The organism is Pseudobacillus badius (assembly GCF_002189605.1).
GTDB classification, from domain to species: Bacteria; Bacillota; Bacilli; order Bacillales; family Domibacillaceae; genus Pseudobacillus; species Pseudobacillus badius.
Genome location: NZ_MWMM01000002.1, coordinates 169275 through 282934 on the forward strand (window position 1 = coordinate 169275; position 113660 = coordinate 282934).

The following is a 113660-nucleotide window of genomic DNA, read 5'->3' on the forward strand; positions in this document are numbered from 1 at the left end:
TGCCGGTAATTAATTGTCCATCAACCGGCACTGTCAGCTCTTCTGCTTCCAGCTGCAGCTCATCATCATTGAGTCCGCTTGATTTCAGCCAGCTGCTTACTTGCTGGCGCAGATGCCATTCAAGCTGAGTTTCTATTTTTTCCTTTAAATCAGCCAGGAAGCGCTCGCACCTTCTTTGCCGTTCTTCTTCTGTTTTCTTCTTGCTGAACAGCATCCCCACTTTAAAGCCGGGCTGGACAGCTTCTAAGAACTCTCTTGCCAATTCGCGCGTGGAAGCCGGCATTAAGTAAGCATTTTTCAACACCTTTTCCCGTCCCTCTTCCAATTCGCGAACCAGTGCCTGTGCATCACGCTTGTCCAGCTGCTCTTTAGCTTGCTGTTCTTTCTCAGCAATCTCTTGCTCATTCCATTCATCACCCAGCAAAGACAACAGAGCTTCTGTTGTTTCGGCCTGCTCTTCCTTTAGCCAGGCAAGGTGTTCGCTGACGAGCCGGTTCATCATTGTTTCGGCAGAGCGGAGGGCAAGCTCCTCCCTGTCCGTCATGCTTTCCTGAATCAGTTCCTTCACTTCCTGAAAATCATTATGCGGCAAGGAGCGTTCTCTTAAACTTGTAAAGAAAAACCGCTCCGGCTCGACTCCCCAAGCAGCAAAAGACGTATGCACAGACTGCTGAAACGCTTCAAAGGAAAGCTCTTCTTCCCGATGCTTGTCAATCTGGTTAATGATTAAGTAAAGCTTTACTCCATGTGCCAGCAATTCCTTTGTATAGATAAAATTTAATTCCGATTGCACATGGTTGTAGTCCATCACATAAAACACCATATCGGCTAAATGAAGGGCAGACTCCGTTGAGATGCGGTGGGCATCATCTGTCGAATCTACACCGGGTGTATCCATAACCGTTACCTCAGATGGCAAATTAGAAGTGCTATGGCCAATCTCAATTGCTTCCACTTCTTCCCCGTTTTTGCAAAACTCCTTTACCCTTTCAAAATCGTAAGGTGCCTTGAAAAGAAGGGGCTGCTTGTCCTTATAATAAACTTTGGCAAAGTCCTCGGAAGCATGATGAATCTTCACGAGGTTTGCGCTTGTCGGAATCGGGCTGGACGGCAGCAGGTTTTCCCCGGTCAATTCATTGATCATCGTAGATTTGCCGGCTGAAAAGTGACCGCAAAACGCCACAATGAATTCTTCATCATGCAACTTTTTTAAAAATAATTTGGCTTTTCTAGCCCTCTCTTCATCACCGGCCCGTTGAAAGATCTCGAAAAGACCGACTGTTTTTGACATCATTTGAGTCATCGTTTGCTCAATGGCTGCTACTGACATTCTCATAATTCTCCTTATATAAGTTTCTCATCTGTGAATAAGTTTCTTTTATTGTAAACGATTTTCGCCAACTTTCCCATACGAAAAAAAGAAGGCGTTAGAGCCTTCTTTTAAACTGCCGATAAACTCTTCGCTGAAAATAGAGATTGGCTGCAGCCTTTTTTGTTTATAAATGGGGACTGCTGCTTTCCATTTCAGGTGCTTTCCTTTCCGCACGGTCCCCCCTTAGTTTTCAATTAAAAAGGAGTTCGGAATAAGACCATCCCCGAACTCCTTTTAGTTCTATTTAGTTACGCGGTGCTTGCGGTTTGCCGACACCGTCGATCACATATTTCATTACGCCTCCATATGCTACAACTGTTGCCGCTACAAACATCCAAACCATGAAAAAGCACCGTCCTTTTAATTAATAATTTTTAATTAACGCTGAGAATAATTTTCATCTTCAATTACATATTAACACGACCGATAATGATTTTCAATCTTATTTTATTATTTTTTAGTCACAGGAAGCAATCAGGAGGATGTTTAACCTCTAGAGGCTCTCGTCTCAGTCTTATTGTTTGACAAATCTTTAGAACCATTCAATAAACAAAAATTAGTTTTGCTTCTTGAATTGAAATAAGAACACAAACACATCCCCCTTTCCTGGCTGGGAAAGGGGGATGTGATAAAGAGCACCTTGTATGGTCAAGAAACTTTTGATTCTGTTAATTGAACGATCTTTTTGCTTTTCCGGCCAATCTCATTAAATAAAATATTTAAGAAGATTGCTGTCAAGCTGCCGGCAACAATGCCGTTGCCTGTTAAGACTTGCAAACCAGACGGCAGGCCGGCAAACAATTCAGGCACCACCGTAACGCCAAGGCCCATGCCGACTGAACAAGCGATGATTAATAAATTTTCCTGAGAGGACATATCCGCCCGGCTCAACATTTTAATTCCTTGCGCAACCACCATACCAAACATCGCTACCATGGCTCCGCCAAGAACGGCGGACGGGATAATCGTCGTCAAGGCGCCGATCTTCGGCACAAGACCGAGGATCACTAAAAAGCCGGCAGTATAATAAATCACCGTTTTTGACTTAATGCCGGACAACTGCATGAGGCCGACATTTTGGGAAAATGCGGTATAAGGAAAAGCATTAAAAATAGCGCCAAGCGTATAAGCAAGCCCTTCTGCACGATATCCTTTTGCTATATCTTTTTTATCAATTTTTTGCTCGCAGATATCAGAAACAGCGAAATAAACACCTGTTGATTCCACCATGCTCACAACAGCCACCAGAATCATCGTTAAGATTGAAGCCCATTCAAATGTCGGCAGCCCGAAGTAAAACGGCTGCACCATATGGACAAGTTCTGCATCTTTGACTGGCGAAAAGTCTACTTTCCCCATAAAAGCGGCAATAACTGTTCCAGCAAGCAATCCGATTAACACGGCAATCGAACGGACAAATCCATCGAAAAAGCGGAATAATGCAATAATGATAAATAAAGTAGTAAATGCCAAAAAGATATTGGCTGCAGAACCGAAATCAGCACTGCCTTGTCCGCCGGCCATATTGTTCATCGCTACCGGGATTAAGGTGACACCAATAATGGTAACAACCGAGCCGGTGACAACAGGCGGAAAAAAGCGGACAAGCCGGCTGAAAAAAGAGGAAATCAGCAGGACAAAAATCCCCGAGGCCAGTATCGCCCCGTAAATCGCTGAAATTCCATGCTTCTGGCCGATCTCCATCATCGGTCCAACCGCAGTAAACGTACACCCTAGCACAACCGGAAGGCCAATTCCTACAAAACGGCCTTTCCACACCTGAAGAAACGTCGCAATGCCGCACATAAAAATATCAATCGAAACCAAATAGGTCAGCTGCTCCGCTGTCAAGCCCATAGAACCGCCAACGATCAACGGAATGATGACCGCACCCGCATACATCGCAAGCACGTGCTGGAATCCTAATGAAGCGGATTTGAGAATAGATGGCTTCATGCGAGGACTCCTTCCGCAAATGTCACTTTGCCATCTGCTAGTGATTGGACTCTAGCAAGAGACTCTACCCGGACATTCTTTTCAAGCAGCAAATGCCGGCCGTTCTGGAACGCTTTCTCAATGACGATGCCGATGCCGGCAACAGAGGCGCCCGCTTGTTCAGCAATCTCCAGCAAGCCAAGTGCGGCTTGTCCATTGGCAAGAAAGTCATCAATAATCAACAAATGATCTTCTTCTGTTATAAAAGATTTAGAAACGGCAATTCGGTTTGTTTCCTGCTTCGTAAACGAATGAACATCGGCTGTATATAAATTTTCAATTAATGTAAGCGATTGACGCTTTCTAGCAAAGACGACAGGCACATCAAGTTCAAGACCAGCCATCACACTAGGAGCAATCCCGCTTGATTCAATCGTTAAAATTTTAGTGATTTTTTCATCAGCAAAACGGCGGGCGAATTCTTGTCCGATTGCTTTCATCAGCTTCGGATCCACTTGATGATTTAAAAAAGAATCTACTTTCAGCACTTGATCTGAGAGCACATTTCCCTCTTTCACGATCTTATCTTGTAAACTTTTCATTTTATATCCTCCTCAACTTTTTCGATCTTTTGGACAGAAAAAACCCCAAAGATCATGTCATTCCTCAATTACTGAGTGAAGCAATGCCCTTTGGGGGTTGAGAAGGCAACAAGAAAGAATGCCCTTCCACTGCTCACTCATAGTCAAATGATTTACGGTCATTCGGTAGAAACTTGCAGGCCCTATTCCTGCGATTATATGAGCGAATGCTTTGTTTAGTTGTATTCACAATTATATCAGCATACATGAGAATTTCAATGCTATTCACGAACATTTTTCGATTTTTTTCTTAAATCATTCGCAATTTTCGGTAAAATACAAAAACGGCTGGAATATTTCCAGCCGCCTCCTTACTTTTTCATCGGAGCATTTATCGCTTGTCCCGGATAAAAGGGAAAATCATCATCCGGCTCCTCCTCTTTCTTTGCCCATCTGGAAATAAGAAGGAAAAGCGCAATCCCGTAAGAAGCAAGCTGAATCCCCTTCAGCACGCCTCCTGCCAGCTGTTGATCCTGCAAGGCCGTTAAGTTAGGCAATAATTGTTGGCCAGGTCTATAGACTTCATAAAAAGGGCTTTCGGCAACCAGCAGGAAAATTCCGATCGGCAAAAGCAGCAAAGACGCTACAAAGACATACATCACCCGCACAGACTCCGATAAGCGATTCATCTCAGGCAGCGGTGAAATAATGGTCCACCACATCAGGAAAGCAGCTCCAAGCATAATAAGCTGAGCGCTTCCTAACAGCAGTGTATGCTTTTGCAAGAAGTTAAAAATGTCAGGGGCCAGATAAACCGATAACAGCAAGCTAAATAAGAGCGCTGTAACCCACGGATGGGTAAACAGCTTTAACACAAATCTTGTGCGATAAGACCAAAAGAAAGACCGCAAGAACTCTTTGGGCAATCCTAAAATAAAAAGCGGCGGCACAACAAACAGCATAACCGTCAGTTCAACAACATGCGCGCTAAATAATTCCTCTGCCGCAATAACAGCAAACGGGCTGCCTACGAAAACATAAAATAAAATCAGAGCTGAATAAAAATAAAATCGCTGCATTCGCTTAAATACATACTTGTCCGAAGAAACTAACCTTGCATACAGAAAAGACAAGAGCCCTAAACAAACCAAATAACCGGCTCCCCACAGTTGAAACCAATTCGCATCAGAAACAACATTTCCGATCACTTCATTGCCCTCCCACGTAATTAAATAATCAATCCGCTGTTCTTTATTCTGTATTTATTCGTGCAGACAAAGCTCCTATTCTTACTATTTTCTCTATTTTAGCAAAGATTGGCCGCTTTGCTAGGCTCTTTTGGACGGAACTCTATCTATTTGGCCGTTGGGCGAACGGGGGCACAAGACCCCCTGGCTAGTGTAAGTTAATCTTTTTGTCTTGGCGGGCGCTTTCCCCAATACTGGTAATAATCCGTTCGAATAAACCCGTTAAAGAGCTTCCGTTTTTTCGTCGCTTGCTTGCCGTAAAATTGTTCAAATCCTTCATGAGATGTCAGCATATATACGGACCACGTATCATAGCCGGCCAGCGCTTGGCCCATCTCCTGATACATTTGCTCCACTTCTGGCCGGTCTCCGAGACGTTCACCATAAGGAGGGTTTCCGACGATCACTCCATAGTCTTTTGAAGTCGAGAAATCTTTGACATTCATTTGTTTAAATTGAATTAAATCAGCCAGCCCTGCTTCGAAGGCATTTTTTTGCGCCACATCAACCATTCGGTGATCGATATCACTGCCCGTAATATCTAGAGGCTGATTATAATTGGCTACATCTTCCGCTTCCACTCTCGCGTTCTCCCATACCTCTTCGCCCATCCAATGCCACTCTTCCGAGACAAACTCCCGATTAAACCCTGGGGCGATATTCTGACCGATCAGGGCTGCCTCTATCGGAATGGTGCCCGAACCGCAGAACGGGTCAACAAACGGGCGGTCGGGATGCCAATTTGTCAGCTGGATAAGAGCAGCAGCCAGCGTTTCCTTTAACGGGGCGCCTCCTTGAGCGATACGGTAACCCCGGCGATGCAGACCAGCACCGCTAGTGTCAATTGTAAGTGTGGCTTTATCTTTCAGCAAAGAAACTTCAATTTTAAATAAAGGACCGGTTTCTTGCAGCCATGTCTGAATTCTATATTTGTTTCTCAAGCGTTCGACAATTGCTTTTTTTACGATAGCCTGACAGTCAGATACACTGAATAAAGTCGACTTCACCGATTTCCCTTGCACTGGAAACTCGGCTTCCTTCGGTAAGTACTGCTCCCATGGCAGCGCCTTCGTTGCTTCAAATAACTGATCAAATGTGGTTGCTTTAAATTCACCGACAATGATCTTTACACGGTCAGCCGACCGCAGCCACATATTGCAGCGGGCAATCGCTGACTCATCCCCTTGAAAAATAACTCTTCCATTATCTGTTTGGCATTCATAGCCAAGATTTTTCACTTCATTCGCCACAACTGCCTCGAGCCCCATTGCAGCTGTAGCCATTAATGTATAGGTTGGCATCCAATCACCTGCACTTATAGAATTATGTATTCATTAAAAAACATCCATATAGAACAAAAGCTCTCCATAAAGGAGAGCTTGTGAAATTATATCCCATAATAACGTTCTGTAAGCCATGTTCTGTACCATCGTACTGCAAGCGATCAGGGATGATCTTGTACTCCGGTGGTAATCATCTATCTGCGGATGTTCTAAAAACAGCCGCCCCTCTTATTGTTCATTTCCTTAAAGAGGGTGCCCCTACCTAAATTTGGGTTGCTCACTCGCGGGGTTTACCTCGTTCCACCTTTATAATTTCTTATAAAGCTACGTCACTGTGGCACTTTCAAGGTAATCATGCCATATCCGAAGACTTAGGCATTTTCCCTGCCGTCAATCCAGCCGGAGCCGAACTGCCCTAGCTTACTTTTTCGCTAGGCACGAACACTACAGGCATCTCAGCACTGTGTGAGCATGGACTTTCCTCTGCAGCTAAACAGCTGCAGCGATTACCCGAACGCTATTATTGTCACCTGCACTATTATATAGGAAAAAACCAACTAATGCAAGAGTTTGTTCAGCTGCACAGCTACTTATTCGTTGTACAGCTTATCCCCGAAGACGTGCCGCTCTAAGTTGGACAAGCGCTTCAGAATATCGAAGTTTGTTGAACCGGCAGCTGGCTGCGGAGCCGGAGCCGGAGCAGGCTGCGAGCGGCGCATTGTCGTTTCACTTTGTTTCTTCAAGCGCAGATTCTCCTGCTGCAGCTCTTCGATAGCTTGATGAAATGCCTCGTAGTCCTTAATAATTAAATCAAGAAACTGATCCACTTCATCTGGGTTATAGCCTCTCATAGAAGTTTTAAAGTCTTTTTCTAAAATGTCCTTCGCTGTCAGTTTCACTTTATTAGATAACATTCCCGTCATCACCTCAATATATTCCAAACCGTGTTGCATTTATTTTTTCAAAAACAGGCTCATTTGTCAATCTATTCAGCCCTTAATCCCAGTCTGTTTCTTTCAACTGTTCCTCTTCTGTAATAAATTGCAAATCATAAAATGTTATTTGGCGAATCTCAAACGGATGCTTCTCTTGAAAAGCCCGGGCCATATCCCACAAGTATTGAGGAGATCCTGGCTTTTCGTCATCATAAATTGCCAGGAGGCCAGCTGCTTTTCGCAAAAACAATTGATTTTTATTTCGAAATTGTGCCGGGCTCTTATACGGCTCCTTCGATATTGAATCGACAAAATCAGCTTTGGCGAGAATCGCTTCATAATAGTGTCGGGTTTCTTCTTTCCAATTTTCCTGCTGCTGCACAAACGGAGTAAGCACAGCAAGTTTAACATGAGGAAATTCCTCCTTCAACTGAAACAGCACCTCTGCCGCCCAGCACTCGACACCAAGCTGGCCGCTGATCAATAGCCATTCCATGCCTTCATCAAGCAGGCGCAGGAGCTCCTTTTCCAGCGCTTTTTTGATAAAGAATACAGCCGGATCATTTTGTTTAAAGATGCCAAGCTCATAAGGCTTATACCCGGCTACTGTCCAAACAGACATTGAAAAACACCCCCTTTATCGCATAATAAAAAAGCAAGGGAAAGCCCTTACTTTTTTATCTGCCTAACAGCCAAATGGCCAGCGAGAATTCTCCCCGCACAACAGCTGCTGATATACACATTCTGAGCAAAAAATTGGGTATGCGGATCATAATGCTGATGCTAGTATGTTTGATGATTAATGTTGGCCATGTGTTGGATAAAAGTGCGGCACAATAAATTGCTCAAAGATGTAATTTTCACAGCACATCGGCGGATGACTCATCACAGGTCATACTTTGGGCCGGCTGCAATGCATCCTTCCATCCCCTATTTCTATATAGATCATCTGTGCAGAAAGAAGGGAACACGCATTTTTTAAATAGTTGTTTTACAAAAAGCTGGAAAAGCTATCCTTCATATTAGTCATGAAAAAAGCAGTTAAGCCGACAACAACAAAAAATAACACAAGTAAAGCGCGATACACGTTCATTCCACCCCATACATATTTTCTCTTATGTTTTTTGTACCATTCTACATTTTACAGCCTTTTGTCATAAGAAACAATAAACATCTGGAATTTATTTTGGCGAAAAGAACAAAACTTTGTCGTTTTTTTATTGTTAAAAGTCGAAAAGAAGTACCTATCTGCAAATTGCCATCTTGCTTATCTATTTATTTTCTTCATTAACCTTGTTTTTCTTTTATCCAAATCCTCTTCCAGCCGCTTATTTGTCCCGTTACAAAGACTACTTGCTGCTTCTGCGTGCTGCATCGCCTTCAAGAGTTCCTTTTGCTTATGCTCGTAATATTTACTCAGCTCAATATGCGCTTCTATTCTTTCGGACAGCGCTCCTTCCTCGCAGACGGCATCCCATAAAGCAACTGCTTGAGCCCAGTTTTTTTCCCTCTTATAGTGAAAAGCTAGAGCATGGCTGGCCATCGCCTGCACTTCTTTATCCTGCTCATCAACAAGCTTTCGGTAAGCACCTGCTGACAGCTTTTTTTCGCCGACTGCCTCAAGCCATCGTGCAACTTCAAACTTTTCCCGGCTCGTCCGGCCTTCCCCTTCCTCCAGAATATGAAGGCTGACATGGGTGTAAAGGGTAATGAGCGTTAAAATATCCCTTTCATTATGCTCCATGACCTTCAATATACCTTCCGGCTTCCGTCTTTCTACATAATCAAAATAAATCATTGGCGCTAAGTAGCCGGGGATATCTTCTATACGGCAAATATCAAGCTTTTCCTTCTCAACATTTACCAGTTTGACAGCCTCCATTGAATGTTTCCATAGTCTTCTGGAAGCGTGATATAAATCAAAGTGGCCAAACCCCGGGAGCTTTGGCACATGCTCACGAACGAGGGTATGCCGGGTTTTTACTTGCGGCCAGTCAAAGGATTTTCCATTATAAGTGACGAGCGTCGTGTAATCTACTTTCTCAAGAAAGCTTGAATACAGCGCCACTTCATTTCCTGGTGCCGGCAAAAAATGCTGGCGTACCACGACCTCCTCCTCCTGGATTCTGGCGTAGCCGAGCAAGAAAATGATATTTCCGGTTCCTCCGCCGAGACCGGTAGTTTCCGTATCGAAGAAAAACAAATCCGACACCTGATGCCCTTTCGCAGATAATGGATGGGCTCCTTCCCATTCATTCCACTTGGCTACAGCCTGCTTCACTTCAGAAAACCGGTGCCGGCCATGCTGGAAGGAGAGCGGATACCTGACTTCGCGAATGAGACACCATTGATCATCAAGCACATAAGGCGTTGCTCCAGCTCTTTCCCATTCATCCATATAAGGGATATCCGGCTGCTGAACAAGCGGTTTTTCTGCAGGCTTATCTTGTTCTTCTCTGATAATGTGGCGTTTCATCCGTTGAAGCTTTCCGGATAATCCCATTTCACTTGACTCCTCTCATAAGAACATTTTCAACAGGCGGTAAGCATCTTCCTTCGCCGTAGGAAAAGCGGTGTCGGTGCCTATGCAGGAAGGACAGCCTTTTGGACAAGGGCAATGATGAATGAGCTCTGCCGCTTGGTTGATAATTTCGCTGAATTGATTGAAAACTTGTTCACTTAGCCCGATGCCGCCCGGGTAATGATCATAGACGAAGATTGTCGGCTTCTCATTATGGCTGGCTTTTACTTGCGGCACAATATGGATATCATTCGGATCGCACATAGCAAATAAAGGGATAATCGCTTTTAATGAATGGGCTGCTCCGATGAGGCCGTTCTCTACTCGTTCTTCTGACAGTTCCTGGACATTGTTATCGAGCGACATCCATACCGCATTCGTATGCAGCTCTACCTCCGGCAAATGAATCGGACCGGAACCAATGTTTTCATGCGTATCAAATTTAATCTTTTTAAAAATAGTGGCCATCGCATGAACAGCCACATCCCCGTAGGAAAACGCGGCCGTCCCCTTTTCCTGCTTTTTGTCCTCCTCCAGCACTTGAAGCTGGACCGCCAGATTCGCATCTGTAAAATAATCCACATCCACTTCGCGAACATAGGCTTTCTTCTCTTCCCAGTCCAATTCCTCCACTTGGTATTGGACTCCCTGATGAAGGTAAATCGCTTCATCATGCAAGAGGGTCATCGCGCTGAATGTATCCATTTCTCCGATCACTTTATGGCCAGCTGTTACAGAAATGTCAATAATAATCACATTTTCCTGTGAAGCTGAACGCAGACTGATATTATGAGCCGGAAATGAATCATTCATCCAAAACCATTGTCCTTGATTCTCATGCAGCACTCTCTCTGCTGTTAAGAACTCAAGCACCTCTTCAATATCCGTTTCCCCGAATGATTCTCCTTGTTTAAACGGCAGCTCATAAGCGGCACATTTCAAATGGTCAATAAGAATGACGAGGTTGTCAGGATTAATCCGAGCTGTTTCAGGTGTGCGTCTAAAGAAATAATCTGGATGATCAATAATAAATTGATCGAGCGGATCAGAGCTTGCTACCATAATCACAAGAGACTCCCCATGACGGCGCCCCGCTCTGCCGGCTTGCTGCCAGGCACTGGCAATCGTTCCTGGATAACCAGTCATTACACAAACTTGGAGCTGGCCGATGTCGACTCCAAGTTCAAGCGCATTCGTGCTGACCACTCCATAAATATCTCCATTCCTCAGACCCTTCTCAATTTCGCGCCGCTGCGTGGGCAAGTATCCTCCGCGATAGCCTCTGATCGATTTCGCGCCGAGTTCGTTTTTCACAAGTTCCTGCAAGTACGTCAAAAGAATTTCCACGCGCACCCGGCTTCTGGCAAATACGATCGTTTGAATTTTATTTTTTAGCATTTCGCCAGCGAGCCGGCGGACTTCCAAAACCGCGCTGCGCCGAATGTTCAACGGTTTATTGACAACAGGGGGATTGTAAAAGACGAAGTGCTTTTTCCCGGCTGGCGCCCCATTTTTATCAATTAGCCGGATCGCTTTCCCGGTTAATGACTCGGCAAGCTCCAGCGGATTGGCAATGGTAGCAGATGTGCAAATAAATACTGGATCGCTCCCATAATAGCGGCAAATTCGCTGTAAACGGCGCAAAACATTTGCCACGTGGCTGCCGAATACTCCCCTGTATATATGAAGTTCATCAATGACGATGTATTTTAAGTTCTCAAATAATGAGACCCATTTTGTATGGTGCGGCAAAATTGCCGAATGCAGCATATCTGGATTTGTCAGAATGACTTGTCCCGCTTTGCGTACTTTTTGGCGAATATTTGCCGGCGTATCTCCGTCATACGTATAGCTGTGAATTGGCAGACCCACTTCCTGAATCAATTCATTGATTTCGCTTTTTTGGTCCTGCGCAAGTGCCTTCGTCGGAAACAAATAAAGCGCCCGCGCTTTCTCATTTTCGATCACCGCTTGCATAACCGGCAAATTGTAGCAAAGTGTTTTTCCGGATGCTGTCGGCGTAACAGCTACGAAGCTTTCTCCCCGCCTTGCTGCTTCATAGGCCAGCAATTGATGCGTATATAACTGCTCAATTCCTCTATTGTTTAACGCGGCTGCAAGCTCAGGAGCAATGTCAGCCGGCAGCGGAACAACAGCCGCTTCTTTTTCTGGTATGGTGTGCCAATGAATAATATTTGAACGGACTGCTTCCTCCTGCCTTAGCCAGTCGATGGCTTCTTGCAGCGTCTTTCTCCCAAATTGCATGCTCTCACCTCTTCTTCATTTTAGCGAACAAACGATCCATTTGAAAGAAAAACTGACTGTTTTCGTCCCGCAAAAAAGCCCTGAAGGCATCACTCTCCTTCAAGGCCGGATTATTTATACTTTCAGCCACCCAGACATATCCTTCACAACCTTTGACAATTGCGACACCGTATTCACCATCATTCCCGCTGTATCCATCGCTTTATTAATGTCAAATGTGCCATCTTTATTTTGAAAGGATTTCAATAGAGCAGACTGGCTGCTGCTTTTGGCCGATCCCATGTTTTGCGTCATAGAAGCAGAGGGCGCGAACATAGAATACGGTCCTTCTTGCATTGGCATTTGGTACAGCGGATGGCCCCACAAATCCCCCGGAAATTGGGAATAACCGGGCGGAGAAGGTGTGTGGCCAGGATAAGCCGAAGGTGAATGATAGGGATAATGCCCAGGATATTGGTACACCTGACTCCACGGATTCATCTTTTTCCCTCCCGCAACATTCGTTACAACATGGTATGCGAATCCGCTGAAAAGGTGACTGTCACGTTAATTCTTTTATTAACTGATGCAACACGAAAAGAGTTGACTCAACGTAATTTCGAAAACGTTTAAAGCTGGTTTCCGGAAAAAACGCTTGTACTGAAATCAACTCGATATTCTCTACCACCGCTTTCATTTGCGGATAGTGGATATGGCGAAAGCGCCTCGTTTGCAAACAAGCGGTCAGTTCCTTCTCCCATTCTCTCGACCGCAAGCGGGCTTGGTCCGCAAAAGGCTTGACTTCTGCATAAAAATCCCCTTTTTCTTGTTTTTCCCTCGCTAAGTGATAACGGCTATTGGCACGGGTGACAATCTCTATCAGCTGCTCTGTCAATTCTTGAAGTCGGCTCATCATTTATTCTCCTGTTCACCCTGTTATATTTTAATTAAGCTTTAGCTCATACGCATAAAGAAACTCATTTAATCGAACAAAAAGAAAACAACAGAGAAAGTCATCGTCTCTTCATTTCATTCAAATGAGTCAACACGCACATCGCTTATTTTACAATTTTATAAGTTTTTGGGGGAATCTTCAAGAGATCGTTTCTTCATTTTAATTATATGTTAAAAGGATTGGACCATCTTGTAGGCAGGACCGGCAGACAACAAGAATTCAGCTCCTTCTTCCAGCTGGCTCATGCGCGCCATCACCGCCTCCTTTTTCTTCCAAAGGCGTGAATAGTGGGCTTTGTGCATCACAGCAGATCGTTTCTGCAACACTTTCTCGATTTGCTCTACTTGTTCTTCAATCTCATTTAAGGTACGAAGCACTTCTTCTCTTGTCATTCTTCCCACTCCTTTTATAATATTCTTTGCGCTTATTCTCTTGCCCAACTCTTTCTCTCTTTTTATAATGGATTCCTTCTCGCCTGACAAAACTAGGTGTCTTTCGGCAAAGAAAGAACGAGCCGGACAAAAATTTCTTTTGATTCGACAAAGCTTTTATCCCCTAAAAGTACTATGCGCTATGAATGCAGCCGCGGCGTGAAAAGGTTATAATAAAGAAGCCGGAAAGGTCATATGAGGCTGCTAAACTGCATAACTGTACAAGAGGACCACAGAGGAAGTGGGGAAGGAATTTCACGTCCGGAACGGCCAAAAGGAAAAAATCGTCCTATTTCTCTACCCCGTGTATAATTTTTTCTGTTATGATATGTATTATCTTGTGAGGTGCATGCTATGACAATAAGATATCCGAACGGAAAGAAATATGTGGCGGATACAAAAGCGGCGGCAATGAAGCAGACTCCTTTGCGGGATAGTTATAGTAACAGGGGAATGACGCTTGAGGAAGATTTAAACGAAACAAATACATTCTATCTTGAGCGCGGCCTGGCAGTTATCCATAAAAAGCCGACGCCTGTGCAAATTGTCCAGGTGGATTACCCAAGAAGGAGCGCAGCTGTCATAAAGGAAGCCTACTTTAAACAAGCTTCTACTACTGATTATAACGGCGTATATCGGGGGAAGTATGTCGATTTCGAAGCAAAGGAGACGAGAAATGCAACGTCCTTTCCGTTAAAAAATTTTCATAAACATCAAATTGCCCATATGGAGAATGTGGAGAAGCAGGAAGGTATCAGCTTCGTCATTATTCGTTTTACCTTAACGGAGGAAATTTTCTATCTTCCGGCAAGCCGTTTGTTTGATTTCTGGAACAGAATGGAGAACGGCGGCCGAAAATCGATCACAAAAGCGGAGATTGAGAGCTCAGGCTTTTCGATTCCGACAGGCCTTCACCCCCGTATTCCCTACTTGTCTGTCATCGATAAGCTGTATTTTTAAGATTATGGATCTTAACACTCTTTATTTCCATTGAAAGCGAGGATATTGAACAAATGTCTGATGAATATAATTCACGTATAGAAAGAAGAAAGAAGAAAAAACGCACACCAAAAAACACAGCAGGCGGTGCGAAAAAACCGACTAAAAAGAAATCTTCTTTAGCCAAGAAAATATTTCTTACTCTCGCCGCTGTATTCCTGCTTACTCTTGCTGGCGGCCTTGGCGCATTTGCCTTCATGGTAAAAGATGCGCCTAAATTGGATGAAGGATTGCTCCGCGATCCGATTTCCTCAAAAATTTACGATATGAATGGCGACTTTATTACCTCTGTGGGCTCAGAGAAACGTGATTACGTTAAATATGAAGATATTCCCCCTCTGGTAAGAGATGCCATTCTTGCGACAGAGGACGCCCGCTTCTTTAAGCATCACGGGGTGGATGTGATCCGTATTGGCGGCGCGGCCATCAAAAACGTAACAAACGGCTTCGGTTCAGAAGGAGCCAGCACAATTACACAGCAGGTTGTAAAAATGTCCTTCCTGAAGCCCGAAAAAACATTGAAGCGGAAAGCGCAGGAAGCTTGGCTGGCTTACCAGCTTGATAAAGAATATTCCAAAGAAGAAATCTTTGAAATGTATGTCAACAAAGTATATATGTCAGACCGGATTTTCGGCATTAAAGAAGCAGCCAGTTATTATTTCGATAAAGAGCTGGATGAGTTGACTTTGCCGGAAGCCGCATTACTGGCGGGTATGCCGCAAAGCCCGAATAACTACAATCCGTTCAATCATCCGGACCGTGCCGAAAAGCGCCGGAATGTAGTCTTGTCATTAATGGAGCAGCACCACAAAATCACAAGCGCTGAAATGACAGCAGCGAAGCAAAAGCCTGTATCCAAGCAGCTTGCTGAAGAAAAACCGGACACCGGCAATGCGAAGAAGTTTAACGCGTATATTGACATGGTTGTAGAAGAAGTGCAGGAGATGGGTGATTACAATCCTTATTCCGACGGGCTCAAGATTTATACAACACTTGACCCAGATGCACAAACTTATATGGAAAAATTACTGAATACCGATGAAATTATTAATTATCCAAGCGAAAATTTCCAAGCGGGGATTTCTCTTATCGACACACAAACAGGAGAGGTTCGGGCGATTGGCGGCGGCCGCAACCAAAAAGTGGAGCGGGGTTTTAACTATGCCGTTGATTTGAAACAGCGTCAGCCTGGGTCGGTAATTAAACCGCTAATCGATTACGGTCCAGCGATTGAGTATTTAAAATGGTCTACCTACCAGCAGCTTGATGACCGTCCAGATACTTATTCAAACGGCACGCCGATCCGCAATGCCGGGGGCTCCTATATGGGACCGTTGTCTATGAGAACGGCTCTTGTCTATTCCCGCAACATTCCGGCTTTGCAAACTTATAAAAAAGTCGGACATGAAAAAGCGAACGAGTTTTTAAATAATGTGGGCATTGAACTTTCTAAAGAGCAATCGGAAAACGAATCAAACTCAATCGGTGCCATGAGCGGCATCTCTCCGCTTGATCTGTCTGGTGCTTACGCCGCTTTCGGTAACGGCGGAACGTATATCAAGCCGCATGCCGTTAAGAAAATTGTCTTGGCTGATGGAGATACAGAAGTAAGAAACGATATTAAGCCGAAGAAAGCAATGAGTGACTATACTGCTTATATGATTACTGATATGCTGAAAGATGTCGTTGATGAAGGGACGGGCCGCAGAGCGAATATTCCAGGGCTTCCTCTAGCAGGTAAAACCGGAACAACGAACTATACAGCAAAAGAGAAGAGAGAATGGAACATCCCTTCCTCGGCTTCTCCAGATTCTTGGTTTGTCGGCTACACAACAAATTATACGGCAGCCATTTGGACAGGTTATGAGGACAAAAAAGAATATTTATCAAAAAACAGCCAGAACATTTCAAAAGAGCTGTTTAAAAACTTAATGGATGAAGTATCATCCAAAAAAGAAACGAAAAACTTTAAAAAACCGAACAGCGTGGTTGAGTTACCGATTAAAAAAGGCACAAATCCGGCGCAAATCGCCGGCAAAGGCACTCCAGACAGCGAGAAAGTGTATGAACTGTTTATTAAAGGAGAAGAGCCAAAGAAAGTATTCAACGACTTTAAGGAAGAAGATAAAGAAAAAGATAAGAAAGAAGAAACAGAAGGAAAAATCGAAAACCTTTCCGCTTCTTATGATGCAGGTTCTCAGAGCATTTCTGTCTCCTGGTCATTTGGAGGAAAAGGGTCACCAAGCTTTACCGTTTCGTCATCAACCGGCGAATCTAGATCGACCGGCGGTTCATCCGCGTCCTTCGGCGGTGCAGAACCAGGAAAATCTTATAGCTTTACCGTCACAGCGACCGTTGATGGAAAGACAGTGGATACAGCCTCCACTTCGATCACGGTTCCGGGAGGCGAACAGCCGCCAGCTGAAGACGATAGCGAAGAGACTCCGCCTCCAACCGAGCCGGATGATACTACCCCAACCAATCCGGATAATAATGGCGGACAAAATGGGAACGGCGACAACGGGAATGATAATGGCGGAAATGACAACGGCGGAAACAATAATGGCGGGAATGGCAATGGCGGGAACAACACTGGAGGGAACAACACCGGAGGGAACAACACCGGAGGGAACGGCAATGGCGGAAATGGCAATGGCGGGAACACCGGCGGGAACACCGGTGGAACCACTCCAGGAACAGGAGAAACAACAACACCTCCTCCTTCCGGCGGGAACACACAGCAAAACTCACCAGGAGCACAGACGCCTTCTGAAAACCAAAAACAAAGCACTGGTGGTGAATAACCAACAACAAGTAAAAGGATGTCATGCCTGCATGACATCCTTTTACTTGTTCTCTTTCATTGCCGCCTTTTTTGCCAGCAGCTTGTCCTGCTCGATCATAAGCTCGCGCACTTGCCTGTAGGAATGGTAGGAATACGGCCGATGAAAGACAAATGCCAGCCGATCGGTTACATTGACCGGCTGAACGTCCAGCTTCTTGACTTGCTTGTCCCAGCCGTTCAGCCGAACAGGCTGTCCGTTGCCCCAAAATAGCTTCATTAGAAACAAGGCAATAGCAGCCTTCATCTGGACTTGAGTATCTCGATCCCGCCGTTGAAATTTACTTTCAAGCTCTGCCTTTAAGCGGAACCATTCCTTTTCGATCATGTCCAGCCCTTTGTCCTCAACCAGCCATGGCTTCCCTTCTCCAGAAAGCTCATAAATGAAAAAAGGAGCCGAAGACAATGACGCTTCGGCTGGCCATTCTACTCGCTCCTTTTCAGAAAAAAATAAGGAATGCTTTAATTGTTCCGGTATCTCCACCTCGCGTTTCATCATCCGCTTCTCCTCTTCATCCGCTTTTGCCCTTCTCGGCATAAATCGAGAAGCGGGCAAATTTCACATTGAGGAGATTGGGCTTTGCAATGATAGCGGCCGAAAAAAATAAGGCGGTGATGAGTAACGGACCATTCCTCTTTTGGTATCTTGCGCATAAGCGTTTCTTCCACTTCTGTCACAGAATCTTTCCAGCGGCAAAAGCCGAGCCGCTTGCTGACCCTCTCGACATGCGTATCAACCGCAATGGCTGGCACACCAAAAGCAACGGAAGCAACCACATTTGCCGTTTTTCTGCCTACCCCGGGTAGCTTCACAAGCTCTTCTTGTGTTCTCGGCACCTCCCCGCCCCTGTCTTCAATAAGCATACGGCACAGCTTTTGGATATTTTTTGCTTTATTGCGGAACAAGCCGATTGAACGAATATCCTGCTGCAGCTCTTCAAGCGGCACGGCTAAATAGTCTTCCGGTGTTTTGTATTTTTGGAACAAATCCTTCGTAACCTTGTTTACTAAAGCATCCGTACATTGGGCAGATAATAAAACAGCAATGACCAACTCAAACGGATTGTCATGATTTAGTTCACAATGAGCCTCTGGAAACATATCAGCCATCGTATCAAGACAATATCTGATTTGTGCTTTATTCAACATCTCTTTTTCTCCTTTTACTGCTCAAGCCAATTATAGAAAGGTACCGCTTTTTTTGATCGCTGCACTTGATCAGACGGGGATTGGCTTTTGCGAAAACGCTGGCCATATGCTCTCGCCTGTTCAAGCGTTTCAATCCCTTGCTTCTTCCACTCAAATAAAATCCGGTCAATATAGCGAAAATTCAACTTTCCAGAGATAACAGCCTCTCTTAAAGCTGCCTTAATAATGACCGCGTCGTGATGATCCTGATCAATCCAAATCGCAAGCGTCTCACATTCAAGCGGAGAAAGCGGGCGGCCAAACTCCCGTTCAAAACAAGTATATAGATCCTGCTCTTCATTCATCGCCTGATGCAAAGCGGATTGCCGGGATTGCTGCATCATAAAATCCGCGAGCTTCTTCCAAAGCGGTCTTAATGAATAACTTTCAAAGCCTAGCGTATCCCCTTGTTCAATCTCCAGCACTTGCTGCTGTATCAACTTTTTCACTACAAGAGAGCATTCACTGGCAGAAATGGTCATACGGGCGGCAAGTTCCTCGAACGTCGGAAAATGGCGTCCCTTTTGTTTGCAAGCAAAAATTTGCAGCAATAAAACAAGTTCAATTTCTGTAAAATCTAATTTCTGATAGTAAGTAAGGAGAACTTGCGGAACACTGATCATTCCTTCGTCCATCCAATTAATTAATAACTCTTTTTGCTCCATGGCAGACACCTCACAATCAAGTATATCACGGGGAAGTTATAAAAATGAGAATTGACAAACGCGAAATTGTGATTTGTCTTTTTTACAACAATGAAAAAGAAGAAAAAAACCGTCCTGCTTGTGGAATCTATTTGACCTACACGCTTGCAGCGGCGGCCAAACAGATTCATTCCCTGACGGCAGGACGGCTTCTTCTTTATTATGGATAGAGACGGTTCAACAAACGAGGGAAAGGAATTGTTTCACGAACATGCTCCACTCCGCTGATCCATGCAACCGTCCGCTCAAGGCCAAGACCAAAGCCTGAATGCGGAACAGAACCGTATTTTCTCAGTTCCAAATACCACTTGTAGGCCTCCGGATCAAGCTGATGCTCCTTGATTCTCTCGCTTAATAACTGCAAATCATGAATACGCTCCGAACCGCCAATAATTTCTCCATATCCTTCAGGAGCAATTAAGTCAGCGCATAAGACCACTTCCTCGCGCTCTTTATCCGGCTGCATATAAAACGGTTTAAGTGAGGTAGGATAATGGGTAATAAATACCGGCTTGTCAAAGCTTTCTGCGATGGCTGTTTCATGCGGAGCCCCGAAATCATCTCCCCATTTGATATCAGTGAAGCCCTTTTCATGCAAAAACTCAATCGCTTTATCATATGTAATGCGTGGAAAAGGAGCTTTCACTTGTTCAAGTTTTGCTGTATCCCGTCCAAGCCGTTCCAGTTCTAAGCGGCAATTTTTAAGGACAGATTGCACGATATGAGCCACATAGTCCTCTTGCACTTTTAAATTGTCTTCAAACTCATAAAAAGCCATTTCCGGCTCAATCATCCAAAACTCAATAAGGTGGCGGCGTGTTTTTGATTTTTCCGCACGGAATGTAGGACCAAAAGAAAAAACTTTTCCCAGGGCCATGGCTGCTGCTTCCATATACAGCTGGCCGCTTTGTGAAAGATAGGCATCCTCTTCAAAATAGCGGGTATGAAATAATTCTGATGTCCCTTCCGGCGCACTGCCTGTTAAAATCGGCGGATCCACTTTAACAAATCCGTGATCATTAAAGAACTCGTAGGTTGCCCGGATAATTTCATTACGAATTTTCATGACCGCATGCTGGCGACGGGAACGGAGCCACAGATGGCGGTGATCCATTAAAAACTCTGTTCCATGCTCTTTCGGTGTGATCGGATAATCAACCGCTTCAGCAATCACTTCGAGACCGGTTACTGTCAGCTCAAAGCCAAACGGGGAGCGGGTGTCCTCTTGAACCATTCCTGTTACGTACAGGGATGACTCCTGTGTCAGTGCTTTTGCAGCTTTAAATAGCTCTTCTCCTACCTCGCTTTTGACAACAACGCCTTGAATAAAGCCTGTTCCATCACGAAGCTGCAAGAAAGCAATTTTTCCGCTGGAACGTTTATTGGCGAGCCAGGCACCAATTGTTACTTCTTGACCAACGAACTGGCCCACTTCCGCAATTGTTATTTTCATATAATATTTCCCTCCAACATATTCCGCGATTCTGATCCATTCGCTTCATATTATACCTGTCTTTCTTCAAGATGTGCAAGAAATGCCTGTCTCCTATCAGTGAAAACAGCCATAGAAGCGATCTGCATTATAAGCTTGGACAGCTTTCCACTTCCCTCTGCGTTCTTGATTTTCAATCAACATCAAAAAGGAGTTCGAAATAAATTCCTTCCGAACCCCTTTTATTTAGTAAACACCTGGAAATCTATAATGTTTTATGCAGGCTGGTTGCGTTTATTGCTTCTTTGCAGTGGCATGACTGTTCACAAAGTCAGCAATGCGGGCAACCGCAGCTTCAAGCAGTTCAAGCGATGTAGCATAGGAAAGACGGATATTATCCGGCGCACCAAAGCCGCTTCCAGGAATAACCGCCACTTTTGCTTCTTCCAACAGAGCTTTTACAAAACCGTCAACATCGTTGAAGCCAGTGAGCAAAGCGGCTTTTTTCACGTTCGGGAATAAATAAAAAGCTCCTTGCGGCTTCAAGCAACTAACGCCTGGAATTTCGTTTAATTTACTATGAACGATATTCAAGCGCTCTTCAAATGCTTTTCTCATTTCCTCGACAGGCTCCTGCGTCCCTTCGTATGCAGCGATTGAGCCATATTGTGACACGGCTGTTGGATTGGACGTTGAATGGCTTGCCAAGTCTGTCATTGCTTTAATGACTTGTTCGTTGCCTGCCGCGTACCCAATGCGCCAGCCAGTCATGGAGTGGGATTTTGACACACCATTAATAATAATTGTCTGCTCTTTTAAAGCCGGAGAAAGTTCCGCAATGGACACATGCTTATTTGTACCGTAAATGAGTTTTTCATAAATTTCATCGGAAATGATCCAAATATTATGCTTTAAAGCTACTTCTCCTAGTGCTTCAAGCTCTCCTTTTGAATAAAGCATACCCGTTGGATTGCTTGGAGAATTGATGATTACCGCTTTTGTTTTTGGCGTAATGGCAGCGTGAAGCTGTTCCGGCGTAATTTTAAAATTGTTCTCTTCTTTTCCTTCGATATAAACAGGAGTTCCATCCGCCAGCTTTACTTGCTCCGGATAACTGACCCAATACGGAGTCGGGATGATCACTTCATCTCCCTCATCCAAAATTACTTGAAATAATGTATACAGAGCATGCTTAGCTCCTGTCGTAACGATAATCTCGCTGCGTTTATAGGAAATCCCTTGATCTTTCTCGAATTTGCCGATAATTGCATCTTTTAATTCAGGCAGGCCGCCGGACGGTGTATATTTTGTCTGACCCTTCTTTAATGATTCATAAGCCGCTTCAATGATATGATCTGGTGTGTTAAAGTCCGGCTCTCCTGCTCCAAGACCGATCACATCGATCCCTTGCGCTTTCATTTCTTTTGCTTTCGCTGTAATGGCCAGCGTTGTAGAAGGAGTTAATGCTTTCACTCGTTGAGCTAATTGTACGTTCACAAAAATACCTCCACTATCTTTCTATTTTTATTTAATTATGTACGGTAAATAGTAAAAACAGCTTTATCCTTATCTGTCTTATCAAGCGCCAGGCCAAACATTAAATCGTTCCGTTTGAGCGTGCGGTTTAATGTATCAACAATCTTATATAAATCCGGCTGGTTCTTGACCGTAACAGAGGATAAAACCTCAATTTTACTTTCCATGCGAATGCCCCCATTCTTTTCTATTATAGCAGGAAATTAGAGCAGGTTATTAATAAATTTTGTGAAAAGTGCGAATCTCGCTTATTTTAAATCAGGGAAGGTAAAAAGCTCATATCCCGCTTTTGTAAATTTAATTATAAGTAATCCATGCTGGTCTGTATAGTAAACGTCAATCCACATTTGATGAAGTGTTTCCATTAATTTTTCATCAGGATGCCCGGCTTTTTGCTTGAATAGGATAGCGGTTTGCGGATCAATGTGCATAAGCAACTCACGGGAAAGGCTTCGAGCCTCTCCGAAATTCGGCACCTTTATAATGTTGCTGTCTTTCAGGGAATGAGACAGCAGCGCCTTTTCAGCCGGCTTGGAAGCGGAAGACATCCATAAGAAACGGGAATCATAGTATTTAATAGAAAAATCGAGTCCTTCGTTCTTTCCCCTTCCATTATGGAGAACTCGAATTCTTACATCCCGGCCGATCTCTTGAATTTCCCCTTCCTTCCATTGCTCGTGCGCCAAACGGCTATGACGCCATCTAGCCGGCAAAGGCCAGCTGGTAAACACTTTTTTTAATTTTCGCTTTGTCATCAACTCTTTAATAAAAGACGCTCTCCAATATTTCTTTTCCGTGAGGATCAATCCATCGAGCTTGCTGATCCGGAAGCGGTCCATATATTGAAGAATTTCGGCTTCACTGTCTGGATGACCAGTGTTAATTAAAAAATGACGCCCGTCCGCTGTATGAAAAAAGGCGGCTTCTCCATCCGATAGCGGTAAAAAAGAGAGGGCAAACTCCTCTTCTTCTAAATTCAAATGGATCACGGAGGCCGCCGCACACATCGGAAAAACAAAGAACCAACATATACTGATTGCCAAGACGATTCTCATAACGGCAGCTCCTTTCAATACCGTTAGAGTGCGTCATTCGCTTCTAAAATAAACACAAGCATCTGCCGGAAATCACAGCCATTTTTCAATCACAGACACAACCTCGCCAAGTGAAGCTTCTTCTATAGAAATCGCCGGAATCGACCGCAAAAACGTTTTTCCATACTGATTGGTTTGTATGCGCCGGTCAAACACAATAATAATTCCACGGTCTGTGCTGCTTCGAATTAACCGGCCGAATCCTTGCCGGAAGCGCAAAACAGCCTGAGGCAGGGAATAAGAGGAAAAAGCGTTTTTTCCTGCACGCGCCAGCTGTTCGCTTTTCGCTTGTGCGAATGGCTCATCTGGCGGCGAAAACGGCAGGCGCACAATAACGAGGCAAGATAAGTCCTCTCCTGGAATATCAATTCCTTCCCAAAAGCTGTTTGTGCCAAACAAAATGGCTTTGTCGAAACGCTGAAAATTGCGGGTAAGACGGGAACGGCTGCCCGTTGTAATTCCCTGGGCCAGCAAAATATAGTCATCGAGAAGACCGCTGTCTTTCATTAAATCATACGTTCTTTTCATCATATCAAACGAAGTGAAAAGCACGAGCATTCTTCCTTTGGCTGCTTCAGCGACTGCTGTCAAGTGGTTAGCCAGCGATTCAATGTACTCTTCCTGATGGACGCTTTTCACTTCCGGCACATCATTAGGAATGATCATTCGGCAATTTTGCTTAAAGTCAAACGGAGATGGCAAAATGGCCTCTTCATGCTCAAAGGAGGATAGACCTGTTTCTTCAGTAAAGAAGTGAAAAGAGCCGTTAACCGCCAGCGTTGCCGACGTGAACACCACATGCTTTTGCCGAAGGAGCGCCTCTTGAATCATTTTTGCTGCCTCCATTGGATGGGACTTGATCACAAATGTATTGGCAAACGAGCGGCTATCCCCTTCCATCCAAATGACTTCCTCTTCTTCAGGCCGAAAAATCAGCCGTAAAAGGGTGTGCTGCAATTCTTCCCATTCCGAGATTACATCTTTAAAGCTATCCATCTTAACTTGTTCTGAAGCGGTCATTTGTTCCCGGAATTCAGACAGTTGATCCAGCCGCTGCTTCATCCAGTGAATAAGTTCTCCAATCAAAGCATCAATGCGCTCAGCCCCGTACTCGATATGCTCCCAATAAGGCAAGCTTCTTGCTTCATCCGTCAGCCGCAATTGGCGCCGGTGCCAGTTTCCTGTCCGCTTTTTCGTATGCTTCTCAAAATAAACTTGCAAGACTTTAAACCATTCGTCACTTTCAAATTGCAACTCTTGCAGCTTACGGTTAACAGCCAGGCGGCCATCTTCTTTGTCTTTCTTCCCGTATTTGGAGACTAGCTTCTCCATATGGTAAAATAATTCTTTTTGCTCATAGGTCCCCATCTTCCCAAAGAGCTGTTTACAAGTCATTTGGTCAATGAACAAACCGAGACGGTCTCTTGCTGCCCGTTCAAAATGATGAGCTTCATCCACAATAATATGGCGGCAAGCGGGGAAAAACGAGCTTTTAGCAAGTAAATCTGCTACAAGCAGAGAATGGTTAGTGATAACGATATCGGCTTCTTTCGCTTGTTTTTTAGCATGCAAATAAAAATCTTTATCAAGCCAGGCTTTCCGCCCTTTATTCATATAATCATTATCCTGGCGAATGTCATTCCAGAATAATTCGCCGCCTGAGGAAAGGTTAATTTCATCGACATCTCCTGTTTCCGTTTCAAGCAGCCACGTCAAAATTTGCATCTTGGCGAGAGTGAAATCATAATTATCACTCGTTGCTTTGAGGCTTTGCGAAAATTTGTAGAGATCGATATAATGGTTCCTGCCTTTCAATACAGCGGCTGTGACCGGAAACGGACAGATTTGCTGCAGCTGGCGAATTTCCTTTTGCAGCAGCTGCTGTTGCAAAATCACCGTATAAGTGCTGACGATCACGGGCTCCTTCTCCTGTTTGCTTTGATAGACAGCCGGCAGGAGATAACCGAGAGATTTTCCTGTGCCGGTTCCTGCTTCGACCGCTAAATGCTTAGACGTTTGCATGGAGTTATGTATCAAATCCATCATGTCTGCCTGGCTTTGACGAAGCTCAAAATGAGGAATCGCCGCGATCAGTGCCGCTTTCTCCTCATCTGTTTCCGGATAAACCGGCGGAGTTTTTTCGATCATCCTATTCACAATGTTCTTTTTGCGCATAGCGAGACCCCGATATACTTCCACCTGTTCAGGAAGCTGTTCAATATTGGATTGCTTCTCCTGAATAATCGCTTTAATCAGTAAATAAATGTCGCTCTTCAGCCTTACAGCCAGACGCGCCATCTGCTCAAGCGTCACCATCGGAAGGCCCTCAAGCTTCTCTATCATTAACAACAGCATTTCCGCTGTTACATAGGCATCGCTATCCGCCTGATGGGGACGGTCATGCTGCAGCCCCAGATTGCCTGTTAATTCTCCCAGCTTAAAGCTGTCCGATGTCGGCCAAACAATTCTCGCCAGCTCGACCGTATCAATAGCAGCACCGGAAAACGTCCGGTATCCGGCTCTTTCAAGTTCGGATTGCAGGAATTGAAGATCAAAGGCAACATTATGAGCGACGAAAACAGCCCTATCTAACAGCGGCAGAATCTCTTTAGCCGCTTCATAAAAGAGCGGGGCGTCTTTCACTCGTTCATCTGAAATGCCTGTCAGCTCTTCGATGAAAGCGGGAATTGGCACTTCCGGATTAAAAAAAGAAGTGTATTGTCCGGTAATTTGTTTATTTTCAATTACGACAAAGGAGGCCTGGATAATGCGGTCATTTCCTTTCGACGCATGGCCGGTCGTTTCAAAGTCGGTTACGACAAATTTTAAATCCTTCATAGTCGGTTACGCACCTTTTTCTGTTAAACTTTCTCTTTCCAGTTTAACATATGGATTCGCCTGAGAGCCAGAAGAGACAAAAGCCTGCTTACAAATCACGCTTTCTTTTTTCTGTAACGGCAAGCTTTTTCAGCCGAGCATAAAAGCCGAGAACCTCTCTCCTGTGAAAGAGAACGGGCTCTCGGCTGATCCTGCTTACATATACACGCTGTTACATTTGCATCGGCATTATAGGATGGTACCAGCGATTTCCTCGTGAAGAAGCTGTTCAATTTCATTATTTTCCCCAGCAACCACTACTTTTGGCTGATGATCCTTTGCTTTCTCTTCAGCAACCATTACATACGAGATAATAATCACCTTATCGCCGGGCTGCACAAGTCTTGCTGCCGCCCCGTTTAAACAAATGACGCCGCTGTTGCGCTCGCCTGGGATAATATAAGTTTCCAAACGGGCCCCATTATTGTTATTAACGATTTGCACTTTCTCATTTGCCATCATCCCGGCAGCATCCAGTAAATTTTGATCGATCGTAATGCTGCCAACATAGTTTAAATTTGCTTCCGTCACCGTCGCGCGATGGATTTTTCCATTCATCATTGTACGAAACATACTCAGCCTTCCTCTCCAGCAGTAAAAATAATGTTATCAATTAAACGGGCTTTTGAATACTTCACAGCCGCAGCCAAAATCATTTTTCCTTCTGCTTTCTTCAGCGGCACTAAGCCGGGATAGGAAAGCAATTCGACGTAGTCAATCGCTGCGCCGGCATAAGCTGTTAAATGGGAAATGGTCAAGTCAACAATCGCTTGTACGTTTTCTTCTCCCCGCTCAGCTGCTTGGACACCAAGCTTGAGGGCCTGCTGCAAATGCGGAGCTTTCGTGCGTTCTTCTTCCGTTAAGTAGACATTTCTGGAACTCTTCGCAAGCCCGTCTTCTTCACGAACTGTGTCTACCCCGACAAGCTTTACGGGAAAATCCAACGACTTTACCAAACCGTCAATAACGGCAAACTGCTGGGCATCTTTTAACCCGAAATAAGCTGTATGGGGCTCAGCTAAGTGAAAGAGCTTTGTCACGACAGTTACAACCCCGTCAAAATGGCCAGGGCGTTTGACTCCGCAAAGCTTGTCCGTTCTTGAAGTTACGGTCATTGTGATGATGGATGGCTCCGGATACATTTCCTCCACATCAGGAGTAAACAAACAATCAACCCCCGCCCCTGCAGCCAATTGCTCATCTCGCTCCAGGTTCCGCGGATAACGCTCAAAGTCTTCATCTGGCCCGAATTGCAGCGGATTGACAAAAATACTCATAATGACCGCTTCATTTTCCTCCCGCGCTTTTTGGGCCAAAGCAAGGTGCCCCTCATGAAGAAAGCCCATTGTTGGCACGAGACCGATCCGGTGTCCTGCTTTCTTTGCTGCCTGAACAAATTCCTTTAACTCTTGAATGGTTTTTACTACTTTCATGAGCGCGCTCCTCCGTACAAAGCTTCCAATTCTTCTTCTTTCATTGTAAATGTATGCTCCTGTCCGGGAAACGCTCCGCTTTTCACTTCTGTCACAAAGGTGGAAATGGCTGGAGCAATCTGATCGTTCACATTGCTATACGATTTCACAAATTTCGGCGTCCGGCTCACACCATATTGAATCAAATCATGGTAGACAAGCACCTGTCCATCTGTTTCCTTGCCTGCCCCTATGCCAATAACAGGAATAGTAAGAGCACCTGCGACCTCAGCAGCAATCTGGCGAGGAACACATTCCAGCACCGCCATAAAAGCACCTGCCTGCTCCAGCTTCTTCGCATCCTCGAGCAGCTTTCTGGCCGCTTCTGCTGTCTTGCCCTGCACTTTATATCCGCCGAGAACACCTACAGATTGCGGTGTCAAACCTAGGTGAGCCACTGTTGGCACACCGGCGCGCGTCAGGTCGCGGACCGCTTCTTCCGCCTCTTCGCCGCCTTCTATTTTGACGGCATGGGCACCCGCTTCCTGCATCAACGCTCTCGCTGCCCGCATAGTCTCCTCCCGGCTGATATGATAAGACATAAAAGGCAGGTCAGTGACAACAAAAGTCTCTTTCGCTCCTCTTTTGACCGCCTTCGTATGATGAATCATATCATCGAGCGTAACTGGAACGGTCGATTCATAACCAAGCACGACCATCCCGAGCGAATCACCGACTAAAAGGATATCCGCTCCGCCTTCTTCAGACAGCTTGGCAGAGGGATAATCATACGCAGTAATCATCGCAATCTTTTCCCCGTTCTTTTTCATCTTGATAAAGTCACTCGTTTGCTTCATACACGCTTCCTCCTTTTTTCATCAGAGGAGACGAAACAATGAGTAAATAAAAAGGGTCCTTCAGACAGAAGGACCCGAATAATCAGATTCGTTGTTTCGACCCTCTGTCCCTGTCCAATTTGGATCAAGGCAGAACTTTCGCTTATTTCATTGTGCCAGCGGCTAAACGTCAGACAAGTGCAGTTCTTTCTTCAGATACTGCCCGCCTTCATTATAACAACATCTTTTTTTTTTGACTATTGTAAATTTATCGGCTCATGATAATATGGGGAGCAAAAGAGACATGGGGGGATATGAAAATGAAGAGGGGACTTTTGGCTGCTGTTCTGCTGTTTTCCGGATGCTCTGCGCCTGATCAAACGGATTCTTCAGAAACGGCTCCAGCCAGTTCATCTATCCAAACAAAAGTCGCAGCAGACAACTTAGAGGTGCCCTGGACCATTGCCAAGCAGGATGAAAGCTTTTTTATCACCGAGCGTAAAGGCACTATTATTCAAATTGACGGGGATGGAAAGAAAAAAAGAATGGAACTTCAATTAAACGAGCCTGTCCTTCATGAAGGAGAAGGCGGTCTATTGGGTTTTGTGCTGGACGATGCTTTTTCCAAAAGCAAGCTTGCTTACGCCTATCATACCTATTTAAAAAAAGGAAAAATCATGAATCGGATCGTCCAAATTAAAAAGCAACAGGACATTTGGCGGGAAACTAAGGAGTTGCTGGCCGATATTCCCGGCGGTTCTATCCATAATGGCGGACGCCTCGCTATCGGTCCTGACGGCAAGCTGTATGCCGCAGCAGGAGATGCCGGCGTTAAAGAATCCGCCCAAGATAAGCAGCAGCTGTCCGGAAAAATTTTGCGGTTGACTGTCGATGGCTCTGTTCCTGAGGACAATCCCTTCAATGGCTCATACGTTTTTTCTTATGGCCATCGCAACCCGCAAGGCATGGCTTGGGATACAAATGGAACGATGTATGCGGCTGAACACGGGCAAAGTGCGCATGATGAAATAAATCGAATTGAAGCCGGAAAAAATTACGGGTGGCCGCTTATCGAAGGAGAAGAGCACAAGGCAGGAATGGAGGCCCCGCTTATCCACTCTGGAGAAGAAACCTGGGCGCCCTCTGGGATTGCTTACAGCAGCGGCCGGCTCTTTATTGCTACCCTTAGAGGAGAAAAACTGCTCTCCCTCGATCTTCAGCAGAAAGAACTCTCCGTCCCGCTCGAAAACGCAGGCCGCCTTAGAGACGTATACGTTAACGGGAAATACGTGTACGTGGCAACTAATAATACGGATGGCCGGGGCACGCCTTCTGAAGAAGATGACCGGCTGCTTATATTACCGAACGATGCCGCCAGCAAGTAACCCCCGTTAAAGAACGACCAGCAAAGCAACAAAAGCTGTCCGGCAGATAGAGGCTTAACCTCCCGGCCGGACAGCTTTTATAGAAATATTATTCTTCTTTTTTATCAATTTCAATATCCGCTGAGTAAATATCGTGGATGGTTCCTTCCTCATCAAGCAGCTTTAATACACCTTCTTCCGTAATGCCAAGTGCTTTGCCATGCAGCGTGCCGGTCACCGTCCGGGCCGTGATCTTTTTGCCGATGGAAAGCGCATATTTCTCCCAGCGTTTTTTAATGTTAGCAAACCCTTCCTTCATATATTCTTCATAGTATCCCTCAAGGTTTTTTAAAATCTCCTGAACTAATTGGGAGCGTGACACAGCTTCTCCTTTTTCAATAGCAAGAGATGTGGCAATTTCTTTGAGTTCATCAGGAAATTCTTTTTGGTTCACATTAATGCCGATACCGATAATGATAGAATGGATCTGGTCTGCATCCGCCTGCAGCTCCGTTAAGATGCCGGTAATCTTCTTTCCGTTTAACAAAATGTCATTAGGCCATTTAATTTCCGGCTGCAATCCAGTCACTTCCATGATAGCTTCGACAATCGCCACAGCGGTGATCAAGGTAAATTGCGGGGCCTTGTAAGGAGGCAGGGATGGCCGCAAAAGAACACTCATCCAAATGCCCGTGTATTTTGGAGAATGCCAGGCTCTTGTCATCCGGCCCCGTCCGGCTGTTTGTTCTTCTGCAATGACGATGGTTCCTTCCTTAAAGGGCTCCTGCGCCAAACGATGGGCTTCCTTTTGAGTAGAAGGAGTAGAATCCAGCGCTAGGATTTCTTTGCCAAGCCACTCCGTTTGCAAGCCGATTAAAATTTCATTTTCTGTCACTTTATCCGGCTTGGTTAAAATGCGATACCCTTTTTTTCTCACTGCTTCTAGCTCAAAGCCTTCCTGACGCAGCGATTCAATGTGCTTCCAGATGGCTGTCCGCGAACAGCCAAGAATTTCCGCAAGCGCCTGGCCGGATACAAACTCTCCATCGGCCTTTGAGAATGCTTCTAATAACTGCTGTTTTACAGAAGATTGCACGCTTCTAGCCACTCCTTTATTTTTTCTGGGTCATTTTCTACAGTTTTTTCGACAACCGCCCGTTCAATTCTCTCCAAATAGCTTTTCATCCACGGACCGCCTGTTTCATTTTTCCATGCTTTTAACTCTTGACCGGTGACCGCAAGCTCCTTCCTGTCTCTGATCGGAAGGGCGTTATGACGCTCTCTAAGCTCTTCCAGACTGGCAGAACGGCCGCATAAAAGGGCATTTACCGCTTCTGCATCCACTGCCCGTTCCACCCCTGCCTCATATAAGGCTAAGTCGGACCAGTCGCAAAGGCGCTGTTTCAGCGACCATTCGTAGGTTCCAGCTATATGCTTTATTTTTTTAGCAGGCATCCGCCAGGCCTTCAGCCAATCCAGCGGCTTGTCCGGTGTAAGAAGAACAAGCAGCAAAAGCCACTTTTGGCTGGCGGTTAATCGGCTAAGATCATAAGTAAGCATTTGCTCAACCAGTTTTTCCTGGCCGCAAAGACCCGGCAAATAAGCAAGCAAGCCGCCTTCAAGCATGACCCGGAGGCCCTCTGCCGCTTTTCTTCCGGCGAACAGTTTATTCATCTCCATTAATTTCCGTTCAACAGCAATATGCTTCAATAGCGGGGCACAGCGGCTAAGCGCCTCTTTCGTTTGCTCGTGCAGCTGAAACCCGAGCTGGCTAGCAAACCGGGCCGCCCTCATCATGCGGAGGGCATCTTCTGAAAACCGCTCATTGGCATCGCCGACCGTTTGAATATACCTTAACTTTAAAGCTTCCCTGCCGTTAAAAGGGTCTATAATCGTTCCAAACCGGTCCATGGCCATTGCGTTCATCGTAAAATCTCTTCGCTGTAAGTCCTCCTCCAGTGTTCGGACGAACGACACTTTGTCAGGACGACGAAAGTCCTTATACTCCGACTCTGTTCGAAAGGTGGTGATTTCATAACCTTCCCCCTTCCAAATTACAAGCACAGTTCCATGTTCAATTCCCACATCAACTGTTTTCGGAAAGATCTGCTTCACCTCTTCCGGCAAAGCGGCCGTGGCAATATCAACATCTCCAATTGGACGGTCCAATAAATAATCCCTGACAGCTCCTCCGACATAATAAGCAGCAAACCCCGCCTTCTCCAACTCAGCAAGCAGCGGGGCGGCCTGTTCAAACATCGATTGGTTATTCATGACCGGCACCTGCCTGTTCGAGAAGCAGGTTAAAATACAGCGTTTCATATTCATGAACAATTTTTTGTGAATCAAAGCGCGTTTGCACTGTTTTTAGCGCCTGTTCACTGGCCTTTTGATAAAACTCTTCATCCGTCAGCAGCTGCAGGGCTTGTGCTGTCATCGACTCGATATCTCCTAACTCAGAGATAAAACCGTTTCTTCCATGTTCAATAACCTCTGGGATACCGCCGACGTTTGTACCGATGCAAGGCACACCGCAAGCCATCGCCTCTAACAGCACAAGACCAAAGCTTTCCTTTTCAGAGAGCAGCAGCAAAAGGTCACTGAGTGCGTACAGCTCTTCTAAATTATCTTGCTTGCCAAGAAACAGGACGCTTCCCTCAAGCTGCAGCTCGGAAACAAGCTTGCAGACGATTGTCATTTCCGGCCCATCGCCAACTAGAAGCAGCTTTGCCGGCATCTTCTCCCTCACCCGTTTAAAGACACGGACTACATCAGGGACCCGCTTGACGCTTCGGAAGTTCGACACATGCATGATCACTTTATCTTCATCGGCAATTCCCAGTTCTTGACGCAGCCGGTCATTGGCCGGCCTTTTCCGATAAACCCGTTCATCGATAAAGTTGTAAATCGGCTGGATCTTTTTCTTTGGATAAATGACATCCATCGTCTGAGAGATCAGCGCATGGGAAACGGCTGTTACAGCATCTGATTCTTCAATGCCAAAGCGGATAGCTGCCGACAGAGAAGGATCATGGCCAAGCACAGTAATGTCCGTGCCATGAAGTGTAGTCACAATTTTAATGCTGGAACGTGCGATTTGCCGGCCAAGAATGGCGCAAACGGCATGCGGAATCGCATAGTGCACATGTAAAATATCAAGCTCTTCCCTGTTGATAATTTCGGCAATTTTATTAGCTAACGCGATCTCATATGGCGGATATTGAAAAACAGAGTACTGATTCACGTCTACTTGATGAAAATAAATATTAGGATACATCCGGTTTAATCTAAACGGACGGCCAGTTGTAATAAAATGAATTTCATGCCCTTTTTCTGCGAGCAGCTTTCCCAGCTCTGATGCCACTACTCCGGAACCGCCAACAGTGGGGTAACACGTAATTCCTATTTTTAATTTCATTCTAAATCCCCAATCAAATCTTGTTCTAATACTAGCGGGACGTTTGTCAGAAAACCTTCTGCAAATGTCCGCCCTACTTCTTTGCCCATCAGGCGGTCCCTTGCTTCCACCGCTTCGATATAACCATTCGTTAAAGGTGTCGCAACAGAGTGCGCTCCGATTTCGAATTGACTTTCGTACGCACGCAGGCTTTGTTTTTTCCTATCCATGAAGTTGCTGATATCTATACAAAAATCAGGATGGTGAAAGCCATTAATCATATAAAAATACAATCGGCTCGCTTTATGAGCGCCTTCATTGCCGGGCGTTTGATATTTTCTGATCCCGGCAGAAAAAAAAGCTTCCTGGACGATGCGGGAGCAGGCGCCATGATCAGGATGGCGGTCTTTTTCATAAGGGGCAAAAATAACTGTCGGACGGTAACGGCGAATCATCTCAGCTACCACCCGAATGGCCTCCTCCGTTAAAAAAAGGCCCCTGTCAGGCAAATCCAGACCCACTCTCTCATAAACACCGAGAAGAGAGGCTGCTTCTTTCGCTTCTGCCAACCGGGAAGCAACTGTACCGTTCGATGACAGTTCCGCTTTTGTCAAATCGCAGAAAATGACTTTTTTTCCGGCAGCAGCATACTTGGCAGCTGTTCCGCCCATGCCGATCTCAATATCATCGGCATGGGCGCCGAAAGCAAGAATGTCTGCTTTAACTGTTTCCATAAGTAGGCCTCTTTCCTTGTAGTTGATCAAAATCGCCCCGCTTCAGTCCTTCTGCTAAAATCGTTCCAGTGCCAATATTGGTAGCGAGCGGCACTGTGTATACATCACAAAGCCGTACAAGTGCCGAAACATCCGGCTCATGTGGCTGGGCCGTCAGCGGATCTCTGAAAAAGAAGACTAAGTCCATTTCTCCTCTGGCAATGCTTGCTCCGATTTCCTGGTCTCCGCCAAGCGGGCCCGATTGAAAACAGTGAATCGATAGCCCTGAGGCCTTCATCAGCCGCCGCCCGGTCGTGCCAGTGGCGAAGAGCTCATGCTCTGAAAGGACATCTGCATGCTCCAGAAAAAATTGGATTAAATCATCTTTTTTCTCATCATGGGCAATTAAAGCTATTTTCATAAGCGTCTCCTCAGTCTAAAATATTTTCCATTCCGTAAATCAGCGTTTCCACTTTCATGGCTGTTTCTACGCACATTTTTACGCCTGACATAAAAGAAGCGCGATTATAAGAATCATGGCGGATTGTGAGCGTTTCGCCATCTGCTCCAAACAACACCTGCTGATGGGCAACGAGTCCCGGCAAACGGACGCTGTGAAGATGCATGCCTTCCATATCTGCTCCACGCGCACCCGTCATTGTTTCTTTTTCTTCCGGATGGCCTTGCTGCTTCTTCTCCCTCACTGCAGCAATCATTTGAGCGGTTTTAATAGCGGTTCCGGATGGAGCATCCAGCTTCCGGTCATGGTGCAGCTCAATAATCTCCACATTTTGAAAATACTTAGCAGCCATTTGCGAAAACTTCATCATCAATACTGCCCCAATGGCAAAGTTAGGGGCAATAATGCAGCCAAGGCCTTTTTCCTCAGAAAGCTTTTTGAGTTCCGTCAATTGCTCTTCTGTAAACCCTGTTGTGCCGACAACCGGCCGAATATTATGTTCCAATGCAGTTTTTGTATGTATATATCCCGTTTCTGGCGTTGTTAAGTCAATCAGCACATCGGCTTCTACCTCGCTAAAACATTCGTGAATATCTGTGAACACAGGGGCATCTATCCCAGCAAACCCTTCAAGATCACTTAAGGACTGGCGGTTATGCTTGCGATCCAAAACAGCCGTCAGCTGCAAATTTTCAGCTTTCTCCACCATATAAACCGCTTCTTTTCCCATTCTGCCGCGCGGCCCAGCGATAATAACTTTAATTGATTCCATCATTTATTCCCCCTCTTTTCTCGTCCAGCGATCTTTATCTCTTGTATTAAACTTCTCCATCACTTGCTTATGAGCTGCCTCTAAATCAATATTTAATGAATTGGCTAAACAGACGATGACAAATTGCAAGTCACCAAGCTCCTCTGCAATTGTTTTTGCCTCTTCGGTTGCTTTCTTCGGTTTCTCCCCATAATGATGGTTCACTTCACGCGCCAGCTCCCCCAGCTCTTCTGTCAAACGGGCCATCATGGCAAGCGGGCTGAAATAGCCTTCTTTAAATTGGCTAATGTACTCATCGACTTCTTTTTGCATTTCTTTGATTGTCTTATCCATGTCTTCCCTGCTTTCTTCCTTTAATAATTTTATGTTAGCTAATTCTTAAGTAGTTGACAATGAATTTATCCTTCTGCCCTCTCTATTCCTTATTGTAGGATGCCGTATTGTTAATATATAATGTCAGTTACCGGCAGTTGTCTTAATTTTGAATATAAAGGTGGTTCCCCTATGATGTTTGGCATGAAATTTAAAAACATTTTCTTCATTCTGCTTGGCAGCGCCATTTACAGTTTTGGCCTTGTTCATTTTAATATGGAAAATAAGCTGGCAGAAGGCGGTTTTACCGGTGTCACACTTTTACTGTACAATTTATACAACATTGATCCGTCCTACTCCAACTTAGTTCTTAACATTCCTATTTTTCTCATTGGCTGGAGGCTGCTGGGACGGACGCCTTTCTTTTATACAGTAATCGGTACGGTAAGCGTTTCTGTTTTTTTATGGGTTTTCCAGCGGTATCAGCTGCCTATTCCGCTGCATGACGATTTATTTCTCGCTGCTTTATTTGCCGGTGTCTTTATCGGAGTCGGACTTGGCATTATTTTCCGTTACGGCGGAACGACCGGGGGAGTGGATATTATTGCCCGCCTCGTTCATAAGTATCGAAGCGTCAGCATGGGGAAAACAATGTTTTTATTTGATGCTGTCGTGATTACCGCTTCATTGACATACCTTGATTATCGGCAGGCCATGTATACCCTTGTTGCTGTGTTCGTCGGTGCCCGTGTCATTGACTTTATGCAGGAAGGGGCTTATGCAGCCAGAGGAGCAATGATTATTTCCAGCCGGCATGATGAAATTGCCGAGAAAATTACAAAGCAAATGGAACGAGGTGTTACCGTTTTAAGAGGCCACGGCGCATTTACGCAGCAGGAACGTGAAGTTCTCTACTGCGTTGTTGGCAAAAATGAAATTGTCCGCCTTAAGAACATTATCAACTCGGTTGATCCGCATGCTTTCGTTTCCGTAACGGTTGTTCATGATGTGCTCGGCGAAGGCTTTACTCTTGATGAGAACAAACAGCCCATTGAAATATAAAAAAGCAGGAAGGCCTGGGGTCTTCCTGCTTTTCTTCTTTCACGGCTGCATCAGAAAGAACGGTCGCTAAAGCAAAGCCGACGCTTCACCTTACTCCTCGCTGCGCTGCATGCCTGTAAAGATAAAGATTAGACGGGCGAGCTCAAGCACGGCTACTGCCGCTGCCGCAACATACGTCATCGCTGCTGCATTCAACACTTTACGCGCCTCCCGCTCCTCTGTATTACGGATAATTCCCGATGAAACGACTTGGTCCATCGCACGGGAGGAGGCATTAAATTCAACAGGCAGCGTAACTAGCTGAAACAAAACAGCTGCCGCCATTAAAATAATCCCGATCATAAAGGCGCCCGTCATCGATGTAAATAGCCCAATCATAATGAAAATCCATGACAAGTTGGATCCGATATTAGCTACCGGCACAAGCGCATGCCGGAAACGCAGAAAAGCATACCCTTCTTTATCTTGAATCGCGTGGCCGACTTCGTGGGCTGCGACAGCAGCTGCCGCAATCGAATGACCATGGTAGTTATTTGGAGAAAGATGAACCGTTTTCGTCATAGGATTGTAATGATCGCTTAAAAAACCTCGTGTCTCTACCACTTTTACATGCGGGAGACCGTTTTCATCCAAAATTCGCCGGGCAGATTGCGCCCCGGTAATGCCGGTAGAAACAGGAACGCGTGAATATTTACTGTATGTGCTTTTTACTTTCATTTGTGCCCAGAGTGGAACGAGGATAAGAAGAAGAAAGTAAAGAAGAAAACTCATCGTTTAGTGTTACCCCCTATAGTTATTCACTTCTCTTTTATTTTATCCTCTTCCCGTTTTTGTATCAATTATTCTGCTCTGCGCTTCCATCCTTCTTCTCTCCCTTATATTTCCTCCATCCGACGTAAGACAGCGTCATGATAATAATGCCGCCGGTAATGCTGATGACCCATCCAAGAGAAGGCTGGGCTGCATCCTCTTTCTTCATCTCGGCAAATACCCTCTCCATAGTCTTTTCAAGCTCCTGAATCTCAGCTTCAGCAGTCGCTTCTCCCAATAGCTTCTCCCCGTTGCGCTCCATGTAGCGAACTTGTTCATCGAGCAGCCGGACCTTATTTGCAGAAACATCTACCTGCAGGCTTGGCTGAATTATATAATAATTAGCTAAAAACCGGTTCAATGATTCATGAAACGCCGAGGAATCGGCAGTAACTGAAGAATTTTTTAAAGATTGCAGAGAAGACATAACCGGCTGTTCCATTTCGATCCACAAGGGCTGATAACGGGAAACAATTGCATCCGCTACGAGCCGAAACGTTGTGACAGCTTCTAAAATTTCTCTTTCTTTTCCATCAGGAGAGTCTATTACTTGCAGCGCTTCAGCAAGAGCCGTTGATAAAATCGTCCAATCTTCCACAGAAAGCTCACTATCCTTAACTTGGGGTTGTACAAGTTCAAGCTGGACAGCTTTCAGCTGGGCTTGGGCATTTTCATAATGACCGGCTTTTGTCAACTCTAGAGCCTGGCCGGCTATTTGATCGAATCTAAGAAGGCGGGCATCGGCATCCTTAGCCTGAGTATGAATGGGAATGATAAACAAGAAACAAATAAGAAACAAACACTTTATTTTTTTCATTTCTCTCCCTCCTCCGCTCCTGCTGTTAATATATGCATGAGCGAACAAAACGAGAAGAGAAACTTCTCCGCAAAGACCGGGAAGCCGCTACAGCGTCTTTTTTCTTTCGTCCCCCTAGTAGAGCGTCCACTTGACACGCTTTTCCCTGACGGTTAAATACCAAGCAAGGAAAATGGAAAGAACACTTAACCAAAAAGTAAAATAACCAATTTCTTTAATGTATAAATTCAACTGTGAATAGACGGGATACTGCATAAATACATAATCAATGATTTCATTGTGTAAAGCCCAAAGAGCAGCAACTGCTAAATGCCACGGCTTTATCCGGTAAAACGGGGAATAAAGCAGCCCCTGCACAGCCATGCCTAAATGTGAGGCCATCAGCATATACCCTTCCCACGGCAAAGAGCCTGTCACCTTCCATACGAGCCCATTCATAACAACTGCCCATATTCCGTATTTAAATAAAGTGACAATCGCTAACGCTTCCATAAGCCCCCACGACTTTCTCCACAAAAACCCAAGCAAAACAATCGTGAAAAATAAGCTGGCCGTCGGGCTATCAGGAACAAAGGGCCAAAAAAACCAATCGGTGCGGACCAGCTGCGGCGCATACCAGATATAACCGTAAATCGTACCGACTAAGTTAATAACAAAAAGCAGGAGCAAAAATTTTCTGTTCGCTAAAAACCAGTATACATATTGCAAGGCGGCACCATCCTATCTTCTTTGCTTCATCCATACGTTCCATTCGAACGATTCACTGTCATTATATAGAAAAAAAGATGCCCTATTCAACATAGGGCATCTTTCGCGTTCATTATTTTAGGTTAGAAATAAATTCTGCCATTTTGTCGAGTTCTTCATCTGTGCCTTTAAACAATCCAGCAGGCATAGCGCCTCGCCCTTCTTTGGCAATCTTTTTGATTTCGTCCGGCTTTAATCCTGTGCCGACAAGCGATGGTGCAGCAGCACCGCCAGTCAAGTTCTCCCCGTGACAGCTGATACAGCCGTTTTTCTGGTCAGAAAAGACTTTATAGCCTTCATCGTTCTTGTCAAATTCTGCTTCTTCCACAATCTTACCTTGGGCTTCAGCAGCTTCCCAATCATGGTGAACAACAGATTCCCAAGTTAAGAAAATAACGGATACTAAAGCAAGCATCATGAATCCAGTCGCAAATGGACGTTTCATCGGTCTGCGCTCTGGTCCGCGGTCAATGAACGGAGCAAGTAAAAGCCCTCCGAAAGCAAGTCCCGGAATAACGAAAGCTCCAATAACGTTATAAGGACCAGAAGCATAAGTATATTTCAATAACTGGTAAAGAAACAAAAAGTACCAGTCTGGAAGCGGAATATAACCTGTATCCGTTGGATCCGCGACACGCTCAAGCGGAGATGGATGCGCGACTGTCAAACATAAATAACCAATTAAGAAAACGGCACCAACCATCCACTCTTTTAATAAAAAGTTCGGCCAAAAGGCTTCGGTTTTTCCCGGATATTCCGAATAGTCTTTCGGAATATTCGGTTTGCGCACTGCCGGGACACGCGAATCACCAACGAATTTCATCCCTTTTCCACGATGCATGGCGTTCCCCTCCTTTAAAAAGATCGTTACACATTCAATAAAATTTTTATTTTACAATGGTCCAGAAATACCTTGTCTGCGAATCATAATGAAGTGAGCTCCCATTAAGCCAAGCAATGCTGCCGGCAGGAAGAACACGTGAATCGCAAAGAAACGAGTCAGCGTTTGGGCACCGACGATATCTGGGTGACCCGCCAACAAAATCTTTACCTGTTCCCCAATTAATGGAGTAGAGGCAGCGATTTCGATACCTACTTTTGTTGCGAACAGCGCTTTCATGTCCCATGGCAATAGATAGCCAGTGAAACCAAGGCCGAGCATAACGAAGAAGATCAATACGCCGACTACCCAGTTCAGTTCACGAGGTTTTTTGTAAGCTCCTTGGAAGAACACACGCAATGTATGTAAGAATATCATAACGATAACTAAACTTGCACCCCAGTGGTGCATACCGCGCACGATCATTCCAAATGCTACTTCATTTTGCAGATAGTAAACGGATTCCCAAGCATTTTTAATATCAGGCACGTAATACATAGTTAAGAACATTCCTGATAAAATCTGGATCACCGTTACGAAAAATGTTAATCCGCCAAAACAGTAAACGAAAGCTGAAAAGTGATGAGCAGGGTTTACGTGTTCAGGCACTTCATGATCAGCAATATCCCGCCACAAAGGCGTAATATCTAAACGCTCATCAACCCAGTCATAAATTTTGTTTAGCATGAATTACGCCTCCTTTACGCAATATCTTGTGGCTCTGGCTTGCCAAGCTGCAAGAAACCGTCTTTTACTTTTGTTTGGTACCTATCAAGCGGTCTTGTCGGTGGTGTACCTGGAACGTTTTTTCCGCTCTTTTCATATAATCCACCATGGCAAGGACAATAAAATTGACTTTTGTGACCGCTTCCTTCCCAGTCAACCGTACAACCTAAATGTTTACATACAGGTGAAAGAGCGATGATTTCGCCTTTCTCGTTTTTGTAAACCCAAGCCGTTTGTGTAACCTCGGATGTGTACCATGCATCTTTTTGTTCGTAAGAGAAGTCCACACGAGTCGGTTTCGTAGACAATTCATCCACTTTTTGCTTCGTAGTGTGGTATTCGCCTTTTCCACCATGCGCCAAAACCGGATCAATTGCGAAACGAACCATTGGCATCAACATGCCAGCTGCCATAAAGCCGCCAACGCCTGTCAGTGTATAGTTAAGAAATTGACGTCTTGATACAGGTTGTTTACTCATTCTTTTCCCCCCTCTATTGTAAGCTGTGTCCGCACTGGACATGAATATAAGCGCACAAACATAAACTAGGACATCACTATGATAATCCAAACTCGATAGCAGGTCAATATCACAGCGTTCGAAAATCTGTCAAAGTGTGTGACGAATTTCTGAATTATGACAAATCCTGCTGCCATTTATGGACGATAATATTGACAAATTGCTTGGCCTGATCTTCAATCAATGAATACTTGTACGAATCCTCCATATGCTCCAGCGGAACAGCCGGCACCCAGATGAGTGAGCCGTCAATTTTGTCTTCAGCAAGCTTCCAGTTGCTATCAGAAGTAAAAAATAGCTTGTGCTTAAACCCTGCGTTGTCGATTTCATCTGACCAGCGTTTTAAGGCAGCAAGCTTCTCTTCCTCCTCCTGCTGCTTGATGTACGTAAACGGAGGAATCAGCAGGATTCTGCCCTTGAATTGCTTCTCAAGCAGCATCGTCAATAGCTGAACAAATTCATGCTGCGAAGCAGTTTCTTTCATGTCGCTTTCAAAAGAAATCGGGACGAGCGGCACAAGAGCCGTATCGACATACTCTTTTTGCTGTTGAAAGCTTTCTGTGTCTTTGCCATTCCAATTCATTTCATTCACCTCTGTCTTATAGTAGCACAATGCTTTTACAAGAATCACCTTTGTTGATGAACAAGGTATGATCCAGTATAACGTTCTTGCCCGCTTCATACGCAAAAATAAAGTCTTTTGCCCTTGGCAAAAGACTATTTTAAGGCATTCAATTGATCAGTCAACTTCAAAAACGCCGCCTTATCCCCGCAATCCAGCGCTTGATCGATCTCTTCAAGCAGCCGCTCTTTCTGAAAACGGTAAATGCCTTCCTTGAGGAAATTCTCGGCAAGCACTTTATCCTTTTCCGTAATCCGCAAATTCCTCGGCATAAACGGGTTTTCCTCCATTACCGCTGCATACTGATGGGAGACATTCGCCGATTTGAACTTTAATTCAATATAAATATCTTCTTCTTTATTCAGGCGGATATCATGAAAGGACTTTTCTGCATCCGTTGTCATAATGTTTTCTTTGAAAAAGCGAAACGGCGCGCTATCCACACAATGAGTAGACATAATCATTCCTCTCGGGCAATATTGGGCGTCCTCCACAAAATGCACTCTTTCCATAAGCTGATCGTGGCTCATCAAATAATTTAAAATCCAGACAGATTCTCTTCTCTTTAATTGATAGTGATTTAAAAACCAGCGGATAAAATCTTTTTTCTCATGAACAGATACAGGGGCAGCCATTTTGTAAATCCCTCCTCTGTGAAGATAGTCGTTGGATTAATCCGAAAGCCGCTCAATGAGCAGCAGCCATTCTTCATTCGCCGGATCAGTTTGCAGCAGCTTGCGGAAGATTCGGCGCGCTTCTTGCCGCTTGCCTTCTTCCATCAGGAAATAACCGTATTCTTCCAAAAAGTGCACATGATCCTTAAAGAAATTATATGCTTCCTCATAAGCAGTTAATGCCTGACTATAGTTTTCTAATTCATTAAGAGCTTTTGCCTCATCCCATAGAAACTGCGGATCCGACTCTCCTTCGCGTTTCAGCAGTTCGGTAATTTCCAAGACATCCTCGTAACGCTCCTGATGAAAGAATAGCTTATTCAAAGTAAGAGCAGCCTCTGAGAACTCAGGATCTAATGCCAAGGCCGAGCGCAAAAATTGCTCTGCTTCTTCTTCTCTGCCCAGCTTTAAGCTCAGCTTGCCGGCAATGAAGTGCAGCTCCTTATGAAATTCATCATGGCGAAGCCCTTCTTTCGCAGCTTCAATGCTTTTCTCTAGCTCCTCCTCCTGCTCATAAGCTTTTGCTAAATAGAGATAGATAGAATGATAGTCCGGATCAAGCGCTTTTAATTCCTCAAACTTGGCAATAGCTGTTTGATAAAAGCCGGCTTGAAAAGCAGTAAAAGCATAACCAAACAACGTATTGATCTCCAATTGGCCTTCAAGCGCCTTTTCATAAAACTCCAGGCTTTCTTCAAATGCCCCTCCTGCGCTTAATGCTTCAGCTAAACGCTGGTGAATGGAGATGCCGGCTATCTCTTCCTGGCCGCCGGCAAGCAACTCCTTATAGAGGCGGACAGCCTCCAAAAACCGGCCCTGTTCCGAGTAAAATTCAGCAAGGGCAAATTGAATGACCGGCTCATCAGGAAGCAGCTCCTTTGCCGCTTGCAGCTTTTGCTCGCTTACTTCATATAGCCCCTGCATTTGATATAAATCCGCCAGCAGCAGGAGCGCCCTTGGATAGTTTTCATCTGCCTGGTTCAGCTGTTCCAGAAGAAGCATAGCCTCCTCTTCTTTATCCATATCAACGAGCACTTCAGCAAGAAGGACACGCAGCTCTCCCTCCTCCGGAAAAGCTTCAAGAAGCCCTTGATACAACTTCTGCGCTTCTTCCAGAAAACCTAAGCCATACAATTGTTCAGCCAGCGAAAATTTCTCTTCATCTGAAGAAAACGACTGAACTTTCTTAAATAAGGAAAACGCTTTTTGATCTTCCCCTTTTTCTAAACTTTCAAGCATCTGCTGTGCGTATGACATTTTCTCCGAATCCTTTCTACAAAACAGTTTGCGATTATACGGGCTGTTCAAACGGCTGCTTCTTTCACTGCAGTCTTGCCTGCAGCGCACGGAATAGCCGCTTTCATTCAATCCGCAGGTGCTTCCGATATAGCCCGGACAGCACCTTTCAATATTGTTATCATAGTGAAAGAAAAGCCGGACAGCAACTTTTTTACCTTTAGGCTCTATTATTATTTCATAAAGGGATGGGAGAAGCCGCTCAGCGCTTGTCTGCAAAAGCAGCCGCCTGCAGCGAAATGGATAAAAAGCAACCATATTTGTAAGAGAGCCTGCCTTTAATACTAAATACATTCTCCAGGAAAAGAGAATTTCCTGCTTTCTATAAGAAAAGGAGCTGATAGAATCAGCTCCTTTTCTGTCTTTAAGCGGATGAGACCCTGTTTGGCTGTGAGGTCTCTGAATTCGCCTTACATTTTTACAAAGCCTGACTATTTGCTAGTCAATTGAGCCATATCTTCAAAGAAGGAAGGATAGGAAACAGCGATGGCTTCATCGTTCTCAAGCTCTACTGTTCCTTCAGCAACAAGGGAGGCAACAGCGAGCATCATGCCGATGCGATGATCTCCATGGGAGGAAACACGAGCACCGGTTAATGGGTTCTTGCCGTAAATAATCATTCCGTCATCGGTTGCTTTAATATCTGCTCCCAGCTTCTTTAGCTCATTAACTACCGTATCAATCCGGTTCGTTTCTTTTACCTTTAGTTCTTCAGCATCCTTGATAACCGTTTTCCCCTCTGCCTGCGTGGCAAGCAGGGCGATCACCGGAATTTCATCAATTAGTTTTGGAATTAAATCGCCGCCAATTTCAATGCCTTTTAAGCTGGAGCTGCGGATTGTAATAGTTCCCATTTCCTCTCCAGCCGTATTTGCTTCTTCCACCTTGATATCGGCCCCCATTTGCACAAGCACATCGATAATTCCCGTTCTTGTTGGGTTTAAGCCGACATTCTCAAGGATCACTTCACTGCCGGGAACGAAAGCGCCGGCGACGAGGAAGAAGGCTGCCGATGAAATATCACCAGGCACATATATATCCGTTCCTGTAAAAGACTGACCGCCTCTTATGACGATATCATTGCCGCGCCTTGTAATGTCCCCTCCGAACTGCTTAATCATTTTTTCTGTATGATCACGGGTAAGCTGAGGCTCCGTAATAATCGTTTCTCCTTCTGCCTGCAAAGCGGCAAACAAGATCGCAGATTTCACCTGGGCGCTTGCTACCGGCAATTCGTAGTTAATCGGGCGCAAGCTGGAGCCAGCCACAGCGAGAGGGGTGAAACGGCCGTTGCTTCTGCCGTTAATCTTAGCCCCCATCTCCGTTAAAGGAACCACCACCCGGTCCATCGGCCGTCTGGCGATCGATTCGTCGCCAATCAGCACAGAGTGAAAAGGCCGGCCGGAAAGAATGCCTAATAGCAGCCTTGTTGTGGTGCCGGAATTTCCGGCATCAAGAATTTCGGAAGGTTCAGTTAAACCGCCCCATCCCTTCCCATGAACAATGATTTCTTCCTCTGTTTCTTCAATGTCCACACCGAGCTTGCGAAAGCAATCAATGGTCCGCAAGCAATCTTCCCCTTTCAGGAAGTGCCTTATCGTCGTCCTGCCTTCTGCTAAGGCGCCAAACATGACAGACCGATGGGAAATGGACTTATCTCCCGGTACTTCCACCCGCCCATTCAGCGGGGAATTTGTCAGCTTTAGTTCCTTCATCGAATCACCCTTCATGCCAAAAATAAGTCGTAGTTTGTGTGTTTTTCAATGCATTGCCGAGCCTGTTTCCGGTCTTTTTCATTTTGAAAGCTAATTACAAGCACTCCGTACACATCTTCTCTCGTTTCCATAATCCTAATATTGGTGATGCTGATTCTTTCCTCTGCTAAGTAGCCGGTGATTTCTGAAATAACCCCCGGATAATCCGGAACATCTACATACAAATCATAAAAGGATGGAATAGCTCCCATTGATTTTGCCGGAAGCTCGTCTCTAAACTCTTTCGCTCCATGAAAATAGTCAAAGAGGAGCGGAGCGCTTTCTTCTTGCAAAATATCTATGACTCTTTCCATCTCTGCTTTCCATTCATGCAAAAGGGTCAGCAGCACATCTTTATTATGTAGTGAAATGTCCTTCCACATCTCCGGACTGGAGGAGGCAATTCTCGTTAAATCTCTGAAGCCGCCGGCAGCAAGGCGGGAAACCAGCGAATTGCTGTTGTTATATTTACGAGCCTGATGGACAAGAGAGGCTGCGATGACATGCGGGAAGTGGCTGACAACTCCGGTCAGATGATCATGATCCTCTGCAGGAACTTCAAGAATCTTCGCTTTCGTTCCTTGCAGCCATTTTTTCAGGACAGCTACTTCTTTTTCGTTCGCCCCTTCACCAGGGGTTAATAAATAAAAGGCGTTCTCAAATAAAAGTTCCTTCGAAGCCGCCACGCCGCTCTTGTGCGAGCCAGCCATCGGATGGCCGCCAATAAAAGTAATTTGATGCTCTTCTAAAACCCGGGCGCAATCCATGATTCTTTTCTTTGTGCTGCCGGTATCGGTAATAATAACGCCGTCTTTTAAACGGTATTGAGTTAACTCTCTGATCAGCTTTTCTGTTTGCAAAACCGGTACAGCCAAAATAATCAAGTCCGCCTGCTCAGCACCCTCTTGGAAGGTGCCTGCTTTTTTATCAATGATATTTAACGCCTCTGCAAGGCCTACTTCATTTGCTCGGATGTCATATCCGAGGATTTCTGCCTGGGGGTGGGCTGCTTTGATCGCCTTCGCGAGCGATCCGCCAATCAAGCCCAACCCGGCAATAAATACAGTTCCCCTCATTCTCTACCAGCACCTACTGTCTAATCGCTTTTTCTGCTATGAAACTCTTCATAGCCTGAATAACTCCTTCATTTTGCTCTTGTGAACCGACCGTTACCCGCACAGCGCCCGGGCAGCCAAGAGCATTTCCTGAACGAACGATATAGCCTTTTTCCATTAAATATTGAAACAACTCGTCACTGTCACAATTGAAATTAATTAAAATAAAGTTCCCTTCTGAAGGGTAATAGTCCAGCTTTTCGCTTTCACAGAATTGATAAAACTGCTGAAGGCCCTTTTTATTCTCTTCCCGGCATTTCTTGATGAATTCTTGGTCAGAAAGAGCCGCTAACGCCGCACCTTCTCCTAATGTATTGATATTAAACGGTTCACGGACAGGTTCTAAGGCACGGATGACCTCTTCGGAGCCGAATCCATAACCGACCCGGAAGCTGGCAAGGCCGTAAACTTTAGAAAAAGTTCTTAAAACGAGCACATTTGGATATTGCTTGGCAATGTCCAATGCATTGTAATAGTCTTCAGCCGTTACGTATTCAAAATAGGCTTCATCTAGAACGACAAGCACATCATTCGGCACTTTATTTAAAAATTGCACGAGTTGATCATTGTTAATGTAGACACCCGTTGGATTATTTGGACTGCACAGCCAAACAACTGCCGTTTGCGCATCGATCGCCGCATACATCGCCTCTAAATCATGAGCACCGTCTACAAGAGGTATTTCTCGTATTTCCGCTCCCTCCACTGTTGCGTTGTGACGATACTGAGGGAAAGTCGGGGTCGCCATTACTGTGTTTTTTCCTGGTTCGAGCATCGCCCGGGAAATAATTAAAATAAGCTCATCAGACCCATTGCCGAAAATCAGCTGTTTTTCATCTACTTTGAGAAATTCACTGAGAGCTAAACGGAGAGCTGTTGTATAACCGTCCGGATAAAGAGCATACGATGCCCCGTAAGATTGCACCCACTCTTTTGCTTTATTGGATGAACCGAAAGGATTTTCGTTTGAAGCAAGCTTAACAATTTTCTCAAGACCATACTCTTTTTTCACATCTTCGATTGACCGTCCAGGCTGATAAGCTTTTAAATTGGTAATTTGTTGTTTCCATTTCATCTTCATCACAACCCCTTCTTTTGGTTACTTGCTCAACTGGCCGCATTGGCTTGACTTTTGCAAATCAGGCCTCAGCTTGACAGCTTTCTCTAAATAAATATGTTTCACTTCCTGCTGTGCTGCTTTCGTATTCACATGCATCATCACCCTGATGCACTGTGTCAGACTCCCCGGCACGGGAATTTCATTCATGCACATCACTGGCACATACTCCCAGCCCGGCAGCCGTCTAAGCGCTTTAGCCGGAAAAGCGGCATTAATATCGTCTGTTACCGAAATAAAAACCGAGCAAACATCCTCAGGCTGCAAATTATTTTGCTGGACCATCTCTCTCAAAAGCACTTCCGTACAATCAATCATTTCTTTTTCTGTATTTTGTTTAACCGTCGTCGCTCCTCTGATGCCTCTGATCATACAGCAGCCTCCTCTCTTATAAAGCGATCGGCCTCCTCAAGTTCCATCCGGCTCATTTGCTTGATAACCGGCCGGCCTACTTCTTCAAGCAGAACAAAGCGGATGCTCTCACCGATGGTTTTTTTGTCTCTGGCCATCAACGCATATAGTTCGTCAAACAGCAGCTCCTTATTCAAATCCAGCGGATAGCCGAGCTGCTTCAGCCAAGTTATAAATCCCTTGAGATTAAATGCTAACCCTGCTTTTCTTTCGCTTATATGCAAAGCAAAGACCATGCCCGCTGCCACAGCCTCTCCGTGTGTAACCTTTCCATAACCGAGCTTAGCCTCCAGAGCGTGTCCATATGTATGGCCAAAATTTAAATAGGCTCTGATCCCTTGTTCCTTTACATCCTGGCGAACAATTTCCCCTTTAATTTGAATTCCTTTTTCCAAGCAGTAAGAAAGAAAATCTGCTGATAAATCTTCAAAGCTGCTTACATTCGTCTGAAGTTCCTTTAAAAAGGCAGAATCAGCAATCAATGCATGCTTAATTACCTCGGCAAAGCCAGAACGTACTTGCTGTTGCGGCAATGTTCGCAAAAAGCGGGTATCAAACACCACTGCTGCCGGCTGGTGAAAATGGCCGATCATGTTCTTGCCAAGCGGATGATTAATAGCCGTTTTTCCGCCAACAGCACTGTCATGCGCCAAAATAGTTGTGGGAATTTGAATAAACGGAATCCCGCGCATGTAACTCGCGGCCACATAGCCGGCTAAGTCGCCCGCGGCGCCGCCGCCAAATGCCAGAATGCAAGATTTGCGATCCAGTCCTTTTTCAAGAGCAAACGTTAAGCACTTCTCAAATGAAGCAAACGTTTTGGCCTTTTCACCGCTTGAAACTGTCAGCCATTCATAGGGCAGCTGAGGCAAAGCCTGTTTCAATGTGTCCCCGTGAAGAGAGGCAACCAGTTCATCCGCAATGATGAGGAGCTTCGTTGTCCCCTTTAAAGAATCGCTAAACAAATGAGCGAGCTTGTCTAAAGCCCCTTCTCCTACATACACAGGATACGATTGGCCTGGTGTTTCAATTATCAACTCTCTCATCATTAGAACTCCTTCGCGTAACGGCGGAATTCTTCTAATGACGCAGATAAAGCCTCCATCCGGTCACTGTAAAACTGATCAACAATGGCGGCGGCCAGTTCCCAAGCTACAACTGCTTCAGCTACAACTGCAGCTGCCGGCACCGCGCAGCTATCTGAACGCTCAATGCTCGCTGTAAAAGGCTCTTTCGTATCGATATCTACGCTTTCAAGCGGCTTATAAAGCGTAGGGATCGGCTTCATGACTCCACGGACAACGATAGGCATGCCTGTTGTCATTCCACCTTCGAAGCCGCCCAGCCGATTGGTTTTCCGGTAGTATCCTCTCTCTTCGCTCCAAGCGATTTCATCATGGACTTCGCTGCCAAAGCGCTCAGCCGCTTCAAAGCCAATGCCAATTTCTACTCCTTTAAATGCATTAATGCTCATTACTGCTGCCGCTACCTTTGCATCCAGCTTTCTATCCCAATGAACATAACTTCCTATTCCTGCTGGCATGCCCTCAGCGATGACTTCAACGACGCCGCCAATTGAATCGCCATTTGCTTTCGCATCATCAATAGCCTGCATCATTTTCTTTTCTGCTTCCGGATCAAGGCAGCGGACTGGCGACTTTTCGCTCAATTCCTGCAGCTGCTGTAAATGTTCCACTGCTGTCTGTTCAGCTTTGATGCCGCCAATTTCAATTACATGCGAGGCGATCTCAATTCCAAGCAGTCTTAACAATTGTTTTGCAACCGCGCCAGCGGCTACACGAACAGTTGTTTCACGGGCTGAAGAGCGTTCTAGCACATTTCTCATATCCCGATGGCCATATTTCATGCCGCCGTTTAAATCCGCATGCCCTGGACGCGGACGGGTAATTTGGCGCTTAACTTCCTCTCCTTCAGAATCGTCAAGCGGTTCGCTGCCCATAATTTTTGTCCAATGCTTCCAATCGTCATTTTCGACAACGAGAGTAACAGGCGAGCCAAGCGTAGAACCATGGCGGACGCCGCTTTTGATCTGTGCCTGATCTTTTTCGATTTGCATTCTGCGACCCCGTCCGTGGCCTTTTTGTCTGCGGCTCAGCTCTTTGTTGATGTCTTCAGCCACAAGCGGCATGCCCGCCGGCAGCCCTTCAATAATAGTTGTTAATTGTGGTCCATGCGATTCTCCTGCTGTTAAATATCTCATTATACTTTCTCCCTTCAACTCGTTAAAGCGGTTATGTACTACTATAACATATTTTTTTGAATTTGCTGCACTTCTTAAGTATGTTTTTTGAGAATTTTACCACAATCGCCGTCAAATTTGTCATAATTCTTTAGATTTTTCGAAATCTTGCTGATTATAAAGAAAAAGGCCTTCTTTTTGAAAGCCCTTTATTTCTGTGTTCAGTTGGTTTTTCGGTAAAAAAAGGTGTCTTCTGCTTCAAAGCCGTATTCTGCGGGATTAAAGATTTGTTCGGTGCTGCCAACAAACAAAACACCGCCTCTTCTTAAAGCAGCGCTAAATTTTTTGTACAGCTGATCTTTTGCTTCCTCGGTAAAGTAAATCATGACATTGCGGCAAATAATTAAATCAAAGCCTGAGTCAAACCGATCCGCCAGTAAATCCTGCTTTCTGAATGTGACGGTTCTCTTCACTTCTTCGCTGACTGTATAGAAATCTCCTTCTTTTGTGAAAAATTGACGTTTTTTCTCTGATGGAACTTCGGCCAATGAGCGCTCAGAATATACGCCGCGCTTTGCCTTCTGAATGGCATTGGCATCCAGATCCGTCGCTACAATAGAAATTTGCGACAGCGGCAAATAACTGGAAAGAACCATGGCTGTTGTATACGGCTCTTCTCCTGTTGAGCAGGCAGCACTCCAAATTTTCAGCCGTTTGTTTTCCGAAAGCAGCCGCGGGAAAATTTTCTTTTCCAGCGCTTCCCATCTTTTGGCGTTCCGGTAAAATTCCGATACATTGATCGTCATTCTATCTAAAAACTCGTTAAGAAGGTTGGCATCCGCATTCATTAAATCAAAAAAGTCCTTAAAAGAACGGCAGCCTTTTTTTTCATACAGCGATGTGAGGCGCCGCTTCATTTGTGCCTCTTTGTATTTACTAAGATCAATGCCTGTTTTTCTTTTAATATTGACAATAAACTGCTCATAATCACCCATATGTTTATCCCCCTACTTACTGAATCCAGTCTAATTAGCCGATAGGCATTTGTTACCACTCTATAAATCCTATTATAACGAAGAGGCTGATGCAGCGGGGAAAACTTTTTTAGAAAATTAAAGAACAATTAGAAAAACTGCTAGTTCAGACTGGAGACAAACTCAATGAAAATTGAAGTTTGTCTCCAGTCTTTTTATTTGCTTGTGAATGGGGGCTGTTGATTTCCATTCCAGGCGCTTCACTTTCCGCGGGGCGGGCAATGAGCCTCCTCGCCGCAAAAGCGCCTGCGGGGTCTCATCTATCCCGCTGATCCCGCAGGAGTCTGCGCACCTTCCATTCCAATCAACAGAGGTTGCAAAGGTCGGGCAGCCGTACAAAATGCTTGAGGTGAGGAAGAGTCTTTCGAAACACGATTCCATCCAACGGACCAAATAGATCGGATCGCTCTAGAACAGCTTGTGCCAGAAAATCATCTGGTTCGTCAAGTGGCAGCAATGATGGATATCTCTTTTATTGATGACTTGGCAGAAGAGTTGTAGTCGGAAGCGGGCCGCCCAAGCATTGATCCAGTGAGGTTAATTAAACGGACATTCCTTCCGAACCCCTTTTGCCGGCAAACTAAAAGCTGCTGTCCGAGGACAGCAGCTTTTCTTCATTATCTAGGTGCAAAGCCCAGCCCCTAAAGGCCAAACAGACACTTTTGTTTTTATTAGTAAACCCACTCGTTGATTTGTTTGTTGTAAGTTGTTAGCTCTTCTTCTTTGAAGAAGATCGCGATTTCTCTTTCTGCACTCTCAGGAGAGTCAGAGCCATGAATGATGTTTTTGCCGACAGTTACGCCGAAGTCGCCGCGAATTGTGCCAGGCGCTGCATCTTTAGGGTTTGTTGCTCCCATCATTTGGCGGGCTGTAGCGATCACATTTTCGCCTTCCCATACCATAGCAAATACAGGGCTGGAAGTGATGAAGTCTACTAACTCCCCAAAGAAAGGGCGCTCCTTGTGCTCTGCGTAATGCTGTTCAGCTGTTTCTTTGGAAACGCTCATCAGTTTAGCGCCAACTAATTGAAAACCTTTCTTTTCAAAACGGGCAACGATTTCGCCGATTAGGCCTCTTTGCACACCGTCAGGTTTAACCATTAAATATGTTTTTTCCATTGTAGTCACTCCTATGATATGTATTAAATTTTTTAATAACAATCCTTAAAAATAGTACCATTGATTGGACAAGTTGACAACGTTTCCACTAAAAAAACTAATATTTTCGTTTGCCGATGAATCTGGCAATATCCCGAAGTGATTTTTTCGTGCGATTAGCCGGCAGATCATCCAGTATATCCAATGCCCGGCTTAAATAACGCTGACTGAGTGCATGTGAACGGTCGATCGCATCACTTTGCTTGATCCAGCCGATAATTTCATCTATATCCGCTTTAACCGTATCTTTATTCACTCGGATGATCTTTTCACGCATCTCTTCATTCTCCAACGCATACAGAACAGGCAGCGTCACATTCCCTTGCCAAAGATCGCTCCCCGCTGGTTTGCCTAGCTCTTCTTCTGTAGCTGTCAGATCAAGTATATCGTCCGTGATTTGAAAAGCCATGCCGACGTTGTAGCCGAATTGAAACAGCTTTTCATGAACGGCTTTCGGGACATTGGCAGAGATGGCACCTATTTGACAGCTCGCGGCAATCAGGATCGCTGTCTTGCGTTTAATTCTCCGCAAGTAGTCCCGCAAATTTTGATCGAAGCAATATTTGTCTTTAATTTGATTAATTTCACCAATGCATAGCTCCACCATCGTATTCGACAAAATCTGGTGAGCCTCGACACTCTCGATGTCTGTCATATACTCAAGTGCCCTGGCAAAAATATAGTCGCCCGTGTACATCGCCACCCGGTTATCCCATTCTGCTTTAACCGTCGGCTGGCCGCGCCGGAGTTCCGCATTGTCAATTACATCATCATGAACAAGTGAAGCCATGTGAATTAACTCGAGGGCCACCGCTATATTCTTTACCCGCTCAATGTTGTATTCGCCAAATTTAGCAGCAAGCAGGACAAAAATCGGCCGAATCCGTTTCCCGCCTGCCTGCAGCAAATGAAGCGATGCATCCCGCAATGAAGGAGAAGCAGAGGAGATCGCCCGTTCTAATTCTTTTTCGATTAAGTCAATATCCGCTTTTAGAAACGAATACAGCATAGTTAACTTCATGTTTTCCACCCAGCTTATTTACTTTTGTTTAAAACCAATATGGGTTGCTGCTACACCGCCGGTATGCGATATATAGCTGACATCGACAAACCCTGCCTGTTCAAACATTTGCTTTAATTCTTTCATTCCGGGGAAATCGCGGGCAGATTCCTGAAGCCAGGAATATTCTTTATAGCTTTTCGCAAACAATTTTCCAAACAGCGGCATGATAAAACGAAAATATAAGAAATATAGTTGCCGGAAGCCGAGCATGGTCGGCTGGGAAGTTTCCAGGCACACAGCCATCCCTCCCGGTTTCAACACACGATGCATTTCCTGAAGTACCTGCATGTAATCCGGAACGTTGCGAAGCCCGAAACCAATGGTCACATAGTCAAACGTATGATCATCGAATGGAAGTTCCATGGCATTTCCCTGGATCATCTTCACCTGTTCTAAATCAGCTTCCTCTATTTTCTGTTTGCCAACATTCAGCATATTTTGACTGAAATCGAGTCCGACTACTCGTCCTTCCGGCCCGACAGCCTCGGCCAGAGCGATCGTCCAGTCCCCTGTTCCGCAGCATACATCCAAGGCGGAAGCCTTCTCAGGGACATTCATTTTTTTCATCGTGCTCGTTCTCCAGCGCTTATGCTGTTGAAAGCTGATTAAAGAATTCATATGATCGTAATTAGAGGAAATTTTTTCGAACACGCCATGGACTTTTTCTTCTTTCGTTTGTTGCATTCTTTAACCTTCTTCCGCATATGTTATGTTTCTAAAGACCTCATTATACAGCCTGCCATATAACTGCTCCCCGAAATGAGCAGGACTCCGGTAGTCTAACATCTTCTCTGCTTCTTCTTTGGCTTGATCGATATACCGGTCGTACACTTGCACAATTCTCGAACTGTTATCCAGCAATAAAGCAGGATCTCCTTGCCGGTGCACTAAGCTTGCGATCGCTTGAGCAGTCAAGGCGTGTCCACTCTCGAGAAAGCTCTGCTTTTCCCGCAGCAGGCGTTTGGCAAAAAGCAAACGGGAAACAAGCGGGAAAGCCGATTGAAAACGGAAAGCTGTGTAAAAGCGTTCGACAATTTCCGTTTCAATTTTACAGACGCTGGCCATTAATGACTCTATAGATTGGTGCTCCTGCTGATAAAGGACAATTTTATTTTCATTAATGCTTTTCACCGCATCGGAGAGCGCCCGAATCATTCGAATATCCTTTAATTCCGCCAGGATTTGATAATATAGTCCGCTAAAATAATCACCGGCAAGCACAGTCAGCTGTTGATCAATTGCAATCTCATTCGATGAAGCCGTTACTTTTTCATGGGTATCAAGGGCGATTTGAATTAAGGTGGCTGTTGTAATATATTTTACCGTTTCGTTCAACGACAGCTGTTCTTTCGTAAAAGGCAGCATTAAAGCGAGCAGCCGCACCTCATCTATCTCCGGCTTTTCAATAAACTTTCTTAAATACGGATAAGAAAGTCGCTGCTGCACTTCTTTTTTGATCATTGTTTTTTTTTCAAGCCATTCATTCATCTCGTATACCCCTTACGCTTCATTTCCGCTTTCCATTTCACCGAAACTTGTAACAATTTTAGCGCGGCCGCGAATTTTAATGGCCGAAGTATGCTCCGTGAATTGAGCGATCATGACTTCTCCTTTATCCAGCTTTTCCGAATGGTGAAAGCGGGTATCGGATCCTCTTGTTAAACCAATCACATTCACTCCGTCTTCAACTGCACGGATCATAATAAAGTCATTCTGATTATTCTTCATTCGACCCTCAACCTCTCTTCCGTCAGCCTTTAATTAAATTTAATAGCTCTGAGCGTGAATGAACATCGTTAGCAAACTTGCCGCGCGCCGCCGTTGTCACCGTTTTAGCCCCTGGCTTTTTCACTCCGCGCATAGCCATGCACATATGTTCTGCTTCCACCACTACCATTACACCATGCGGCTGGAGCTTTTCCATGATGGCATCGGCCACCTCAGCCGTAATCCGTTCCTGCAATTGAGGACGTCTGGCTACTGTCTCCACTGCTCTTGCCAATTTACTTAGTCCTGTTACTTTGCCATTCTTCGGAAGATATGCCACATGGGCATGCCCAAAGAAAGGAACTAGATGATGTTCACACAAAGAGTAAAAAGGAATGTCTTTCACCAACACGAGTTCTTCGTAATCTTCTCCAAAAATCGTTTCAAAATACTCTCTTGGATCTTTATTTAAACCGGAGAAAACTTCTTCATACATCTTAGCTACCCGCTTAGGTGTATCAATTAATCCTTCACGGTTTGGATCTTCTCCGACTGCCTCCAAAATCATACGAACTGCTTCTTCAATTTGAGCACGATTCACTTCAGCCATCCTCTACAATCCTCTCTATCCATCGTAAAATTAAAACACTCACTAAATAGTAGCATAACTGAACGAAAAGCGGAAGCGCCTGTTCAGCATGACGGCAGATTTACGCTTCCTTTTCTGAATCTGTCAAGAAACATCCGCCGACTCAAGCCTCGCCATATAAAAAAGAGAGGCCAAAAAGGCCTCTCTTGTAGCCGTTAGGCTATGTAGTTATTTAACCGCATCTTTCAAAGCTTTCCCTGGTTTAAATGCAGGTACTTTGCTCGCTGCGATTTCGATTTCTGCTCCAGTTTGCGGGTTACGCCCTTTGCGTGCAGAACGCTCACGTACTTCAAAGTTTCCGAAACCAATCAGTTGAACTTTGTCTCCGCTTGCTAATGAGTTTTGGATGGCATCAAAGACGGCTTCAACCGCTTTAGTAGCATCTTTTTTGGATAATTCTGCTGTTTCTGCAACTTGATTAATTAAATCTGTTTTGTTCATGCCATTCACCTCCTCCCAAAGGGGGTTTCAACGAAAGTCTGTATCATCTACCATTACTTTCATTCCTGAGCTTTTTTCTCATTTTTTATACATAGAAAATGAGAAAAGCTTTTAAATCAATGTTTTCACACATTAATTCTGTTAAAAGATTATCACATAAGAAATGCCATATCAAGCAGAATCCCTTAATAATTCTCATTCTTTCTAGGTTTGGGGCAAAAAAACAAAAAAGACTCCCCTGCCATTAAAGGAAGTCCGCAAATAAATACTTATAAAATAATGGCAATCATGCCACCTGATCCTTCGTTGATAATTCTCTCTAATGTTTCTTTCAGCTTATATCTTGCATTTTCCGGCATAAGCGAAAGTTTGCCCTGAATCCCCTCTCTTACAATAGAGCTCAAGTTCCGTCCGAAGATATCGGAATTCCAGATCGACAGCGGATCTTCTTCAAAGTCCTGCATTAAGTAGCGAACAAGCTCCTCGCTTTGCTTTTCTGTTCCGATGATTGGAGCAAATTCAGATTCTACATCCACTTTAATCATATGGATAGACGGAGCGACCGCTTTTAATCTTACTCCAAAGCGTGAGCCTTGCCTGATGATTTCCGGCTCATCCAGGCTCATATCTGTCAGCGATGGGGCTGCCACGCCGTATCCTGTCTGTTTCACCATGCGCAAGGCGTCGGCAATTTGGTCATATTCCGTTTTAGCATTGGCAAATTCCTGCATTAATTCCAGCAGGTGGTCCTTTCCGCGGATTTCCACCCCAACAATCTCCTTCAACACCCGGTCATACAGCTCATCCGGGGCGAACAAATCGATTTCTGCCACACCTTGCCCCATATCCATTCCTGCCAAGCCGGCATTCTCAATAAATTCATATTGATCAAACTGTCCGATCACCCGGTCAACATCCCGAAGGCGTTTAATATCCTGCACGGTTTCTTTAATAGCCTCTTGATAATGGCCGCGCAGCCAGTGATTTTCTTTCAGCACCATGACCCATCCCGGCAGGTTCACGTTCACCTCATGCACCGGAAATTCAAATAAAGCTTCACGCAGGACACTCATAACATCTGTTTCTCTCATACTCTCAACTGACATGGCAACTACTGGAATATCATATTTCTCAGCAAGGCTTTCTCGAAGACTCTCTGTCTCGGCATGATGAGGACGCGCCGAGTTCACAATCATAATGAACGGTTTCCCGACTTCTTTCAATTCCTCTACAAGCCGCTCTTCCGCTTCTAAATAATTAGCTCTTGGAATTTCCCCAACCGTTCCGTCAGTCGTGATCAACACGCCGATGGTGGAATGTTCCTGAATCACTTTGCGCGTCCCGATTTCCGCCGCTTCATGAAAAGGAATCGGTTCTTCAAACCAAGGCGTATGAATCATTCGCGGTCCATTCTCATCTTCATACCCTTTAGCGCCCTCAATGACATAACCAACGCAATCAACAAGCCTCACATTTACTGAAAGTCCTTCATCCACATTTATAGAAATGGCCTGATTGGGCACAAACTTAGGCTCAGTTGTCATAATTTGTTTGCCTGCTGCGCTCTGCGGCAATTCATCAAGCGCTCTCGCTTTTTCCGCTTCGTTGTCTATATTAGGAAGAACTAGCAGTTCCATAAATTTTTTTATGAACGTGGATTTCCCCGTACGGACCGCCCCGACAACTCCTAAATAGATATCTCCACCCGTCCGTTCAGCTATATCTTTAAAAATATCTGCTTTTTCCAAGAAATTCCCTCCCGACTTTATTGTTTGCTTTTTTTATTAGCGGTATCGTTCCTACAGTAAATTGTATGATGTTGTCCTGCTTTTATATGACTGAAAAATATTCCTACAAAATAAAAGAAGCCATCCAATAAATGGACGGCTTCTCTTTACTTAACCATAAAAATCGGTTCATTTTTGTCATTTACCGTATACGGAAGGGAAAATCCAGGGGCAAACGGCGAATCCTCCAAGAGCAATGTCCGGATATCTTCCCCTTGCTTTGCCTCTGCTTTGGATTTTTTAAGCGCTGCATATAAATCGCTGCTGTAATCTACATAAATCCGGCCATCACCTGAGATGACAAGCGGCAAATTTTGCTGGGTATACGGGCTGACAACATAAGGCTCTTCTTTAAAGCCAATCTTTTTGAAATCTAATGAAAATACATTATTGGCGATTTTATCTTTAAAAGGGGGATACCCTTGCGACTGAATGCGCAATTGAACGTCTCTGATTTGCTCAGCCATGCGCAAATCAATTAGTTTGACCGTTGGATTTTTTTCAACATTCACGAGCGTATATTGGAAAACGCCTCCTGACTCAAAGGCATTCCCCGGAGGTTCAGCCATATACTGCGGTGCAATCTTCTTAAAATCTATTGGATACTTTTCATAAAGCGGGGTATCCGCCTCTTTTGTTTTAATCGGCAAGATTCCGCCATTTGCCTCTTTGAATTGATCAACTGCCGATTGAACCGTCCGAATTTGATCCTCATAAGGCACCTTATTTTCTGCGCGCTGGTCATCCGGGAACATACAGCCGCTCATAAAAGCAGATACAAGGGTGACGATAAGCACAATTGCTAGTTTCTTCATTCGCTGACTCTCTCCTTCAATCTTCAAGCTGGACCGCTGAATACAATATACACCATAATCAATCCGCCAATAATCATACAAGCATAAGCTATAAGAGCAGAGATGGCTTTCAAAAAACCATTTTTTAATTTATAACGGCTTACATAGATGGCAAAAACCGATAGGATCATTAAACCCATTCCTATAAAAGAGATCCACATATTCATCATGGATGCTGACATCTTCTATTGCCCCTTTCCTTGATCGATCATTCTACCTTGGAAGCTCCCGCCGAAGCCTCTCTTCTTTTCGTCATGATTATAACATAACATGGACCATCCAGCCGCACAAAAAGAGCCAAAGCAGCAAAAGCTGCTTTAGCTGTAACGGCCGCCAATTTATTAAGTGCTGGCTTATTCATTTCATTATATGACTGCAGTCTAAACGGTGATTATACAAACGCCCGTTAGCTAGTTCTCTTGATTGCGGTCAATGATGTCAACCAAACTTTCCATTTCATTGGTTTTCATCCGGGCCATTAACTCGTCCACCGCTGTTTTAGGATCTTTCCCTTCAAATAAAACTTGATACAGGGCTTCGGTGAGAGGCATCTCCACTCCATATTTCAGCGAAAGCTGCCGGGCAGCTCTTGTGGTTCGCACACCTTCTACCACCATTCCCATATTGTCAAGAACGTCTTGAAGCTTCTGCCCTTTTCCTAGCATATTCCCAGCACGCCAATTCCGTGAGTGGACGCTTGTACATGTCACAATTAAATCGCCGATCCCCGTCAGGCCGGAGAAAGTAAGCGGATCAGCACCCATTTTAGTGCCAAGCCGAGCAATTTCCGCCAGTCCCCTCGTAATTAAAGCTGCCTTTGCATTATCCCCATATCCAAGACCATCAGAAATACCGGCTCCGAGGGCAATAATATTCTTCAATGCCCCTCCAATTTCAACGCCGATCACATCCGGGTTGGTATACACACGAAAATGCTGATTCATAAAAATGTCCTGAACTTTTTCCGCAGCATCAATATTATCTGAAGACACGGTTACCGTCGTCGGATGGCGCAAGCTGACTTCTTCGGCATGGCTCGGGCCCGAAAGTACGACGATGTCCTTGCAGAGCTCCTCCGGCAGTTCTTCTCTGATCATTTCTGATATCCGCATCAGTGTGTCCGGTTCGATTCCTTTGCTTACATGAACAGCTGTAAACGGCTCTTTCCGGACGCTTTTGATTAACTGAAGCACTTCACGGATCGCTTTCGTGGGAACAGCGAGCACCACTATATCCGTCCCTCTTAATGCCGTTTCTATTGAGCTTGAAGCCCGTATAGTTTCAGGCAGCTGAATCTCCGGCAAGTACTGCAGATTCGTATGCTTTTCGTTGATTTCTTCTACACGGCTTTCGTTTTTTGTCCACAGGCAAACCTCATGGCCATTATCAGCAAGGACAATAGCAAGTGCAGTTCCCCAGCTGCCTGCGCCAAGCATTGCAATGTTCTCTTTATTTCTCATGAATATTCACCAGCTTTTCTTTATTTTCGGGCCCGTGAAAGGATACGTATCGGCGTTCCTTCAAAATCGAACGCTTCACGAATGCGATTTTCCAAAAAGCGCTCATAAGAGAAGTGCATCAATTCTGGTTCATTCACAAAGACAACAAAGGTCGGCGGCTTGACCGCTACCTGGGTTGCATAATAAATTCTCAAGCGCTTGCCTTTATCCGTAGGTGTCGGGTTCATGGCTACCGCATCCATGATCACATCATTCAAGACGCTCGATTGAACGCGCATGCTGTGATTCTCGCTGACCTGGTTAATCACTGGAAGGAGCGTATGTACCCGCTTCTTCGTTTTAGCTGAAAGAAAGACGATTGGCGCATAACTAAGGAATAAGAAATGGCTTCTGATTTTTTCCTCAAATTCCTTCATTGTTTTTTCGTCTTTTTCAATCGCGTCCCATTTATTGACGACAATAATCACAGCCCGTCCAGCTTCATGGGCGTAGCCGGCAATGTGTTTATCCTGTTCCCGAATGCCTTCTTCGGCATTTAATACAACAAGAACCACGTCTGAACGTTCAATGGCACGAAGCGCACGAAGCACACTGTATTTCTCCGTCGTTTCGTAGACTTTTCCTTTTTTGCGCATACCGGCCGTGTCAATAATGACATATTCCTGGTCTTCATACTCATAAGGCGAGTCAATGGCATCCCTTGTCGTCCCTGCAATATCGCTGACAATGACCCGGTCTTCCCCGAGCAAAGCATTTACCAGGGAGGATTTCCCGACATTTGGACGGCCGATCAAGGAAAACTTAATGACATCCTCATCGTATTCTTCTGATTCGGCATCCGGAAAATGACCGACTACAGCGTCAAGCATATCTCCAAGCCCGATCCCATGCGCACCGGAAATCGGAAACGGCTCGCCAAAGCCCAGGGCGTAAAAATCATAAATTTGGCTTTTCATTTCGGGATTATCCACTTTATTAACGGCTAATACTACGGGTTTCTTCGAGCGGTATAGTATTTTCGCCACTTCCTCATCCGCTGTTGTGACTCCTTCGCGGCCGCTCGTTAAAAAAACAATGACATCTGCTTCGTCAATAGCAATTTCTGCTTGCTGGCGAATTTGCTCTAGAAACGGTTCGTCTCCAAGGTCAATTCCGCCAGTGTCAATAATATTAAATTCATTATTGAGCCATTCACCTGTACTATATATGCGATCTCTCGTAACCCCTGGAACATCTTCAACAATTGAAATTCTTTCACCGACAATCCGGTTAAAAATGGTTGATTTTCCGACGTTCGGACGGCCGACAATCGCGACAACTGGTTTCACCATTTGGTTCACCCTTTCCATGCATACATTCTCTCTGTTTTAGCTTCTCCATCCGTACAAATAAAACCCTTCTAGCAGGAGAAGGGCTTTTCTGAACTCGTTCATTTTATCAATATTCCAGATGGCAAGCAACTATAATCCTGTGTTTTTGAAAATAACCGCTGCTTTTCTATCTTTGGCTAAAGGCTGCCGGCTCATATCCGCGAACATGCAGACGGTGAAAAGTCTCTCCCTTAATAATAAGAGGAGCTTGTCGCAAATCCGTCACGCTCCTTGCGCCAACCGCACACATAATCAGCTTGAGGTCATTATGTACAGCAAACAATTCATCTCTTAAAGCTTCTGGCCCTTCGTCCATCAACACCTTGAGAAAGGTACCGGCCATTCCGGCCGCGGCCGCTCCAAGGGCGAGCGACTTGGCGGCATCCAAGCTGTGTTGAAGTCCGCCGGAGGCAATTACATCCGGCCCGCCGTCCACTGCGGCGCACTCTATAATAGCTGCAGCAGTCGGAATCCCCCAGTGACTAAAATAGTCCAGCTTATTTGCCCGGCGCTTGTTTTCCACAGCAGCAAAATTAGTGCCGCCGAATCCGCTCACGTCCATTGCAGCAACGGGCAACTTTGCGAGCTTTTCTGCCGCTTCTCTTCCTAAGCCAAAGCCGGTTTCTTTCACAAACACGGGTACAGGCAGCATCTCGGCAATCCGTTCAATTCGTTCAAGCGCCCCTTTAAAGCTCCTGTCCCCTTCCGGCATAGTTAATTCCTGAATAACATTTAAATGGATTTGCAGCGCATCAGCTTCAATCATGTGCACCGCTGCCTCCGCTTGTTCCACCGTTGCTTCGCTGCCAAGATTGGCAAAAATGATTCCTTCCTTATACAGCTTGCGAACGATTACAAACGACTGTCTTTCCTCGGGGTTTTTCAAAGCGGACATTTGAGAACCGACCGCCATCGCTACTCCTGCCTCTCTTGCCGCCACAGCCAGCTGACCATTGATCCTCTCCGTGTCTTTTCCCCCGCCGCCCGTCATTGCATTGATAAAAATCGGCGAACCTAATGAAAGTCCGCCAATTTTTGTTTGAATCGATACTTCTTCTAGCGATGTGTCCGGAAGACTCTGATGGACAAATTCGATATCATCAAAGCCGGTCCGCCTGCTTTGGCCGGTTGAAAGCGCATACTTAATATGATCCCGTTTTCTTTGTGCCCTCGTCACTATTCATCACCGTTTTCTTATACTATAGGTTCAAAAAGCAGAAGAACGGATCTATTTAAACAGATCCGAACTTAGCTTCTTCTATATTGACCCTGTTAAAAAGAGCAGACTGCCTATATGCTCTTCTTATTCGCCCCGTTTTAACCCTTTCAGCTTATCGCCAATCATTTCACCAAGCTGAAAGCCGGTATTTTCTTCAGGCATGCTGTAAGATTCGTTTTCTTCTGCCGCCGGCTCTTCGTCAAATGGCTTCATTGTCAATGAAAGACGGTTTTCTTCCTCATTAACATCAAGCACTTTCACCTTTACTTCCTCGCCTTCTTTCAGAACCTCATGAGGAGTACCGATGTGCCGGTTAGAAATTTGCGAGATGTGAACTAGCCCTTCTACTCCAGGGAAAACTTCCACGAATGCTCCGTAAGATACAAGACGTTTCACTGTGCCTGTTAATTCAGCGCCCACTGGAGCTTTCTCAGCAATATCTGCCCAAGGTCCCGGAAGCGTCTCTTTAATGGACAAGGAAATTCTTTCACTGTCACGGTCTACAGATAAGACTTTCACTTTGACTTCCTGGCCTTCCTGGATTACGTCAGACGGCTTTTCTACATGCTCATGTGACAATTGAGAAATGTGAACAAGCCCATCTACGCCGCCAATGTCAACGAACGCGCCAAAATCAGTAAGGCGTTGAACTTTCCCTTCAAGAACGTCGCCTGCTTGAATTTCGGAAAGGACTTTCTTTTTGTTTTCTGACTTTTGCAGGTCAATTACAGCACGGTGAGACAAAATTAAGCGGTTTTTCTCCTGATCAAGCTCAACAATCTTAAAGTTCATTGTTTTTCCTTTGTAATCCTCAAAATCCTCTACGTAATGATCTTCAACTAAAGAGGCAGGGATGAAGCCGCGAATCCCGAGATCAACCACAAGACCGCCTTTTACCACTTCTTTGACTTCCGCTTCAAATACATCTCCGTTTTCGAAGCGTTTTTGCATTTCTTCCCATGCCTTTTCGGCATCTGCTTTTCGCTTGGAAAGAACATAGAGGTCATCCTCTTCCTTTGTTACTTGGAGCTCAAGCTTGTCGCCTTCTTTTACTACGTCAGTAGCTTTTTCAACATGAAGGCTGGACAGTTCGCTGATTGGGATGATACCGTCTTTTTTGCTTCCTTCAATTTCGACCTGAACTTGTTTTTCTTCCACCTTTACTACAGTTGCTTGCACTTTATCGCCCACTGCGTAATTGTTCACTTCTACTTGATTCATGTCCTCTGTCATATGTACTCCTCCTTAATACAGAACTGCTTTACATTTATTTGATAAAATATTCTTTCTACTAACTTCTAACAATTGCCGACATTTGTCAAGCAGTATGCTTTTAATAGGCTTCCTCTTTTAGACGGCGGATATGAGACATAATAACGGCGGTTGTTTCTTCGGCGCTTGCTTTGCGGCTGCGCAATTCCTCCATATCAATCGGAGGACCGTAAATCACTTTCACCTTGCGGAACATTTTATAAGGACCAATGATGGCGCACGGCACCACCTGCGCATCTGTGCGCAAAGCAAAAAAGCCTGCTCCTGCCATCCCTTCACCGATTTCCCCTGTTTTTGAACGGGTGCCCTCGGGGAAAAGCCCTAATACCTTTCCTTCTTTTAAAAACTTCAGACCCTTACGCAAAGCTTCTCGGTCACTCGCTCCTCTTTTTACGGGAAAGGCATTTAAGTTAGCTAACATTTTCCCGAAAACAGGAACTTTAAACAATTCTTCCTTTGCCATGAATAGGATAGGCCGCGGGGCTGTGATCCCTACAACCGGAGGATCGAGATTATCGATATGATTGCTGCACAAAAGTACGCCGCCTTCTTTCGGAAAATGCTCGATACCGCGAACTTCTATGCGGTAGAGAGGCATCAGCACCGATTTCACGACTGATCTGGCGATTGTATAAAATGTTACCATGCCTGTTCCCTTTCTTTCGCAATTGAGATGATTTGGTCAACTACGTCCGCAATGGACAAGGAAGTTGTATCCAGCTCTATCGCATCTTCCGCTTTTTTCAGCGGTGCAGCTTCACGCTCTGAGTCCCTTTTGTCCCGGAGAATAATCTCTTCTTTTAATTTCTCTATATCTGAGGAAAATCCTTTAGAAATATTCTCCAAATGCCTTCTTTTTGCCCGTTCTTCGACACTTGCTTTCAGAAAAATTTTTACGTCTGCATTAGGAAGAACATGAGTGCCAATATCGCGCCCATCCATGACCACTCCGCCCTTTTCAGCGAACAGCTGCTGGCGTTTCACCATCTCTTCGCGCACAGGCGCATGCTTGGCAACGAAAGAAACTGAATTTGTCACTTCGCTCGTTCTGATTTCATCTGTCACATCTTTGCCATTTATTAATACGAGTTGACCGGCTTCTCCCGGTTTTAAATCAATAACGGACTCCCGGAGCAGCTGCAGCAGCTCGTCCGCATCTTCCAAATCGGCCTGGGCTTGGAGGGCTTTATACGTTAGCGCACGGTACATAGCACCAGTATCGATGTAAATATAGGATAGTTTTTCAGCAATGATTTTCGCTACTGTGCTCTTCCCCGCAGCAGCTGGGCCATCAATGGCGATTTGCATTTGTTTTTTCATGGCGTTCACCTTCTAAACATTTTTTCTCCTTATTCTATCATAAGGAGTAAGATTATTTCTCCAAAAAAAAGCCTGCCGGCTGGCAGGAGGTCATTAAATTAATCCTTTTCTTTTCATAATCAACTGACGCTCAAAGCAGAAGCGAAGCAGGATTTGCTGCTCTGCCTCCTCAAGATTGACAAATTCCACAGAAACAAATTTACGCCCTTTATCGTCTGTGCGCACCCGGACAGCCCGCCCCATTATTTCAAAATAATGATGCTCGCCTGATTGCATCGGCAAGGAAAGATAAATCCTGCCTTGGTCTCCATGGCTCACCTCTATGCCCTCCGGTAAAGAAACGGCGATTCCGCCAGCGCTAATATCCTCTGTTGCAGCCGTAAAGGCAGCCGAGTTCTCGAAGTGAATGGCTGCATCAACCGGGATTTGCACACGGACAAATTTACGTCTCTGAATGCGGACATACTTTTCCGGTCCAGGATCGCGAAGAATTAACAGCGGAATATCCCTCTTCGTCCGTCCTGCTACTTCGGTTGTAAAGGCATAAACGGCCGAGGAATATTTCGGGTCAACAAACTCAGCCGACAGTCTCGTTCCATCCACAAAAAAAGTGGAACGGTTTGTGCTTATATTCACCGGATAATCGATGAGGATCATTCCCTCGTCAGTATCCGCCACCCGGCAGCGATATTGCTCTTCCTGTTCCTGCTCTGTAGAAAACAGCAGCAGCTGCATCCCTGTTTCAATCATCTTTATCACCCACCTAATTCCTTCCCCGATGGGTAATTACACCCATTCTTTCTTCGAATTATAGAGGGTGATTAGTGAAAAGGCAATAGAATAACGCCTGAATTGGCATTTTTATAAAAGGTTGTCATAAACTGGTTCCACTTGGCGCAGCTTTTCAACTTGCTCCTCGGTGCCGTCTTTGGCATTGATAAGAATCCGATACGTTTCTTCTCCAAGGGTGCCTAAAAACTCATAACAGAGTACTTCTTGGTTAAGCTCATTTTGAATAACCGCCAGCCTCTTCTCTTGAATGTTCACTCGCTGGTTAATAAACTCTTCCGCTTCCTTCTCGGTCAACGCCGGCTTGCTTAGCTTTCGGTTATGGTGATTTTCGAAATATTCATTTGCCGTTACCCCGATCACCTGTCCGTTATCAAGGGCTACCTTCACTTTCACTGCATCAGGATATATACGAATACCGCTCTGCTGGCCTACGAAAGCGAATACGCCAACATTATCATATTGGGTACTGTCATCTAGTACCAGCCCTTTCATTTGGTGACGATTTAGAAAAGCAACCGCCTTATCACTAGCTTCATTTAAACTAATGTTCTGCTTTCCTATTTCCCTGTCCACGATATACCAAAGCGGATAACCGCCCCTTCTTGTTATATCGATGTTCGCTTCTTCGCCATATTTATTTTTCATGTAAACACTGTAAAAAGAAAAATCCGAACCTTTTCCGCTCTTTGTTACTTTTATATCGTTCACCTGTTTCATCTGAATGTAATTTAGTGCTTTAGTCTGTGCTTCCTTTTTAGAAATCGGCGCGCCTTTATTATCTTTTAAGTAATTGGCGCTCAACTGATTGGTATTGCCTGGAAGCGGGTCCGTATTTGTTTCGCTGTAGCCCTCCGCTTTCTTCTCAACAGTTTTAAATCCGTCAATAATAGTATTGTCTTCCCCTTCTTTTTCGGTAGCTAAAGCCAGTTCAACATCCATCCATCTTAAATTATTTTTTAGTGTCATATGCTGAACTTTTCTTAATTCATTTTGAATATTGCCCGATTGCTTATATAAGCTTTTCAAGCGGGCATATTCTTTATCCGTAAGCGGCTCCTTGTCTAAGTCCCGAACAGCTGTCTTATAGCTGAACTCTCCGATACTGCCAAGCAGTTCTTCTGTTTTGTTAAACGGCAGCAGTGTTAATGGCAGCTGCCCCACATCGCTTTGTGCCTGGGAGGTCAAGCGCCATACATCCGCAAGGGCTGGCGAAAGGGACTTACGGGAATTCATTGCCAAAGTGGCTCCAATTTGATCATGGATGCGGTCTATGCCAAAGGTCAAATTATGAAAGGCACGCTGATAGTTGTTTTCCGCATTAATTAAAATTGCATTTTTTTCCTTATGCTCCTGGTAGCCCCAGAAACCAACTCCTACAGCGGCCAGCGATAATACAACAACAGCTAACGTACGCAGCATTGCAGTCCCCCCTTTTTTATTGGCAGAAAATATGCTTTCCGATTTTTTTAATTTGCGGCCTTGTCCAAATCCATGCACTTGTTGCGGTATCAGGATTGAAATAATATAAGGCATTGCTCGTTGGATCCCATCCGTTAATAGCATCCAGCACCGCTTTCTTTGCCGTTTGATTCGGTGTCAGCCAAATTTGCCCATCTGCCACAGCGGTAAAAGCTCTAGGTTCAAAAATCACTCCTGAAACTGTATTAGGAAAGCTTTGGCTTTCTACACGGTTTAAGATAACTGCCGCGACGGCTACCTGCCCTTCATACGGCTCACCGCGCGCTTCGCCGTGCACGGCATTAGCCATCAATTGAATATCATTTTGCGAAAAACCGGGCGGCACATTTTGAGCGGTCTGCTTTTTCCCAGAAGACCCTTTTCCGTAATGAGTAAAAGATCGGCCTTTGGCTATTTGTGATTTAACATAACTTTTATCATACTTCGAGGCTTTCACTAGTTTGTTCTTTGTTGTAGCTCCTACAAGGCCGTCAATCGGCAATCCAAAGGCTTCCTGAAAGTTCCGTACAGCCCAGTAAGTTCCCCAGCCATATACGCCATCAATTTTCCCTTTGTAATAGCCGATGTATTGGAGCCTTGCCTGAAGCTCTATGACATCGTCGCCAGAAGCTCCCTTTTGGATAACCTGCCCTGAAAATGCCCGCGATGTTTCCGGCATAACAAGCAGACTGCAGGTGAAGAGACTGATAGCAAACGACAGAACAAGAGCTGTTTGTTTCATATTGAGACGAATTCTCATCTTTTTTATCCTCCATCTGATAGATGATGTGTACGGATATTTTTTGCAAGGTACATATTTTTATACGGCTTTGTGAAAGAATGATGCGAATCCGCTTCCTGCAGAGGCGCTGGCGCCGAGGAAACTCGCTTTCCGCTCTGCGAAAAGCAAAGCGCCCGGAATGGAAATCAGCCAGTTTCATCTACAAGCAAAATAAAAAAAGCTGCACGCAGCCTTTGATGTTCATCAAGGCTGCATGCAGCTTGAGAAGCCCTTTCCATTAAGAGCCTCTTCAGATAGTCTTCTTTGCTGTTTCTTTCCTTACGAGCTTTTATCCTGTACAATCCGCAAATAATGCTGATCAGATAGTTTATGGGCTTGCTTCACTTTTTTAAGCGCCAGCCACCAGAGAAATAGCATAAACGGAACCATATAATATAACCAGGCAGACTCAATAAACAAAATGTAGTCGTACAATCCGTGCAAGAAAAACGGAATGGCCAGGGAGATCCACAGCCTTCTGTTTTTCTTCCCATCCCTGCTGAATTTGGCTTTCCCAAAATAAAATCCCATCAGCACGCCAAAGAGCGCATGACTTGAGACCGGCAGCAGCGCCCGGAGAAAAGCGTGCTCGACTCCGTAGGCAAGCAGATAGAGAATATTTTCTGCCGTAGCAAATCCGAGCGACACACTCGTTCCATATACAATGCCATCGTACGGTTCATCGAAGTCCATATGCTGATAAATCAGATAAAAGAGGATGAACCATTTCACAAACTCCTCAAGCAGTCCGCTCATCAAAAAAGCTGAAACAACATTGGAAAGAACAATCTTCTCCTCTGTAAGCACATATTGGATAAACATCACCGGAAAAGTAAGCAGCACTCCATAAATGAAAGCTTTGGCAACAGTAGTCACCGGTTCTGTTTCATATTGATCTCTTAAGTAAAAATAGCATAGAAGCGCCAGCCCGGGAGCCACGCCTGCTGAAAAAACCGCCAGCATTAATCTTATCCTCTTTTCTTTCGGTTTTCTTCATCGTATCATTATTAAAAAGGATTGAACATAGATAATCCAAATTTGTCCAATGGGGGTTTTTTCTTTTGTCAAAAAAACGAATATTTGTTATTCATACAGGCGGGACCATTTCAATGGAGGAAGACAAACAATCAGGTGCCGTGAAGCCGGCGGAGACGAATCCGTTATTTTCATTCAACCATTTAATGGATGAGGAAGCTGAAATTGTTTCTGCTGCTCCTTTCCACCTCCCTTCGCCTCATATCACTCCGAAAGAGATGCTGGCGCTGAAGAATTTAATTGATGGCACATTGGCGAAAGAGCCATTTGATGGCGTCGTTATTACACATGGAACAGATACACTAGAGGAAACAGCTTATTTTCTCGATCTAACGCTGGCAACAGACATTCCGGTTGTAGTAACGGGTGCGATGCGTTCAAGCAACGAAATCGGCGCCGACGGACTGTATAACTTGCTTTCATCCATCCGGGTCGCTGCCTGCAGTGAAGCCAAAGGAAAAGGGGTGCTCGTCGTCTTAAATGATGAGATCCATTCAGCAGATAACGTTACTAAGACACATACAAGCAATATCTCTACTTTTCAAAGTCCACAGTACGGACCGGTCGGGATTATTACAAAAAGGAAAATTCTTTTCCACCATGAGCCTGCCCGCCGCCAGAAGATCCCTGTATCTGCTGTCGATAAGCGCGTTGCGTTAATCAAAGCATATGCCGGCATGGACTCTTATTTGCTGTCAGCCCTAAAGGAGCTTCGCTATGATGGGGTGGTCATTGAAGCGCTTGGACAAGGCAACCTTCCGCCAGCAGCCGTCTCAGCTGTGAAAGATTTGATCGCTGAGAACATCCCTGTTGTGCTTGTATCAAGATGCTTTAACGGCATTGTCCAGGATATATATGGCTATGAAGGCGGAGGCAAACAATTAAAAGAGCTCGGGGCCACCTTCTCCAACGGCTTGAACGGACAAAAAGCCCGGCTGAAGCTGCTGATTGCCCTGGGAGCTGAGCAGCCGATCAATCTTGAAAAGCTATTTGAATAACAAAAAAGCGGGCGACATTCACCCGCTTTTTTGTTATTCTCTTTCCCTCTCAGCAATAGCAGCCGCAATCTCCCCGCCATGAAAGCGGCCATTTTCGATAAAAATCTCGTTGGCGTTATTTCCGGCCGCAATGACTCCGGCAATAAAAACCCCTTCGACATTCGTTTCTTTCGTTTCCTCATCGTAAATTGGCCGCCCGGTCTCCCGATCAATGCCAATGCCCATTGCTTCGAGAAAGCTATGGTCAGGATGATAGCCCGTCATCGCAAACACAAAATCATTTTTCAAGCGCTTTTCTTTGCCTTGCCGGTTATATACGACAGTATCTTTTGTAATCTCTGTTACCTCTGCCTGAAATTCCATATGAATGTCTCCGTTTCGGACGAGCGCGTCAAATTCAGGAAGAATCCACGGCTTAATACTTTTTGAATACTCGCTGCCACGATAAAGAACGGTTACACGCGCTCCAGCTTTATGAAGCTCTAACGCCGCATCCACTGCCGAGTTTTTGCCGCCGATGACAACGACATCCGTATCAAAATAAGGGTGGGCCTCTTTAAAGTAATGAAACACTTTATCGAGCCCTTCCCCCGGAATATGCATATAATTCGGATGATCATAATAGCCTGTTGCAATGATGACATATTTGGCTTCGTACGTTCCAGCTGATGTGTATACACAGAATGAATCATCAGACAGCTTTTTTACCTTTTCAACTGTTTCGAACCGGTGAATGCGAAGCTGTTTCATCTTCACTACTTCCCGATAATACGTAAGTGCCTGATTGCGCTTTGGCTTGCGTTCCTCAATAATAAAAGGCACATCACCGATAGCCAGCTTTTCACTTGAGCTGAAAAACGTCTGGTGTGTCGGATAATTATAAATCGAATTGACAATGTTTCCTTTCTCAATGACAAGCGGGTCTTTGCCAATCCCTTGCAGAGCAATCGCAGCAGATAACCCGCATGGTCCGCCGCCGACAATAATACAATCTTCCTTTTGCATAATTCCACTCCCTATTCTCCGTGCAACAAAATTTCCTGCTCTATTTTGATGATAGGAGAAAATCACCGGACTTTCAACGGATAGGTCTTGCGGGAATTATGCTTTCTTCACGAAGTATTCATAAATCTTTGCTGTCGCCTCTTCGGGGATGACTTGAATCGCGTATTCTTTCAATAACTCCTCAGAAAGGCTGGACATCCAGCCATACTCAAGCAAAGCGGACTCAAGGTCATCAAACTGGCTATCAAAGTCAAAAGAGAAACAAAGATAATAAGCATCTTTGAAATAGAAAAGGGAACTTTGTATAGCCCTCACTTTTTTCTCATCGTGAACTAACCCAATCACATCTTCAATATCAGCAAACTTAAATGTTAACTCACAGCCATATTCATCTTCTATCTCTGCCGGCGCCTCCTCCACTTTATTTAAAAAGTCGAAGTGGTCAATCGTTAAAATTAAAACTAGCTCATCACCTGACATAGAATGAACTTCAATAGCAATCATTCCTTCTGTGTCAATATCCAGCTGTTCTTCAATCACATCCAGCATCTCATCAAAGATCTCATGCCAAATATAGGAGTCCTCGAGAATATGCTTTTTCAAACAGCCTTTTTTTCTTAACTCTTCATAAGTAACGGAAAGCATTACCTTATTATCTGATAAACGCTCTATCCTCATAGTTTGCTGCCCCCTGCTTAAGGACCTCTTTACGACATACTATGAATCAGAACGCAGATGGTGAGTTGTTATGAGATTTTAATGAAGACGCCCGCTCCTCCCCCGTAAGTGTAATTAAATGGGTCTCTGCTTTGGCACCGAGCCGGAGCGGTACCGCACTTGTTCCATAACCATTAGAGATGAGCATATCCATGTCTCCGTGCTTTTCCCAACCGCCTTCTTTATAAGGACCGATGCCAAACAGACGAATTTGTCCGCCGTGTGTATGCCCGCTTAAAAAAAGAGAGATCCCATCAGCGGCAGTCAGCTTTCTTTGAAAAACAGGGTTATGACTGACCAGGATTTTAAATGCTTGGGCTGGCACCCCTTGAAAAGCGGCTGCTTTGCTGCTGTGGCCCTTGCTGAAATCGTCTACGCCAAGCAGATATACGGCCGATTCTCCTTCGCTTCCCGGCAAGCAAACGGATGCATTGCGCAAGACATGGACGCTATGCTCTTTGAACAGCCTCTCCAAGTCAGCCTCCGGGATTTCATAATCATTATTTCCCCACACGAAAAAAACAGGTGCTATCTGCCTTAAGCGTTTCAAGTTATTGGACACCCTGCTTAGAGGCACCCCCTTCTCCGCCAGGTCACCGCCAATAATCACAACATCCGCTTTCCCTTTAACCTTTTCAATAAGCGACGGGTGGATGACCCGCCGATGAATATCAGAAATAAAAAAGAGTGTCAGCGACCTCTCCCACGGATAATCCGGGAATACACGCCTATCTGTCTTCACTTCATTTCGCTGGGCCTCTCTCCACATAAAAACCGCCAAGCCAGGCAGCAGGATTAGACAAGCCAGTAAAAAATACCACATGATAATTTCCCTTCGTTCCTTGAGTAATGATGAATTGCAAAATAATAATCAGAATAACAGATTGAACCAAAAAAAGAAATAATATTCCCCCTCTCCCCATACATATAGATTGAACTATAAAAAAGGAGGAAGGGAATGAGCAAACACACCTGGTACAAAACATACCGTCCATATATAAGCCCGCTGGACCCCTGTCCGCCCATAACAGTAAAAAGATATTCCACCCCGCCTGAGTTATACGTCGGGTACCAGCCGCCGGGCCTTGCGCAATTTCCAGCCTATGAGGCTCTAAAGGCCGGGACACTTTGGAAATGCTTTTACGACCCCTATTATTCGGTGAAGGAAATGAAGAAGGGGGTTAGGGAATGAAGCAGCTGCCCCTTGAATATTACACTGAGCTAGAAGAAATTCAAGCTGTCGATTTTGTCATTGTCGAATTAGTCCTTTATCTCCATACCCACCCGGACGATCTCGAAGCGGTGAAACAGTATAACGAATATGTAAAATTAAGCAAAGGCCTCAAAAAAGAGTTTGAAAAAAAATACGGCGCCTTAACAAGCTTCGGATACAGCTATGCCCGCTACCCGTTTGATTACAAGGAAGCCCCGTGGCCTTGGCAAGTATAAGAAAGTGATGGCTGAAAGGAGACTGCTATGTGGGTATATGAAAAAAAATTACAATATCCAGTAAGAGTAAGCACGTGCAATCCGCGGCTTGCTAAATACTTAATCGAACAATACGGCGGGGCGGATGGAGAATTAGCCGCCGCTCTGCGCTATTTAAATCAGCGTTACACCATTCCCGATAAAGTAGTCGGCCTGCTCACCGATATCGGGACAGAAGAATTTGCCCATTTGGAAATGATCGCTACAATGGTCTATAAATTGACAAAGGATGCAACACCGGATCAAATGAAGGCAGCGGGACTCGCCGATCATTTTGCCGATCATGATAAAGCGCTATTCTATCATAATGCAGCCGGCGTTCCATGGACAGCTACCTATATACAGGCAAAGGGCGACCCGATTGCTGATTTATACGAAGATATTGCAGCCGAAGAGAAAGCGCGGGCGACTTACCAGTGGTTGATTGATTTAAGTGATGATCCTGATTTAAATGACGGCCTCCGTTATTTGCGGGAACGGGAAGTCATTCACTCACAGCGCTTCCGGGAAGCAGTGGAAATTCTGAAGGAAGATCGCGGCAAAAAGAAAGTATTTTAACAAGACGACCCCCAAGAGCCTGAAAGCCCTTGGGGGTTATTGTTAAGAGCGCTGGCTTTGCTTTTGCAAGCCTTTGCCGTAATACATTCCTACTAAAAATAACAGCCATAACGGACCGACATACAAAGCAATTCGCGTATCCGGCGAGAAGGCCATCAAAACGACAACCATTGCCAGAAAAGCTAGAGAAAGATAAGAACCGATCGGCCAAAATGGCGCTGCAAACTTTAATGATTTCCGCTCTTTTTCCGGCAAATTCTTTCTAAATTTCAGCTGGGCCAGCAAAATCATCGCCCACGTCCAAATCGCGCCAAACGTCGAAATACTTGTTACCCATACAAATACTTTTTCCGGCACAAAATAATTCAGCACAACTCCAATCAGCAAAGCACCGGCTGACATAAGAATCGCCAAGGAAGGAACACCTGTTTTAGATATTCTTTTAAAAGCGGGTGACGCTTGCCCTTGGTCTGCCAAGTTGAACAGCATCCGGCCAGTACTGAAAATTCCGCTGTTGCAACTGGAAAGAGCGGCTGTCAAAACAACGAAGTTAATGATGCCAGCTGCGCTAGGAATACCAATTTTTTCAAAAGTCATAACAAACGGGCTTCCCGTCGTTCCAATTTCGTTCCATGGATAAATAGACATAATAACGAATAAAGCCCCTACATAAAAGACAAGGATTCGCCAGAACACCGTGTTGACGGCTCGTGAAATCGCTTTTTCCGGATTCTTTACTTCTCCAGCCGTTACACCTAGCATTTCAATCCCAAGATAGGCAAACATCACCATTGTCATAGACATTAAAATCCCTTTTAAGCCGTTTGGAGCAAATCCGCCGTGCTCCCACAAGTTACTAATGCCGGTAGCTACTCCGCCATTGCCGATTCCAAATAAAATAATGCCAAACCCTACGACAATCATTAAAATAATTGCGACAATTTTAATTAAGGCAAACCAAAACTCAAATTCCCCGTAAGCCTTTACTGTAATTAAGTTCACAGCGGCCATAATGACCAGTGCCGCTAAAGCCCATATCCAATTCGGCACATTCGGGTACCATAAATGCATATATACCCCTACAGCCGTGATTTCCGCCATGCATGTAACAATCCATAAAAACCAATAGTTCCATCCCGTAATATAACCATAAATCGGCCCTAGGTAATCCTGTGCGTAACGGCTGAAAGAGCCTGCAACCGGATTTTCAATAGCCATTTCCCCAAGCGCCCTCATAATCACAAACATAACGGCTCCAGCAGCCATATACGCCAATAAAATCGCTGGACCAGCCATTTTTATTGTGGTTGCTGAACCTAGAAACAAACCTACCCCGATACAAGCTCCGAGGGACATTAACGTAATGTGTCTCTCCTCCAAGCCTCTTTTGAGTTCCTGATTCTCCATGATGCGCGATCCCCCTCAATTAAAAAATAAAGCGTTTACAGAAGCCTAGTATAGCACACTTCGACAAAGCTCATTCTTTTTTTCATTCTTTCAACTATTCATTTTATTCTAACATCACTGTTCTAACGAAAAAATTCCTCCTCCAAATTAAGGAAGAGGAATTTTCAATACTTGTCCAACCTTGATATCATTTCCATTTAAATTGTTAGCCTGTCTGATCTTTTCAATGCCGGACTGCGAGTTATAATAGGTCATCGAAATGCGAAAAACTGTTTCTTGGGGTTTTACTGTATGATAAACAACTTTTCCTTCTGGCTTTGGTTCCGGTTTGGGTTTGGGTTTCGGCACTGGTTCTGGCTTTGGTTCTGGCTTTGGTTCTGGCTTTGGTTCTGGCTTTGGCACCGGTTTGGGTTCCAGTTTTGGCTCCGGCTTCTCTTCAGGGCGCTTACTCACCTTTTCCGGAGAAGTCTCTACCGTGGAAGCGATCGCTTCCCGGGCAGGTTCAGCTGACTTCTCTTTCTCTTCACTGCCGCTGTCTGTCTCTTTGTTCTCGCCCGATTGTTGTTCAGCTTCTTTTTTATCTTCCTCTGTCTCATAAAGAGGGGTAGATGGATTTGCCTCTTCTGTTACAACAGTCGTGGAAGAATCATCACGATCCTTCGTATAGCTGTACCAGAACAGGGTAATAAAAGGCAGGGTAATGAAAAAGACAAGAAGCACTTTTAATAATGGATATTGTTTTTGTTTTTTTTCTTCTTTCCGTTCCATGCGTGACGGTGATTCCTCAATAGGCGGCTCTATTGGCTGCTCTTTTGCTTCACGCTTTACTCTTTGGATTTCCACACGGGTTTTTTGCGCTAACTCCCGATAAGGGTCTTTCGTCATAGTTCATCCCTTCTTTACTCATTCATTCTTGTTTTGTTTACGGCGAATAGCCAGACCAAGCAAAAAGTCAATTACAAAGTGCATAGCCATGACAGCTGCCAGATTGCCTGTCCATTCAAATAGCCAGCCGATTCCAAAGCTTAGAAGAATTACATTCATCGTTAAATACCATTGCGATAAATATCTTACATGAATGATGGCAAAAAGAATGCTCGCCGGAATAAAGCCAAACGTGGTTTGAATAATTCCCCTGAAAAGGATTTCTTCGGCGACCGCAACTAACAAGGCGATCAAAAAAATGTCTGCAGCAGATCGGCCGCCAAACAGCTTCTCATTAATGCCGCCGTCATCATAATACTTTTTAGGCAGCTTGCTCATTAAATACAAATCAAGCATCACAACTAATAGGCCAGCTCCCCCGCCCAACAGAAAAATATCTGTCAAAGACCATTTGAATAGGCGGGTGAATTCGGCAGCCTCTTTAAATATAAAACTGCCAATAATAAGCGAGAGCAGCAGCAGCAGCAATTGCGTGACATAAAGAGCTTGAAGCACTTCCTTGCTGCTCATGTCCCGGATGAGGCCAGCTTGTTTGTTTTTATTCATATTCCCTTCTTTGTCACCTCTCAATCTGCAGTAAAGAGCTTAACACGGCTTGCCAATTGAGCTCTTCAGCAGTCTTCTGCGAATGCTGCTGCTTGTACTCCGTCCATTCCAAGCCACATATATCGCAACAGTTGCCCGGCCGGCTCTCTAGTTGTTCATCAAAATAGCTGAGGGCAGTTTCTCGCCGGCACTTTTTCGTCCATACCCAGCGCAGCATAGCCAGCCGCTTTTCTTCTTTTTGTGCCAGCCGCTCCTCGCGTTTGGCGGTTACATATTCTGCCAGGTTAGTGAGTCCCAAGCGTTTGGCTTCTTGGACGTAGTGGCGGAGAAAACGAAGCTGCACATCAGTAAGCTGCAATGCGGCGGCCTGCGTCTCTTCAGACTGGCTGTCGGAAAAGGACAAGTAGCCGGAAACTTGACTGTCAGAAGGAAATTCCGCTTGGGCAATCATAGAATGAAGCCCCTCATCTCCTGGTGTATACAAAAGTATAGAAAGCGCTCTTCCTCCATCTCTCCCAGCCCTTCCAATCTCTTGCAAATACGATTCAAGCTGAGCCGGAAGATGATAATGGATAACAAATCGAATGTTCTCTTTATTAACACCCATTCCAAAAGCACTAGTTGCGCAAATAATGTCTAATTCATCGCGCAAAAACTGCTGCTGAATTAATATTCGATCCTCCTGCTCCATTCCCCCATGGTAAAAAGCAACTCTTCCCCCTCCGTGCTGTCTCAGCCAATTAGCCCCTTCTTCTGTCGCACGCTTGCTCGAAAAATAAACAATCCCAGGCTTTTCAAGCTGCCTGGCGAGGCTTAGCAGCCGCTTTTGCTTATCATCATAGGAAGAAAGTTGTTCCACGGACATCGCAATATTTGGCCGGTCAACAGAGAAGATCCATTCTTGCACTTGTCCGATCCTTAAATATCGAACAATATCCCGGCGGACTTCAGCAGTGGCTGTGGCAGTTAAAGCCAATGTCAAAGGATTTCCGAGCCTCTTCCGCACTTCACCTAAAAGGCGGTAGTCCGGGCGGAAATCATGTCCCCATTGTGAAATGCAGTGGGCTTCGTCCACAACAAATAGAGAAAGCCTTACTTTGCCTAACGCCTGAAGCACCTGCTCGCTCATCAGCATTTCGGGAGATAAAAAGATAAACCGGTAGCTGGCTAAACGTCGAATGACCTGCTGACGTTCTTCGAAAGATAAAAAAGAATTCAAAGCAGCCACACTTTTTTCGCCGCGCATTTTTAATTGCTCTACTTGATCCTGCATAAGTGACAGCAGCGGCGAAACAACAAGTACACTTCCAGGAAGCAAATAAGCGGGCAGTTGATAGCAGAGGGATTTTCCAGTTCCCGTGGGAAGCATTGCTAATGTATGCTGTCCGGAAAGCAAGGATTCAATTGTTTCCCTCTGGCCGGTTCTAAAAGCGGAGTAACCAAACCGTTTGAACAAAACTTGATCCATGTCCATCTTCCTTTACTTGCTGTATTTAGCCAGCACGAGCCGGATTTGAAAGTAAGAAACATCCGGGAGCTGCTCTTTGATCGGTTTCATTCTTTTATTAGAAAGAACAGCAGCAGCTTGCAGGACTTGCTCCTCGATTTCCTCACTGACAAAAGGCCTGATGGAAAAGCCGGGATAATGAAAGGCCAGTTCCACAATATGATCTTCAACCGTGCTCCTCTTTAAGCGCCTTTGATCGATAATTCTTTCAAGAGTAAACCCCTTTTGAAGCATATCCGCTGTTTTTTTCGTCGATTGTGTTAACACAACCGGTTCGTATATATCCTCTATCATCGCGAATAAGAGCGGGAAGCGTGCGGCATGCTGAATAATATGCTGAATGGCGAAGTGCAGCAAGTTCAAAAAGCGATACCAATATTCGGTGCTTTCCGCTTTAAGAATTTCTGCTGCCTGAGCAGTCGTTTTGCCGGTTCGGTGCTTACCTGAGAGGCGGAGCACTAAAACAAGCGGATCTTCAGCCTGCTGCTCGTTAAGGAGGCCCAGCAGTTCCTCATAAAGAGACGCTGCCAACTTCTCCTTGGACAATCGCTGGCCTGCCAAAAACGATTTCAGCCATGCTTGAATTTGCTCGTCCTTTGTTACTGGAAGATAGGCGCTATCACGATAAATTAAGTGAGAAGCCACCTGGACAGTTAATGAGAGCCGTTTCCAAAAGAGAGCCGCACAATCCTGCAGGCTCCAGCCATGCAAAAATTCAAGCGCTGGCAAATTTTCCGAAAGGCTCTCAAGCGTTTTCCTTCCAAGAGCTGTCATCCGGACATGATTGAATTCATCCATTTCAATCAGCTGCCGGGCAGACAGATCGGCAATCATTTGTTCAAATGAGACTCTTTCGAGGAAGGAAGCCGTTTGAAACCATTTGTCTAATTGATACAATTGAGCATCCTGTATCGTCTGTGACGACTTCTTCCCCTTTAATAAGTGAAAAACAGAGGAAGCCGTTCTTTGCCCGTTTATTTGATTAATCATCACTAATAAGATTACTTGCAGAAAAGGCATCACTTGCCTCCCTTTCTGTACTTTTATTTATTTTACCATGAAAATTGTCAAAATTCCTCGTATGTGGAGGAATTGCTAATGAAAGCCTTATCATTTTTTTATTAAGAAATTATGATTGAAAAGAAAACTAATCGGATATACAATGAGGGAAGGAGTTTTCACACAAGTGTGGATACATATCGCCACATAGCTTGGATAGATCTTAGGAGGTTTTGACATGCCAAAATATACAATTGTCGATCAGGATACTTGCATTGCTTGCGGTGCTTGCGGTGCAGCAGCGCCTGATATCTACGATTACGATGATGAAGGACTAGCCTTCGTCATTTTAGATGACAACGAAGGAAATACACCTGTACCGGAAGTGTTGGAAGAAGATATGCAGGATGCATTTGAAGGTTGTCCAACAGATTCCATTAAAGTGGCAGACGAGCCATTTGAAGGCGACGCATTAAAACATGAATAATAAATCCGGCGGGAGGAAAATCCCGCCGGATTTTTTTATGAGGTCATGCAGCATTAAACTTTAAACTTGCCCGCTTCTGATTGCATTTCTGCAGCCAGCGAGGATAGAGCTTGGGTGCTCGCAGCTATTTGTTCAACAGCTGCCAGCTGCTCTTCCGTTGCCGCACTTGAATCGTGTGCTGTCACTGCCGTCTTATCAGCGATCTCTCGTACTTGATGGGCACTTTGGGCAACAGCTTCCGTCATCGCTTCTAATTCTTCGATAGCCGCTGAAACCGTTGCAACCTTTTCCCCTACATCAGCTACCGAAGATTTTATATTCTGAAACACATTCCGTGAAGTACTTGAGGCGGACAACCCCTGCTCAATCTTGCTGCTTCCCGCTTGAATAGACAGGACGGCCAAATCTGTATCTTTTTGAATTTCTTTCACCATACTGGCAATTTCCCCGGCGGAAGCCTTTGATTGTTCAGCCAGCTTTCGCACCTCTTCGGCCACTACAGCGAAGCCTTTTCCTGCTTCTCCGGCGCGTGCTGCTTCAATAGCTGCATTTAAAGCCAGCAAGTTGGTCTGCTCGGAAATAGCTGTAATTAAGCTTGTGACTTTTTGAATGTCGGATGCATGTTTTTCCAGCACCCCCATGTAACGTTCAGTTTCTTTAATGGACTGGTGAATATCGTGAATTTGATTGGATACATTTTCGGTTACTTGTTCTCCTTTGTTTACAAGAGCTCCTACGGTTTCTGCAGAATAAAGCATCTCTTCATTGCTGCCGGCGATTTGCTTAATGCCTGCAGACATTTCATCCATAGAGATCACTGCTTTGCCGATCAGCTCCCTCTGACTGTTGCTGCCGTTCATATTTTCTTCCGCTGTACGCGCCATTAACTGTGAAGATGCCGCACTTTGTTCAGCACTAGCCGATAATTCCTGGGATTGAGCGGATAATTGAAGAGCTGTCTGATTCACCTTCCCTAAGATACGCCGCAAATCTTGAATCATCCGGTTAAAGGCGGTGCCCATTTCACCAATCTCGTCCTTATTTCTTATATGCAAATCTTCTATTTGTAAATTGCCGGCTGCCACTTCCTGCAAAGCACTTGTTACTCGCCTTACCGGCCCTGTAATCGAGCGGGCAATGAAATAAGCGATGACTCCGCTTAAAACCGTTCCACCGGCAATGACTGCAATAAGAAACATTTTCATTGTCTGAATAAACGCTTCTAAATCAGTTCGCGTTTTGCTTAACTCAGCGGACTGCGCTTTTTTCAATTCCAGCGCTTTCTCTTTCATCTTCTTTTCCTGCTCGCTAGCCTCAGTGCTATAGACCGCTGCTTGAGACGCCAACCCTTGCTTATGGCTTTCAAGCGCTTTGAAGACCAATTCATTATAGCGGCTGCCTGCTTCTTTCACTTCATTTAGCAGCTGTTTATTTTTGGGCTGCTGAATCATTTGTTCAAGACGGCGATGTACATCCGTAAATTCTTGCTGTTTTTTCTCGATTTCATCTAAGCTGTTCTGTTCAGCAAAAGTAAAATATGTAAGAGAATAGATCGATACATCCTTTTCTATACTAATCAGCTCATCAATCATTTCTACCTTCTTGACGCGATCATCCAACAAGAAAGTATATTCTTTGTCCAACCTCATTGCCGATAAATAGCCGACAGCTCCCACTAGGATTAAAGCGGCTAAAACAGCTGTAAAACCTGAATACAACTTTTTACCTACAGAAAACCTCAAGTTCAACCCACCTTATCTGTATTTTCTATAAAAACAAGTTTTCTCCATGGATAATTATACCCGATGACCCCTTACATTCAAGTTCTTTGTTCCTGTAAAAACAAATCAAAAGCCCTAAAAGTCTTTTCACGGACTTTTAGGGCTTTCCTTGTAAGCTGTATGTTATGAAACGGCCGCCTGCTTGCGCATCCACACGTAAATTCGTGAATAAATGAGCAGAAATACAACAGCCATTACCATTCCTTTAATCATATTAAACGGCAAAATAGCGGAAACGACCATTTCCTTCGTTTCGGGAGCGCTCATGGCAGGTGCATTTAAGAACAGTGTATACGCAGGTAAAATAACATAGTAGTTCAACACACTCATCATTACAGCCATAAAGACTGCTCCGGCTGCCAAAGCAACAGTCAAGCCTTTTTTTGACTCAAACTTTTTGTATACATAGTAAACAGGAAGAATAAAAGTAATGCCCGCTACGAAGTTAGCTAAATGGCCGACAGGCACTCCTGTTGGGCTTCCGGTCATAAAGAAGTCCAGCACATTCTTTACTAGCTCTACCATGATACCGGCAAGAGGCCCAAAAATGATCGCAGCGATTAGTGCAGGAATATCGCTAAAGTCAATCATTAAAAAGCTCGGAAATGGCGGGATTGGAAAGTTCAGCAGCATTAATAAATAAGCTAGCGTGCTTAATAATCCCACAGACGTTAACGTACGGATATTCATTTTTTTCACAATGATTCTCTCCTTCTTCTCATTCATCATTCACAAGAAGAAAGGCTGCCAAAAACCTCGAGAAACGACAAACCCTCAAGCGGGTGGCTTGAGGGAGAAAAGTCATACTCAAATAAACGTTCAAATCTGCACATTTTGAACGCCGGCAGACCTTCATCTTCTCCCATCCAGACTATACTGTCGGCTTTGGCTTCACACCAAATCAGCCTTTCGGCTCGCGGGCTCAGAAACAATTGCTTCCATACCGCCGGTCGGGAATTTCACCCTGCCCCGAAGATGAATATAAAGTTTTTTTCTACTGCTATTGCCCTGTTAAACCAACAAGTGAATAACAATAGATATACTTAAATAATAGCAACCCTACAAAAAAAAAGCAAGAGGGGCATTCCCTTGCTTCAGACTTCTTTAACAGAGCCATCTATTTGAACGAGTCTAGTTGTCCGGCTGCCCTAACCTGTTGCCAGCCGGACAGAGGAAAACAAACCGCTTAGAATAGCAATTAACCGCTCCTATCTACAGACAACATAAAAGAGACTGCAGTTCAAGCTGGCGTTTCATCCAGTTTGTCTGCAGTCCGACACAAGAGGCTTTTTCTCTTCAGAACGATTGTTGCGAGACCGCTTTCCCTGTATGTAGCGCTTCTGTCATTTCCTGCAGATAGCTTCTTTCAGCCAGCGACTGCTTTTTCCCGCTTTTGGACTGAGCGAGTCCTCCGCCGATCATTAACAAGCTGACACATAGAGCCATAAGTAAAGCAATCATAAAACGCTTCAAGTAGTCTTTCATGATGTACCGCCTCCAACTTGCTTTTTTATCGCCCTTTTAGTTGTATGACGGAAAGCGTTTCCAGTATGACTATTTTTTCGAAACTCCTTATCTGAATGCCTACTCGATCATTCTGCCGGCAAGCGGAAGGAGAAAATCGTCCCTTCTCCAAGTTTGCTTTGCACTTTAATGCTGCCGCTATGGGCAGAGATAATATTTTTCGCGATAGAAAGCCCTAGCCCAGTGCCGGAACGGCCTCTTGTCCGAGCCTTATCTCCTTTATAAAAACGTTCGAACACAAAGGGCAAGTCTTCCTCACTAATGCCTGCCCCGGAGTCTTGCACCGATACATGATGCCCGTCTGTTTTCAGCTCATAGCTTACTTTGACAAATCCGTGCTCCGGCGTATGGCGCAAAGCATTATCAATTAAGTTGGTCAACACTTGTTCGATGCGGTCTGGATCAAGCTTCGTCACGATTTTCTCATCTGGAATCTGCCATGTTAAATCAATATCCTTCTCTTTCGCTACACCTTGGAACTTATCGGTCACCCGGCGAATAAATGAAGGAAAATCCACCTCCTCCATATTCAAGGAAATGTGTCCCGCTTCCATGCGAGCCAAATCCAATAGCTCGTTCACCAGCCGCCCGATCCGAAGCGATTCATCATAAATAATTCGGGCCATCTCCCTTTTTTCATCCTCCGTCGCCGCAATGTCATCAATGATTGCTTCGCTATATCCCTGAAGCATTGAAATAGGCGTCCGCAGCTCATGTGATACGTTCGCCAGGAAATCTTTTCGCAGCTTATCAAGACGGCGTTCTTCCGTCATGTCACGAACGACCGCTACTGCCCCGCGAACTGTTTTTCCATTGTAAAGCGGGCTGACGATAATGACATAGGAACGGCCCTGCACAGAAAACTCACCAATCTTTTCTGTCTCTGTTTGAACCGCTTCTTTCAAAAGCTCTTCAACAAGCGATGGCATCATTTGCTGTGGATGGTCCTTGCCCACTTCATAGTACCAGTTTTGCAAAAAGCGCTCCGCCGGCGGATTCGTAATCAGAATGGTGCCGTCACGATTAAAAGTAATAACTCCATCCGCCATACTGCTTAGAATACTCGCCAGTTGCTCTTTTTCCTGGTTGAGTGCATGAATATTATGATTGAGCTGTCTCGCCATTTGATTAAATGAAGTAGCAAGCGCACCGATTTCATCTGTGGTTAAAATAGGAACGGTCGTATCAAAGTTCCCCTTGGTCAGTTCATTGGCTGCTTCCCGCATTTTACGCAGCGGGGCCGTGATCCGTGTCGACAAGAAAAAAGCAAAGATAGTCGTCAAGAAAATCGCAATGCCGGCAGCAAGCAGAATCAGCTTGGTTGTTTGATGAGATGTTTCCTTAATTACTTCCAGAGATTGGTAAATGATAACAGCTCCGGCTTCCCCTTTGTTCATCTCTAAAGGCACGGCGATGGCAATGGAATTTTCATGACGGTTTCCACGGCCGGATTCATCTACCTCCAACTCAGCTTTCACCCGCTTTTTATCCGTAAATACACTGGAAAGCACCGGATTGTTCACAACCTCACTTCGCTTAAGCCTGTCTTCCTCCGGATCATTCGGCGAATAATGAAACGTCTTCTTGTTTTCTGCGATAATGACATGAACCGGTTCATCAACGAGCTCCCACGCTACCTCCATGCCTGTCTTTTTGTTTTCGTGATCAGATAGGATCTTGGAGATCTTTACGGCTGTTTCAGATAATCCTCTTTCAACTTCATTTGTATGATAATTTTCAAAGAACTCCAGCAACAAGATCGTAAGAAAAAAGAGGACGAAGGAAACAAGCAGCAAAATGGTCATCCATAGTTTCCCTACTACGCTCCTCCAAAGCTTCATTCACTCACTACCTCGAACTTATAGCCTACGCCCCAAACGGTAACAATCATTTTAGAAGCTTTTTCAGATACTTTATTCAACTTTTCGCGCAGGCGCTTTACGTGTGTATCAACTGTTCGCAAATCGCCAAAAAACTCATAATGCCATACTTCTTTCAATAGATGCTCCCGATCGAATACTTTGTCCGGGGACTTCGCCAGAAAATATAGCAATTCATATTCCTTAGGGGTTAAATTCACTTCTTCCCCGTCAGCAGTGACCCGGTGGGCATCGTTATCAATTGTTAAATGCGGATAGACGATTAGATCTTTAGACTTCGTATCTGTTTGTAAATAAGACGTCGGCGATGATCTTCTTAACAGCGCTTTTACTCGCAGTACAACTTCCCGCGGACTGAACGGCTTGACGATATAATCATCTGTCCCTACCTCAAATCCTTGCACACGGTTTGCTTCTTCTCCTTTTGCTGTCAGCATAATAACAGGAGTTGATTTTTTTTCACGGAGTTCCTTGCACACTTCGATGCCGTCTTTACCAGGCATCATAATATCAAGTAAAATGCAATCATATTCTTTATTTAATGCGAGCTCAAGGGCTGCTTCGCCGTCTTCCGCTTCATCCACTTCATAATTTTCTCTTTCCAGGTACATGCGCAGCAAGCGACGTATTCTCTCTTCATCATCAACGACTAAAATTTTCAGTTCGTTATCCACCTAAATTCCTCCCTGTTTGCACAATAAAATTCATTCTATGACTAGCTTGTCTGTTTATATTATCAACTAATCAAAGTTGTTTTTCAATTCATTCCTGTTCCACAAAAAAGTCTCCGCCTAAGGCGGAGACAGTTAAGCGTAAGAATGGAGACCTGCAATAACAAGATTGACCGCGACAAGGTTAAACATAATGATGACAAACCCGACGACGGCCAGCCAAGCAGACTTTTCGCCATGCCAGCCCTTTGATAAACGCAAATGTAAAAAGGCTGCATAGAAAAGCCAAGTGATGAGAGCCCATACCTCTTTTGGATCCCATCCCCAAAATCTTGTCCAGGCAATTTGCGCCCAAATCATGGCGAAAATCAAACCGCCAAGCGTGAAAACCGGAAATCCGATTAAAATCGCCCGGTAACTGACTTCATCCATTAAGTCGGTATTAACATTTTTAACGAGCGGCTGAACAAGAGCGCCCATTCGTTTTCTTGTAAGCAAACGAATCAAGCCATACAATAACGCGCCTGCAGCCAGCGACCACAGCGTCGTATTTAGTTTTTTTGCATTAATGAAGGCAGGCATGTCCACAATTGGTTCAAACTTATCCTCCGTCACCAGTTTCCCCTCATTTGGGCCGACAATCGCAGGAATATGGAATGTCTCCTCAGCAGCTTTTCCATCTTTATTTACATATTCAAATTTCGCTTCATAGCCGGATAGGGTGAATGTCGTAGTGACGGCGACGAAGCCGACCACAGCAACCAGACTGTACATAATCAGTTCAAGCCAAACGGTCTGTTTGCTGCGCTTGGACTGATCAATCGTTTTCACTAAATAAATCAAGCCGGCAATAAAGCTGATCGCCAGAATTCCTTCACCAGCGGCAACAGTTGTGACATGAATATGCAGCCACTGACTTTGCAGCGCCGGAATCAGCGGACTGATATCGCGCGGAAACATGCTTGCATAGGCAATAATGACAAGCGCGACCGGGAGCGCAAATACACCGAGCACCGGCAAACGGTACATAAAATAAATAATAATAAATGCGCCCACTAACATCATGGAGAAGAACGTGATAAATTCAAATAAATTGCTTACAGGCGCATGACCTGAGGCGGCCCAGCGGGTAAAAAAGTAGCCAAGCTGAGCGATAAAGCCGATAACCGCTACGGTAATCCCTATTTTCCCCCAGCGGTTTTCTTCCTGTTTTTGCCCATTTTTCTTCGGACGGATAGCTCCGCCGAAGAAAAATGTAGCGATTAAATACATAATAAATGAAGCATAAAGCAAGTTTCCGCTCCATTGGACTAAATCGGACATCGGGCGATTCCTCCTTTTAAATTAATCTGCGGCCACACGGCGGTCGATGGTTCCATTGATTTAAGAATAAAGCGATGCTTGCATCAAGCAGGTTCCCTTCGCTATTCTTTCCTTAGCCTTGCTGGTCTTCAGGCACCGGAATAGCTGTGCCCTCCAATACCGAATGGATTTCCCGCTTTAACCCATGCCAGTTTTTATTCGTATGGGCAGCGACATACACTTCGCCATCTATTTGACGAATCCATAAACGGCGATGGTTCCAATAAGCTCCCTGAATGACTCCGATCATAAAGATCGCTCCGCCAATACCAAGAATCCATAAAGTTAAATCTTTACGCACGGTTAAAGCTGAAATATTACGTGTTTCGATTCCCCGGAATTCCATTTTATAATCCGTTGCCCCTACAGGCTCAAGCGTTTGGCGAATCGCTGTAAAGCTGATTTCTCCCTTTGGATGCTCCGGTGAAAACATTTTGAACAAGAAAGCCGGATTGTTTGGAAGCGGAGACTTTGTTTTCGGTTCTCCGTCTGACCCTATTCCATCATAGTCCGGATAGTAGCCGACAATTTCTACCTTATATCCGTTGCCAAGATCATATGTATCTTTCGGATTGAACAGATCCACTTTGACTCTGCCGGCTTCTTTTTGTGTTTCCTTGTTTGCAAGCGCAAACTCCATCGCTTTCATTTCATCTTTGCTGTAGCTGTCTTGATAGAGAGCAAACTTGTCAAATTTCAACGGCTCGTTTACCCGGATCTTCTCTTCTTTCACTTTGACAAGCTTTGGCTTCGCTCCGGGAAGATCGCGGTTTTCATCCCGGTAAAGAACAGCATCCGTTTGATAATTCTTTACAACGCCGCCTGTTCGTTCAAGCGCCTCTTTAAAGACTTCCGGATCCTTTTCTTTATCATAATTTTCAATGGTAAACTTTTCGTTTTTTAAGTAAAACTCACCCTGCGTCCCGGGGATTTCCAGAGTCTCTCCCTCGCGAATCCATAACATTTCATCGGTATACATTCCTTCAGACGAACGGAGCATGGCGCCAATTAAAAAGATAATTAATCCGATATGATTGACGTAAGGTCCCCAGCGGGAAAAGCGTCCCTTTTCCGCCAGCAGACTTCCATCTTCTTCACGGATATGATAACGTTTGCTTTTTAATTTTTCTTTTACTTTTTCAATTTCTTCAGGTTGAAGCTTCTCTTCTTTCAAAGCAAATAAGCGCTGTTTCTTCATAAAAGAACCGTGGCGTGCAACACGCTGATTTTTCAACGCCCGGTATAAAGGGATAACACGGTCAAGACTGCAAATAACAAGTGACACGCCGATCGCTGCAATTAAGGCAATAAACCAAATAGAATTATATAAATCATGGAATCCAAGCGTGTAATAGATTTTGCCGGCTGTTCCGTAGGTCTCTTCATAGTATGTCTCCGGTGATACGTTGTTCGGTATAAACAGCTTTTGCGGAAAAATCGTCCCAATAGAGGAAGCGATCAAGGTTAACACAATTAGCCAAATGCCCACTTTAACAGAGGAGAAGAAATTCCAAATCTTATCAATAATCGTTTTGTTATACGTTTGCGAGCGGCGGGCACTGCCTTCGTAGCGCATATCATGAAGCTTTTCTTTCTGAGCCTCTTCTGTCAGCGCCCTGCCGCATGACTCGCACAAAATGGTTCCATGTGGATTGACGTGGCCACATTCACACTTTACTTTCGCCATACTAAAACTCCTTAAGTTAAGGTTTTACTTTGTCAAACAAAGCTCTCACCTGTTCTTCTTTCACTAATCCACCAATAACAATCTCTTCAATCTTTCCATCAGGACTGATCATAAAAGTAGCCGGAAGCGGAGTAATATTGTAAGCATCTTGAACTTCTTTCGTCGAATCAATAGCAATAGGAAACGTTAATCCATATTGCTTAGCGAATTTTTTAGTCTGCAGTTCGGAGTCGCCGACATTGACAGCAAGAACTTCTACTCCTTGGGATTTATACTCTTTTGCCAGTTTTTCCATGTGCGGCATTTCTTTTTTGCACGGATCGCACCAGCTGCCCCAAAAGTTCAAGAAAACACCTTTGCCTTTATAATCTGACAATTGGCGTGTTTCTCCTGACAAATCTGTTAATACAAAATCAGGTGCTTCATCACCTTTTCGCAGGTTATGCCGCTCTTCTTTTGTCAAATTTGAATAAAATGTATAGCCAACCGCCAGCGCCAATACAGCTAAAATAATGGAGCGGACGATCAGCCTTTTTTTCTTTTTGTTCAAACCCCTAGGCCCTCCTTATGAAGTATCGACATGCAATTTTCTACTTATCCTTCAACTAACAGAAGGACTCCCTGTCCTTCTTATTCGACAAAAAAATCCAAAACCATCCCTATTATACCATTTTGTTTTTTTGCCTGTAGTTGAGGGATTTGAAGGATATGTGACAGTTTCATTTCCTACCGCAAAGAACCTGTTTCTGCCATCGTGCGCAGACGTTTTACTTCATGTGTCGTCAACTCCCGGAATTCCCCGGCATTTAATCCATTTAAATTTAAAAAGGCATAGCGTTCTCTTTTCAGCTTTTGCACTTCAAAACCGATGGCTTCAAACATCCGCCGCACTTGACGGTTTCTGCCTTCATGGATCGTGATCTCTATGAGCGCCCGCTGCTTTCTTTTATCGATAGACAATTCCTTCACTTTTGCAGGAGCTGTCTTCCCGTCTTCAAGCTGGATGCCATCCGCGAGCCTTTTAAGCAAATAGCGCTGCGGGATTCCGTTTAGACGGGCTACGTATGTTTTATCAATTTGGTAGCGGGGGTGTGTGAGCAGATTGGCGAACTCTCCATCATTGGTCAAAAGCAGCAAACCGGATGTATCATAGTCCAAGCGGCCGATTGGGAAAATCCGCTGTTCTACAAAAGGGAAAAAATCGGTCACCACTTTGCGCTGCTTGTCATCCGATACAGCCGAAATGACGCCGCGCGGCTTATAAAATAAATAATAAACCTTTCTTTCTCGCTCGATCGGCACTCCGCCGACTTCCACCCGGTCAGAAGCTCCTACCTTCGTGCCAAGTTCTTTCACTATTTTGCCATTCACCTTTACTTTTCCTTCTACGATCAGCTCTTCCGCTTTTCGCCTGGAAGCTATACCGGCTTGGGCAATTACCTTTTGCAGCCGTTCCATTTTCTTCACCTCAACGTTTCATTATGTGTCCTTATGCATTATTACACATCCATTCAAATAAGAAAAGAAAGAGACCTCTCCAGAAAATGCAGAAGAACAAAAAAACCCCCTGCGAAAAGCAACAAGCTTCTCCGCAGGGGTGTCTTGCAACTATATCCAGTCTTTAAAACATCCAAGAAACGATCACAAGTGCTGCAATAAATCCAGCCACATCTGCCCATAACCCGACCTTTAAGGCATCTCCCATTCTTTTGATGCCGACCGCTCCAAAATAAACGGTTAAAACATAAAAGGTCGTGTCCGTGCTGCCTTGCATAACCGATGCCAGACGGCCGATAAAAGAATCGGGCCCGTGAACAGCAATAAGATCACTGACCATTCCAAGGGCTGCATTTCCCGAAATTGGCCGGATGATCGCCAGCGGAAATACCTCCGGCGGCAAACCAATCCAGAGCAGCAGCGGGCGCACCCATTCTACTAAACTATCCAGCGCGCCTGAAGCCCGAAATATCCCGATGGCCACCATCATTCCAATTAAATAAGGAACAATAGACACAGCTATGTGAATGCCTTCTTTTCCCCCTTCTACAAAACTCTCATAGGTTGGCACCTTTTTAAATGTCCCGTATAGGAGAATAAAAGCGATCATTCCCGGAATTAGCCACATTGATATGAGAGAAAGCCACGCCAATTACTTCTCCTCCCTCTTTTTCCTTCTTCTATAAAAAAAGCGGTCAATGGCAATAGCAGCGACCGTTGAGCAAGCGGTCGCACAAATCGTCGGGGCGATAATTTCAGCTGGTGAAGCAGAATGATAGGAGAAGCGGATGGCGAGCACGGTCGTTGGAATAAGAGTAATACTTGAGGTATTAATAGCAAGAAACGTGATCATGGAGCGGCTTGCTTCTGCTTTTCCGCCATTGAGCCTCTTCAGCTCCTCCATCGCTTTAATGCCGAGCGGCGTAGCAGCATTTCCGAGACCGAAAAAATTAGCGGTCATATTGGAAAGGATATACCCCATTGCCGGATGGCCGGAGGGGACATCAGGAAAAAGCCTTCTAGCAAATGGTTCAAATAGCCGGGCCAGCTGTTTAAGCAAGCCAGCCTCTTCCGCTATTCTCATCAAGCCAAGCCAAAATACAAGGACGCTGACCAGCCCGATGCAAATCGTTACGGCTTCTCCCGCTGATTTAAATACAGCTTCGTTCACCTCGTCCATTTTTCCGTTCACGGCTGCGAAGATGAGACCGATGATTGTCAGTCCTACCCATATAAAGTTAACCATTCTTTATCCCGCCGTTCTTCAAGACAACCATTCCTTCCACTTTTGCCAAATTGATTGCTCTTTTTTCTGCTTCTCTCCTTTGTAGTACACGGGCAATGAATCCAGCTTCTTCTTCTTCAAGTAAATATCTGCCTCGCCAACCACATCCGGTACTTGTCCATCTTCCTCCCACTGCTTTTTCGGCTTCAGCATGCGATAGCGAACGGTTACCTGCTGCTCCTCTTTCTTCGTCAACGGATAGAGAACCTCACGCTTTACATAAAGATGCCCTTTGTAAAAGGGGTGATTGCCTGCCTGTACTTCGCCTTTTTCCAAAATAACTTTAGGATCGTACTTTGAAAATCCTTGGTCATAAAGATAAATATGATCGTTCCAATCGTCAGGGGCGTTCAGTGTGACCGCAATCAAGTCGAGGTCGCCTTTTGTTGCTGTTGTAACAAGTGTCCTTTTCGCTTTTTTTGTATAACCCGTTTTCCCCCCGGTGCAATACTTGTACTTCTCAGTCAGCAAACGGTTTTTGTTGTACCAGATCCGGTCCCAATCACCTTCCGGATCAGGAGAACGATAAACTTCAGTTCCAGAAATTTTCCGGTATGTGGCATTTTTCATCGCATACCTGGTTAAAAGAGCCATATCATAAGCGGTAGAACGATGCTTCTCGCTGTCATCAAGTCCGTGCGGATTTGCAAAGTACGTGTCTTTCATACCGATTTCTTTTGCTTTTTCATTCATTAAGTAAACGAACCCGTCCAGGCTTCCGCCGACGTGCTCAGCAATCGCCACTGCTGCATCATTTCCCGAGCGGAGCATTAAGCCATACACTAAATCCTCCAGCGGGATTTTCTCCCCTTTTTTTAAATAAATAGAGGAGCCCTCTGTGTGTACAGCCCGTTCACTCACCTTCACCTTTTCATCCAGCTTGTCCGATTCGATAGCTAGAATAGCCGTCATAATTTTTGTAATGCTGGCAATCCGCATAACAGCATGCGGTTTCTTCGCATAAAGGACCCGTCCGCTTTGCTGTTCTATTAATACAGCACTCGCTGCGCTTGGTCCGGCTGCTGCTGCGGAGGTGCCGGATGTTAGAATCAGCAGAAAAGCCAGGATAGCAATTGGCAGCTTTTTTCTCATTCACTCTTCTCTCCCTTGCTCATTTGTACAAATATATGCCAAATGAGCACATTTAGAATGAATAGACAAATAAAAAAAGCGGCGGCTGCCGCTTTTTAAGATTCGTTCGCAAATACTTGTTCAAACTGCTCAAAAAACAAATCAGCTTCTTCCGGATCTGAAGAAATTGATTCCTCAGAAAGTGGAGGAAGCTCTGCTAAATCTTTTAATCCAAAGCAATCAAGGAACTCTTTTGTCGTGCCATATAAAATCGGCCGGCCCGGTCCCTCACTTCGTCCGGTTTCTTTAACCAGTCCTTTGGCCGTCAGTGTATGGAGAGCGCTCTCTGTTTTCACGCCGCGAATTTCTTCAATTTCCGCTCGAGTGATCGGCTGTTTATAAGCGATAATAGCTAAAGTTTCCAGCGCGGCTTGAGAAAGTGTTTGCGGCTGGCTGCTTTCTACTAATTTTTTCAAGTAAGGGGCGTGCTCTCTCTTTGTAGCAAGCTGGTAAGTGCCCGCCAGTTCAATCAGGCCAATGCCCCGCTCTTCTTCTTTTTCATATTTTTCTTTTAGCTCTTCTATAATTCCCGCAGCCTCGAACTCTTCCACTTCCAGTACTTGTGCCAGCTGCTTTAACGTTAAGCCGCCATCTCCTGCCGCAAAGAGCAGGCTCTCTGTTATACCCAGCCAGTTAACGATTGCCATCTTCCGCCTCTCCTTTCGCCTGGATAAACAACTCTGCAAAGTTCCCCTGCTGTTCTACGATAATCTCATTTTGCTTCATTAACTCTAATACTGCCAAAAAACTCACCACTAACACTTCTCTATCTCCCTCATGAAACAGTTCATTAAATGTGAACAGCTTCCGGGCTTGCTTCAGCTTCAATAAAATGTCCTGCATTCGTTTTTCAATCGGAATTTCCTGCCGCGACACTTTTGCCACATACGGACGCTTTAATTTTTTGCGCCGGAGAAGCTTATGGAAGGCTCCAAGCATATCATATACTGTAACATTCAAGTCAGCAGGAGCTGTCTCTTCACTGCTGAAAGCCGTTAAGTCGCTTGGCGCTTTCGTAAAAAATTGTCCCCGTTCCAGCTCTTTGTCCTGTAGCTTTTTAGCGGCCTCTTTAAACTTTCTGTATTCAACCAGCTGTCCGACCAGTTCTTCACGAGGATCTTCTTCCCACACTTCCTCTGCTGATTCCTCCTCATGCACAGGCAGCAAGGTTTTGCTTTTAATCGCTAAAAGTGTGGCTGCCATCACCAAATACTCACTGGCAACATCCAGCTCCAGTTCCTTCATCGCGTGGATGAATAAAAGATATTGCTCGGTAATTTCCGTCATCGGGATGTCATATATATCTATCTCCAGCCGCTGAATTAAATGAAGCAGCAAATCAAGCGGCCCTTCAAACACTTCTGTTTTTACATTATATTGCATTTATCATCACCAGTTCTTTTCACTGTCTCCTTTTTTAGTATAGAGGAATACTGTTCGGTGTCCAGCCATTTTTTCAATTTGATTGAAAGGTCAGGGGCGTGGTAAAGTAGAGAAAGTACGCACATCAATTTGGGAGGATGTTCATGTATTCTTTTCCGTTGCCGTATTTAAGTTTTTTGGCTCACTTTCATGAAAGTCATGATTATTTTGAATGCCACGAGGTGCTTGAGGAATATTGGAAAGAAAAAACTGATCAATCCCGGGATTCTGTTTGGGTCGGGCTGATTCAAACAGCCGTTTCTTTATATCACCACCGGCGAGGCAATTTTGCCGGCGCTCAAAAAATGGCCGCTAAAGCGCTGAAAATCCTTCAAAGCCGAACAGGCGAATTAGCGGGGCTTGGAATTGACAGCGAAGCTTTCCTTCGCCAGCTTTCCTGCCGCCTGCAAGAAATAACTGAAGGAAAAGCCTTTGCCGAGATGGCTATCCCATTTTCGGACAAAGAAGTAGTTCTTCAATACCGCAGCTTCCATCAAAGCTGCACACCTTCTATCTTAGAAGAAGATGCAGCTTATTTGCGCAACAAACATCTGCTGAGGGACCGTTCGCCTATTCTCACCGCCCGCGAGCAGGCATTAAAGCAACGGCATGGCCAAACGGCAGACCCATCTGCGAACCTTTAGAAATGCTTTTTTACACAGAAGAAGACCCGGGTATCATTGTACCGGGTCTTCTTCTTGTTCACATTTGTAAAAGAAAGCAGATATAGACGAATTAGGTACGAGTCGCTTATCTGAATAAATGTCTTTCAATGCTCTTAACATCTTCTTGCCAATCCCTTCCTGTCTGAAAGAAGGATTAACACTAATATGCTGAATCTTCACTTCATCTGCTGTAATTCTGGCTCCTATCGCGCCAACGATATCTTCTTCTTTCCATAAATACAGCTGCCAATCCTCTGCTTCATCGTATAATTTCATCGTCTCTTGCAGCTTTTTAATATCTTTTTCTTCAGGCATGAACGACAGTAAACCCATAGCTATCTTTTCAAAAGCTTTCTTATAACGAATGAGCATCCTAAGTCCCTCTTCAGTTTAAATTACTATTTTTTCCTTATTTATGGTCATTTACCATCTTACTAAAACTCTTCCTATTAATCAACTTCCCCTTGGTTACTGTACAATAAAAAAGACATAGTACAGTCCCCAACCGATAGAGAATAATAGCAGTATAATAAAGAGCAAGATATTTTTCTTATCCAACATGTTTCACCTCTAATTGAAGGCGGCAAGCTACTGTTTTACTGTTACGTTTAAAGGCAAATCCAGCTTCACCAAATCATCGTAGCTTTCCCGTTTAATGACTAATTCCGCCTGGCTGTTCTCTACAAATACCACCGGCGGCCGCGGAATACGATTATAATTATTTGCCATCGAATATCCATAGGCTCCGGTACAAAATACAGCGAGCAAGTCATCGTGCGAGGCCTTAGGAAGCGGCAAATCCCAGATAAGCATATCACCGGATTCGCAGCATTTCCCTGCAATCGACACCGTTTCTTCCACTGGATCATTTGCCCGGTTAGCAAGCACCGCTTCATATTTTGCATCATAAAGGGCTGGACGGATATTATCATTCATCCCGCCATCTATAGCTAAATATTTCCTTACCTCAGGCACCGACTTTTCCGAGCCAATGCGATATAAAGTAATTCCGGCATCGCCAACGAGTGAACGGCCCGGCTCAATCCAGATTTCAGGCATAGCAAGACCAAGCTCTTCCGTTTTCTTTTGCACCTCTTTAATAATCTCTTCCACATACTTGGATGGCGCTAATGGCTCATCTTCTTCTGTATACCGAATGCCAAATCCCCCGCCAAGATTTAACACTTTGGATTCAAATTGACAAGAGTGTTTCCATTCGGACAATTTTTGAATAATTTTTTCAGCAGCGAGTTTAAAGCCTGTTGTTTCAAAAATTTGGGAGCCAATATGGCAATGGAGCCCAAGCACTTCCAGCCCTTTCATCTCCAATGCTTTGCTCAGCGCTTCTTCCGCTTGTCCGTTGTTTAAATCAAATCCAAACTTTGAGTCTTCCTGGCCAGTTAAAATGTAGTCATGCGTGTGAGCCTCAATACCCGGCGTTACACGAAGTAAAATATTTACCTTCTCGCCTTTTTCATTGCAAAGGGACTCCAGCAGTTCCAGTTCATAAAAGTTATCCACAACGATGCAGCCGATGCCATACTCAAGAGCCATACTCAATTCTTCCCGGCTCTTATTGTTCCCATGAAAATGAATGCGTTCAGCAGGAAATCCCGCTTTCATCGCGGTATAAAGCTCCCCGCCAGAAACCACATCAAGAGACAGGCCTTCTTGGTTCGCCAGCTGCATCATGCCGATCGCTGCAAATGCTTTACTTGCATAAGCAACCTGAGCAGTAACACCGAGCTGTTCGAATGTGTCTTTAAACCCCCGGGCTCTTTGCCGGATCAGTGCGACATCATAGATGTACAAGGGGGTTCCATAATGTTCAGCCAGGCTGACAACATCAATTCCTCCAACTTCTAAATGGCCTTCTTTATTTATGCAGGCCGTCCCATATGTATGCATGCCCTCACCTCGATTCTTGGAGTTTTGTCTGCCGGTCTTATTGCCTTATCGCCAATATACCTTAGAAGAAATAGACAGCTGCTCTCCGGCAGGCTGTCTATCAGCAAACAAACTTTAGATTAAAAGTAATATACCATACATTGCTCCTAGCCTCAACATCGTTATTTTTCTGACGGCTGCCGATAAGGATCTTCAGGATGAACAATGCTTGGCCGAAGCCTGGATCCAGGAATTGCCCGCCGGATAAACACTTGGGAAAATGCTTTTGGATCAAATGGAAGCAGCGGCCACAGGTAGGGGGTATTCAAGGCGCGCATGCGGGCCAGATAAATAATAATCAGCGTACTGCCGATCATAAAGCCCGGCACCTTAAACAGGGCAACGATAGCCAATAAAAACATCCGGAAGAGCTTATTGGCAATACTGACTTCATAACTTGGCGTAGCGAATGTGCCGATCCCGGCAATAGCGACATATAAAATGACCTCAGGCACGAATAAGCCAACATCAATCGCAATTTGTCCGATAAGCACAGCTGCGATTAACCCCATGGCTGTTGACAACGGGGTAGGGGTGTGAATGGCAGCGATTCTTAAAAACTCAATCCCGATATCCGCAATAAACAGCTGCAAAACAAGCGGAATATTGGTTTCTTTATTGGGTCCAATAAACTCCATTGCCTTTGGAAGCAGCTCCGGCTCCTTGGAAACGAGCAGCCAGAACGGCAGCAAAAACAAAGAAAGCATCACACCAATAAAGCGCACCCAGCGGACAAAGGTGCCCACAGCCGGAGATTGGCGATATTCTTCTGCATGCTGCATATGATGAAAGAAAGTAGCCGGCAAAATAATAACACTTGGAGATGTATCCACGAACAGCAGAACATGCCCCTCCAGCAAATGAACAGCGCCGATATCAGCTCTTTCTGTGTAGCGGACGATTGGATACGGGTTGTATCCTTGCTTGACGATAAATTCCTCGATCGTTTTATCAGTCATCGGGATTCCATCAATGTTAATGGAATCCAGCTCCTTCTTAACGATCTCAACAAGATGGGGATCTGCCACCCCTTCAATATAGCCGATCGCGATATCCGTTTTTGAACGTTTTCCGACTTTTGTTATTTCAAATCGAAGGCGGCCATCTCTGATCCTTCTTCTCGTCAGCGCCGTGTTAACAATAATATTCTCCACATAGCCGTCCCGCGAACCGCGAACGACTTTTTCTGTATCCGGCTCCTCTGGCTGGCGGCCCGGATAGCTTCGCACGTCTACGATCAACGCTTTATCGCTTCCTTCAATAACAACGGCCATCAGTCCCGACATCACTTGAACAATGACATCTTCGATTTTCTCCACAGGCTGGACAGATTCATGGGCAAGATGATTCTCAATCGTCTCGGCAGCATGCAAGCTTCGTTTCTCTTTTCCTTCAAGGCGTGTCAGCACGGTGAGTAGCTTAATAATCGCATCGGAATCCGCCAAGCCATTAATATAATAAATGTGAACCTGCTTCCCAAGTATTGTAAACTTTCGCACCCCGGTATCAAAGCTTTTCCCGAGGCCCATTTCCTCTTTCATAATCCTGTCCATCTTTTCCGGATCTTTTGGAACCCTTTGATCTATCATATACACTCCTCCTTGCTGTCTGAATCAAACCCTTTGCTGATAAACAAGATAAAGCCAATGAAACAGTGAGCCGGCCACTTTTCCGAGTGCGATGGCCATCATGAGCGCGATAATATGGGCATGAATGCCAATTCTTTTGGCCAAAATTGGGAAAACGTTCAATACTTCCGTTAAAGCAGCCGCCAGCAGGCCAATAAAAATTCCGCTCAATAACCCAACAGGGATAAGCACAAACGGCGGCAGCCCCAGAGTAAATGGGATAAAACTGACAAGTGTTCCCGCCAGTACCCCCGCAATCACCGCCCATTCATAGCTTCTGATTTTCTCCCATGTAGCCGTGATCTGCATCAAGCGAGGAATAATGCCTAAAACAGTAATAAAACCAACATAGCCAGCCCCTACCGCCAAGCCTCCGGCAAAGCCCGCACATGCAAGGAGGAGATCATGAAGAAGAGTCATCATTTTTCTTATTTTCTTTCCTTTCATGCAAAATCATGTACTGATCAAGATTTTGCTGGTAATTAAACATTTCTACCTCAAGCGGGCTTGGCTCTTCGTTCAGTCTCTTTTTGAACAAATGATTGAAAAACAGCACCATTCCTGTTCCCAATCCAATGGAATAAGGGATTTGAAAGATCAGCGGGTACTGTGTTTTTTTTCCAGTCACAATTTCATACAGTTGAATGTGTACCTCGCGCATACTGACATCTTCATGGAAATTCATAATTGTAAGGGCTGCACCAACAAATAATAGACACCAGACGAATGAAAAAATCAGCAAGGGCAGCTTCTTCTTTGGCGGCGGTGTTTCAACAATCGTCTGGGGCGGCCCGATAAACTGAATGTCAACACCCGGCCAATGCCGGTTTAGCTTTTCTACTACGGTCATGGCATCAATGATGACAACCTTTCCGTCTTTCTGCCTGATCTCATGAATGACTGCAGCTAATAAATCGGACAATATGTTTTCCGGCGCACTCACTTCGGCAATGTCCCTAAGCTGCACTGGCAGGTCCGCCCGGTGCCGGATGCGGTGGTGAAGCCGGATGTAAATCGGAACTTCCATCATTCTCCCACCCTGTTAAATAAATTGTTAGTAGTTAGTATGGGCGGAACAGGAAGAATCATGCACCGCTTTCCAGACGAAATAAAGCCAGTCAGGCAAAATACCTGACTGGCTTTATTATGGGGCGTTCATTCGCTCTTTCATCTGGGAAAGAATTTTCTTCTCCAGCCTGGACACTTGTACTTGCGATATCCCGAGCCGGACAGCTACTTCGGATTGGGTTTGATCTTTATAATAGCGCAAATACACAATCAGCCGTTCCCGTTCTTCCAGCTCCCTGATTGCCTCTTTTAGTATGACCTGATCAAAAGGGTGTTCACTGCTTTTATCAGCCATCTGATCAAGCAATGTAATCGGATCGCCGTCATTTTCATACACTGTTTCATGAATAGAAGATGGAGAACGGGCTGCTTCTTGGGCCATAATGGCTTCCTCTGGAGAAATATCAAGATAGCTTGCTATTTCCTGAATTGTTGGCGTCCGGCTATTCAGCTTCAGCAATTCCTCGCGCGCCCGGCGGATTTTATTGCTCATTTCCTTTAAAGACCGGCTAACCTTGACAGTTCCGTCGTCACGGATAAACCGCTGAATTTCACCGATGATCATCGGTACGGCGTACGTTGAAAATTTCACATCATAGCTTAAATTAAATTTGTCCACTGACTTCAATAAGCCGATGCAGCCAATTTGGAATAAATCATCCGGATCATACCCCCGGTTCATAAAGCGCTGGACAACAGACCAAACAAGTCTCATGTTGCGTTCAACGATCGTATCCCGCGCTTCCTGATTCCCTTCCTGGCTCTCTTTTATGAGCTGCTTCAGCTGGGCATCTGATAAAATTTCCGTCTTTTGTTTTTTCGTTTCGACATCCATGGCCGGACCCCTTAATTGCACATGGCTTTTTTATTTGCAAGCTGCTTTTTTAAACGGATCACTGTTCCTGTTCCTTTATGCGAAATTACTTCGATTTCATCCATGAAATTTTCCATAATGGTAAATCCCATGCCCGACCGTTCTAGTTCAGGCTTCGTTGTAAACAGCGGCTCCCTGGCTTCCTCGACATTCTCCATACCGATCCCTTCGTCACGGATTACAAGATCGACAATGCCATCCTCCAAAACGGCAGAAATATAAACGATTCCTGCGGGATTTCCTTCGTATCCATGAATGATGGCATTGGTGACTGCCTCTGAAACCACTGTCTTAATTTCTGTCAATTCATCCAGTGTCGGATCTAGCTGAGCAACGAAAGCAGCGACAGTGATCCTTGCGAATGATTCATTTTCGCTGAGCGCACTGAATTGGATAGTCATTTCATTTCTCATAACAAGCCGCCCCCAATCGCTCCAGCGCCGCTTGTTCCGACGCCTCCATGCGGACAATCTTAAAGAGGCCGGACATTTCAAACAGCCTGCGGACTGCCGGAGAAATCGAACATACAACCATTTCTCCATCCTTTTGCTTGATATGCTTATAGCGGCCTAAAATCACCCCAAGACCTGAGCTGTCCATAAATGTTAAATCGCCTATATTTAAAATAATGTGCCGCACACCTTCCCGTTCAATCGCTTCACTCGCCTGTTCGCGCAGTGATTCAGCTGTATGATGATCCAATTCACCCGCCAGCCGCAGGCAGAGCACTTGATCGATCACTTCAAGCTCCATTGTTAAACTCATTAGCATTCTCCCCCTTTTTTCTTGATAGAGAGCAATTCGACGATGCCGCCAGGCAATCCTTCCCTGTGACAAAACTAGAATGAATTCGCTAAAAGAGCCTTTCTTTCGCCATTAGCTGCCGTTTGTTTTTGAGAAAGAGTGAAATACTTTTTTGTAAAATTGCCACCAGCTCGCCCGTTTGACTGTTTCTTTTGCTATGAGCGGAGTTTTTGATACGACTTTTCCATCTTCTTTAATCGTCAGCTCCCCAAGCACCTCGCCTTTCTTAATCGGTGCCTGCAATTCTTTCTTTATCTCTACCTTTTTTGAAAATTTCCCCTTCTTCTCTCCTTTTTTCATTAGCACAGAAATTTTGTCAGCTGTTTCCAGGCGGACTGCCGCTTTGTCCCCTTTAGATACCGGGACAGAACTAATGGTCTTTCCTTTGCCGTATAAAGGAGTTACTTCATATTGATGAAAGCCATAATCAAGCATCTCGGTAATTTGAGCGTTTCTTTCCTTTGGTGTCGGCGCCCCAAATACGACAGCGATCACTCTCATATTTCCTTTTGAAGCGGTAGCAGTCAAACAATATTTGGCTTCATTTGTAAAACCTGTTTTTAATCCATCTACACCTGGATAAAATTTAATTAGCCGATTCGTGTTCACAAGCCAGAATTTTTTATCGCTATCCTCGCGCAGGAAAGCCTCATATTTACCGGTATATTTTGTAATATTCTCATGCTTCAGCAGCTCCTTTGCCATCATGGCCATGTCATATGCGGAACTGTAATGCCCTTTTTTCGGCAGACCTGTGGCATTTTTAAATTTTGTTTGTTTTAAACCGAGCTCTTTCGCTTTTTGATTCATTTTTTTTACGAACATTTCTTCACTGCCTGCCACCCGTTCAGCCATGGCAACAGAAGCATCGTTAGCAGAACCAATAGCGATGCCTTTCATCATTTCACGGACCGTCATTTCTTCGCCGGGCTCCAGAAAAATTTGTGAACCGCCCATTGATGCTGCGTATTCACTTGTACGGACTTTTTCATCCCATGTCAGTTTTTTATCTTCAATGGCTTCCATAATAAGAAGCATCGTCATAATCTTTGTCATTGAAGCCGGCGGGAGCGGTTTGTGGCTATTTTTATCAAACAAAACGGCACCTGTATCCCGTTCCAATAAAACGGCAGACTTAGATTGCTCAGCCAGTTTCACTTTTTCTTCTGCAGCATGAACGGCAAAAGAAGGTGAAATAGCAGAAAAAATGAATAAAATGGCAACTATTGATAGAAATATTCGCTTCATCATGTAATGACCTCCAGTGTAGTGGTAAAATTCCCATTTGATATACACCCATTTTTTCCACATTGGCTATTTTTATACAAAAAAAGAAGCATCCTCTAAAAAAGATGCTTCTTTCAGGCGATTATCATCCACTTGCTTTCCGATGCCGCTTCTCTTTCAATCACCGAACATAGCGATAGCGAGACAGGCAGCAAAAGGATCAGTCTGTGATCTCCTCATGAATCAAGCGAGGTGATTCTACTTTTTCCTCAGAAAGAATGATGCTTCTATACAGTTCTTCCTTAACGTGTTCAATTTCTTTGTCGTTGCTGTAGATAGTAACAAGTGACTCGCCGGCTTTTACACTTGCACCGATCTTTTTGTTCAGCATCATTCCTACAGCAAGGTCAATTTCCGACTCTTTCGTCGCCCGGCCAGCGCCAAGCCACATTGCTGCGGTACCGACATGATCGGCAATAATTTCAGCTACCCAGCCATCACTTTTTGCTGGCAGTTCGACTTGGTATTTCGCCTGCGGCAGCCGCTCCGGATGATCGACAACTGATCCGTCTCCCCCTTGCGCTTCAATAAAGAGCTTGAATTTCGCTAAAGCCTCTCCGTTATTGATTAGCTTAAGAAGCGTTTGGCGTGCTTCTTCGAGCGTATCGGCTTTTCCGGCAGCATAAACCATATGGCTTCCAAGGACCAGACAAAGCTCTGTTAAATCTTCAGGACCTTCGCCCTTGAGCGTATCAATCGCTTCCTTTACTTCAAGCGCATTACCGATAGCAAAGCCCAACGGCTGGCTCATGTCGGAAATAACAGCCATGGTTTTCCGGCCTACATTATTTCCAATATTAACCATCGCTCTAGCCAGTTCTCTTGAATCTTCCAATGTTTTCATAAAAGCGCCCGCTCCGGTCTTTACATCCAGAACGATCGCATCCGCTCCAGCAGCAATCTTTTTGCTCATAATGGAGCTGGCAATCAACGGGATGCTGTTTACTGTAGCCGTCACATCCCTGAGTGAATAAAGCTTTTTGTCGGCCGGAGTTAAATTGCCGCTTTGACCGATAATGGCAATCTTATTTTTATTGACGAGTTCAATAAACTGTTCGTTTGTAATTTCTACATGAAAGCCCTCAATGGCTTCCAGCTTGTCAATCGTGCCGCCTGTATGGCCCAGACCGCGGCCGCTCATTTTCGCAACCGGCACACCTGCAGCAGCTACAAGAGGACCAAGCACAAGCGTTGTCGTATCGCCTACTCCTCCAGTCGAATGCTTATCTACCTTTACGCCTTCAATCGCCCGCAGGTCGATTTGATCACCTGAAGCTACCATAGCCATCGTTAAGTCAGCACGCTCTTTTTCCGTCATGTTTTGAAAATAAACGGCCATCAGCCAGGCGCTTACTTGATAGTCAGGAATTGTGCCATTCGTATATCCTTCCACGATGAATTGAATCTCTTCCGTGGTTAACTGCTCTCCATCGCGCTTTTTCTGAATAAGATCGACCATTCTCATCCAATCACCCCTTACATTGATTTTACGATTTCTTTTACATAACGAAGAAAATCAGCCCGGACTCGTTCAGTCGTTTCCATCACTTCGTCGTGTGTGAGCGGCTGATCGAGAATACCGGCAGCCATGTTAGAGATGCAGGAGATGCCAAGCACTTCCATGCCGCCGTGGCGGGCAACAATGACTTCCGGCACCGTTGACATTCCAACAGCATCCCCGCCCATTATCCGAGCCATTCGGACCTCTGCCGGTGTTTCATATACAGGGCCTGTGTTGCCGACATACACGCCTTCTTGCACAGATAAATTAATTTTTTCAGCCGTCTCCTTTGCAAGCTTTCGCAGCTTCCTGCTGTAGGCTTCTGACATATCAGGAAAGCGGACACCCAGCTCGTTATCATTAGGACCAATGAGCGGATTGCCTCCCATATTATTAATGTGATCCTCAATAATCATCAAATCTCCCGGATGGAATGATTCATTAATCCCGCCCGCTGCATTTGTCACAATAATTGTTTCGACCCCTAGTGCCTTCATCACGCGCACAGGGAAAGTAACCTGCTCAAATGAATATCCCTCATAATAATGAAAGCGACCTTGCATGGCCACTACTTCTTTTCCGGAAAGCGTTCCGAAAACGAGCTGCCCGGCATGCCCTTCAACCGTTGAAACCGGAAAATCAGGGATGCGGTTGTAAGCAATTTTCATAGGGTTTTCAATTTCATCAGCAAGCACACCGAGACCTGAACCTAAAATCAGGCCAATTTTAGGCTGTTTATTGCTTTCTTTTTTCAAAAACTCGGAAGCTTGGTCTATTTTTTCTCTTATCATTTTTTCTCTCTCCTTATGACAACTCTTGCAAAAAGCTATTTCCATGAACTGGCTTATTTACCTTGAAGTTATCAGCAATAGTGGCACCTACATCAGCAAAGGTCTTGCGCACAGGCAATTCTCTTCCTTGCTTTGTTCGCTTTGAATACACTAACAGCGGCACATACTCTCTTGTATGGTCCGTTCCATGATGAACAGGATCATTGCCATGGTCAGCGGTGATAATCAATAAATCATCTTCAGTCATTTGGTCCAGCACCTCAGGGAGCCGCGCGTCAAATTCTTCGAGAGCCCGTCCGTATCCTTCCGGGTCCCGGCGATGGCCGAACATCGCGTCAAAATCAACCAGGTTAAGAAAGCTGAGACCTGTAAAGTCTTTAGCCAATACACGAACAAGCTGATCCATGCCATCCATATTGGATGTTGTCCGAATCGCTTCTGTAACGCCTTCTCCATCGAAAATATCAGAAATCTTGCCGATGGCAACCACCTCGTACCCGCCATCCTTCAATTCGTTCATGACTGTGCGTCCAAACGGCTTAAGCGCGTAATCATGGCGGTTGGATGTACGGGCAAACGCACCGGGCTGTCCAACGAACGGCCGGGCAATCACGCGGCCCACCATATATTTTTCATCTAACGTCAGCTCCCTGGCAATTTCACAAATGCGATAAAGTTCATCCAGTGGAATGACTTCCTCATGTGCCGCTATTTGCAGGACAGAATCAGCGGATGTATAGACAATCATCGCTCCGGTTTCCATATGCTCAGGACCAAGTTCATCTAAAATAGCCGTTCCGCTAGCCGGCTTGTTGCCAATTACCTTTCTTCCCGTTTTTTCTTCCAGCTCTTTTATTAACTCTTGCGGAAATCCTTCCGGGAATACCTGGAATGGAGTATCGATACGCAAGCCCATCATCTCCCAATGTCCTGTCATTGTATCTTTTCCGTTGGAGGCCTCCTGCATTTTTGTAAAATAAGCCAGCGGATTCTCAGCCTGTTTCAATCCGCGGATCTCCCGAATGTTAGCGAGTCCGAGCTTTTCCATATGGGGCAGAGTTAATCCATTCATTTTTTCGGCAATGTGCCCGATTGTATCCGCTCCCAAATCATTAAATTTCTCAGCATCGGGTGCCTCTCCAATCCCTACTGAATCCATGACAATCAAATGGATGCGTTTATATGTAGATGCTGTCACTTCGATTCCTCCTTCTTAAGATTGCTTTTACTGCCATGATACCCTATTCTGATTTGAATAATCCAATAGTTATCTGTCAGATGTCTGACAACTGGTTGCTTATTTTAGTTTATGAAATCACAGGTTTTTTGACAAGCAAAAAGAAACTGCTCTCCAGCGGATGATCTTCTTCCGATGGCGCATTCCCCTGAAGAAGCTGGCCGCTGATCGAGCAGCAGTTGCTGTTTTCTTGCCTTTACGCTCTCGGATGAAACTGGGAGTATACATCCTTCATTCTTGTTTTCGTCACATGAGTGTAAATTTGTGTGGTGGAGATATCGGCGTGTCCGAGCATTTCCTGAACAGCGCGTAAATCGGCTCCATTTTCAAGTAAGTGAGTAGCAAATGAATGCCTTAACGTGTGCGGGGTCAATTCTTTTTCAATGTTTGCCTTTTTAGAGAGCGCCTTTAATAGCTTCCAGAACCCCTGCCTGGACAAGCGTTTGCCATGGTGATTCAAAAATAGCGCCTCTTCTGCATGCTTAGCGGACTTTAACTGCGGGCGCCCGGCCTGCAGATAGGTTTCTAGCACCCGAATCGCCGTTTTTCCGATCGGGATAATCCGCTCCTTGTTTCCTTTTCCTGTACAGCGGACGAAGCCCATTGTTAAATGAACATCATCCAGATTCAAGGAAATCAATTCACTCACCCTCATGCCAGTCGCATATAAAAGCTCCAGCATGGCTTGATCACGCTTCCCGAAAGGAGTGGAAGTATCCGGAGCTGCAAGAAGCGCTTCCACTTCCGCCAAGTTCAAAACCTTCGGCAGCGTCTTTTCCATTTTAGGCGGCTCAATATGAACAGAAGGATCATGCTCAACCGCTTTGTCACGCAGCAAAAACTGGTGAAAAGAACGCACAGAAGCCACATGGCGGGCAATTGTTTTTGCTGATTTCCCTTCCGACTTTAGGTGACTGAGAAATTGAACAATATGCGCGCGCGTGACTTCATTTAATGAGGCGAGTTGTTCCACCTTGTCCAAAAACAGCAAATAATGCTTTAAATCACGTTCATAGGCGGCAACTGTATTTTTTGCCAGTCCTTTTTCAACAACCATATAATGTATAAAGTCTTGTAAGTGATCTCTCATTTTCACTACTCCCCATCTAAATAGAAAAGCAGCAGCCGCTCGAGCCAGCGATCAGCGCTTTCTTCCAATTGAGTTGCCACCTTCATGGCTTCCCCCTCCGGCTCTTTGTAACGGTGCTTTTTTTCATATTCATGCTGCACCCACAAAATGGCACTGTAAAACAGCACTGTACAGCCAGTGAACAAAATGAATACTTTCCCCGTCTGCCACAATGTCTTCGCCAAGTCCCGTTTCACCTAGATGCCCCCTCCGCTCATTCGCTTTTTATACACAAGCTTATGCGCACAGCGGAAGATTAGAACAAACAGGTTTTCAGTTAAAATAAAAAGCCTTCCGGCAGGCGAAAGGCTTTTTATTCAACATGCTGCTTTTCCAGCGATTCTTCTTTCGTTTCTTCTGTTCCGTTTTTCTCTTGACAGCGCCAGCAAATCCCATGGAACGTCAACCGATGGTCTTTGACCTGAAACTTCCAATCCCGTTCAACGACCTTCTCTACGTCTTCAAGCAAATCCTCCTGAATTTCATCCACAGCCCCGCACTCGATGCACACGAGATGATGATGAAAGTGGGCTGCTCCTTCCTGACGCAAATCGTAGCGGGAGACGCCATCTCCAAAATTTATTTTATCAACCACTTTTAATTCATTCAGCAATTCCAGCGTCCGGTAGACGGTCGCCAACCCGATTTCAGGTGCTTTTTCTTTAACGAGGAGGTAGACATCTTCTGCGCTGAGATGATCTTCTTCATGTTCAAGCAGCACCCGGACAGTGGCTTCTCGCTGGGGTGTCAATTTATAACTCGCAGAATGCAATTGTTTCTTTATGCGTTCGATCCGGCTTTCCATTTATTTAGCCCTCCCTCGCCGATGTAGTTTCATTATATCAAACTGGGAGGAAGTTGCAAAATAAAATCATTACAATATATTCCCTATATTAGTTATTACATAAGAACTATTATTTTATGACAAACGACATGAAAGCAGGAGATATGTAGGCTTCAATTCCTGCAGCCACAGCTGCCAGGACAGCTGCCAGCAGAAAGAAAAGAATATACCTTGAAAGGAAAGCGGCCATATGAAAATTACCCGCTTGTCTCATAAAAATCTTCTTGATAAGCTGCAATGAAAAAGCGATGGACGTAGAGGCGATAAAAATAAAGGCAGGGATGATAATCAAATTTTGCGGCAGGATGGTCGCCATCGCCAAAAAGAAGCCTTTCCAGTCCATTTGCTGTACGAGGAAACCCACGGAAAAACCGACGACAATCCCTTTCATAAATAAGAAAACAAAAATAAGCGGCAAGCCGATGATTGAAATACCGAACAGCCACATGCAGCCTAAGTATTTCAAATTATGCATCAAGCTCTGACGGAACAAGTCCTCAGAGTCAGCCATTTGTCCGGTCGATACTTGTCCAAAAAATTGCTCTAAGTAATACGCCAAATCCTCTTTTTGTGCGAGAGACAGGCTGTTTACAACAATCGCTCCAAATACGACTCCCATAAAGAACAAGACGCTGACAAATAAATAAATTGAGGCGTGGGCCTGGATATGGCGGCCAATTTTAATCGACGATAACTTTTTCTGCATATAAGCTCCCCCTTTTATCGTTAATCCAATTTATGTATGAAAAAGGGGGAATATGCTTATACCCGGAATTCATTAACTTGAAATTTCACCTGCCCGCCGGCTTCCGCCTTTATTCTGTCAAGGCCTTTTGCAGTTGTAAATATTGAATGGCGTAAGCTGTTTTTGCATCCCAAATCCGCTGTTCTTCCATCAGCTGTTCAGCTTCCTCCAGCGTTACTTCCATTAATTCTACAAACTCGTCTTCATCCGGCTGCAGCCTCTCTTCCTTTTGGGAAAGCCCTTCGGCCACATATAAATACACGAGTTCATCAGCGAATCCCGGTGACGTATAAAAAGACTGAAGCAGCTTCAAGCTTTGGCAGACATATCCCGTCTCTTCTTCCAGCTCGCGGCGGGCTGTTTCCTCAGGTCCTTCTCCCTTCTCCAGCTTCCCTGCCGGAATTTCTACAATCGCACGCTCCAAAGCTTTTCGGTACTGTTCTACAAGGACAATTTTCCCTTCATTCGTCAAGGCCAGTATCGCTACAGCACCAGGATGCTTCACAATCTCTCTTTTTGCCTGCTTTCCATCCGGCAGTTCCACATCATCGACTTGCAGGCGGATCACTTTTCCTTCAAAGATGGCTGTTGTCTCCAGCGTCTTTTCTTCAAACTTCTTCACCCGTACCACTCCTCTATCTATTGTCTTTGTATATACCTAGGTTTCTTCACATTTCAGCCGTTCTCTTTCCCAGTTTACCATACGTCCTTTCCGGCATGAACCGAACAGATCATTTGGCGAACAATAGCGCTTCCGCTATCATAACAAAAGAAAGGAGAGGAGCGAAATGAAAAAAAACCTGCTGGGAAAATCAGACTTGCTTGCAAGCGAATTGGCATTAGGCTGTATGTCACTCGGAAAAGAGGAAAGAGAAGCACGCAACATTATAGAAACAGCCCTTGAAGAAGGTGTGAATTATTTCGACACGGCTGATTTGTATGATTACGGATTGAATGAAGCCGTAGTCGGCGCTGCCTTAAAGCCGATACGGGAACAAGTAATCCTTGCCACAAAGGTTGGAAACCGCTGGCAGGAAGGAAAAGAAGGCTGGACGTGGGACCCGTCGAAAACATACATAAAAGAAGCGGTTAAAAACAGCCTCAAGCGGCTGCAAACAGATTATATTGATCTTTATCAGCTGCACGGCGGCACATTAGATGATCCCATCGAAGAAACGATCGAGGCATTTGAAGAGCTGAAAAAAGAAGGACTGATCCGCGCTTATGGCCTCTCTTCCATCCGCCCGAATGTCATTCGCGAGTTTGCTGCCCGCTCTTCCATCGACACAGTGATGATGCAATACAGCCCGCTGGACCGCCGTCCTGAAGAAGAGGCTTTGCCGCTTCTCGAGCAGCAGCGTATTAGCGCGGTTGCCCGCGGACCGCTCGCTAAAGGCCTGCTCAGTGCAAGCTGGCGGGAAAAGCTTGGTAAATTTCAGGAGAAAGGTTTTCTTGATTATTCCCATGCTGCACTCACAGAACTGCTAAGTGAAATTGAAAATAAATTATCCAATCAGCGCTCGCTCAATGCCCTCGCCCTTCGCTACACCTTGCATCATCCGGCTGTAGCTGCCGTTGTAGCCGGCGCAAGCTCTGTCAGTCAGTTGAAGGAAAACATCCGCGCGGTCAAAGAAACGGACCTGTCGAAAGAAGAGATTCATCTGATCAGGCAGTTGACAAAGCCGAACCGATACGCACAGCACCGATAAATAAACAGGGCGTGCTATCAGCAAAAACAAGTTCATTTAGCCGCCGTTCAGCGCGGAAATGCAAGGCAGACAGAAGAAAGACTAGCTCCACTTATAAACAACCACAAAGGATCAGGGCACTGAATCTGCTTCAATGCCCTGATCCTCTGAATTTCCGCGTCCTTTTTCAGCCTTCCTGAAAAAAGACCGAACATGTCTCGTTTATTTGAATTTCTTCCAGTCCATGCTGCTTTCATTTAACAATTCTTCGAAGCTTTTATTTTTTTCGCGCTGGCGCCGCTCTTCCCGCTTCCGCTGCTCCGCAGCCGCTTTTTTCTCTTCTTCTTCTGTTTTCAGCTGCTGCTGTTTTTTCTTAAGCTGTTCGAGCACACTGGCGTTCAACGCATCCTTCAAAGTCGCCTTCTCTTCTGCTTGGTTGTTGCTCGTTCCTTGCTTTTTCTTTTTCATGTTTCCGTCTTCCCCCTCATCTTATTGCTCTTATTTTACACGGGAGTTGGCAGCGAGTACAAATGATCTTTCTTTGCAGACATGATACACTACTTATATTACATGTTCTGAGGTGACGACGAATGAAAAGATGGATCAAAGCACTCGGCTCCGGAGCTATGCTGACAGCTGCGGCCGGCTTTTATTTATCAAGCCGCGTACTGCACATGAGAAAGAAGAATGAAGACCTGATTTACCGACGGGAAGTAGAAGCCAAACGGCTCGACACCCATCACTACAACCAGCTGCCAAAGGAAGAGGTTTGGATTACCTCCCCTTTCGGCTACCGGCTCAAAGCCGTATTTGTAACTCCTCACCCCGGCCGTCCCTATGTTATCTTCTGCCATGGCGTAACGGAAACAAAAATAAATTCGATTAAATATATGAATTTATTTTTGGAACGCGGTTTTAACGGAGTTATTTACGATCACCGCCGGCACGGAGAATCGGGCGGTGATACAACAAGCTACGGCTATTATGAAAAAGAAGACTTGCAGGCTGTGGTCAATGAATTGATCCATCGAGAGGGCACTGACGTTTCTTTTGGTATTCATGGAGAATCGATGGGGGCAGCCACCTTGCTTTTGTATGCCGGCTTGATGGAAGACCGCGCCGATTTTTACATTGCTGACTGTCCATTTTCTGATTTTCAAGCTCAGCTGACTCATCAAATGAAGCGTGAGATTAAAGCTGCGCCGCGGCTTCTCGTTCATCTCGCCAGCTGGTCCGTCCTGCTGCGCGGCCGCTTCCGCCTGTCTGACATTTCGCCGCTGCAAGCGGTTAAAAACATCAAGAAGCCCGTCCTTTTCATTCATAGCGAAGAAGATACGTTTATTCTTCCTGACATGACAAAAACATTATATGAAGAGAAGAGAGGCCCAAAAGCAATTTACCTTGCTCCCAAGGGGGCTCATGCCCAATCGTACAATGAAAATCCTGAAGCCTACGCTGAGGCAATCGACCGTTTTTTACATACGTATTACCAGACACACTGACTCCCGTCTTCTTGTTCAAGACAAGTACGATGCGTTGGTCCAGCCGGGCTGATTGGCAGCAGCTAGTGAACTACGGACGGATGACCACATTCATCCGTCCGTTTAAAATTTCTCCCGGACTGCTTAACCGGTAATAGTTCGCACCGGAAGCGCTAATCGTCAGCTTATCGGCATAAAACAGCATGTGCGGCTTTTCTACATATACGGGCATAGCATTTGTCTCTATTTTCACATCATCCGGTGCCACCTCACTTGTAATCCATAGGAGAGGAATACCATTTACTCCGCAGCCGCATCCTTCTGTATCATAATAAAGCTTTACATGCTTTCCATCTGTCAGTTTATTTCCAAGCTTTTCTGCCGCTTCTTCTGTAATATAGATGTCCATCATTATCATTCCTTTCAGAGAGGTTATTGCTTTTTATCTTTTTTCTTTATACTATCAAATGGAGTCAACGATAAGAGAGGGGGTAAGGAGATGGCAAAAGCACAAATTAAAGTGATGGATAACGGGTCTTTTAAAGTATCGGGCGATGTAGAATTGATTGACATGGATGGAAACGTTTTTGAAACAAAACCGGTGTTTTCACTTTGCCGCTGCGGCCAGTCGCAAAAAATGCCGTTTTGCGATGCTTCCCACAAAGGAAAATTTGCTTCCTGCGTCCGCGCCGAAAAGGTATTAGACGAAGAAGAAAAATAAAGCCGGCTTTCTTGAGAAGGTCAGATAGAGCTGCCTTTATTGGCGGCTCATTTTTTGCAGCCATAAGCGGAGAGGAGCAGTTTGGTTTGGAAGAAATTTTTATTAAAAAAATGATTAAGCAGCATCTTTCCCAATACCATTTTACGCCGGAGGAGCCGGAAGCGGAAAGCATTTATCGCATGCTTATGGACCGTGTCCAGCAACGGCGGGAAACAGATGACAGCGAATTGTATGAAATGATTGAGGATGAGGTCTACTCATTTATTACGAATGCATAAGACTCCGGATCATCTATCGATCACCTGGAGTCCCTTCACTTACTTTTTAAAAAACGCTTGGCGGCCCACTCGTTCTACTAGGCGCGGAAACAACATATAAATGATGCTGCCAGCGTTCATCCACCTCGGCAAATTAATCTCCCTTTTGTTTGTCCCCATTGCCTTCACCACTTCCTTGGCTACTTGCTCGGGCTTCAGCATCCAGCGGGCGACATTTTTGGCATATGAACCCGATGGATCGGCCACAGCAAAAAAATCTGTGGCAATCGGGCCTGGGTTTACAGCTGTTACGTATACGCCAGCGCGTGCCATCTCCATTCTTAAACTGTTCGTATACCCTAGAACAGCATGCTTTGTTGCCGCATATACGCTTGATTTAGGTGTAGCGAGTTTTCCGGCTTGCGAAGCAATGTTAATAATATGGCCGCTTCTGCGAGCTTGCATATGGGGAATTACCATTTGCGTACACAAAATCAGCCCGAGAA

The 113660-nt window shown here is 45.0% G+C and carries 123 protein-coding genes, 1 other RNA gene and 2 riboswitches (2 of these 126 cut by a window edge); of the genes, 15 read left to right on the forward strand and 109 right to left on the reverse strand.

Going from position 1 to position 113660, the window contains the following annotated elements; translation table 11 throughout:
- The 13 genes from B1A98_RS03890 to B1A98_RS03950 all read right to left on the reverse strand — a co-directional run.
- On the reverse strand, positions 1 to 1330 hold the beginning of the coding sequence (locus B1A98_RS03890; RefSeq protein ID WP_063385686.1) for a dynamin family protein. It extends 2312 nt beyond the left edge of the window; the window shows 1330 of its 3642 coding nt (coding positions 1-1330); the start codon lies at positions 1328 to 1330; its stop codon lies off the left edge, out of view.
- Between the two features lie 690 nt (positions 1331 to 2020).
- On the reverse strand, positions 2021 to 3328 hold the full coding sequence (locus B1A98_RS03895) for a nucleobase:cation symporter-2 family protein (RefSeq protein WP_063385685.1): 1308 nt from the start codon (positions 3326 to 3328) through the stop codon (positions 2021 to 2023).
- On the reverse strand, positions 3325 to 3909 hold the full coding sequence (locus B1A98_RS03900; RefSeq protein WP_041096871.1) for a xanthine phosphoribosyltransferase: 585 nt from the start codon (positions 3907 to 3909) through the stop codon (positions 3325 to 3327). The genes B1A98_RS03895 and B1A98_RS03900 overlap by 4 nt, the downstream gene beginning before the upstream one ends.
- A gap of 120 nt (positions 3910 to 4029) precedes the next feature.
- Positions 4030 to 4131: riboswitch (purine riboswitch) on the reverse strand.
- A 128-nt stretch (positions 4132 to 4259) separates the two neighbouring features.
- Positions 4260 to 5096, reverse strand: a complete 837-nt coding sequence (locus B1A98_RS03905; protein WP_063385684.1) for a cytochrome c oxidase assembly protein — start codon at positions 5094 to 5096, stop codon at positions 4260 to 4262.
- Positions 5097 to 5293: 197 nt separating this feature from the next.
- Positions 5294 to 6436 carry a THUMP domain-containing class I SAM-dependent RNA methyltransferase gene (locus B1A98_RS03910; RefSeq protein ID WP_063385683.1) on the reverse strand — a complete coding sequence of 381 codons (1143 nt, stop codon included), beginning with the start codon at positions 6434 to 6436 and terminating at the stop codon, positions 5294 to 5296.
- A gap of 104 nt (positions 6437 to 6540) precedes the next feature.
- Positions 6541 to 6936, reverse strand: an RNA gene (gene rnpB, locus B1A98_RS03915) — RNase P RNA component class B.
- Between the two features lie 72 nt (positions 6937 to 7008).
- Positions 7009 to 7332, reverse strand: a complete 324-nt coding sequence (gene gpsB, locus B1A98_RS03920; RefSeq protein ID WP_041096877.1) for a cell division regulator GpsB — start codon at positions 7330 to 7332, stop codon at positions 7009 to 7011.
- Positions 7333 to 7414: 82 nt separating this feature from the next.
- Positions 7415 to 7975, reverse strand: a complete 561-nt coding sequence (locus B1A98_RS03925) for an SLOG family protein (protein ID WP_063385682.1) — start codon at positions 7973 to 7975, stop codon at positions 7415 to 7417.
- 645 nt (positions 7976 to 8620) lie between these two features.
- Positions 8621 to 9856, reverse strand: a complete 1236-nt coding sequence (locus tag B1A98_RS03930) for a ribonuclease H-like domain-containing protein (RefSeq protein WP_063385681.1) — start codon at positions 9854 to 9856, stop codon at positions 8621 to 8623.
- Between the two features lie 15 nt (positions 9857 to 9871).
- Positions 9872 to 12139: a DEAD/DEAH box helicase gene (locus B1A98_RS03935; RefSeq protein WP_063385680.1), complete on the reverse strand. Its 2268-nt coding sequence runs from the start codon at positions 12137 to 12139 to the stop codon at positions 9872 to 9874.
- 114 nt (positions 12140 to 12253) lie between these two features.
- Positions 12254 to 12619, reverse strand: coding sequence for a YppG family protein (locus B1A98_RS03940; protein WP_063385679.1), 366 nt, complete (start codon positions 12617 to 12619; stop codon positions 12254 to 12256).
- Positions 12620 to 12680: 61 nt separating this feature from the next.
- A complete protein-coding gene (locus B1A98_RS03945; RefSeq protein WP_041096887.1) occupies positions 12681 to 13034 on the reverse strand; it encodes a DUF1798 family protein in 354 nt (117 codons plus the stop codon).
- 209 nt (positions 13035 to 13243) lie between these two features.
- A complete protein-coding gene (locus tag B1A98_RS03950) occupies positions 13244 to 13465 on the reverse strand; it encodes a hypothetical protein (protein ID WP_063385678.1) in 222 nt (73 codons plus the stop codon).
- Positions 13466 to 13858: 393 nt separating this feature from the next.
- Between B1A98_RS03950 and recU the strand changes: the two genes are divergently transcribed.
- Positions 13859 to 14464, forward strand: coding sequence for a Holliday junction resolvase RecU (gene recU, locus B1A98_RS03955; protein ID WP_041096891.1), 606 nt, complete (start codon positions 13859 to 13861; stop codon positions 14462 to 14464).
- Between the two features lie 53 nt (positions 14465 to 14517).
- Positions 14518 to 17307, forward strand: coding sequence for a transglycosylase domain-containing protein (locus B1A98_RS03960; protein WP_063385677.1), 2790 nt, complete (start codon positions 14518 to 14520; stop codon positions 17305 to 17307).
- Positions 17308 to 17349: 42 nt separating this feature from the next.
- Here B1A98_RS03960 and B1A98_RS03965 read toward each other — a convergent pair whose 3' ends face one another.
- Genes B1A98_RS03965 through B1A98_RS03975 form a run of 3 tightly spaced genes read right to left on the reverse strand, consistent with a single transcriptional unit; the run spans position 17350 to position 19198 of the window.
- A complete protein-coding gene (locus B1A98_RS03965; RefSeq protein WP_125474388.1) occupies positions 17350 to 17844 on the reverse strand; it encodes a YpoC family protein in 495 nt (164 codons plus the stop codon).
- A complete protein-coding gene (gene nth / locus B1A98_RS03970) occupies positions 17841 to 18494 on the reverse strand; it encodes an endonuclease III (RefSeq protein ID WP_063385675.1) in 654 nt (217 codons plus the stop codon). The genes B1A98_RS03965 and nth overlap by 4 nt, the downstream gene beginning before the upstream one ends.
- Positions 18495 to 18508: 14 nt before the next feature.
- Complete coding sequence (locus B1A98_RS03975) at positions 18509 to 19198, reverse strand: DnaD domain-containing protein (protein ID WP_041096897.1); 690 nt, start codon at positions 19196 to 19198, stop codon at positions 18509 to 18511.
- Positions 19199 to 19242: 44 nt separating this feature from the next.
- Here B1A98_RS03975 and B1A98_RS20355 point away from each other — a divergent pair, with 44 nt between their 5' ends.
- Positions 19243 to 19407, forward strand: a complete 165-nt coding sequence (locus B1A98_RS20355) for a hypothetical protein (protein WP_158286014.1) — start codon at positions 19243 to 19245, stop codon at positions 19405 to 19407.
- Here B1A98_RS20355 and asnS read toward each other — a convergent pair.
- The 8 genes from asnS to panB form a co-directional block, all read right to left on the reverse strand.
- Positions 19398 to 20690, reverse strand: a complete 1293-nt coding sequence (gene asnS, locus B1A98_RS03980) for an asparagine--tRNA ligase (RefSeq protein WP_041096899.1) — start codon at positions 20688 to 20690, stop codon at positions 19398 to 19400. The genes B1A98_RS20355 and asnS overlap by 10 nt on opposite strands.
- A 273-nt stretch (positions 20691 to 20963) precedes the next feature.
- Entirely contained in the window at positions 20964 to 22166 is a 1203-nt protein-coding gene (locus B1A98_RS03985) for a pyridoxal phosphate-dependent aminotransferase (RefSeq protein WP_063385674.1), read from the reverse strand.
- 35 nt (positions 22167 to 22201) lie between these two features.
- Complete coding sequence (locus B1A98_RS03990; RefSeq protein WP_065849527.1) at positions 22202 to 22372, reverse strand: YpmA family protein; 171 nt, start codon at positions 22370 to 22372, stop codon at positions 22202 to 22204.
- Between the two features lie 81 nt (positions 22373 to 22453).
- Positions 22454 to 23260, reverse strand: coding sequence for a ComEC/Rec2 family competence protein (locus B1A98_RS03995; RefSeq protein ID WP_063385673.1), 807 nt, complete (start codon positions 23258 to 23260; stop codon positions 22454 to 22456).
- A 72-nt stretch (positions 23261 to 23332) separates the two neighbouring features.
- Positions 23333 to 26137: an ATP-dependent DNA helicase DinG gene (gene dinG, locus B1A98_RS04000; protein ID WP_063385672.1), complete on the reverse strand. Its 2805-nt coding sequence runs from the start codon at positions 26135 to 26137 to the stop codon at positions 23333 to 23335.
- A 228-nt stretch (positions 26138 to 26365) separates the two neighbouring features.
- Positions 26366 to 26749, reverse strand: a complete 384-nt coding sequence (gene panD, locus B1A98_RS04005) for an aspartate 1-decarboxylase (RefSeq protein ID WP_063385671.1) — start codon at positions 26747 to 26749, stop codon at positions 26366 to 26368.
- 2 nt (positions 26750 to 26751) lie between these two features.
- The gene (gene panC / locus B1A98_RS04010) at positions 26752 to 27609 is read right to left on the reverse strand and encodes a pantoate--beta-alanine ligase (RefSeq protein ID WP_063385670.1); all 858 of its coding nucleotides are present in this window, start codon (positions 27607 to 27609) and stop codon (positions 26752 to 26754) included.
- Positions 27606 to 28445, reverse strand: coding sequence for a 3-methyl-2-oxobutanoate hydroxymethyltransferase (gene panB, locus B1A98_RS04015; protein ID WP_063385669.1), 840 nt, complete (start codon positions 28443 to 28445; stop codon positions 27606 to 27608). The genes panC and panB overlap by 4 nt, the downstream gene beginning before the upstream one ends.
- A gap of 299 nt (positions 28446 to 28744) precedes the next feature.
- Between panB and B1A98_RS04020 the strand changes: the two genes are divergently transcribed.
- Positions 28745 to 29809, forward strand: coding sequence for a PQQ-dependent sugar dehydrogenase (locus B1A98_RS04020; RefSeq protein ID WP_063385668.1), 1065 nt, complete (start codon positions 28745 to 28747; stop codon positions 29807 to 29809).
- A gap of 88 nt (positions 29810 to 29897) precedes the next feature.
- Here B1A98_RS04020 and B1A98_RS04025 read toward each other — a convergent pair whose 3' ends face one another.
- Genes B1A98_RS04025 through B1A98_RS04055 form a run of 7 tightly spaced genes read right to left on the reverse strand, consistent with a single transcriptional unit; the run spans position 29898 to position 35463 of the window.
- A complete protein-coding gene (locus B1A98_RS04025; RefSeq protein WP_063385667.1) occupies positions 29898 to 30884 on the reverse strand; it encodes a biotin--[acetyl-CoA-carboxylase] ligase in 987 nt (328 codons plus the stop codon).
- On the reverse strand, positions 30869 to 32062 hold the full coding sequence (locus tag B1A98_RS04030; RefSeq protein WP_063385666.1) for a CCA tRNA nucleotidyltransferase: 1194 nt from the start codon (positions 32060 to 32062) through the stop codon (positions 30869 to 30871). Before B1A98_RS04030 ends, B1A98_RS04025 begins: the two co-directional genes overlap by 16 nt.
- A complete protein-coding gene (gene bshA, locus B1A98_RS04035; RefSeq protein ID WP_063385665.1) occupies positions 32055 to 33206 on the reverse strand; it encodes an N-acetyl-alpha-D-glucosaminyl L-malate synthase BshA in 1152 nt (383 codons plus the stop codon). The genes B1A98_RS04030 and bshA overlap by 8 nt, the downstream gene beginning before the upstream one ends.
- The gene (bshB1, locus tag B1A98_RS04040) at positions 33203 to 33919 is read right to left on the reverse strand and encodes a bacillithiol biosynthesis deacetylase BshB1 (RefSeq protein WP_063385664.1); all 717 of its coding nucleotides are present in this window, start codon (positions 33917 to 33919) and stop codon (positions 33203 to 33205) included. The genes bshA and bshB1 overlap by 4 nt, the downstream gene beginning before the upstream one ends.
- Positions 33906 to 34319, reverse strand: a complete 414-nt coding sequence (locus B1A98_RS04045; RefSeq protein ID WP_063385663.1) for a methylglyoxal synthase — start codon at positions 34317 to 34319, stop codon at positions 33906 to 33908. The genes bshB1 and B1A98_RS04045 overlap by 14 nt, the downstream gene beginning before the upstream one ends.
- 10 nt (positions 34320 to 34329) lie before the next feature.
- Positions 34330 to 35130, reverse strand: coding sequence for a 4-hydroxy-tetrahydrodipicolinate reductase (dapB, locus tag B1A98_RS04050; protein WP_063385861.1), 801 nt, complete (start codon positions 35128 to 35130; stop codon positions 34330 to 34332).
- A gap of 3 nt (positions 35131 to 35133) precedes the next feature.
- The gene (locus B1A98_RS04055; RefSeq protein ID WP_041096925.1) at positions 35134 to 35463 is read right to left on the reverse strand and encodes a nucleotide pyrophosphohydrolase; all 330 of its coding nucleotides are present in this window, start codon (positions 35461 to 35463) and stop codon (positions 35134 to 35136) included.
- Positions 35464 to 35634: 171 nt separating this feature from the next.
- On the opposite strand from B1A98_RS04055, the gene B1A98_RS04060 reads away from it, so the two are divergent.
- The gene (locus B1A98_RS04060) at positions 35635 to 36504 is read left to right on the forward strand and encodes a YitT family protein (protein ID WP_041096927.1); all 870 of its coding nucleotides are present in this window, start codon (positions 35635 to 35637) and stop codon (positions 36502 to 36504) included.
- A 90-nt stretch (positions 36505 to 36594) separates the two neighbouring features.
- Here the strand turns inward: B1A98_RS04060 and B1A98_RS04065 are convergent, their stop codons facing one another.
- The 36 genes from B1A98_RS04065 to prsW all read right to left on the reverse strand — a co-directional run bounded on the left by B1A98_RS04065 (position 36595) and on the right by prsW (position 69518).
- Positions 36595 to 37275 (reverse strand): zinc metallopeptidase, encoded by a 681-nt coding sequence (locus B1A98_RS04065; RefSeq protein ID WP_041096929.1) that lies wholly within the window; start codon positions 37273 to 37275, stop codon positions 36595 to 36597.
- A 64-nt stretch (positions 37276 to 37339) separates the two neighbouring features.
- Entirely contained in the window at positions 37340 to 38131 is a 792-nt protein-coding gene (locus B1A98_RS04070) for a sporulation protein YpjB (RefSeq protein ID WP_063385662.1), read from the reverse strand.
- Positions 38132 to 38245: 114 nt separating this feature from the next.
- The gene (gene lhaT / locus B1A98_RS04075; RefSeq protein ID WP_063385661.1) at positions 38246 to 38839 is read right to left on the reverse strand and encodes a lipoprotein heptaprenylglyceryl N-acetyltransferase LhaT; all 594 of its coding nucleotides are present in this window, start codon (positions 38837 to 38839) and stop codon (positions 38246 to 38248) included.
- A 112-nt stretch (positions 38840 to 38951) separates the two neighbouring features.
- Positions 38952 to 39719, reverse strand: a complete 768-nt coding sequence (locus tag B1A98_RS04080; RefSeq protein WP_063385660.1) for a menaquinol-cytochrome c reductase cytochrome b/c subunit — start codon at positions 39717 to 39719, stop codon at positions 38952 to 38954.
- A gap of 51 nt (positions 39720 to 39770) precedes the next feature.
- Positions 39771 to 40445: a menaquinol-cytochrome c reductase cytochrome b subunit gene (qcrB, locus tag B1A98_RS04085; RefSeq protein ID WP_041096935.1), complete on the reverse strand. Its 675-nt coding sequence runs from the start codon at positions 40443 to 40445 to the stop codon at positions 39771 to 39773.
- A 14-nt stretch (positions 40446 to 40459) separates the two neighbouring features.
- Positions 40460 to 40963 carry a Rieske (2Fe-2S) protein gene (locus B1A98_RS04090; protein ID WP_063385659.1) on the reverse strand — a complete coding sequence of 168 codons (504 nt, stop codon included), beginning with the start codon at positions 40961 to 40963 and terminating at the stop codon, positions 40460 to 40462.
- A gap of 154 nt (positions 40964 to 41117) precedes the next feature.
- Complete coding sequence (locus tag B1A98_RS04095; protein ID WP_041096939.1) at positions 41118 to 41585, reverse strand: YpiF family protein; 468 nt, start codon at positions 41583 to 41585, stop codon at positions 41118 to 41120.
- Positions 41586 to 41719: 134 nt separating this feature from the next.
- Positions 41720 to 42259: a ReoY family proteolytic degradation factor gene (locus B1A98_RS04100; protein ID WP_041096942.1), complete on the reverse strand. Its 540-nt coding sequence runs from the start codon at positions 42257 to 42259 to the stop codon at positions 41720 to 41722.
- Positions 42260 to 42295: 36 nt separating this feature from the next.
- Positions 42296 to 43888, reverse strand: a complete 1593-nt coding sequence (locus tag B1A98_RS04105) for a tetratricopeptide repeat protein (protein ID WP_305954906.1) — start codon at positions 43886 to 43888, stop codon at positions 42296 to 42298.
- Between the two features lie 137 nt (positions 43889 to 44025).
- Positions 44026 to 45324, reverse strand: a complete 1299-nt coding sequence (gene aroA, locus B1A98_RS04110) for a 3-phosphoshikimate 1-carboxyvinyltransferase (protein WP_063385658.1) — start codon at positions 45322 to 45324, stop codon at positions 44026 to 44028.
- Positions 45321 to 46424 carry a prephenate dehydrogenase gene (locus B1A98_RS04115; protein WP_063385657.1) on the reverse strand — a complete coding sequence of 368 codons (1104 nt, stop codon included), beginning with the start codon at positions 46422 to 46424 and terminating at the stop codon, positions 45321 to 45323. Before B1A98_RS04115 ends, aroA begins: the two co-directional genes overlap by 4 nt.
- A 13-nt stretch (positions 46425 to 46437) precedes the next feature.
- Complete coding sequence (gene hisC / locus B1A98_RS04120; RefSeq protein ID WP_063385859.1) at positions 46438 to 47538, reverse strand: histidinol-phosphate transaminase; 1101 nt, start codon at positions 47536 to 47538, stop codon at positions 46438 to 46440.
- 24 nt (positions 47539 to 47562) lie between these two features.
- Positions 47563 to 47952: a chorismate mutase gene (aroH, locus tag B1A98_RS04125; protein ID WP_041096948.1), complete on the reverse strand. Its 390-nt coding sequence runs from the start codon at positions 47950 to 47952 to the stop codon at positions 47563 to 47565.
- On the reverse strand, positions 47949 to 49037 hold the full coding sequence (gene aroB / locus B1A98_RS04130) for a 3-dehydroquinate synthase (protein ID WP_063385656.1): 1089 nt from the start codon (positions 49035 to 49037) through the stop codon (positions 47949 to 47951). Before aroB ends, aroH begins: the two co-directional genes overlap by 4 nt.
- Positions 49038 to 49039: 2 nt before the next feature.
- Positions 49040 to 50212, reverse strand: a complete 1173-nt coding sequence (aroC, locus tag B1A98_RS04135; protein ID WP_041096952.1) for a chorismate synthase — start codon at positions 50210 to 50212, stop codon at positions 49040 to 49042.
- A 200-nt stretch (positions 50213 to 50412) separates the two neighbouring features.
- Positions 50413 to 51186, reverse strand: coding sequence for a CheR family methyltransferase (locus tag B1A98_RS04140; protein WP_063385655.1), 774 nt, complete (start codon positions 51184 to 51186; stop codon positions 50413 to 50415).
- Between the two features lie 710 nt (positions 51187 to 51896).
- Positions 51897 to 52343 (reverse strand): nucleoside-diphosphate kinase, encoded by a 447-nt coding sequence (gene ndk, locus B1A98_RS04145; RefSeq protein WP_063385654.1) that lies wholly within the window; start codon positions 52341 to 52343, stop codon positions 51897 to 51899.
- Positions 52344 to 52440: 97 nt separating this feature from the next.
- Positions 52441 to 53403: a heptaprenyl diphosphate synthase component II gene (gene hepT, locus B1A98_RS04150; RefSeq protein ID WP_041096958.1), complete on the reverse strand. Its 963-nt coding sequence runs from the start codon at positions 53401 to 53403 to the stop codon at positions 52441 to 52443.
- Between the two features lie 18 nt (positions 53404 to 53421).
- Positions 53422 to 54129 carry a demethylmenaquinone methyltransferase gene (locus B1A98_RS04155; protein ID WP_063385653.1) on the reverse strand — a complete coding sequence of 236 codons (708 nt, stop codon included), beginning with the start codon at positions 54127 to 54129 and terminating at the stop codon, positions 53422 to 53424.
- 3 nt (positions 54130 to 54132) lie between these two features.
- Positions 54133 to 54933, reverse strand: a complete 801-nt coding sequence (locus B1A98_RS04160) for a heptaprenyl diphosphate synthase component 1 (RefSeq protein WP_063385652.1) — start codon at positions 54931 to 54933, stop codon at positions 54133 to 54135.
- Positions 54934 to 54945: 12 nt separating this feature from the next.
- The gene (mtrB, locus tag B1A98_RS04165; protein ID WP_041096964.1) at positions 54946 to 55173 is read right to left on the reverse strand and encodes a trp RNA-binding attenuation protein MtrB; all 228 of its coding nucleotides are present in this window, start codon (positions 55171 to 55173) and stop codon (positions 54946 to 54948) included.
- A 22-nt stretch (positions 55174 to 55195) separates the two neighbouring features.
- Positions 55196 to 55762, reverse strand: coding sequence for a GTP cyclohydrolase I FolE (gene folE, locus B1A98_RS04170; protein WP_041096966.1), 567 nt, complete (start codon positions 55760 to 55762; stop codon positions 55196 to 55198).
- 207 nt (positions 55763 to 55969) lie between these two features.
- Positions 55970 to 56242: an HU family DNA-binding protein gene (locus B1A98_RS04175; RefSeq protein ID WP_041096968.1), complete on the reverse strand. Its 273-nt coding sequence runs from the start codon at positions 56240 to 56242 to the stop codon at positions 55970 to 55972.
- A gap of 269 nt (positions 56243 to 56511) precedes the next feature.
- A complete protein-coding gene (gene spoIVA, locus B1A98_RS04180) occupies positions 56512 to 57990 on the reverse strand; it encodes a stage IV sporulation protein A (RefSeq protein WP_041096971.1) in 1479 nt (492 codons plus the stop codon).
- Between the two features lie 146 nt (positions 57991 to 58136).
- Positions 58137 to 58844 carry a hypothetical protein gene (locus B1A98_RS04185; RefSeq protein WP_063385651.1) on the reverse strand — a complete coding sequence of 236 codons (708 nt, stop codon included), beginning with the start codon at positions 58842 to 58844 and terminating at the stop codon, positions 58137 to 58139.
- 23 nt (positions 58845 to 58867) lie between these two features.
- Positions 58868 to 59065: a DUF2768 domain-containing protein gene (locus B1A98_RS04190; protein WP_041096975.1), complete on the reverse strand. Its 198-nt coding sequence runs from the start codon at positions 59063 to 59065 to the stop codon at positions 58868 to 58870.
- A 228-nt stretch (positions 59066 to 59293) separates the two neighbouring features.
- Positions 59294 to 60343: an NAD(P)H-dependent glycerol-3-phosphate dehydrogenase gene (locus tag B1A98_RS04195; protein WP_063385650.1), complete on the reverse strand. Its 1050-nt coding sequence runs from the start codon at positions 60341 to 60343 to the stop codon at positions 59294 to 59296.
- 20 nt (positions 60344 to 60363) lie between these two features.
- Positions 60364 to 61674 (reverse strand): ribosome biogenesis GTPase Der, encoded by a 1311-nt coding sequence (gene der / locus B1A98_RS04200; protein ID WP_063385858.1) that lies wholly within the window; start codon positions 61672 to 61674, stop codon positions 60364 to 60366.
- A 166-nt stretch (positions 61675 to 61840) separates the two neighbouring features.
- Positions 61841 to 62890: a type 2 isopentenyl-diphosphate Delta-isomerase gene (fni, locus tag B1A98_RS04205; protein WP_063385649.1), complete on the reverse strand. Its 1050-nt coding sequence runs from the start codon at positions 62888 to 62890 to the stop codon at positions 61841 to 61843.
- 126 nt (positions 62891 to 63016) lie between these two features.
- Positions 63017 to 64165, reverse strand: a complete 1149-nt coding sequence (gene rpsA, locus B1A98_RS04210) for a 30S ribosomal protein S1 (protein ID WP_063385648.1) — start codon at positions 64163 to 64165, stop codon at positions 63017 to 63019.
- Between the two features lie 100 nt (positions 64166 to 64265).
- Positions 64266 to 64850, reverse strand: coding sequence for a lysophospholipid acyltransferase family protein (locus B1A98_RS04215; protein WP_041096983.1), 585 nt, complete (start codon positions 64848 to 64850; stop codon positions 64266 to 64268).
- Positions 64844 to 65524 carry a (d)CMP kinase gene (gene cmk, locus B1A98_RS04220; RefSeq protein WP_063385647.1) on the reverse strand — a complete coding sequence of 227 codons (681 nt, stop codon included), beginning with the start codon at positions 65522 to 65524 and terminating at the stop codon, positions 64844 to 64846. The genes B1A98_RS04215 and cmk overlap by 7 nt, the downstream gene beginning before the upstream one ends.
- Before the next feature lie 93 nt (positions 65525 to 65617).
- A complete protein-coding gene (locus tag B1A98_RS04225) occupies positions 65618 to 66274 on the reverse strand; it encodes a flagellar brake protein (protein ID WP_063385646.1) in 657 nt (218 codons plus the stop codon).
- Between the two features lie 111 nt (positions 66275 to 66385).
- Positions 66386 to 67735 carry a germination protein YpeB gene (ypeB, locus tag B1A98_RS04230; protein ID WP_063385645.1) on the reverse strand — a complete coding sequence of 450 codons (1350 nt, stop codon included), beginning with the start codon at positions 67733 to 67735 and terminating at the stop codon, positions 66386 to 66388.
- Between the two features lie 16 nt (positions 67736 to 67751).
- Positions 67752 to 68453, reverse strand: a complete 702-nt coding sequence (gene sleB, locus B1A98_RS04235) for a spore cortex-lytic enzyme (RefSeq protein ID WP_231557156.1) — start codon at positions 68451 to 68453, stop codon at positions 67752 to 67754.
- A 381-nt stretch (positions 68454 to 68834) separates the two neighbouring features.
- Positions 68835 to 69518 (reverse strand): glutamic-type intramembrane protease PrsW, encoded by a 684-nt coding sequence (gene prsW, locus B1A98_RS04240; protein WP_063385644.1) that lies wholly within the window; start codon positions 69516 to 69518, stop codon positions 68835 to 68837.
- 98 nt (positions 69519 to 69616) lie between these two features.
- On the opposite strand from prsW, the gene B1A98_RS04245 reads away from it, so the two are divergent.
- Positions 69617 to 70588 (forward strand): asparaginase, encoded by a 972-nt coding sequence (locus tag B1A98_RS04245; RefSeq protein WP_063385643.1) that lies wholly within the window; start codon positions 69617 to 69619, stop codon positions 70586 to 70588.
- Positions 70589 to 70621: 33 nt separating this feature from the next.
- Here B1A98_RS04245 and B1A98_RS04250 read toward each other — a convergent pair whose 3' ends face one another.
- From B1A98_RS04250 to B1A98_RS04260, 3 genes are all read right to left on the reverse strand, one after another.
- Complete coding sequence (locus B1A98_RS04250) at positions 70622 to 71593, reverse strand: YpdA family putative bacillithiol disulfide reductase (RefSeq protein WP_063385642.1); 972 nt, start codon at positions 71591 to 71593, stop codon at positions 70622 to 70624.
- A 96-nt stretch (positions 71594 to 71689) separates the two neighbouring features.
- Positions 71690 to 72271, reverse strand: a complete 582-nt coding sequence (locus B1A98_RS04255) for an adaptor protein MecA (RefSeq protein WP_041096998.1) — start codon at positions 72269 to 72271, stop codon at positions 71690 to 71692.
- Positions 72272 to 72317: 46 nt separating this feature from the next.
- On the reverse strand, positions 72318 to 73136 hold the full coding sequence (locus tag B1A98_RS04260; RefSeq protein ID WP_063385641.1) for a metallophosphoesterase: 819 nt from the start codon (positions 73134 to 73136) through the stop codon (positions 72318 to 72320).
- Between the two features lie 132 nt (positions 73137 to 73268).
- Between B1A98_RS04260 and B1A98_RS04265 the strand changes: the two genes are divergently transcribed.
- From B1A98_RS04265 to B1A98_RS04275, 3 genes are read left to right on the forward strand one after another with little or no spacing between them, the layout of a single operon-like run.
- The gene (locus B1A98_RS04265; protein ID WP_063385640.1) at positions 73269 to 73502 is read left to right on the forward strand and encodes a spore coat associated protein CotJA; all 234 of its coding nucleotides are present in this window, start codon (positions 73269 to 73271) and stop codon (positions 73500 to 73502) included.
- Complete coding sequence (locus tag B1A98_RS04270; RefSeq protein WP_063385639.1) at positions 73499 to 73759, forward strand: spore coat protein CotJB; 261 nt, start codon at positions 73499 to 73501, stop codon at positions 73757 to 73759. The genes B1A98_RS04265 and B1A98_RS04270 overlap by 4 nt, the downstream gene beginning before the upstream one ends.
- A 27-nt stretch (positions 73760 to 73786) precedes the next feature.
- On the forward strand, positions 73787 to 74356 hold the full coding sequence (locus B1A98_RS04275) for a manganese catalase family protein (RefSeq protein WP_063385638.1): 570 nt from the start codon (positions 73787 to 73789) through the stop codon (positions 74354 to 74356).
- A 42-nt stretch (positions 74357 to 74398) separates the two neighbouring features.
- On the opposite strand, the gene B1A98_RS04280 is transcribed toward B1A98_RS04275, so the two are convergent.
- The 5 genes from B1A98_RS04280 to B1A98_RS04305 form a co-directional block, all read right to left on the reverse strand.
- Positions 74399 to 75763, reverse strand: coding sequence for an amino acid permease (locus B1A98_RS04280; RefSeq protein ID WP_063385637.1), 1365 nt, complete (start codon positions 75761 to 75763; stop codon positions 74399 to 74401).
- A 147-nt stretch (positions 75764 to 75910) separates the two neighbouring features.
- A complete protein-coding gene (locus tag B1A98_RS20360) occupies positions 75911 to 76648 on the reverse strand; it encodes a LysM peptidoglycan-binding domain-containing protein (protein WP_063385636.1) in 738 nt (245 codons plus the stop codon).
- An 18-nt stretch (positions 76649 to 76666) separates the two neighbouring features.
- Positions 76667 to 77254, reverse strand: coding sequence for a CPBP family intramembrane glutamic endopeptidase (locus tag B1A98_RS04295; RefSeq protein WP_063385635.1), 588 nt, complete (start codon positions 77252 to 77254; stop codon positions 76667 to 76669).
- A 13-nt stretch (positions 77255 to 77267) separates the two neighbouring features.
- Entirely contained in the window at positions 77268 to 78728 is a 1461-nt protein-coding gene (locus B1A98_RS04300) for a RecQ family ATP-dependent DNA helicase (RefSeq protein ID WP_063385634.1), read from the reverse strand.
- Positions 78729 to 78734: 6 nt separating this feature from the next.
- Positions 78735 to 79781: a YpbB family protein gene (locus B1A98_RS04305; protein ID WP_063385633.1), complete on the reverse strand. Its 1047-nt coding sequence runs from the start codon at positions 79779 to 79781 to the stop codon at positions 78735 to 78737.
- Positions 79782 to 79998: 217 nt separating this feature from the next.
- Here B1A98_RS04305 and B1A98_RS04310 point away from each other — a divergent pair, with 217 nt between their 5' ends.
- Positions 79999 to 80247: a ferredoxin gene (locus B1A98_RS04310; protein WP_041097016.1), complete on the forward strand. Its 249-nt coding sequence runs from the start codon at positions 79999 to 80001 to the stop codon at positions 80245 to 80247.
- 53 nt (positions 80248 to 80300) lie between these two features.
- Here B1A98_RS04310 and B1A98_RS04315 read toward each other — a convergent pair whose 3' ends face one another.
- The 14 genes from B1A98_RS04315 to B1A98_RS04380 form a co-directional block, all read right to left on the reverse strand.
- Positions 80301 to 81989, reverse strand: coding sequence for a methyl-accepting chemotaxis protein (locus B1A98_RS04315; protein ID WP_063385632.1), 1689 nt, complete (start codon positions 81987 to 81989; stop codon positions 80301 to 80303).
- A 162-nt stretch (positions 81990 to 82151) separates the two neighbouring features.
- Entirely contained in the window at positions 82152 to 82727 is a 576-nt protein-coding gene (locus B1A98_RS04320) for an ECF transporter S component (protein ID WP_063385631.1), read from the reverse strand.
- 151 nt (positions 82728 to 82878) lie between these two features.
- Positions 82879 to 83009, reverse strand: a riboswitch (FMN riboswitch).
- A gap of 315 nt (positions 83010 to 83324) precedes the next feature.
- Positions 83325 to 83513 carry a hypothetical protein gene (locus B1A98_RS04325; protein ID WP_063385630.1) on the reverse strand — a complete coding sequence of 63 codons (189 nt, stop codon included), beginning with the start codon at positions 83511 to 83513 and terminating at the stop codon, positions 83325 to 83327.
- A 107-nt stretch (positions 83514 to 83620) separates the two neighbouring features.
- Complete coding sequence (locus B1A98_RS04330; RefSeq protein ID WP_063385629.1) at positions 83621 to 85393, reverse strand: ATP-binding protein; 1773 nt, start codon at positions 85391 to 85393, stop codon at positions 83621 to 83623.
- On the reverse strand, positions 85390 to 86106 hold the full coding sequence (locus tag B1A98_RS04335) for a response regulator transcription factor (protein ID WP_041097025.1): 717 nt from the start codon (positions 86104 to 86106) through the stop codon (positions 85390 to 85392). The genes B1A98_RS04330 and B1A98_RS04335 overlap by 4 nt, the downstream gene beginning before the upstream one ends.
- 132 nt (positions 86107 to 86238) lie before the next feature.
- A complete protein-coding gene (gene ccsB / locus B1A98_RS04340; RefSeq protein ID WP_063385628.1) occupies positions 86239 to 87426 on the reverse strand; it encodes a c-type cytochrome biogenesis protein CcsB in 1188 nt (395 codons plus the stop codon).
- A 112-nt stretch (positions 87427 to 87538) separates the two neighbouring features.
- Entirely contained in the window at positions 87539 to 89152 is a 1614-nt protein-coding gene (resB, locus tag B1A98_RS04345) for a cytochrome c biogenesis protein ResB (RefSeq protein ID WP_063385627.1), read from the reverse strand.
- A 16-nt stretch (positions 89153 to 89168) separates the two neighbouring features.
- The gene (resA, locus tag B1A98_RS04350; protein WP_063385626.1) at positions 89169 to 89702 is read right to left on the reverse strand and encodes a thiol-disulfide oxidoreductase ResA; all 534 of its coding nucleotides are present in this window, start codon (positions 89700 to 89702) and stop codon (positions 89169 to 89171) included.
- Between the two features lie 176 nt (positions 89703 to 89878).
- On the reverse strand, positions 89879 to 90610 hold the full coding sequence (locus B1A98_RS04355; RefSeq protein ID WP_041097034.1) for a pseudouridine synthase: 732 nt from the start codon (positions 90608 to 90610) through the stop codon (positions 89879 to 89881).
- A 163-nt stretch (positions 90611 to 90773) separates the two neighbouring features.
- Positions 90774 to 91301, reverse strand: a complete 528-nt coding sequence (locus B1A98_RS04360) for a spore maturation protein (protein WP_087903727.1) — start codon at positions 91299 to 91301, stop codon at positions 90774 to 90776.
- Entirely contained in the window at positions 91302 to 91895 is a 594-nt protein-coding gene (locus B1A98_RS04365; protein WP_041097035.1) for a nucleoside recognition domain-containing protein, read from the reverse strand.
- A gap of 18 nt (positions 91896 to 91913) precedes the next feature.
- Positions 91914 to 93026, reverse strand: coding sequence for a D-alanyl-D-alanine carboxypeptidase family protein (locus tag B1A98_RS04370; RefSeq protein WP_063385625.1), 1113 nt, complete (start codon positions 93024 to 93026; stop codon positions 91914 to 91916).
- Positions 93027 to 93121: 95 nt separating this feature from the next.
- Positions 93122 to 93712 (reverse strand): SMC-Scp complex subunit ScpB, encoded by a 591-nt coding sequence (gene scpB, locus B1A98_RS04375; protein ID WP_041097039.1) that lies wholly within the window; start codon positions 93710 to 93712, stop codon positions 93122 to 93124.
- Positions 93699 to 94448 (reverse strand): segregation/condensation protein A, encoded by a 750-nt coding sequence (locus B1A98_RS04380; protein WP_063385624.1) that lies wholly within the window; start codon positions 94446 to 94448, stop codon positions 93699 to 93701. The genes scpB and B1A98_RS04380 overlap by 14 nt, the downstream gene beginning before the upstream one ends.
- A gap of 143 nt (positions 94449 to 94591) precedes the next feature.
- Between B1A98_RS04380 and B1A98_RS04385 the strand changes: the two genes are divergently transcribed.
- Positions 94592 to 95131, forward strand: coding sequence for a DUF309 domain-containing protein (locus B1A98_RS04385; RefSeq protein WP_063385623.1), 540 nt, complete (start codon positions 94592 to 94594; stop codon positions 95129 to 95131).
- Between the two features lie 33 nt (positions 95132 to 95164).
- Here B1A98_RS04385 and B1A98_RS04390 read toward each other — a convergent pair whose 3' ends face one another.
- The 17 genes from B1A98_RS04390 to B1A98_RS04470 all read right to left on the reverse strand — a co-directional run bounded on the left by B1A98_RS04390 (position 95165) and on the right by B1A98_RS04470 (position 109629).
- The gene (locus B1A98_RS04390) at positions 95165 to 95524 is read right to left on the reverse strand and encodes a GNAT family N-acetyltransferase (RefSeq protein ID WP_041097046.1); all 360 of its coding nucleotides are present in this window, start codon (positions 95522 to 95524) and stop codon (positions 95165 to 95167) included.
- Positions 95525 to 95740: 216 nt separating this feature from the next.
- On the reverse strand, positions 95741 to 97060 hold the full coding sequence (gene lysA, locus B1A98_RS04395; RefSeq protein ID WP_063385622.1) for a diaminopimelate decarboxylase: 1320 nt from the start codon (positions 97058 to 97060) through the stop codon (positions 95741 to 95743).
- Positions 97061 to 97221: 161 nt separating this feature from the next.
- On the reverse strand, positions 97222 to 98688 hold the full coding sequence (locus tag B1A98_RS04400; RefSeq protein ID WP_052475120.1) for a spore germination protein: 1467 nt from the start codon (positions 98686 to 98688) through the stop codon (positions 97222 to 97224).
- Between the two features lie 24 nt (positions 98689 to 98712).
- Positions 98713 to 99147 (reverse strand): stage V sporulation protein AB, encoded by a 435-nt coding sequence (locus B1A98_RS04405; protein WP_041098178.1) that lies wholly within the window; start codon positions 99145 to 99147, stop codon positions 98713 to 98715.
- A complete protein-coding gene (locus B1A98_RS04410; protein WP_305954907.1) occupies positions 99131 to 99757 on the reverse strand; it encodes a stage V sporulation protein AA in 627 nt (208 codons plus the stop codon). Before B1A98_RS04410 ends, B1A98_RS04405 begins: the two co-directional genes overlap by 17 nt.
- 114 nt (positions 99758 to 99871) lie before the next feature.
- Positions 99872 to 100630 (reverse strand): RNA polymerase sporulation sigma factor SigF, encoded by a 759-nt coding sequence (gene sigF / locus B1A98_RS04415; RefSeq protein ID WP_041097052.1) that lies wholly within the window; start codon positions 100628 to 100630, stop codon positions 99872 to 99874.
- An 11-nt stretch (positions 100631 to 100641) separates the two neighbouring features.
- Complete coding sequence (gene spoIIAB, locus B1A98_RS04420) at positions 100642 to 101082, reverse strand: anti-sigma F factor (protein WP_041097054.1); 441 nt, start codon at positions 101080 to 101082, stop codon at positions 100642 to 100644.
- A complete protein-coding gene (gene spoIIAA / locus B1A98_RS04425; RefSeq protein WP_041097056.1) occupies positions 101072 to 101434 on the reverse strand; it encodes an anti-sigma F factor antagonist in 363 nt (120 codons plus the stop codon). Before spoIIAA ends, spoIIAB begins: the two co-directional genes overlap by 11 nt.
- A gap of 111 nt (positions 101435 to 101545) precedes the next feature.
- Positions 101546 to 102721, reverse strand: a complete 1176-nt coding sequence (locus B1A98_RS04430; RefSeq protein ID WP_063385856.1) for a D-alanyl-D-alanine carboxypeptidase family protein — start codon at positions 102719 to 102721, stop codon at positions 101546 to 101548.
- 199 nt (positions 102722 to 102920) lie between these two features.
- Positions 102921 to 104225, reverse strand: a complete 1305-nt coding sequence (locus tag B1A98_RS04435) for a pyrimidine-nucleoside phosphorylase (protein WP_063385620.1) — start codon at positions 104223 to 104225, stop codon at positions 102921 to 102923.
- A gap of 11 nt (positions 104226 to 104236) precedes the next feature.
- On the reverse strand, positions 104237 to 105052 hold the full coding sequence (locus tag B1A98_RS04440) for a purine-nucleoside phosphorylase (RefSeq protein ID WP_063385619.1): 816 nt from the start codon (positions 105050 to 105052) through the stop codon (positions 104237 to 104239).
- Between the two features lie 13 nt (positions 105053 to 105065).
- Positions 105066 to 106250 carry a phosphopentomutase gene (gene deoB / locus B1A98_RS04445; protein WP_063385618.1) on the reverse strand — a complete coding sequence of 395 codons (1185 nt, stop codon included), beginning with the start codon at positions 106248 to 106250 and terminating at the stop codon, positions 105066 to 105068.
- A 235-nt stretch (positions 106251 to 106485) separates the two neighbouring features.
- Positions 106486 to 107379, reverse strand: coding sequence for a site-specific tyrosine recombinase XerD (gene xerD, locus B1A98_RS04450; RefSeq protein ID WP_041097064.1), 894 nt, complete (start codon positions 107377 to 107379; stop codon positions 106486 to 106488).
- Positions 107380 to 107384: 5 nt separating this feature from the next.
- A complete protein-coding gene (locus B1A98_RS04455; protein ID WP_223661663.1) occupies positions 107385 to 107615 on the reverse strand; it encodes a YqzK family protein in 231 nt (76 codons plus the stop codon).
- A 116-nt stretch (positions 107616 to 107731) separates the two neighbouring features.
- On the reverse strand, positions 107732 to 108223 hold the full coding sequence (gene fur, locus B1A98_RS04460; RefSeq protein ID WP_041097067.1) for a ferric iron uptake transcriptional regulator: 492 nt from the start codon (positions 108221 to 108223) through the stop codon (positions 107732 to 107734).
- 109 nt (positions 108224 to 108332) lie between these two features.
- Positions 108333 to 108968, reverse strand: coding sequence for a stage II sporulation protein M (spoIIM, locus tag B1A98_RS04465; RefSeq protein ID WP_041097069.1), 636 nt, complete (start codon positions 108966 to 108968; stop codon positions 108333 to 108335).
- A 109-nt stretch (positions 108969 to 109077) separates the two neighbouring features.
- Positions 109078 to 109629, reverse strand: a complete 552-nt coding sequence (locus B1A98_RS04470; protein WP_041097071.1) for an NUDIX hydrolase — start codon at positions 109627 to 109629, stop codon at positions 109078 to 109080.
- 166 nt (positions 109630 to 109795) lie between these two features.
- Here B1A98_RS04470 and B1A98_RS04475 point away from each other — a divergent pair, with 166 nt between their 5' ends.
- Positions 109796 to 110716 carry an aldo/keto reductase gene (locus tag B1A98_RS04475; RefSeq protein ID WP_063385617.1) on the forward strand — a complete coding sequence of 307 codons (921 nt, stop codon included), beginning with the start codon at positions 109796 to 109798 and terminating at the stop codon, positions 110714 to 110716.
- A gap of 201 nt (positions 110717 to 110917) precedes the next feature.
- Here the strand turns inward: B1A98_RS04475 and B1A98_RS04480 are convergent, their stop codons facing one another.
- Positions 110918 to 111163 (reverse strand): DUF3886 domain-containing protein, encoded by a 246-nt coding sequence (locus B1A98_RS04480; RefSeq protein WP_063385616.1) that lies wholly within the window; start codon positions 111161 to 111163, stop codon positions 110918 to 110920.
- 122 nt (positions 111164 to 111285) lie between these two features.
- Between B1A98_RS04480 and B1A98_RS04485 the strand changes: the two genes are divergently transcribed.
- Positions 111286 to 112197, forward strand: a complete 912-nt coding sequence (locus B1A98_RS04485; protein ID WP_063385615.1) for an alpha/beta hydrolase — start codon at positions 111286 to 111288, stop codon at positions 112195 to 112197.
- A gap of 70 nt (positions 112198 to 112267) precedes the next feature.
- Here B1A98_RS04485 and B1A98_RS04490 read toward each other — a convergent pair whose 3' ends face one another.
- Entirely contained in the window at positions 112268 to 112588 is a 321-nt protein-coding gene (locus B1A98_RS04490) for an iron-sulfur cluster biosynthesis family protein (RefSeq protein ID WP_063385614.1), read from the reverse strand.
- An 87-nt stretch (positions 112589 to 112675) separates the two neighbouring features.
- Here B1A98_RS04490 and B1A98_RS04495 point away from each other — a divergent pair, with 87 nt between their 5' ends.
- Together B1A98_RS04495 and B1A98_RS04500 are read left to right on the forward strand one after the other, a co-directional pair.
- The gene (locus B1A98_RS04495; RefSeq protein WP_041097081.1) at positions 112676 to 112897 is read left to right on the forward strand and encodes a CDGSH iron-sulfur domain-containing protein; all 222 of its coding nucleotides are present in this window, start codon (positions 112676 to 112678) and stop codon (positions 112895 to 112897) included.
- An 86-nt stretch (positions 112898 to 112983) separates the two neighbouring features.
- The gene (locus B1A98_RS04500; RefSeq protein ID WP_125474386.1) at positions 112984 to 113175 is read left to right on the forward strand and encodes a YqzH family protein; all 192 of its coding nucleotides are present in this window, start codon (positions 112984 to 112986) and stop codon (positions 113173 to 113175) included.
- Positions 113176 to 113214: 39 nt separating this feature from the next.
- Here B1A98_RS04500 and B1A98_RS04505 read toward each other — a convergent pair whose 3' ends face one another.
- A protein-coding gene (locus tag B1A98_RS04505; RefSeq protein ID WP_041113305.1) for an SDR family NAD(P)-dependent oxidoreductase crosses the window boundary here: on the reverse strand, positions 113215 to 113660 show its 3' portion. Its footprint extends 346 nt past the window's final position; 446 of the gene's 792 nt are visible here — the last part of the coding sequence; the start codon falls outside the window, past its right edge — the gene reads right to left on this strand; the stop codon is at positions 113215 to 113217.

What these genes read in the sequence shown, in the direction of transcription:
- B1A98_RS04305 (WP_063385633.1), bottom strand. Translation starts at nt 79,781, where the DNA reads ATGCCTTTTCTGCAAGTAATCTTATTAGTGATGATTAATCAAATAAAC.
- B1A98_RS04175 (WP_041096968.1), bottom strand. Translation starts at nt 56,242, where the DNA reads ATGAACAAAACAGATTTAATTAATCAAGTTGCAGAAACAGCAGAATTA.
- B1A98_RS04435 (WP_063385620.1), bottom strand. Translation starts at nt 104,225, where the DNA reads ATGAGAATGGTCGATCTTATTCAGAAAAAGCGCGATGGAGAGCAGTTA.
- aroA (WP_063385658.1), bottom strand. Translation starts at nt 45,324, where the DNA reads ATGAAGGGTGATTCGATGAAGGAACTAAAGCTGACAAATTCCCCGCTG.
- spoIIM (WP_041097069.1), bottom strand. Translation starts at nt 108,968, where the DNA reads ATGCAGAAAAAGTTATCGTCGATTAAAATTGGCCGCCATATCCAGGCC.
- B1A98_RS04385 (WP_063385623.1), top strand. Translation starts at nt 94,592, where the DNA reads ATGTATTCTTTTCCGTTGCCGTATTTAAGTTTTTTGGCTCACTTTCAT.
- sleB (WP_231557156.1), bottom strand. Translation starts at nt 68,453, where the DNA reads ATGCCGGAAACATCGCGGGCATTTTCAGGGCAGGTTATCCAAAAGGGA.
- lysA (WP_063385622.1), bottom strand. Translation starts at nt 97,060, where the DNA reads ATGCATACATATGGGACGGCCTGCATAAATAAAGAAGGCCATTTAGAA.
- B1A98_RS04250 (WP_063385642.1), bottom strand. Translation starts at nt 71,593, where the DNA reads ATGCAAAAGGAAGATTGTATTATTGTCGGCGGCGGACCATGCGGGTTA.
- B1A98_RS04060 (WP_041096927.1), top strand. Translation starts at nt 35,635, where the DNA reads ATGATGTTTGGCATGAAATTTAAAAACATTTTCTTCATTCTGCTTGGC.
- hisC (WP_063385859.1), bottom strand. Translation starts at nt 47,538, where the DNA reads ATGAAATGGAAACAACAAATTACCAATTTAAAAGCTTATCAGCCTGGA.
- B1A98_RS03900 (WP_041096871.1), bottom strand. Translation starts at nt 3,909, where the DNA reads ATGAAAAGTTTACAAGATAAGATCGTGAAAGAGGGAAATGTGCTCTCA.
- B1A98_RS04095 (WP_041096939.1), bottom strand. Translation starts at nt 41,585, where the DNA reads ATGAATTGGAATGGCAAAGACACAGAAAGCTTTCAACAGCAAAAAGAG.
- B1A98_RS04190 (WP_041096975.1), bottom strand. Translation starts at nt 59,065, where the DNA reads ATGTCAGCATCCATGATGAATATGTGGATCTCTTTTATAGGAATGGGT.
- B1A98_RS04390 (WP_041097046.1), bottom strand. Translation starts at nt 95,524, where the DNA reads ATGCTCATTCGTTATAAGAAAGCTTTTGAAAAGATAGCTATGGGTTTA.
- B1A98_RS03990 (WP_065849527.1), bottom strand. Translation starts at nt 22,372, where the DNA reads ATGGAAAGTAAAATTGAGGTTTTATCCTCTGTTACGGTCAAGAACCAG.
- der (WP_063385858.1), bottom strand. Translation starts at nt 61,674, where the DNA reads ATGGTGAAACCAGTTGTCGCGATTGTCGGCCGTCCGAACGTCGGAAAA.
- B1A98_RS04215 (WP_041096983.1), bottom strand. Translation starts at nt 64,850, where the DNA reads ATGGTAACATTTTATACAATCGCCAGATCAGTCGTGAAATCGGTGCTG.
- B1A98_RS04030 (WP_063385666.1), bottom strand. Translation starts at nt 32,062, where the DNA reads ATGAATAACCAATCGATGTTTGAACAGGCCGCCCCGCTGCTTGCTGAG.
- B1A98_RS04495 (WP_041097081.1), top strand. Translation starts at nt 112,676, where the DNA reads ATGGCAAAAGCACAAATTAAAGTGATGGATAACGGGTCTTTTAAAGTA.
- B1A98_RS04430 (WP_063385856.1), bottom strand. Translation starts at nt 102,721, where the DNA reads ATGAAGCGAATATTTCTATCAATAGTTGCCATTTTATTCATTTTTTCT.
- B1A98_RS03910 (WP_063385683.1), bottom strand. Translation starts at nt 6,436, where the DNA reads ATGCCAACCTATACATTAATGGCTACAGCTGCAATGGGGCTCGAGGCA.
- dinG (WP_063385672.1), bottom strand. Translation starts at nt 26,137, where the DNA reads ATGAAGGATTTAAAATTTGTCGTAACCGACTTTGAAACGACCGGCCAT.
- asnS (WP_041096899.1), bottom strand. Translation starts at nt 20,690, where the DNA reads ATGAAAATAACAATTGCGGAAGTGGGCCAGTTCGTTGGTCAAGAAGTA.
- aroB (WP_063385656.1), bottom strand. Translation starts at nt 49,037, where the DNA reads ATGAGAGAGTTGATAATTGAAACACCAGGCCAATCGTATCCTGTGTAT.
- B1A98_RS04100 (WP_041096942.1), bottom strand. Translation starts at nt 42,259, where the DNA reads ATGGCTGCCCCTGTATCTGTTCATGAGAAAAAAGATTTTATCCGCTGG.
- B1A98_RS03995 (WP_063385673.1), bottom strand. Translation starts at nt 23,260, where the DNA reads ATGAGAATCGTCTTGGCAATCAGTATATGTTGGTTCTTTGTTTTTCCG.
- B1A98_RS04480 (WP_063385616.1), bottom strand. Translation starts at nt 111,163, where the DNA reads ATGAAAAAGAAAAAGCAAGGAACGAGCAACAACCAAGCAGAAGAGAAG.
- aroH (WP_041096948.1), bottom strand. Translation starts at nt 47,952, where the DNA reads ATGATCAGAGGCATCAGAGGAGCGACGACGGTTAAACAAAATACAGAA.
- B1A98_RS04155 (WP_063385653.1), bottom strand. Translation starts at nt 54,129, where the DNA reads ATGCAACAAACGAAAGAAGAAAAAGTCCATGGCGTGTTCGAAAAAATT.
- B1A98_RS04275 (WP_063385638.1), top strand. Translation starts at nt 73,787, where the DNA reads ATGTGGGTATATGAAAAAAAATTACAATATCCAGTAAGAGTAAGCACG.
- B1A98_RS03945 (WP_041096887.1), bottom strand. Translation starts at nt 13,034, where the DNA reads ATGATGAGCCGACTTCAAGAATTGACAGAGCAGCTGATAGAGATTGTC.
- panC (WP_063385670.1), bottom strand. Translation starts at nt 27,609, where the DNA reads ATGAAAGTAGTAAAAACCATTCAAGAGTTAAAGGAATTTGTTCAGGCA.
- B1A98_RS04255 (WP_041096998.1), bottom strand. Translation starts at nt 72,271, where the DNA reads ATGAGGATAGAGCGTTTATCAGATAATAAGGTAATGCTTTCCGTTACT.
- ypeB (WP_063385645.1), bottom strand. Translation starts at nt 67,735, where the DNA reads ATGCTGCGTACGTTAGCTGTTGTTGTATTATCGCTGGCCGCTGTAGGA.
- nth (WP_063385675.1), bottom strand. Translation starts at nt 18,494, where the DNA reads ATGTTGAATAAAGCACAAATCAGATATTGTCTTGATACGATGGCTGAT.
- ccsB (WP_063385628.1), bottom strand. Translation starts at nt 87,426, where the DNA reads ATGTCCGATTTAGTCCAATGGAGCGGAAACTTGCTTTATGCTTCATTT.
- B1A98_RS04475 (WP_063385617.1), top strand. Translation starts at nt 109,796, where the DNA reads ATGAAAAAAAACCTGCTGGGAAAATCAGACTTGCTTGCAAGCGAATTG.
- recU (WP_041096891.1), top strand. Translation starts at nt 13,859, where the DNA reads ATGACAATAAGATATCCGAACGGAAAGAAATATGTGGCGGATACAAAA.
- bshA (WP_063385665.1), bottom strand. Translation starts at nt 33,206, where the DNA reads ATGAAATTAAAAATAGGAATTACGTGTTACCCCACTGTTGGCGGTTCC.
- rpsA (WP_063385648.1), bottom strand. Translation starts at nt 64,165, where the DNA reads ATGACAGAGGACATGAATCAAGTAGAAGTGAACAATTACGCAGTGGGC.
- B1A98_RS04270 (WP_063385639.1), top strand. Translation starts at nt 73,499, where the DNA reads ATGAAGCAGCTGCCCCTTGAATATTACACTGAGCTAGAAGAAATTCAA.
- B1A98_RS04355 (WP_041097034.1), bottom strand. Translation starts at nt 90,610, where the DNA reads ATGGAACGGCTGCAAAAGGTAATTGCCCAAGCCGGTATAGCTTCCAGG.
- B1A98_RS20355 (WP_158286014.1), top strand. Translation starts at nt 19,243, where the DNA reads ATGAGAATTGACAAACGCGAAATTGTGATTTGTCTTTTTTACAACAAT.
- B1A98_RS04185 (WP_063385651.1), bottom strand. Translation starts at nt 58,844, where the DNA reads ATGAAGAAACTAGCAATTGTGCTTATCGTCACCCTTGTATCTGCTTTT.
- B1A98_RS04485 (WP_063385615.1), top strand. Translation starts at nt 111,286, where the DNA reads ATGAAAAGATGGATCAAAGCACTCGGCTCCGGAGCTATGCTGACAGCT.
- spoIIAA (WP_041097056.1), bottom strand. Translation starts at nt 101,434, where the DNA reads ATGAGTTTAACAATGGAGCTTGAAGTGATCGATCAAGTGCTCTGCCTG.
- B1A98_RS03940 (WP_063385679.1), bottom strand. Translation starts at nt 12,619, where the DNA reads ATGAATCCGTGGAGTCAGGTGTACCAATATCCTGGGCATTATCCCTAT.
- B1A98_RS04300 (WP_063385634.1), bottom strand. Translation starts at nt 78,728, where the DNA reads ATGGACATGGATCAAGTTTTGTTCAAACGGTTTGGTTACTCCGCTTTT.
- hepT (WP_041096958.1), bottom strand. Translation starts at nt 53,403, where the DNA reads ATGAAGTTAACTATGCTGTATTCGTTTCTAAAAGCGGATATTGACTTA.
- B1A98_RS04140 (WP_063385655.1), bottom strand. Translation starts at nt 51,186, where the DNA reads ATGGGTGATTATGAGCAGTTTATTGTCAATATTAAAAGAAAAACAGGC.
- B1A98_RS04195 (WP_063385650.1), bottom strand. Translation starts at nt 60,343, where the DNA reads ATGAGAAATAAAGAGAACATTGCAATGCTTGGCGCAGGCAGCTGGGGA.
- dapB (WP_063385861.1), bottom strand. Translation starts at nt 35,130, where the DNA reads ATGGAATCAATTAAAGTTATTATCGCTGGGCCGCGCGGCAGAATGGGA.
- aroC (WP_041096952.1), bottom strand. Translation starts at nt 50,212, where the DNA reads ATGAGATATTTAACAGCAGGAGAATCGCATGGACCACAATTAACAACT.
- B1A98_RS04325 (WP_063385630.1), bottom strand. Translation starts at nt 83,513, where the DNA reads ATGAAAGACTACTTGAAGCGTTTTATGATTGCTTTACTTATGGCTCTA.
- bshB1 (WP_063385664.1), bottom strand. Translation starts at nt 33,919, where the DNA reads ATGGAAACAGTTAAAGCAGACATTCTTGCTTTCGGCGCCCATGCCGAT.
- B1A98_RS03930 (WP_063385681.1), bottom strand. Translation starts at nt 9,856, where the DNA reads ATGGGATTATCCGGAAAGCTTCAACGGATGAAACGCCACATTATCAGA.
- B1A98_RS04280 (WP_063385637.1), bottom strand. Translation starts at nt 75,763, where the DNA reads ATGGAGAATCAGGAACTCAAAAGAGGCTTGGAGGAGAGACACATTACG.
- B1A98_RS04400 (WP_052475120.1), bottom strand. Translation starts at nt 98,688, where the DNA reads ATGATAGATCAAAGGGTTCCAAAAGATCCGGAAAAGATGGACAGGATT.
- B1A98_RS04080 (WP_063385660.1), bottom strand. Translation starts at nt 39,719, where the DNA reads ATGCATCGTGGAAAAGGGATGAAATTCGTTGGTGATTCGCGTGTCCCG.
- mtrB (WP_041096964.1), bottom strand. Translation starts at nt 55,173, where the DNA reads ATGAAGAATAATCAGAATGACTTTATTATGATCCGTGCAGTTGAAGAC.
- panD (WP_063385671.1), bottom strand. Translation starts at nt 26,749, where the DNA reads ATGTTTCGTACAATGATGAATGGAAAAATCCATCGCGCGACGGTGACG.
- B1A98_RS04090 (WP_063385659.1), bottom strand. Translation starts at nt 40,963, where the DNA reads ATGAGTAAACAACCTGTATCAAGACGTCAATTTCTTAACTATACACTG.
- B1A98_RS04405 (WP_041098178.1), bottom strand. Translation starts at nt 99,147, where the DNA reads ATGACTCTTCTTCATGATCTCCTCCTTGCATGTGCGGGCTTTGCCGGA.
- B1A98_RS04020 (WP_063385668.1), top strand. Translation starts at nt 28,745, where the DNA reads ATGAAGAGGGGACTTTTGGCTGCTGTTCTGCTGTTTTCCGGATGCTCT.
- B1A98_RS04265 (WP_063385640.1), top strand. Translation starts at nt 73,269, where the DNA reads ATGAGCAAACACACCTGGTACAAAACATACCGTCCATATATAAGCCCG.
- folE (WP_041096966.1), bottom strand. Translation starts at nt 55,762, where the DNA reads ATGGCTGAAGTGAATCGTGCTCAAATTGAAGAAGCAGTTCGTATGATT.
- B1A98_RS03950 (WP_063385678.1), bottom strand. Translation starts at nt 13,465, where the DNA reads ATGACAAGAGAAGAAGTGCTTCGTACCTTAAATGAGATTGAAGAACAA.
- qcrB (WP_041096935.1), bottom strand. Translation starts at nt 40,445, where the DNA reads ATGCTAAACAAAATTTATGACTGGGTTGATGAGCGTTTAGATATTACG.
- ndk (WP_063385654.1), bottom strand. Translation starts at nt 52,343, where the DNA reads ATGGAAAAAACATATTTAATGGTTAAACCTGACGGTGTGCAAAGAGGC.
- prsW (WP_063385644.1), bottom strand. Translation starts at nt 69,518, where the DNA reads ATGCTGGCGGTTTTTTCAGCAGGCGTGGCTCCCGGGCTGGCGCTTCTA.
- spoIIAB (WP_041097054.1), bottom strand. Translation starts at nt 101,082, where the DNA reads ATGAGAAATGAAATGACTATCCAATTCAGTGCGCTCAGCGAAAATGAA.
- B1A98_RS03975 (WP_041096897.1), bottom strand. Translation starts at nt 19,198, where the DNA reads ATGGAGCAAAAAGAGTTATTAATTAATTGGATGGACGAAGGAATGATC.
- B1A98_RS04490 (WP_063385614.1), bottom strand. Translation starts at nt 112,588, where the DNA reads ATGATGGACATCTATATTACAGAAGAAGCGGCAGAAAAGCTTGGAAAT.
- B1A98_RS04370 (WP_063385625.1), bottom strand. Translation starts at nt 93,026, where the DNA reads ATGAGAAAAAAGCTGCCAATTGCTATCCTGGCTTTTCTGCTGATTCTA.
- B1A98_RS04330 (WP_063385629.1), bottom strand. Translation starts at nt 85,393, where the DNA reads ATGAAGCTTTGGAGGAGCGTAGTAGGGAAACTATGGATGACCATTTTG.
- B1A98_RS03925 (WP_063385682.1), bottom strand. Translation starts at nt 7,975, where the DNA reads ATGTCTGTTTGGACAGTAGCCGGGTATAAGCCTTATGAGCTTGGCATC.
- resB (WP_063385627.1), bottom strand. Translation starts at nt 89,152, where the DNA reads ATGGCGAAAGTAAAGTGTGAATGTGGCCACGTCAATCCACATGGAACC.
- B1A98_RS04070 (WP_063385662.1), bottom strand. Translation starts at nt 38,131, where the DNA reads ATGAAAAAAATAAAGTGTTTGTTTCTTATTTGTTTCTTGTTTATCATT.
- fur (WP_041097067.1), bottom strand. Translation starts at nt 108,223, where the DNA reads ATGGAAAGCCGGATCGAACGCATAAAGAAACAATTGCATTCTGCGAGT.
- B1A98_RS04160 (WP_063385652.1), bottom strand. Translation starts at nt 54,933, where the DNA reads ATGAATGAATGGCTTGAAAAAAAAACAATGATCAAAAAAGAAGTGCAG.
- B1A98_RS04310 (WP_041097016.1), top strand. Translation starts at nt 79,999, where the DNA reads ATGCCAAAATATACAATTGTCGATCAGGATACTTGCATTGCTTGCGGT.
- B1A98_RS04055 (WP_041096925.1), bottom strand. Translation starts at nt 35,463, where the DNA reads ATGGATAAGACAATCAAAGAAATGCAAAAAGAAGTCGATGAGTACATT.
- B1A98_RS04225 (WP_063385646.1), bottom strand. Translation starts at nt 66,274, where the DNA reads ATGATTGAAACAGGGATGCAGCTGCTGCTGTTTTCTACAGAGCAGGAA.
- B1A98_RS04365 (WP_041097035.1), bottom strand. Translation starts at nt 91,895, where the DNA reads ATGGTTAACTTTATATGGGTAGGACTGACAATCATCGGTCTCATCTTC.
- B1A98_RS20360 (WP_063385636.1), bottom strand. Translation starts at nt 76,648, where the DNA reads ATGACGAAAGACCCTTATCGGGAGTTAGCGCAAAAAACCCGTGTGGAA.
- sigF (WP_041097052.1), bottom strand. Translation starts at nt 100,630, where the DNA reads ATGGATGTCGAAACGAAAAAACAAAAGACGGAAATTTTATCAGATGCC.
- B1A98_RS04380 (WP_063385624.1), bottom strand. Translation starts at nt 94,448, where the DNA reads ATGCAATATAATGTAAAAACAGAAGTGTTTGAAGGGCCGCTTGATTTG.
- B1A98_RS04410 (WP_305954907.1), bottom strand. Translation starts at nt 99,757, where the DNA reads ATGATGGAAGTTCCGATTTACATCCGGCTTCACCACCGCATCCGGCAC.
- B1A98_RS04115 (WP_063385657.1), bottom strand. Translation starts at nt 46,424, where the DNA reads ATGAGGGGAACTGTATTTATTGCCGGGTTGGGCTTGATTGGCGGATCG.
- B1A98_RS04045 (WP_063385663.1), bottom strand. Translation starts at nt 34,319, where the DNA reads ATGAAAATAGCTTTAATTGCCCATGATGAGAAAAAAGATGATTTAATC.
- gpsB (WP_041096877.1), bottom strand. Translation starts at nt 7,332, where the DNA reads ATGTTATCTAATAAAGTGAAACTGACAGCGAAGGACATTTTAGAAAAA.
- cmk (WP_063385647.1), bottom strand. Translation starts at nt 65,524, where the DNA reads ATGAAAAAACAAATGCAAATCGCCATTGATGGCCCAGCTGCTGCGGGG.
- panB (WP_063385669.1), bottom strand. Translation starts at nt 28,445, where the DNA reads ATGAAGCAAACGAGTGACTTTATCAAGATGAAAAAGAACGGGGAAAAG.
- B1A98_RS03965 (WP_125474388.1), bottom strand. Translation starts at nt 17,844, where the DNA reads ATGATGAAACGCGAGGTGGAGATACCGGAACAATTAAAGCATTCCTTA.
- B1A98_RS04065 (WP_041096929.1), bottom strand. Translation starts at nt 37,275, where the DNA reads ATGAGTTTTCTTCTTTACTTTCTTCTTCTTATCCTCGTTCCACTCTGG.
- xerD (WP_041097064.1), bottom strand. Translation starts at nt 107,379, where the DNA reads ATGAGAGATCACTTACAAGACTTTATACATTATATGGTTGTTGAAAAA.
- B1A98_RS03960 (WP_063385677.1), top strand. Translation starts at nt 14,518, where the DNA reads ATGTCTGATGAATATAATTCACGTATAGAAAGAAGAAAGAAGAAAAAA.
- scpB (WP_041097039.1), bottom strand. Translation starts at nt 93,712, where the DNA reads ATGGCAATCGTTAACTGGCTGGGTATAACAGAGAGCCTGCTCTTTGCG.
- B1A98_RS03935 (WP_063385680.1), bottom strand. Translation starts at nt 12,139, where the DNA reads ATGCAATTTGGGAGAAAGACGCTGCAAGAAGCCATCGACTGGCTAAGG.
- B1A98_RS04105 (WP_305954906.1), bottom strand. Translation starts at nt 43,888, where the DNA reads ATGTATTTAGTATTAAAGGCAGGCTCTCTTACAAATATGGTTGCTTTT.
- B1A98_RS04440 (WP_063385619.1), bottom strand. Translation starts at nt 105,052, where the DNA reads ATGATAAGAGAAAAAATAGACCAAGCTTCCGAGTTTTTGAAAAAAGAA.
- B1A98_RS03895 (WP_063385685.1), bottom strand. Translation starts at nt 3,328, where the DNA reads ATGAAGCCATCTATTCTCAAATCCGCTTCATTAGGATTCCAGCACGTG.
- B1A98_RS04295 (WP_063385635.1), bottom strand. Translation starts at nt 77,254, where the DNA reads ATGAATAAAAACAAACAAGCTGGCCTCATCCGGGACATGAGCAGCAAG.